The sequence below is a fragment of the Snodgrassella sp. B3088 genome (genome assembly GCF_026535815.1).
Taxonomy (GTDB): domain Bacteria; phylum Pseudomonadota; class Gammaproteobacteria; order Burkholderiales; family Neisseriaceae; genus Snodgrassella; species Snodgrassella alvi_E.
This window is the reverse complement of sequence record NZ_JAFNPG010000002.1, coordinates 57,672-173,014: the sequence shown is the minus strand read 5'-3', so window position 1 is coordinate 173,014 and position 115,343 is coordinate 57,672. Positions and strand designations below refer to the sequence as shown.

Sequence of the window (115,343 nt, the reverse complement as noted above, 5' to 3'; positions counted from 1 at the left end):
TATCACGGTCGTACATCCGCCATGCCTCCAGCCCCTCACGCTGCGCCCACTTACGCAAATGTTTAATATTCTTACCAAGACGGTTAGCAAAAGCACCTATATCATTACTCATAAATAAAACTTTACATATCTGCCACAAACAACCTAATACCCACATTGTAACGGAAAAAACCACCATCTCCCCAGCGCGTTTGAAATAACCATCCAGTCATCAGGTTGCTAAAAAAACCGAAATAACTTATAATTTAACGAATAATTTGAAACCATCGTTTACAACCTGAGTTAATTCCGGCGTATCCAGAATCTCTTTTATGATGTAACGCCATCTACCATTAGCCGCAGTACTGCTTTCGCTACTTGGTTGTCGTCGATGTATAAAATACCCACACACAAGCTAACGACAACCAATTGCTATCTTTATATTACTTTCCTCCTTGGCTTAAGCTAGCAACAGTTTCCAGTAATCTATTTTCAACAAAATAAACTAGATTATCACGTTTGGTTGGTCGTTTAACCAAAGGAAAACCATGACATTGTCTTTTTCAGATTTACATTTAGACAAACAAATTACCAGCGCGCTCATTGCTGCCGGATATGAAACCCCAACTCCCGTACAACTGGAATCTATTCCCGCTGTTTTAAATAATCAGGATGTAATGGTTTCTGCACAGACAGGTTCAGGCAAAACAGCCGCTTTTCTTTTGCCAACGCTACAAAAATTGCTTAAACGCAGCGAAAAATCCGGCAAAGGCCCGCGTGCACTGGTATTAACGCCCACACGTGAACTTGCCCAGCAAGTCGAGAAAAATGCTCAGATATACGGCAAAAATATGCCTTGGCTGCGCACAGTTACCCTAGTGGGCGGCACCGCCTTCGGACAACAAATCCGAGCCTTAGCGCGCCCCATCGACCTGATCGTAGCTACTCCAGGACGATTAATGGATCACATGCGTCAGGGACGCATCGATTTTGGGCGTTTGGAAGTCCTCATTCTGGACGAAGCAGACCGCATGCTAGACATGGGCTTCATTGATGACATCGAAACCATCGTCGCAGCCACTCCTGCCGAACGTCAAACCCTATTATTCTCAGCCACATGGGATGGCATGGTTGGCAAACTGGCGCAGAAACTAACCAACCAGCCTCAGAAAATTGATATTGCCCGTGAAGAAAAACAAGGCAAAATCGATGAACAATTGCTATATTGTGACGATATTCGTCATAAAAATCGCCTGCTAGATCATTTGTTACGTGATGCCAGTATTGATCAAGCAGTAATCTTTACCGCCACCAAAGCTATGTCCGAACAACTGGCTGACGAACTATACGAAAAAGGTTTTTCTGCTAACTGTCTGCATGGAGACATGCCCCAGGGCTGGCGAAACCGCACCTTGATGGATTTACGCAAAGGCCGAATTAAAATTCTGGTCGCTACAGACGTAGCTGCACGAGGTATTGACGTACCTACTATTACGCATGTAATCAATTACGACCTACCCAAACAGGCAGAAGATTATGTACACCGCATAGGACGTACCGGCCGTGCAGGTCGCACCGGTTTGGCCATTACTTTTGCTGAAGTGAACGAGTACATCAAAGTTCACAAAATAGAACGCTACCTCAATCGGAAACTGCCTGAACATACCATCAGCGGTATGGAACCCACTCGCAAGCGTTCGAGTAAATTTGCTAATAAAGGTCGTCGTTCATTTGGCAACCAAGGCAAAAGCGGCAACTGGAATGCCGACCGTCGCCATAATAATGAGCAGCAGCCCAACCGTTCGCGCCAAGGCAACCAAGCAGGACGTCAGCGCAGCAATCCGCAAAATAGACATAGCAGCAACAGCCAACCAAAACATTAATTCTTAATTACCTACACATTTATCAGGCAGCTTTTGCTGCCTGATATCTTCAAAATCATTAAGTTCAGACCATATCTGTTTTTATCATCATCAAACAGAACATCTTTACTGTCTTGCAAATTTTTGTTATATCTAATATATTTTATAGTAAAACAAAAATTATCTAAAAAAACAATAATAATATTCATGCAGGCATAAGCATTGTCACCTTATAGTAGTACCTGTAAAACAAGTATTAATGACAACAGTTGGTGCACAACACCGACAAGCGAGAAAGGATTTAACTATGCAACATCGTCGAAGATTACAAATTTTTCAGGCCGCCAAACGAGCTGCATTTTACCAGCACACTCAGCCGGTTAATACAAAAGAGCAGATTCCAGAAGAAAACGAAAAAAATATTCTTCTATTGGAAACTGTGCACCAGTAATAGTACTTAGGTAATACATAACAAGCCATATTGATCAGATATGGCTTGATTCATAATTATCCGGATAATCAATATATCCAATACTGACTCAATTGCAATATACAATCAACATAACATATTACCTACTCTACTCTTGTTTGATAAATCCTTTAATATATAAAACCAACAAAAATACCAATAGCATTTAATTAAGCAAATAGCCTTGTCTCATCATCAAACAATCCTAACTGGTTTCCTATCTCGATTTGTGCGAAAATTCAGTTTATTTACTGGGCGAACTACCATGTTAGACAGAGAAGGTTATCGCCCCAATGTCGGGATAATCATCACCAACGACCGTAATGAGGTTTTCTGGGGCAAACGGGTACACGAACATTCTTGGCAGTTTCCACAGGGTGGCATCAAACCGGGAGAAAGTCCCGAAGCTGCCATGTATCGAGAATTGATGGAAGAAGTAGGCCTGTTGCCACATCATGTCAAAATCATTGGGCGCACTCGTGACTGGTTACGTTATGACGTTCCCACACATTGGATTAAACGCGAATGGCGAGGCTCCTATAAAGGACAAAAACAGATATGGTATCTGCTGCGTCTGACTGGACGTGAAAGTGATATCCACCTGCGTGCCACCCACCATCCCGAATTTGATGCATGGCGCTGGCACCAGTACTGGGCACCAGTGGATGAAGTGATAGAATTCAAACGCAATGTCTATCTTAATGCACTGCACGAATTGTCGCGTTTTCTGCATCAACTACCGGAGTGGACTGAATTCGTACAAAACCGTCAGAATCACGATGATAAATATTCACTGGCTGAATAAAAGCCGGTCATTCAGCCGGCATTCACCTGCCTGATCCCAGCACAAAACAAAAACAAATTACCGAAAAATTAAATTTTTTACGGTAATTTGTTCTATATTGGCAATACTACCAGTCTGAAATAAATTATGAGCAAATCCATAACTTACGATGAATCTAGCGTAACCGTACTCAAAGGTCTGGCACCAGTTAAAGAACGGCCAGGCATGTACACCAGAACCGACAGCCCTACCCACATCATTCAGGAAGTCATTGATAATGCTGCCGATGAAGCACTTGGCGGTTATGCACAAAACATCGACGTCATCCTAAATCAGGATGGTTCAGTAACCGTAAAGGATGATGGACGAGGCATACCAACTGGATTACATCCAACTGAGCAGGTTCCTGTAGTCGAACTGGTTTTTACCCAGCTTCATGCGGGTGGTAAATTTAACAAAAAAAGTGGTGATGGTGCTTACGCATTCTCTGGCGGGCTACATGGTGTCGGCGTTTCCGTTACCAACGCCCTCTCCACCAGATTGGAAGTCACCGTTAAAAGAAACAGCAAAATTTATCAAATTGTCTTTGCCGCTGGAGAAGTAATTCAGCCCCTGACTGAAATTGGCAAATGCACCTCCAAAGATAGTGGAACAGAAGTTCGCATCTGGCCTGACGGTCATTACTTCGACAACCCACAATACAACATAGCTGAACTTGAACGCACATTGCGTGCCAAAGCAGTATTACTGCCAGGCATCAGTGTCACCCTTACTCGGTATATCAATAGTACAGATGAAGCACAGACACAAAACTGGCAATATCCGAATGGCCTAAAAAGTTATTTACTGAATCTCCTCTCAGATAGCCAAACCGCTACACCTATCTTTGCTAGTGAAAACTATCTAGGCGCCAACCATGACACAGATTTCAATCAAGGCGAAGGTGCAGCTTATGCATTAAGCTGGGTGGAAGAAGGAAATGCACCCAGTGAAAGCTATGTAAACCTCATACCTACAGCCCTTGGCGGCACACATGAGGCAGGTCTCAAACAAGCCGTCTTTCACGCCGTCAATAATTTCATTAACCACCACAACCTGCTGCCACGCGGTGTAAAACTTCAATCAGATGATGTATTTTCCCGCGTCGCTTTTGTATTATCCGCCCGTCTGCTGGATCCACAATTTCAGGGACAAACCAAAGACAAACTCACCAGCCGTGATGCACTCAAACTGGTGGCAGCTATGTGCAGCGATCCGCTTGAGCTCTGGCTGAACCAAAATATCGACACTGGAAAAAAAATAGCCGAACTGGCCATTCGTCAGGCGCAGGCGCGCATGCGCTCAACCAAAAAAATAGAAAAGAAAAAAGGATCCGGAGTAGCCGTCTTGCCAGGTAAACTCACAGACTGTGAAAGTGAAGATATACGTGAAAATGAACTTTTTCTGGTCGAAGGAGATTCTGCCGGCGGTTCTGCCAAACTGGCTAGAGATAAAAATACCCAAGCCATCCTGCCCTTACGCGGCAAAGTATTAAACAGCTTCGAAATTCATCGCGATCAGTTATTTGGCAATGCAGAAATTCACGATATTTCTGTAGCCATTGGCGTAGACCCGCACGGAAAAAATGATAATCCAGATTTATCCGGCCTTCGCTACGGCAAAATCGCCATATTATCCGATGCCGACGTAGACGGTGCTCACATTCAAGTACTACTACTTACCCTCTTTTATACCCACTTTCCCCGTCTGATTGATGCAGGACACATCTACGTAGCCCAGCCGCCTCTATTCAGAGTGGATGTCAACGCACAGGGTAAAAATAAACCAGCGCGTAAACTTTATGCACAGGATCAGGCAGAACTAGATACCATTCTGGATCGACTGCAAAGCGAAAAGGTTAAAGAAAGTGCCTACAGTATCAGTCGATTTAAAGGTCTGGGAGAAATGAATCCAGATCAGCTTAAAGACACCACCATGAACCCCGATACCCGCTGCCTTTTACAAGTACAGATAAGAGAAGAAGACAGCAACGAAACCCGCAACATCTTTGTTAAACTAATGGGCAAAGGAGAAGCATCATCCAGACGCATATGGATGGAAGCAGAAGGAGACAAAGTAGAAACCGATATATAATGAACCATATAACCAATATCGGCTTGACCTAAATACATAAGACTCTGTATCAAAGCATATCCGTAAGCAATGAAGTTTTATATAAATGTAACTACAGGTTTTTAACAAATAACAACCTGTAGTTACATTTATATGGTTAAATACGTATCAATGCTTTTTTATTTATAAGAATTCAGCTAATAGTCAAATAATATATCACCATTACCGCTAAATAATATAATTAGCTTGTTCAACAATGCTCAACTTACATCACGAATAAAAAACTTGAAACAAATTCTGTATAGCAAGAACCTTCATGCAATACAGACTAAATCTACCCAAAACTTTAGAATTAAAATCGGTACAAAATCCAGCAAAATTAAAATATCTCACAGCATAACCAAATCAAAAGTCACAACCTATATAAAGACATACCCTCATCAGAAGGTAAAAGCAAACTTTAAACACCAAGTCATTAAAATAAATGAACATAAATTTTATTTAATATTAATTTAATTAAAATATGGCCAACAAAGTCGTATATTATTTGCTAATTAGATATGTAAATTTATATTTATACATAGTAGTCACACAACTTAAAATTGAACTTTAAGTCAAACGGATATTGATTTAAATCAAATAAATGTTCTTTAAGCAATCCAGCATTCTGTCCATATTTAGAATAATGTTATAATAAAGAATAGTTTCAGAAGACCAATAAAATAGACTGATCAAAAACTACAGAATATTACTTTCAATACAACGTCAAATCAGAAAAAAAATGCATCGAAAATAAAAATAAGAATTATCTATAAAGATAATTGATAAAATTTAATAACATTTTTTTGCAAAAAAATTCACCCATCTTTATAATTAACACGGTTACAGTCAATTTTAGAGGAATTTTCATGAAATATGATTTCATCGAAGGCGTATTAAAAACACTAAACAGTACACCTGACATTACATCTTCTGCTGTTATTTCTACTGACGGTCTGCCAATCGCCTCAGCACTGCAAAGTGGCATGGATGAAGACCGAATCGGCGCCATGGCTGCGGCATTACTTTCATTGGGTAACCGCTCTGCTAAAGAAGTATTAAAAGGTTCTTTGGATAATACTATTATTCATACAGATAAAGGCTATATGCTGCTGTTTCAGGCATCTGAAGCCATCTTGTTAACCATCACTACAACACATGAAGCAAAATTAGGTTTAATTTTGTTTGAAGCTAAACGTGCATTGAAAGAACTAGCTGATCATTTTGGTTAATATTCAGTTTGCTTAACCTGAAATGTGCCATGCCTAATTAAAGCCATACATGCAAAATAAATGATATATCCAAAACGGTTTTTGTAATCAGCACAACACTGAAAATTTGGTTTAATCTTTCAGTATTGTTCAATTCCGGTTTCATAAACAGGATTGATCGCTGTCAGGCAAATTCATATAAGCAAAAACCGGTTTTACTGTATGACAGAAAGTTTAATATCTTTAAGCATCCTTTAGATTAAAGCATAGCATATAAACATCGGGCGAAGATTACTCTGTCCCCGAAAAGCATATTCAGAAGTTTTCAGCAGCAATTGACGTATAACATCAAAACAGACAGAGCTGCTACAAAAACATAATAACACTGAAATGCTTACATTAAGCACACTCATTCTTCACCAGATTAAACCAAATTGAAGGACAAATTAACATGGATATGAGTCGTTGGATTCAGCCAAAACCTCAGAGCGAATCTACAGAGTATAAAATCAAACATTATCAGCAAGAAGGGGAATCCACAATATATGTTACCAATCAGGAATTTCCCTATCCTGATGGCGCACTGATTGTATCCCGTACTGATCTTGACGGTATCATTACACATGCCAATGATGTATTTGTTGATATCAGTGGTTGGACCCGTGATGAAATTATTGGCGCGCCGCACTGCCTATTACGTCATCCAGATATGCCAAAAGCACCCTTTGCCGACATGTGGGCTACCTTGCAAAGAAAAGAACGCTGGTATGGCTATGTCAAAAACCTGCGCAAAGACGGTGGTCATTACTGGGTATATGCAACTGTTATTCCCAACCTGCGTCAGGGCAAAGTTATCGGCTATAGCTCAATCCGCCGCAAACCGAGCCGCGAAAAAGTAAATGAAATGAGCGCGAAGTATGCAGAAATGCTGAAATCTGAACAGGAAGGAAAATAATATGCTAAGTTTAATGGTTGTACCTGATTATTTGCCTGACCAATTCAGTACCTGGTATCTGCTCAATAACTACCTTCAAAAGAAAAGCGATCAAAATATATCACTGATCATGCCTCCTTCGTTTGATGAAGTCACAGCTCATCAGGAAAAAGAAAAAGTATCTATGCTTTTTGTTAACCCTTTTGCTGCTGGTACTTATGTACGTGAACAAGGTTATTTACCGCTCGTTAGACCTAAAAATAAATCAGACGAAATTGTCATCGTTGCAGCCGCTGATTCAGACATCAATGCAATTGAAGATCTGAAAGGAACTGTAGAATTAGCACTTTCAAATAATGAAGATGCTAATTTCATTGGGTTACGCCTACTAGAACCTGCCAATCTGAGTGATGATGAACTAGTTATCAAACGCAAAGATAATTTCCTGATGGTTGCCTCAGGTGTAATTCGGCATCATGCAAAAGTAGGAATTATCCAATCTGATGTATATGATAGCTTCAACTCAGTCACCAAAGATCAGCTGAAAGTATTATTGAAGAGCCGTATTAACGAAGTTTCACACGTTATGCTGTATCATCCTGATGCAGTTTCCAACGCTGAACTTCTGAAAGATGTGCTATGTAAAATGGCCGATGACGCCGATGGCGCCAATATTGTAAAAGCATTAAACTTCCCTGAAGGCTTTACTGCATTATCAGAAGAAGAAATGGAATTCATGATCGACGTTGTAGACACCATGCGCAAGTAATCAAGCTTGGATTAAACCGTATAGGATACCACCTATACGGTTTAATTTTTGGCTGCCGAATTTCTCTAATCAGAAAAGATAAGAATAAAGTTATTGACTTCTTTATCTTTCAAATATACTGAATAGAAATATATTTTTTCACCAACTTATCAAGTGTAATAATTCCCTTACCTTATAATTTCATAAATATTGTTAGGTAAAATTTAAAATTAACACTTTCACCTTTTTCTAATAATACAATCAACACATATATTTTTTGAAAACAAATCTGAAATAAATAAAATTATTTTCTATTAATAATTTGAACATTTAAATATAGATATAAAACCATCAATTGAGAGTAATCAACATCAATATCTGAGCTCATCAATATTAGACAGCAGTAAAGCTTTTACCAGCCATAATTCATAGCAACATACTGGCATACCCAACTGATAATGTATCAATGCTGCCTAATGGAACACAACATGATTCTGTTATAATGGATTAAATCATAATCGTTATCAACAGCTTCAATGGCTACCATTAGCACAACAAAACCTTCACGCTGTTTGCCTATATTACTAGCAATAGCAATTTTCATGCAGCAGCTGGATGCCACCATCCTGAATACTGCTCTGCCTTCTATGGCTGCAGATTTAGGCCAATCGCCTTTGAATATGCAATCGGCAATTATTGCCTATGCACTGACGCTGGCCATCATGATGCCGTTGTCAGGTTTTTTATCGGACAAATTAGGTACCCGCAAGCTCTTCATGGGATCAATGGTCATATTTATTATCGGTTCAGTTCTCTGTGCAGCCAGCAACAATTTACCCCTGCTGGTATTAGCTAGGATTATTCAGGGATTGGGTGGTGCCATGCTTACTCCTGTAGCACGATTAACCATGATGCAAGCCTATGACCGCTCTAAACTGATTACCGTTATGAATTATGCCATTATGCCAGCACTTATCGGCCCAGTATTAGGACCGATTATTGGTGGTTATCTGGTCGTCTATATGAGCTGGCACTGGATTTTTTTATTAAACGTACCAATTGGTCTGCTGGGATTGCTGGTCACATGGTACATCATGCCCGATTTCAACCGGCCGGCTAATTATTTTGACGGATTAGGTTTCTTTTTATTTTCTGCGTCCGCATTTTGCATGACTCTGACCTTTGAAACCATGTCTCACGCAAATAACATTCTTTTCGGCTGTATGATGGCAGCTGCCGGAATTGGTGCATTATTTGCCTATTTAGCACATGCACGCCAGAACAACCGCGCTTTGTATCCACCTCATCTGATTCTGGTACGCACGTTTCGTCTCGGATTGGCCGGTAACCTTGTCAGCCGTTTGGGTATGAGTGCTTTACCTTTATTATTACCCTTACTGTTTCAGGTTGCATTCAGCTACGATGCAGTCAATTCAGGTTGGCTACTGATGCCGTTGGCACTGGCTGCAATATTTGCCAAACCTTTCCTGAAACCATTAATGAACCATTTCGGCTACCGCAACACATTAGCATGGAACACACGTATCATCGGCTTACTTATAATGTCTCTGGCATTTATCAGTGCTGCTACCCCACAATGGCTTATTTTGCTTCATCTGTGCGTACTCGGTGCTTGTAATTCATTACAGTTTACCGGTATGAATACCATTACACTGGCTGATTTGCGGCCTAATCAAGTAAGCAGTGGTACTAGCCTAATGGCAGTTAATCAGCAGCTTGCCTTAAGTTTTGGTATCGCGATCGGTGCCTTGCTTTTACAAAACCTTAGCCGAGCCAGCTTTATTCATCAAAATATCACTAGTGCCTTTCGCGTCACATTCATTATTTTGGGCGTCTTTACCCTGCTTTCCAGCTGGATATTCGCTCGTCTGCATCCTACCGATGGTGATAATCTACTTACCAGAGAAAAATAAATTACTAATAACGTTTTATTTTTTACATAATAAAAAGACTGCCTTAAAAAGGCAGTCTTCCATTCAGCATAAATAAACTAATGAGGAATATCATCACTCAAATACACTGCTGGTTCACTTTTATCATGGGGCAGTAATATATTCAGTATGATAGCCACAATACCCCCCATACAAATCGGGTTTTGAAACAGAATAGGCAACTGAGCAAATACTTCCGGCTCAAAAGCTACGCCCAACCCCAATCCTAAAGAAGTAGCACAGATAACTGCTTCCCGGCGGCGAATACCAGCTGTGATAATAATACGTATACCTGCTGTAACAATCAGACCAAACATAACCACCATTGCGCCACCAAGAACCGGGCTCGGAATAGTGGTAAAAATTGCGCCAACCCAAGGGAATAAGCCCAATATCACCAAAATCACTGCAATGTATTTGCCTACATGGCGAGATGCAACACCGGTCATCTGAATCACACCATTATTCTGAGCAAATGTAGTTAACGGTAATGAACCAAGTGCAGTAGCAATTACAGAAACCAAGCCATCGGCCATGACGCCACCGCGCAAGCGGCTAGTATAGGCTGCTCCGTCCACCGGCTGATTGGATATCATTGCAGTAGCAGTTAAATCACCAACAGCTTCAAATACACTCAGAAGATAAATGGTTCCTGCTACCATAAAGGCATGCCAGTCAAAAGCAAAACCGTATTTGAATGGAATTGGAATGGTAATCAGCGGCAGATCATGTAGATTGGAAAAATCAACAATACCCATAAAAATGGCGATTACATAACCAGAAATCAAACCTACCGCAATACCTGCCATACGCCACCATGCATTGCGAAAGCAGTTAAATAACAGTACGGTAAACAGAACAAAAGTAGAAAGAGCAAGATTGGGCCATGAACCGAATGTATGATTAGCTTTAGCGGTGAGCCCCCCGCCGAAATCAGTAATACCGACATGAATCAAGCTTAAGCCTATCATCAATACCACTACTCCACTTACCGTAGGAGTGATAATTTTTTTCAGAAACGGCAATAGCCATGATGCTCCGACTACTAAAAAGGCGCCCACAAAAGAGACGCCCAATAAAGTAGAAATCATGGCTTGTTCATTCATCCCGTTTTCCTTCATGCCCAATCCTAGCGCAATCATCACAGTAACAAATGAAAAATTAACCGATTGAATCGATAATAACCCAGAACCGATCACCCCGAAACGGTGCACTTGAATATACGTACCGACACCTGATGCAACCATAGACATCGATACCAAATAGGCAGTCATGTCTGCCGGCAGTTTCAGTGCGCCGCCCACCACTAAAGCCGGAGCCACCATGGGTACGAATAGAGCGAGTAAATGGGTTAATGCACTCAGCAAACCATTAAAAACAGGAGGTTTATCCTCCAGACCATAGACCAGATCAGAGCGTTCTTCTTGTTTAAAAACAGAGGGATTATCGGCCATGTCAACCTTTCTTATTTGCTTTATACTTGCAAAAAACGAATATAAAGCCCCGTATTTTAAGCTAAGCTGATACATTTAATCTACATCAGACAATTGAGTAATAAAATCTTTAACTCAAGCAAACCTCTTTTATCAAAACACATTATGAACGGCCTATTTTCCATCAAGGGATAAAATACGCTACAATCATCACATTTTTAGCTCTCCTGTAAAGGGTAGAATTATGTTGACAGGCAGCCTGGTTGCCATCGTAACGCCTATGCATGCAGATGGTAGTATTGATTACGACCAATACAAACAGCTTATTGACTGGCATATCGAATCCGGTACCGACGCTATTGTCGCTGTAGGAACCACAGGTGAATCAGCAACCCTTAGTGTTGATGAACACCTAAACGTAATTAAAACTGCTGTAGAACACGTAGCCGGACGCATTAAAGTGATTGCCGGTACAGGTGCAAATAATACGCACGAAGCCATTTATCTTGCTCGAGAAGCACAGCAAGCTGGTGCGGATATGACACTGTCAGTAGTGCCTTACTACAACAAACCCAATCAGGAAGGCATATACCGCCATTTCAAGACCATAGCTGAAGCTACTTCTATTCCGATGATTTTGTACAATGTGCCTGGACGCACTGTTGCCGATATGCAACCGGATACTGCTTTGCGGCTAGCTCAGATAGAAAATATTGTCGGAATCAAAGAAGCCACTGGCAACATCGGCCGAGCTTGTTATCTGTTTAAACATGTTCCCGAAAACTTTGCAGTTTACTCTGGCGATGATCCTACCGCGATGGCATTCCTACTATGCGGTGGCCATGGTGTTATCAGTGTGACAGCCAATGTAGCTCCGAAAATGTTTGCCGACATGTGTCATGCTGCACTACGCGGTGATATAGCCGGTGCGCGAAGCCTGAATGATAAATTACAGCGTTTGCATGGCGACCTTTTCTGCGAACCCAGTCCGGCACCTACTAAATGGGCACTGTCCCAAATAGGTAAAATCAATCCGGTATGCCGCCTGCCCATTACGGAGCTGACTGAAGCAGGACAGACCATAGTAACAGCTGCCATGCGCGAAGCCGGCTTAATCTGAACATAAGCCTACCCTATCAGAAAAATACACACAGAAAGTGGCCGATATGAATATAAGTAAAACCGTTGTCCTGACCATGCTGGCAGCCAGTCTTGCCGCCTGTGCCAGCAAAAAAGAAAACCTACCTAAACTTGATTATCAGTCAGACAATAAAAAAATTGTTCAGCTGGATGTGCCGCCAGATTTGACTGATCCCAATCAAGGTAATCGTTTCAGTGCTCCTGGCAGCTCGCTGATTAATGGTGCCGTCCGTGCCAGTGATCTGAACAAACGCAATAACAAAAACCAGCCCGCAGCCAATACGCAGGTATTGACACAAGTACCGGATATTCATTTTCAACGTGATGGCAGCATCCGCTGGTTAACGGTAGACAATAAACAAGCTGCTGAGTTATGGCCTCTATTAAAAGCTTTTTGGCAGGAACAGGGCTTTACTATAGAGCGTGAAGAACCATCTATCGGCCTAATGCAGACCAACTGGGCTGAAAATCGGGCCAAACTGCCTTCGGATGCCATTCGCGGTATATTTGAAAAAGTTGGCTTGGGTGGCGTTTACTCCAGTGGTGAACGTGATATGTTTACCATCCGGCTGGAAAGAAACAATAAGGGTGGTACTGATGTATTCTTCAGCCAGAAAGGCATGAAAGAAGTCTATACCAGCAAAGATGGTGACAGTACCGCATGGCAGCCTCGCCCTAATGAACCTGAACTAGAAGCAGCATTTCTGGCACGCTTCATGCAGTATCTAGGTGCAGATGCCAAACAGGTACAGCAACAGGTAGCCGCTCAACAGCAAAATCCGAATGAGAACGCTTTGGCCAGAACCGATGGCAGTAGTGTTTATCTGCTTGGCCCACAGGAACGCAACTGGCGCCGCGTTGCTCTGGCACTGGATCGCGTAGGTCTAAATGTTATTGGCGAAAATCAGAGCCAGTATGCCTATCTTGTGGAAGTGGCCGCTGCCGAAGCCTCATCTGTAACCAACAAAAAACCGGGGCTGTTTAGCCGCATGTTTGGTCGCAGCAAAAAAATCGAACGCCAGCAACAGCCTAAAGAGCAGCCGCGTTTGATGGTACTGGCTCAACCATTGAAAGATGGAGGAACACGCGTCAGTCTAGCCAATGTTGACGGTACACCTTATACCGGTATAGATGGTAAAAAATGGATTCAGCAACTTGATCAGCAGTTGCGATAAAAACCAAAAGCCTGCTACAGCAGGCTTTTTTATCAGCAACCTTTTAACATTTTGCCCACAATTTTTTTTTATTTACTTTTCAAGAAGCTAAACTCTAAATATACAAACCTAATATAAAATCAAGATCGTTAATTACATTATTGGCTTGGTATAGCTCATCTTTCTTTAGAAACTTCAAATATGAGTTAAACACTACCGTGAAACAATACTGTAAGATACTTTTGACAACTCTTTTATAATCAAATCGTGACTACAAATTATTTTGATAAATAAAACAGTATCAACACAATAATCTTAAGTTTTTAAGAACCATTACCTAGGAAAATGCTTCATCAGATACAATAGCTGGCAATTAAGCTACACTTGCTTTCATCTTATAAAATTCTTGAATCGACTGATATGAAAAAAATGATAATCAGTTATAGTTTTCTATCTTTACTGATAATTGCTGCATTTATTATGGGTACCATCTTTTTTGCAGACATCCGTTACCCCTTATGGTACAGCTTGTGTTGTTTTGCAGTTGGTATTACAGGATTGGTTATTATTGCACCCTTTACAATTAAACTGATTAAAGTTAGCCAGAAACCCCTTCTTACATCACAAAAAAATGACTAGAATTCAATCTTTAGAAAAAAATAAAATACAAAATGATTTTTAAGATCACATGGGGCAAGATACACTTAAATAACAATTTTTAAAATTTTTTATACTTATTTTAAATACAATGATTAAAATAATTATTCCCCTGAGCATTAACTTTATTCTGTTTATGGTGTCCTTTTACGTTGGCTTTTCTCTTTTTCAAAAAGAGCAACAGCTAACAACATATAGTACTGTATGCTTTTTCATCAGTAGTATTAAATGGCATGACATTTGTCAGAATTGCTTACAGTTAACGCTTTAACATCTTTCAGCATTAAAACGTGAAACTGATTTAACGCAAAATCACCTAATGCTTAAGTAATAAAAAATTTGTTGCTATACAGTTGTTTTTAAACCTGAGTAAATGACAAAATTTAAATTTTATTAATTATTCTATCGTCATGCATGTTCATGTTTATTGAAGCTTTTATATTGGGTACTATCCTTTTTGCAGATATCTGTTATCCCTTATGGTATAGCCTGTGCTGCTTTGCAATAGTTATTACAGGATTGATTATTATTGCACCCTTTACAATTAAACTGATTAATATTAGCCAGAAATCTCTTCTTAACACCACAAAAAACTGACTAGAATTCGATCTTTAGAAAAAATAAAATACATATGGAATTTTAAGATTAAATAAGGTAAACTTCAATGAAATAACATTTTTTTATTCTTTTATACATTTTATTTAAAAACCATGTTCAGAATAATAATTCTCCTTAGCATTAGCTTTATTGTATTTATAGTGTCGTTTTTCACTGGCTATTTTCTTTTTCAAAAAGAGCAACAGTTTACAACATACAGCACTGTATGCTTTATCATCAGTATATTTTGTTTAATTATAGATATTCCATTAAGCTTGAAATTATCCAAACTAGGACAAAAACAAAAACCTTAATACCTAAAGTATTAAATGGCATCACATTTATTAGATTTGTATTTAGTTAACGATTTAACATTTTTTTGAATCAAAACGTGAAACTGATTCAACGTAAAATCATTAAATTTTAAGTAATAAAACATATTTGTCGCTATACTGTTGTTTTTGAGCCTGCGTAAATGACAAAATTCAAACTTTTATTACTTATTCTAGCATCATGTACATTCATGTTTATTGGCTGGATAATATTGGGCTGCTATTATTGGGTACAAAATCAGCGCAATATTGCGCTGATTTGCTGTTTACTCGCATTTGTTAGCGCATTAGGTCAGTTTGCAGCGTTGGCATTCACATTACGTGAACGTGCTGCCCAGCAAATATATCGGGCTTTATCTTCTAAAGATGTTAAACATGAATAAAATTGTTCTTGCCAGTAATAATCAGGGTAAATTAACTGAGTTCAAGCGTCTGCTACAATCATTAAATATTGAAATAGTGCCACAAGCTGAATTCAATATTCCAGAATGTCCAGAACCTTATATTACTTTTGTTGAAAATGCTTTAGCAAAAGCCCGCCATGCCAGCCGCTATAGCGGCTTACCGGCATTGGCAGATGATTCAGGTATCTGTGCCAATGCACTAAAAGGCGCACCTGGAGTTTATTCCGCCCGCTATGCCGGTACAGAACCCAAATCAGATTCAGCCAACAATGCCAAACTGGATGCCGACTTACAACCATTCAGCGATAAAACTGTATTTTACGTCTGTGTATTGGTGCTTGTACGCCATCCAGATGATCCACAGCCAGTGATTGCTGATGCCATCTGGAGGGGATTATGGCAATCCACGGCCACTGGAAACAATGGTTTTGGCTATGACCCGCATTTTTATCTACCCGAACAGCACCTCACAGCAGCACAAATGAGTCAAGACGAAAAAAATCGTGTCAGCCATCGTGCGCAGGCGCTAAATATTTTACTCACTAAATTAAAGCAACAATCCGGTTTAAATCTGCATGTCTGAGTTTTCTCTACCATTGCACAATAACCAGACAGCCACGCCCAATTTGACAGAATTACCTCCTTTATCCCTGTATATCCATGTACCTTGGTGTGTGCGTAAGTGTCCGTACTGTGATTTCAATTCGCATCAGTTGAAACAAGAGCTTGATGAACGGGCTTATATTTCAGCTTTACTTACCGATATTGAGGCCGAGCTTCCCTATTTCTGGGGTAGGACGGTACATACTGTCTTTATCGGTGGCGGCACGCCCAGTCTTCTATCTGCTGTGTCATTGGAACAATTGTTGAGTGGTATACGTGCCCGCATTAATCTGCAGCCCGCTGCTGAAATAACACTGGAAGCTAATCCAGGTACCTTTGAACGCCAACGCTTTGCCGGGTATGCTGCAGCCGGTATTAACCGTCTATCAATTGGTGTACAAAGTTTTGCTGACGATAAGCTAGCCACATTGGGACGTATTCATAGTCGTGATGATGCATTAAGAGCTATTGAAGTCGGATTATCCCTGTTTCCCAAAGTAAATGTAGATCTGATGTATGCATTACCCGGACAAACTCTTATGCAGGCACAGGAAGATATTCAAGCAGCTCTTGCCACTGGTGTACAGCATATCAGTGCCTATCAGTTAACTCTTGAGCCTAACACTTCTTTTGCCCATACCCCGCCGCCACAATTACCAGACGAAGACCACCTCGCCGATATAGAAGAAGTCGTGCATTCAGCTTTAAAGCAAGCCGGATTTATTCATTATGAGACTTCGGCTTTTGCCCGTTCGCATCAGCAATGTCAGCATAATCTGAACTACTGGCAGTTTGGTGACTATATCGGCATCGGAGCCGGAGCACATGGTAAAATATCCAGCGCTCAGTCAATTGTGCGCACCACCCGCAGCCGCCATCCCAAAGACTATATACAAAGCATGCAGCGGCAACCACAACGCGCCATTAGCCGCCAGTCTGTTGCTGCCGTGGATTTGCCATTTGAATTCATGCTTAATGTTTTACGTTTAACAGATGGTGTACCTACTGCATGGTTCAATGAGCGTACCGGACTTCCGCTGTCGGTAATCCAGCAAGCTATCAGTGAAGCTGTTAAACGCGGCTTACTAGATGCCAACCCATTCTTTCTGCGCCCTACAACACTCGGACGCAGTTTTCTCAATGACTTGTTGGCTTTATTTCTGAAAGCCTGATTTTTTTGATAACCCTTTTAATACGAAGGAGTAGCATTGTGAGCAAAACCATTATTCATACTGATAAGGCACCCGCTGCTATCGGCGCATATTCGCAGGCTGTCCGTGCAGGGGATACAGTATATCTGTCTGGACAGATTCCCTTGGTAGCAGAGACCATGCAAGTTGTTGCAGGCGGCTTTGCTGAGCAGGCTCATCAAGTATTCAAAAACCTACAGGCTGTAGCACAGGCAGCCGGTGGTAATCTGAATGACCTAGTGAAAGTAAACGCCTATCTCACTGATTTAAGCAATTTTGCCACCTTCAACGAAATTATGGCGCAATACTTTACTGCACCCTATCCAGCTCGTGCCGCGGTAGAAGTATCTGCGTTACCTAAAGGCGTACTGGTAGAAGCTGAAGCTGTACTAGTATTAGAAAAATAACAGTCAGACTCGTTCAGCACAAGCAAGTATTGAGACTGCCTGTAGCTGAACGAACTGGAGAGTAAATATGGCGCAATATGTGATTGGCGATATACAAGGCTGTCTGACTGAATTTCAACAGCTTCTAAATAAACTAAATTTTAATCCCGGTACCGACACTATCTGGCTCACTGGTGACTTAGTCAATCGCGGCCCCCAGTCTCTGGCCACATTGCGTCTGGTCAAACAGCATGATGGCTGTATGCAGACTATTCTCGGCAATCATGATTTGCATTTACTCGCATTGCATTACGGTCATGGGAAACTCAAGCGTGGCGACACCATCAGTGACATTCTCAATGCCCCAGACAGAACAAATTTAATTGACTGGCTACGCCAGCAACCTCTTTACCGTGAGGAAGAAGATTATGTGCTGGTGCATGCTGGTATTTGGCCGGAATGGAACTGCAAACATGCACAACGGCTAGCGGTAGAAGTGGAAACCGTATTACAAAACAATCCGCAAGAGTTTTTTGCCCGTATGTATGGCAATAAACCTGTACGCTGGAACAACAACCTCAATGGCGATGAACGGCTGCGTTTTATTACCAACAGCTTCACACGTATGCGTGCACTTACCGTTGATGGCGCCATGGATTTTGATTACAAAGGTATGCTTGGTGATATGCCATCTCAGTTAATGCCATGGTTCAAAGCACCTGCGAGACAAAACACAGACAGAACTATTTTATTTGGCCATTGGTCAGCATTAGGACTGTACCATCAAGACAATGTTGTTTGTGTCGATACCGGAGCACTATGGGGCGGAAGTCTCACAGCTTACAACCTTAAAAACGGAAGCGTGGTACAGACACCAAGTCAAACAAAGTTAAATTTTGAAAATTAAATGCCGGTAAAATAATAATTAAAATATTACCTTTATCAAAGTGATAAATAGTTTATGTTCTTAAAACATTGAGTTGTGCAGAGTTTTTTAATCATGTACTATTAACTCAGTAACGATAACGTTTATTTGGTCATTTTTAATACTAACCTACATTAGCTAAAAAAGACTAAGATACATCTATTGCTTCTTTACCTAAGCCAAGTATCATGGCTTATGTTATCTAATAATTTATTCATAAATACTTGAAGGAGTTGTCATGAAAAAAGTTCTAGTTCCTGCTGTGTTGTTAATGATTGCACTGACTGGTTGTGCTTCCAAATCTCATCACAAAGCCCCCGCTGCACAATCAACTGCAACTGCCGCTGCTACTACTGCCAATGTACAGATTGACGGACGTAAAGAAGTTTCTTACCTATGCGGTACTGGCAACGCTAAAAACAACTTACGTGTAATGTATGGTTTACAAGGCCAAAACGTTGTGGCTGCACAGGTAAACTATCAGGGTAAACTTTCTCCAGTGATGATGCGTGATGCGCGTGACGTAAATTACAATACATTCGTTTCTCCTGAAGGTATCACTTGGAAAACAGCAATTGCTACTAGCGATACTGTAGATAAAGTAGGCGCTTTAGGCTTATTACAGCCTAGCAAACAGGTTGTTAATGGTCAGGAAAGAATTGTTCCGCAAATCGTTACTCAAAACTGTGTAGTTGATAATGGTACCGCTGCTGTTGCTGCAGCTCCTGCAAAAACAAAAACTGTTAGAACTACTAAAACTGTAACTACCAAAAAAGTATACAAACACAAAAAATAAGTAGCCATGTTTAAAAAACGGCAGCCACAGAGGTTGCCGTTTTTTTACTGATGCAATTCAGGCTTAAACTTATGGCTGTATCCGGCAACTCATACTTAAGACATATTCATTAGGCCTATTTACTCTCATCCTGATGTCTTGAAAGCCTGCATCAGCGCCCTTATTTAAAGGCAGTTATTTTTCCCAACAGTTATGGCGACTGTTGATCAGCAAAGGATCATAAGACATGCAACAATTTGACGGCACCACCATTATTTCCGTTCGGCGCGGCGAAAACGTCGCCATCGGTGGCGATGGTCAAGTGACATTGGGGAACACTATTATTAAGGGTACTGCACGTAAAGTACGGAAACTTTATAACAATCAAGTGCTGGCAGGATTTGCCGGCGGTACTGCCGATGCCTTCACACTTATAGAACTGTTTGAAAGCAAATTACAGAAACATCAGGGCAAGCTGATGCTGGCTGCCATTGAGCTGGCCAAAGAATGGCGTACCGACCGCGCTTTACGCCGACTGGAAGCCATGCTGATTGTAGCCGACAAAAAAAATACCTTAGTGATTACTGGTAATGGTGACGTACTTGAACCAGAACAAAGCATTGCTGCGATTGGTTCCGGTGGTGCATTCGCGCAGTCTGCTGCGCGGGCACTGATGGAAAATACGGAACTTGAACCTGAAGTGGTGGTTAAAAAATCACTGGAAATTGCCGGTGATATCTGCATCTACACCAACCAGAGCCATACAATCGAAACCTTATAATTGTCTTGACCGATAGTTTAAATCATTAGCATCGGTTCAGCCCTATGATAGGAACAAGATGAGTACAGTAGTAATGACACCAAACGAAATCGTTCATGAACTGGATAAACACATTATCGGCCAGAATCAGGCCAAGCGCGCAGTAGCGGTTGCACTGAGAAACCGCTACCGCCGCAGCAAAGTTGCCGAACCATTACAAAGTGAAATTGTCCCGAAAAATATTCTCATGATCGGCCCTACCGGCGTAGGTAAAACCGAAATTGCACGCCGTCTTGCCCGTCTGGCCAATGCACCCTTTATCAAGGTAGAAGCTACCAAATTTACTGAAGTTGGCTATGTCGGCCGCGACGTAGACAGCATCATTCGCGATTTGATTGAAATAGCCTTAAAAAACATCCGCAGCCAGACCATTGCAAAAAACCGCGACCGAGCTCAGGATGCCGCAGAAAACCGCGTTTTAGATGCGCTACTACCTCCTCCACGCACAGTTGGCTTTGCAGGAGAACCACAGGAGGTTCAACCGGAAAATCATACACGGCAAAAATTCCGGCAGATGTTACGTAAAGGAGAATTGGATGATAAAGAAATTGAAATTGAAATTGCCGCCACTCCTTCACCAGCCATGTCGGTAATGGGTCCTCCAGGAATGGAAGATTTTACCAACCAGCTGCAAGACATGTTTAGCAACATGGGTCAGGGTAAAACCAAAGCGCAGAAAATGAAAGTCAGCGCAGCGATGAAGATATTGCTAGATGAAGAAGCTGCCAAACTCATCAGCGAGGATGAATTACGTGAACAAGCCATCAAAGCAGTAGAGCAGAACGGTATTGTCTTTCTGGATGAAATTGACAAAATTGCCACAGACAGCAACCGCCATGGTGGCGACGTATCACGTCAGGGCGTTCAGCGCGACTTACTCCCACTTGTGGAAGGTACAACCGTTCAAACCAAATATGGCATGATTAAAACCGATCATGTGCTGTTTATTGCTTCTGGTGCATTTCATCTCAGTCGTCCCAGCGACCTGATACCAGAATTACAAGGCCGCTTTCCCATTCGCGTGGAACTGAAAAATTTAAGTGTGGACGACTTTAAAGCCATCCTGACCAGCACAAATGCTAATCTGACTGAACAATATACAGCCTTACTGGCAACAGACGATGTGAAATTACAATTTACCGAAGATGGTATTGCTCGGATTGCAGAAATTGCTTTTCAAGTGAATGAAAAAACTGAAAATATTGGCGCACGCCGCTTGCACACGGTTATGGAAAAGCTACTCGAAGAAGTATCCTTTGAAGCGCCTGCAGGAGACATCGCCATTGATGCAGCTTATGTTAATGCGCGTTTGCAGGATATAGTTGAAGACGAAGATCTGGCTCGATACGTACTATAAACCATCAATAAAGCGGCTGCGGCCGCTTTTTTTATCTGGCTGATTATTTCTTCACCGTATTTCAATTATATCGACGGCGTTTCATGATTACTACACTGACTCAATCCCATCAACCTTATCTTCAGCAACGTTATTTAATAACAGGATGGCAGTCCCAGCTACTGGCCACCACCATCGCCGCATTAATGATGGCTTTATCCGCCAATATTAGTATCCCATTGCAGCCAGTACCATTATCCTTGCAATCACTAGCAGTATTACTGACCGGTGCCGGCCTCGGGCGCAAGCTTGGTGTTTTGGCTATACTCGAGTATCTACTACTTGGTGCATGCGGATTGCCATTTTTTGCTGGCGGCCATGGCGGCATTAACGTACTGGTATCGGCTTCTGCAGGTTACCTATACGGATTTGTTGTCAGTGCCTATCTGGCTGGACTGGCTGCTGAGCGAGGCTATGATCGGCATTTTCTCAGCGGCTTATGTGCATTTGCTCTGGCACATCAAATTATTTTTGTGTTTGGAGTTGTTTATCTGGCACTGTATCTGCATATCGGCATTTATCATGCAGTAGAACTTGGCTATCTACCCTTTGCCGGTTTTGATTTACTTAAATTTTTTATAGCCAGTTTAATCATGTTTGCACTGTGGCGGCATTCTGGGTCACTGAATCATTAAGTTTCAAACAAAAATAAACCGTCTAAATGCACAGATACTATTAATAGTCTGCGCTTTCAGACGGGTTGTAGTTCAAGACTGCGATTAAATAGCTGATTCGTTCTGCTCACCGGTACGTATACGTACCGCTTCTTCTACTGGCAACACAAAAATTTTACCATCACCAATTTTGCCCGAATGTGCGGCAGCTACAATAGTTTCAATAGCCTGCTCTACCAGATCATCTGGCAATACCAGCTCAATTTTTACCTTGGGTAAAAAATCCACTGCATACTCCGCACCACGATATATTTCTGTGTGCCCCTTCTGGCGCCCAAATCCTTTCACCTCAGATACAGTCATGCCACTAAAACCAACGTCAGACAAGGCTTCCCGAACATCGTCCAGTTTAAACGGCTTTACAATTGCTTCAATCTTTTTCATACGTGCACTTCCCTATAACTGTATCCACACAAGTAAAAACTACCATAACCGTATCTGAAACTCAAACCAGCACTGCCTTACAACATAAAATTAAGCAAAACTCTTGTTTTTCGCGTAAAATTGCGCCTCAGCCAAAACCCACTATCAAAGTGAGCTTACCTCATCATGTCAGTTGTACTGTCACTGTGCGGCGAGGCCGCACTTTCACCATTCCGTATCGAAAAACTGTTACAGCAGGCAGCAAAACTGCAACTGAACTGCGAGATTCAGATAAACAGCGAATACCGCTATTTCGTGGCTTCATCCGCCGAAATCACATCCGACAATCAACAGAAATTATTACAACTGTTGCGTGCCAGACCACAGAGCAGCCACAAACTGTCTGGAACTCAGCTACTTATTATTCCTCGATTGGACACCATTTCTCCCTGGTCCTCCAAAGCCACCGATATTGCCCGCAATTGTGGGCTGAGCATGATTGAACGCATCGAGCGTGGTATTCTGTATTCTTTTTCACGCCAGCTCAGCCAGCAGGAACAGGATAAATGGCAAACAATATTGCATGACCGCATGACTGAAAGTGTGCTTACGTCAGAGAAAGAAGCAATAAAACTTTTTCATACCTCATCAGCACAGAGCTTCAATTATATAGACGTACTAGCTGATGGCAAAAGCGCACTGGAAACAGCCAACCGGCAAATGGGCTTGGCTTTGTCCGCAGATGAAATTGATTATTTGGCAGAAAATTATCAGCAGCTACAACGCAATCCCAGCGACGTTGAGCTGATGATGTTTGCACAAGCAAACTCAGAACATTGTCGCCACAAAATTTTTAATGCAGAATTTATTATTGATGGCAAAACCCAGCCGCAATCCTTGTTTGGCCTAATCCGCGCTACTCATCAGGCACACCCCCAAGGTACACTGGTAGCATATAAAGACAATTCATCCATTATTACTGGTGCGAATATTGAACGCTTCTATCCGCAGCCTAATCAACAACAGCAATATCAATATAATGCGGAAGAAACCCACATTTTGATGAAAGTGGAAACCCACAATCATCCGACTGCCATTGCTCCCTTCGCAGGTGCAGCCACTGGTTCGGGCGGAGAAATCCGCGATGAGGGCGCAACCGGAAAGGGAGCTCGTCCTAAAGCGGGGTTAAGCGGTTTCAGCGTATCCAACCTTTCCATCCCCGAATTTACCCAGCCTTGGGAACAATACACAGCCAGCCGTAATCAGTACGGTAAGCCGACACACATCAGCAGTGCCCTCGATATCATGCTTGATGGCCCGATAGGCAGTGCAGCATTTAACAACGAATTTGGTCGCCCCAATTTGCTGGGTTATTTCCGCACCTTTGAAGAATTATTCAGCGGCACTATGCGTGGTTTTCACAAACCAATCATGATTGCCGGCGGTCTTGGAAATATTCAGGCACAACAGGTTTTCAAAGATACCATTCCAGCCGGAGCATTACTTATTCAGCTTGGCGGTCCGGGATTACTAATCGGACTGGGCGGTGGCGCAGCTTCTAGCATGAGCACTGGCGCTAATCACGCCGACCTGGATTTTGATTCCGTACAGCGCGGCAATCCAGAAATGGAACGGCGGGCACAAGAAGTTATTGACCGCTGCTGGCAGATGGGCACCGATAATCCGGTTATATCCATTCACGATGTCGGTGCAGGCGGTCTATCCAATGCCTTTCCCGAATTGGTAAACGATGCCGGTCGCGGTGCCACATTTGAGTTACGCCGCATTCCCTTGGAAGAACATGGCCTGAACCCACTGCAAATCTGGTGTAATGAAGCACAGGAACGCTATGTGCTGGCTATATTGCCTCAAAATTTGGCTACCTTTCAAAACATTTGCCAGCGTGAACGATGTCCGTTCGCTATAGTAGGCACTGCCACTGATGATGGGCAATTAAAGTTACGCGATGATTTATTTGACAATCTGCCGGTAGATATTTCGCTGGATGTATTATTGGGCAAACCACCCCGAATTACCCGTACTGATTGTACCGTTACCGAATTTATCCCAGCTTTTGACGGCAGCAGGCTAGACATACGCGAAAGCCTGTACCGTGTATTACGCCTGCCAACCGTAGCCAGTAAACAATTTTTAATTACCATTGGTGACCGCAGTGTCGGTGGACTGACCCATCGTGACCAGATGGTCGGACGATTCCAGACTCCTGTTGCAGACGTAGCCGTAACAAAAATGGGCTTTAACACGCTGCTGGGCGAGGCCATGAGCATGGGTGAAAAATCACCTCTGGCTTTATTTTCCGGCGCTGCTTCAGGACGCATGGCCATCGGCGAAGCAGTAACCAACATTGCTGCTGCAGACATTGGCACGCTAGATAAAATCAAACTCTCTGCCAACTGGATGGCAGCCTGTGGTTTTGCTGGTGAAGATGCCCGTCTGTATGAAACAGTGGCAGCAGTATCAACACTGTGCCAACAACTAGAGCTGAGTATACCAGTTGGTAAAGATTCTCTCTCTATGCAAACCATCTGGCATGATACCGGTGAGGAAAAAAGAGTGGTGTCACCACTCACAGCAGTGATTACCGCCTTTGCACCAGTAAACAACGTCTGCCACACCGTCACACCGGAGCTACAAAATATACCCGATACTACACTGCTAGCAATTGATTTGGGACAGGGTCACAGCCGTATGGGTGGTAGTGCCTTACAACAAGTATGGAAAAATCTTACTGGTCAGGCTCCCGATGTCAATTCCGCCTCTCTACTGGCTGATTTTTTCCGCATCATTCAGTCATTAATTCAGGAACAGAAAATTCTGGCCTATCATGACCGCAGCGATGGCGGGTTAGTGGTCACACTGGCTGAAATGATGTTTGCAGCGCACATCGGCGTCACCATCGACATTGCCTCGTTAATCCGGCAAATCAACGATCAGAGTCACAACCAGAAACTTCAGGATGCAGCAGTACGCTGCCTGTTCAATGAAGAACTGGGAGCAGTGATTCAAATACACAATACCGATTTAGCCAGTATTCAAGAGACTTTTGCCAAGGCCGGTATGGCTGATGCCCTGCACATACTGGGTCACATCAATACGACTGACCGTTTGATGGTACATCACGGAAATACAGTTCTGCTAAATGAAAACCGTGTAGATTTACAAAAAAGCTGGAGCGAAACCAGCTATCACATGCAGCGCTTACGCGACAATCCGCACTGTGCAGACAGTGAGTTTGCCTTACTCGAACAAGAGCATTTACCCAGATTATTTGCTGAATTGAGCTTTGATCCGGCCGAAGATATTGCTTTGCCATTTATTCAGCGCGGCAAACAGCCCAAAGCAGCCATACTTCGTGAACAAGGCGTCAACGGGCAGTTAGAAATGGCTGCTGCTTTCAGCCGTGCTGGCTTTGAAGCTTATGATGTACATATGAGTGATTTGCTTACTGGACGGGTGAGTCTCGCTGATTTTCAGCTACTGGCTGCCTGCGGTGGTTTCAGCTATGGCGATGTGCTCGGCGCCGGTGAAGGATGGGCAAAAAGTATTCTTTTTAATCAGCAACTGCGGCATGAGTTTGCCGAATTTTTTGCCCGTCAGGACACGCTGACACTGGGTGTATGCAATGGCTGCCAAATGCTGAGCAATTTAGCTGAAATAATCCCAGGTGCACAATTGTGGCCACGTTTTCGCCGCAACATTTCCGAACAGTTTGAAGCTCGCCTGAGTATGGTGACCGTGCCAAAATCAACATCATTGATTTTGGCCGATATGGCCGGCAGCAGCTTACCGGTAGTGGTGAGTCACGGAGAAGGACGAGCAGATTTCAGCCATCTGCCACAGTCTGATTTGCCGTCGGAGCTAGACATTGCTCTGCAATACGTAGACGGTCACAATCAGGTCACAAATACTTATCCGCTGAACCCTAACGGTTCTCCGGCTGGTATTGCCGGTGTGTGTAGTCAGGATGGGCGAGTAACCATCATGATGCCGCATCCGGAACGGGTCTTCCAGACCGCACAAATGAGCTGGGCACCGCGTAACTGGCCAGAAATGTCTGGCTGGTACCGCCTATTTGCCAGTGCCCGAAAAGTTTTAGGCTAAAACATTGACAAAGGAAACATCATGCCATTACTGGATAGTTTTACAGTAGACCATACCCGTATGCATGCCCCAGCAGTACGCATAGCCAAAACCATGTCTACTCCTAAAGGGGACGAAATTACCGTATTTGATTTACGCTTCTGTCACCCCAATCAGGACATCCTGCCGGAAAAAGGCATGCACACACTCGAACATCTGTTTGCTGGTTTTATGCGCAATCATCTTAACAGCAAAAATGTGGAAATTATCGATATTTCTCCCATGGGCTGCCGTACCGGCTTTTACATGAGTCTGATTGGCTCACCAGATGAAGCCACAGTAGCCAGAGCATGGGCTGCTGCGATGCAGGATGTGCTATCTGTAGCCAACCAAAACCAGATACCTGAACTGAACCGTTATCAGTGTGGCAGCTATACTATGCACTCATTGGAAGAAGCCAAGGCCATCGCCCAAAAAGTACTCGACAGTCAAATAAGCATTAATTATAACAATGACTTGAAATTAGATGAGTCACTATTGCAACACTAAAAGCGAAATACGATTACGACTGTCTAAAAATAAGTGAAGTGGTACACAGCTTATATTTTAGACAGTTTTCATTTTTATTAGTAAAACTAGCCAGATACAGCATAGATTTAAAAGCTGATAAAAAAAAACTAATACAAATTAAAAATAGATAGCAATTTTTACACTTTAATTCAAAAGACGCCAAACTTAGCCAAACCATTTGTCTATCAACAAAATCATTACATCACTTAACCCATTCGTTATGAAGAAGCGGATATAGTCGGTTTTGACAAGTCTTTTTTTTAAAGCAAAAAACCAGTATATTGTGTTCAGAATAACAGTTGACCACTACATTTTGTGTTGTCACTGTTTTTTTCTGCTTTACTTGTGCTAGAAAGAATAACTCATGAATGCGGTAGCCAATATAAAAGTAACCAAACGAAACGGCCGTTTGGAAGACATCAATCTGGATAAAATTCATCAAGTTGTTACTTGGGCGGCTGAAGGACTGGATAACGTATCCGTATCTCAGGTAGAAATGCGCTCACACATTCAGTTTTACAACGGCATCCGCACAGACGACATTCACGAAACCATCATTAAGGCTGCGGCTGACCTGATTTCTACCGAAACGCCGGATTATCAGTATCTGGCTGCACGGCTGGCAATATTCCACCTGCGGAAAATCGCTTTTGGCCAGTTTGAACCGCCCCATTTATATGATCATGTCACCAGCCTGACTCAGTCAGGCAAATACGATGAACATATCCTAACTGACTACTCCCGTGCTGAATTCGATGAGCTCAACGATTGTATAGACCATAACCGGGATTTATCTTTTTCCTATGCTGCTGTCAAACAGCTGGAAGGTAAATATCTGGTACAAAATCGCGTCACCAGACAAATTTTTGAAAGCCCGCAGTTTTTATATATGTTGGTGGCTATGTGTCTGTTTGCACGCTACCCGCAGGTCACCAGGCTGGAATATGTTAAAAAATTCTATCACGCTATCAGCACGTTCAAAATTTCCCTACCCACGCCGATTATGTCCGGCGTGCGCACTCCAACCCGCCAATTTTCTTCTTGTGTCCTGATAGAATGTGATGACAGTCTAGACAGCATCAACGCTACCACCAGCGCCATCGTGAAATATGTATCGCAGCGTGCCGGCATCGGCATTAACGCTGGACGCATCCGTGCACTGGGCAGCGAAATTCGGGGCGGCGAAGCTCAACACACTGGCTGTATCCCATTTTACAAAATGTTTCAGGCAGCAGTTAAATCCTGCTCACAAGGAGGCGTACGTGGCGGTGCGGCCACACTATTCTATCCCCTGTGGCATCTAGAAGTAGAAAACCTACTTGTACTTAAAAACAACCGTGGCGTAGAAGAAAACCGCGTTCGCCATCTTGATTATGGCGTGCAGATTAATCGACTGCTGTATTCTCGGTTGATTAAAGGTGAAAACATTACCTTATTCTCTCCCTCAGAAGTACCTGGGCTATACGATGCTTTTTTTGCCGATCAGGATGAGTTTGAACGCCTGTATGCCTTATACGAAAAAGACGATAGCATTCATAGCCGCAGTATTCCGGCTATAGACTTATTCTCATTATTAATGCAGGAGCGCGCTGGAACCGGCCGCATTTATATCCAGAACGTTGACCATTGCAACACCCACAGTCCATTTGACCCTAAGCTAGCACCGGTACGTCAGTCTAATCTATGTCTGGAAATCGCCCTGCCGACCCGTCCGTTGAACGACATAAATGATCCAGACGGAGAAATTGCGCTTTGTACCTTATCCGCTTTTAATTTGGGTGCACTAAAGAATCTCGAAGAGCTGGAAGAGCTGGCCGAATTAGCTACCCGTGCGTTAGATGCTCTGCTGGATTACCAAAACTATCCAATCAAAGCGGCCGAACTGGCTACGATGAACCGGCGTACACTTGGCATCGGGGTTATTAACTTTGCCTACTATCTGGCCAAAAACGGCGTAAAATACAGTGATGGTTCTGCCATCAGTCTTACCCACCGCACCTTTGAAGCCATTCAGTACTATCTACTCAAAGCTTCAGTCAAACTGGCCAAAGAGCTGGGTGCATGTCCTAAATTCAGCGATACAACATACGCTCAAGGCTTACTGCCGATTGATACTTACAAAAAAGATCTGGATAAAATCTGTCAGGAACCACTTCATCTAGACTGGGAAACACTGCGTGCTGATATTGTCAAACACGGATTGCGCAATTCAACACTCACTGCACTGATGCCATCAGAAACATCCAGTCAAATTGCCAATGCCACCAACGGCATCGAACCTCCGCGCGGACTAGTATCCGTAAAAGCCTCCAAAGACGGCATTCTCAAACAAGTTGTGCCAGAGTTCGAACGTCTGCACGACGAATATGAGCTATTATGGGATATGCCAAATAATGAAGGCTACCTGCATTTAGTAGGTATTATGCAAAAATTCATCGATCAATCTATTTCAGCCAATACCAATTACGACCCGCAGCGGTTTGAAGGGCAGAAAGTACCGATGAAACAATTAATTAAAGATTTACTTACCGCCTATAAATTTGGCCTGAAAACCCTCTATTACCAGAATACCCGCGATGGAGCCGACGACATGCAAACCAGCATTCAAGATGACGGCTGCGCCAGCGGTGCATGTAAAATATGATTCCTGGGTGCTCATGCACCCTTTTATTTCCCATTCCATTCATTAAACTAAATAAAGAGTAACATCATGGCCTGTGAACATCTGTCAATGAACTACAGCACATTCTGTCAGAAACCAAATAACGCCCTGACAGAACCGATGTTCTTCGGTCAACCAGTAAATGTCGCCCGCTATGATCAGCAAAAATTTGATATTTTTGAAAAACTGATTGAAAAGCAATTATCATTCTTTTGGCGTCCGGAAGAAGTAGACGTATCGCGTGATCGTATCGACTACGCCAACCTACCCGAGCATGAAAAGCACATTTTTATCAGCAATCTGAAATACCAAACATTACTTGATTCCATTCAGGGCCGCAGCCCCAATGTGGCTCTGCTGCCCTTGGTATCCATACCCGAGCTGGAAACATGGATTGAAACTTGGTCATTTTCTGAAACCATTCACTCCCGCAGTTATACACACATCATCCGCAATATCGTCAACGATCCATCCATCGTATTTGATGACATTGTACAAAACAAACACATTATTGCCCGTGCAGAAGAAATTGCCTGCTACTACGATGATTTAATCGAATATACCCAATACTACAATCTGCTGGGTATCGGCGAACACCAGATTAACGGCAAAACTGTAGTCATCGACCTGCACGAACTGAAGAAAAAACTCTATTTGTGTCTGATGTGCGTAAACGTACTCGAAGCCATTCGTTTTTATGTATCTTTTGCCTGTTCCTTCGCCTTTGCCGAACGCGAACTGATGGAAGGCAATGCCAAAATTATCAAACTGATTGCCCGTGACGAAGCATTGCATCTTACTGGTACGCAGCAGATGCTTAATCTAATGCGTACTGGTGCCGACGACCCTGAAATGGCACAGATTGCTGCCGAAACCGAAGAGGAATGCTTTCAGCTTTTCCGTCGTGCTGCTATGCAGGAAAAAGACTGGGCGGAATATTTGTTTAAAGACGGTTCTATGATTGGCCTGAATAAAGACATTCTTGGTCAGTATGTCGAATACATTACCAACCTGCGCATGCAGGCTGTTGGCTTGCCACCAGCCTTTGAGCATGCCAAGCAAAATCCGATACCTTGGATAAATGCCTGGCTTTCTTCCGACAACGTTCAGGTGGCACCACAGGAGGTAGAAGTTAGTTCTTATCTTGTCGGCCAGATTGACGCAGAACTCAGTGAAGACGATTTAAGCGATTTCGAGCTATAAATCCAGACTTTCCAAAATAAACCAAGCGGACAGAACTGACCGGAATACGATAATACCAAACATGGCTTTAATCACCACTAGCGACAAAACCTTCACTCTGCAACAGGACGAAACCCTGCTGGAAGGTCTGGAACGTACCGGGCACGAAGTGGAATATCAGTGTCGCAGTGGTTATTGTGGTTCGTGCCGCCTCAGACTGCTTTCCGGACAAGTAAGCTATCCAGAGCAGCCCTTGGCATTTATTGCACCAGAAGAAATTCTGCCTTGCTGCTGTAAAGCAGAAACCGATTTACATGTAGTCTGCCATCTGCGTAGCGATACACCTGAACACAATCCTGATCTCTTTGAAGATGATTTATTTCCCGCTGGACAAAATTAAAACGTTTTTCTTTACAGCCCTACAAGGCTAAAGTATCGTACCCTATCCATAATCAATTCTAGGTAAAAGCACATGCTACTTGGCGTCAATATCGATCACGTTGCCACCGTGCGCAATGCCCGCGGCAGTATTTACCCGAGTCCGCTAGAAGCAGCACTATTGGCTGAAACGCATGGTGCAGACCTCATTACCATGCACTTACGCGAAGACCGGCGCCATATTCATGATGCCGATGTATTTGCTGTCAGAAATGCCATCAGCACACGTTTAAATTTGGAAATGGCACTCACGCCGGAGATGCTGGACAACGCACTGGCTGTTCAACCTGCTGATGTGTGCATCGTGCCGGAAAAAAGGCAGGAAATTACTACCGAAGGCGGGCTAGATGTATTATCGCAACAGGATAAAGTAGCAGAATATATTCAAAAGCTCACAGCGGCCGGTATTCGTGTTTCCTTATTTGTTGATGCCGACAGCAATCAGATACAGGCCTGCCGCGAAGTAGCTGCACCCGTTATCGAACTGCATACTGGTGCCTATGCTGATGCCGCCCCACAGCAGAGAAGGCAGCAGCTTGCTCGTATTGAAGAAGCAGCCCATCAGGCCAGCGAAATGGGTATCATCGTCAACGCTGGACATGGTCTGAACATTCATAACGTCGCCCCCATAGCGAAAATTCTGGCTATTCAGGAACTGAATATCGGCCACGCATTGATTGCACAGGCCATTTTTATCGGTCTCCCCCAAGCCATCGAACAAATGAAGACCGCCATCTTCCGTGCGCGCAGTATTCCTTATTAATCTTTCAGCAGTAAAAGGGACAAAATGATTTACGGCATAGGTACAGACTTAGTCAAAATCGATCGCATCGCCAAAATGTGCAAAACCTACGGAGCCAATGCCGTGGCTGAAAAAATGCTATCTCGGATAGAAGCTCTGGAATGGCCCTCAGCTAATCAGCCGGTTCAATTTCTCGCAAAGCGCTTTGCCGCTAAAGAAGCATTTGCCAAAGCCGTACATACCGGTTTGCGTAGCCCGGTCACGCTTCGAAACATTGGCATCGGTCACAATGAGCTGGGCCGTCCGGAATTTATAGTAGAAAAACCCTTAGCACAATGGCTCAGCCAAAAAAACATCGGCCGTATCCATCTCAGCCTCACCGATGAAGAAAATTATATTGTGGCATTTGTCGTAGCTGAGTATCTTAAATGAATACCGACAAACTGGTAGAAGTTGTAGCCGGCGTACTATACAACCCACAAGGAGAATTTTTGCTTAGCTCCCGTCCAGCAGGTAAAGCTTATGCCGGCTACTGGGAATTTGCCGGTGGAAAAGTAGAAACAGGTGAAACCTATCTAACCGCCCTACAGCGCGAATTCAAAGAAGAGCTAGGCATTGACGTCATCCAAGCCACCCCATGGCTCACCAAAATTCACAAATATGAACACGCCCATGTTCACCTGCATTTCTATCGTATTGGTGCCAGACAATGGCTGGGACAACTTTGCGCTCGGGAGCAACAAAGCTGGTGCTGGCAGCAACCGGGTAAGCTTACAGTAACACCCATGTTACCGGCTAATGCGCCTATTTTGGCGGCTCTGTCCATTCCTACGAAGATGAGTGGGCAGCTTAATACCGGTTTTCACTCTGTCTCTGCCCAAGAGCCGCAGCTCAAAATACTGCCTTATCACTCTGGTATTGCCGCAGCAACCAGCATATATGCACCTGCCAATCAATTACAGTATTTGGCACAACAACACCCTATAGACCATATCTGGGCAATCTGCTCTAGCCTTGAACAGTGGCAGCAGGCACAATCAGCTGCTGCCATTATCTGGCCAATATCCAGTATCGATGATATGAAATTACTGCTTACCCTGTTACAACAAGAGCCCTCAAGTGTGCCTGTCATGGTTTTTCAAAAGAAAACTGGTTTAACAACACCGCAACCCGATTGGATGAATCTAGGTGCACATGGCATCATCCACGAGCAGGAATAAGTAATTAAATACCATTTAAAAATCCGCTACCTATTTATTCTCATTTACCAATTCTAAACTGAAACTTTTCGCCAACATCATGTCCCAGCCTGCTAAAAATTCAACAGCCGTTATCATCGGCTTACTGATATTCATTGTGGCCGTACCGTTCATTATTGGCATAATATTCTGGCAAAACAGCCGTATAGATGCACAAAGCACACTTAGTAACTGCAACATACGCAACGGCTGCATACTGCCTGGTGGTGCCATTATCCAGTTCACCCCGCCGGCAGACGTTACCAAACCCTTCAATATCACTATGCGTCAGGTACCTGCATCAGTTAAACGCATTAGCATCCATTTCACTATGCGCAACATGGATTTGGGTTTCAATCGTACAGACTTTAAGCCACAGGGAAATGGCTTCTGGACGGCTCATCACGCTGTGCTCCCTGTATGTGTGGATGAACGCAACGATTTTCTCGGCGACCTAACACTGGATGGACAACATTACAATATTGTATTTTCCGCCCCCTGAATACTATATAAGCATTGCATCGCCGGCGCATTCACCCGTACAATCACACACATTGATTACCTTGCCATCAAAAGGATTCACGCCATGCTCAGCAAAAAATTTTTTGACGATATCAGCGAAAAACTCGGTGATACCATCAGTAATAGCCCCATTAAAGACATGGAAAAAAATGTTAAATCCATGCTAGGCAGTGCTTTTAATCGCATGGATCTGATTACCCGTGAAGAATTTGATATCCAGCAGCAGGTCCTTCTTAAAACCAGAGAAAAACTGGCTGAACTGGAAAGCCGCGTGATAGCACTGGAAGCTTTGCTGGCACAAAACAGCAACGCCGACAGCGCACAACCAATATCCTCCGCAGAAAATAATAACACTTTACCTGCCTAAGGAACTAAGCCATGTCATGGGCAGTTGTATATAGTCGTGCACTGGCTGGCATGGCAGCACCATTAGTAGAAGTAGAAGCACATCTGGCCAATGGTCTACCAGCATTTAGTATAGTAGGATTACCGGATACAGAAGTTAAAGAAAGCCGCGACCGCGTCAGAGCAGCTATTATTCAGTCTGGGTTTGATTTTCCAGCAAAAAAAATTACCGTTAATTTAGCTCCCGCAGATTTACCCAAAGAATCTGGTCGTTTTGATCTACCCATCGCCATTGGCATATTGGCCGCTTCCGGCCAGATTGATCCAAGCGCACTACAGGCTTATGAACTGGCCGGGGAACTTGGCTTATCCGGCCAAATAAGGCCTATTCGCGGAGCCATCGCTATGGCGGAAGCAGCACGACAAGCACAGCGTGCCTTTATCCTGCCTCAAGACAATGCTTTTCAAACAGCTCTTCTACCAGAAGCACAAGTCTTTGGAGCCGAAACACTTGCAGCTGTAGTTGCTCATCTCAATTATGAACAGCCGCTTAAAGCCATAAATACCGAACATCTGCATCAGTATCCTACTGAAATCAGCTATCCAGATATGGCCGATGTACGCGGACAACAAACTGCACGGCTGGCACTGGAAATCGCAGCCGCTGGTGGCCATAGTCTGCTCATGTCTGGGCCGCCCGGTACCGGTAAATCCATGCTTGCACAACGTCTTCCGGGTATTCTTCCGCCACTGACCGCCACTGAATTGGTCAGCGTTTGGTCTTTACAGTCACTGTTGCCACACGGACAACAACAATACCAGCAAAATCGTCCATTTCGCTCTCCGCATCATAGCACCTCTGCTGTTGCATTGGTCGGCGGTGGTTCTGATCCGCGTCCAGGTGAAATATCTTTAGCCCACCATGGCATTCTGTTTCTGGATGAACTGCCAGAATTTGACCGCAAAGTACTTGAAGTGCTGCGAGAACCTTTAGAAAGTGGCGAAATACACATTTCCCGTGCAGCTCGGCAGGCAACTTATCCGGCCAAATTCCAGCTGATAGCAGCCATGAACCCTTGTCCATGCGGTTATCTAGGTCACTCAGTACGAACATGCCGTTGTACACCTGAGGCCATAGTGCGCTACCGCAACAAAATTTCCGGCCCCCTCCTCGATCGCATAGATCTCATTATTGAAGTACTCAGCTTGCCAGCTAGTGACTTGATTCAGCAGGCAGACGGTGAAAGCAGCTGTAGTATCCGCGAACGAGTCAGCACCGCCCGTGCACGCCAGTATCAGCGTCAGGGTAAAATTAATGCTCAGCTAAGCAACCGCGAGCTGGACAACATCGCTCGCATTAGCCGCGAAGCCAAACAGACTTTAGCCGGTGCCATCGAAAAACTATCTCTTTCAGCCCGCAGTTTTCACCGAATATTACGTATTGCCCGAACTCTGGCCGATATGGATGATAACCATGACGTTGGAAACGGGCACATTTTGCGCGCCATAAGTTTTCGCCGTGCTTTATAATATGAAATAGGGCAAAATAACAGATGCCACCTCCCCTAAACAAGCATCCGGCCCTGATTAAAATTTGCCGTATAAAATGCCAACATAAAGGCTTTCAACATGCATATGTACACACCGATTCGTCAGGCAGGTAAAGGATTAATCAGCTTTATCGTCGGCTTATTGATAGCAACTGCCATCATTGCCGGTATCCTGTTTTACCTGAATAAAAGCAAGTCTGATTTCAAAACCCCAGCCATCCCTGAGGCATCTGCGCCACAAAAGCCGGAAATACTGACTCCAGATAACAGCGCATCTGCAACCCAGCCATTCATTCCCGATGGTGCAGCATCAGCATCTTCAAACAGCCCGTCGCAGACTGTGCCCCCTGCCTCAGAACCGCTAAACATCGGGGGCATTGAAAATCAGGTTACAGGCGTGCATACACCGGCAACCAGACCAAATGAAGAGCATAAAGAGCCGGCTAAAACACCCAAAAAAGTACCCTCAGGTGGTAGCAAGACTCATGTCACCCCCGAACAGATACTCAGCAACGGCAGTCTGGAAAAAGCTCAGCAGGCAGCAGAAAAACAACATACTGGCAATAAAGTCTATCTGCAGATCGGTTCCTACAGCAATCGTACCGATGCCGATGCCCAACGCGCTAAACTGGTGATGCTCGGTATCAATAGCACAGTACAGACAGCTAAAGTGAACGGCACAACCAAATACCGTGTACAGACAGACAATCTGAACCAGAATCAAGCTGGCCAGATTAAAAAGATACTGCAACAACATAATATCGATAGCCTGACCAAAGCAGCATCCTGAGTTACTCAGCTTTCATAAAAAAACAGGAAATCAACATGCTAAAAAAAATTATTACCATCATGGCCACTTCATTGGTATTCGCCAGTGGCCTAGTACATGCTTCACTCGTTAACGTAGATTACGTTGTGCTGGACAAACCTATACCGCAGCTACATAAAGACAAAGTAGAAGTACTGGAATTTTTCTCCTACAGCTGTATCCATTGCTCCCACCTTGAACCCTATATGCTCAAGGAAATGAAATCTTTCGCCCCCGATACCTACCTGCGTCCAGTACATGTAGTCTGGGATGATGACGTATACTACAATCTTGCCCGTGTCGCCGCCGCAGTTAACAGCACCAATATGAAATTACAGGCAGACCCGCTGATTTTCGACGCCATTTTCAACAAGCACATTGAATTATGGCGACCGGAAGTATTCAATAAATGGGCGGTACAGCAAACCGCCTTTGACGGACAAAAATTGGTTAAATCTTACAACAGTCTGGAAAATGCCGCCGCAGCTACCAGCATGCGTAAAATGGGTGAAAAATACAATATCCTATCCACACCAACTGTAATTGTAGGCGGTAAATACGAACTTAAATTTCCGCAAGGATTTGCAGCAGGAATGAAAACCCTGAATGAATTAATTGAAAAAGTACGCAATGAGAATAGCGCACGTGCTGCAAGCGCACGTAAACTACCAAAAAGCATAGGCGCATCACTAGCTGCTTCTGCAAATCGGTAGATTTCAGCCTGTGATTTAAAACAATAGTGTGTTTCCCTCAAACACACTATTGTTTTGCATAGAATTTGTGGCTTCAATTTATAAAGAACAGTAAATAAAATGGATATTGTCCTGTTTCTCAAAGCTCTAATACTTGGCATCGTAGAAGGCTTAACCGAATTTTTACCGGTTTCCAGTACCGGCCATCTAATTGTTGTTGGCAACCTGCTTAAATTTCAGACCACTGGCGAAGTATTTGATATCACTATTCAGCTAGGTGCCATCCTCGCTATTATTTTCGAATACAAACACCGCTTTGCCCACATCATCACGCATATCGGCAAAGAACCAGCCACTAACCGTTTTGTTCTCAATCTTGCCATTGCCTTTATTCCTGCCGCCATCATGGGTTTACTCTTTAGCGAACAAATCAAACATTACCTTTTTAACCCCATTACCGTTGCTACAGCACTGGTTATCGGCGGCTTATTAATTTTATGGATTGAAAAACGTCAAACCCGTTGTCAGCCCAAAGTACGCAGCGTAGAGGAAATGCGTCCGCGTGATGCCCTTGTCGTAGGACTAGCACAAATTCTGGCACTAATTCCGGGTACCTCCCGTTCCGGCAGTACCATCATGGGTGGCATGATGTGGGGTATTGAACGCAAAGCCGCTACCGAATTTTCTTTTTTTCTGGCCGTACCGGTGATGATTGCCGCCACTGGCTACGACATGCTCAAACATTTGAATGAATTTACTCGCGATGATTTGCTGCTGATTGCCATTGGCTTTATTGCCGCTTTTCTTTCTGCTCTGGTGGCAGTCAAAGCATTACTGCGCTTCGTTGCCCACAAAAACTATATTCCCTTTGCCTGGTACCGAATCATATTTGGCGGCATCATCCTGCTAACTTGGGTAACAGGCTGGGTAAAATGGTAAGCCAGCCAGTATTGCCTCTGGTATAAAAACGTTAAATTGTGATAAAGTGATGTTTTAACAGACCACAGGCACAGCATTTTCCTGCCTTTCCATGTCCATGTCACACTGTTGCTTCCGCTGCAGTGTGGCTTGTATTTTGTAAGGAATATCAATGCAGTCTTGGCAATTGCCCGAATACATTGCCGACATCCTTCCTTCTGCGGCGCGCCAGCTGGAAAGCGCCAAAGAACAGCTGTTAGCACTTTATCGCGTTCATGGCTACGAACTCGTCTGCCCTCCTCTGCTTGAGTATAGCCAATCTTTACTTACCCGTATTGATGAAGGTTTGTCTCTTAAAACCATCCGAGTTGTCGACCAGCTTAGCGGCCGGCAACTGGGTCTGCGTGCAGATATCACCCCGCAGGTAGCCCGTATTGACGCACATTTACTTTCTGCCAACAGCGGCCTAAACCGTCTGTGCTATGCCGGTCCAGTATTACATGCAAGACCTGACGGCTTTCTAAGCACTCGCGAACCTTTACAGATTGGTGCCGAACTATATGGCCACGCAGGTATCGATGCAGATATTGAGCTGATTGATTTAATGCTAAAAAGTTTAGCTATCGTTAATGTTTCTGCACCCACCTTATCGCTGGGGCACATCGGTATTTTTTATGCTTTAGCTGAAGCTGCCGGACTGGATGATCAGCAAGCTGCTTCACTATTACAGCTAATGCAGGCAAAAGACGCCTCAGCCGTCGAAAAATGTGTCCTGCAATGGCAGATTTCGCAACAGTGGATTGATGCCTTTATCACCTTACCCACCCTATATGGAACGCAAGAAGTATTACAGACCGCCCGCACCATATTGCCTGACTTACCCGAAATCAGCATAGCACTACAACAGCTTCAGCAAATATGTGCGGCTTTTGCTAGCAACAGCATCTTTATCGATCTGAGCGAACTGCGAGTAGACAATTACCATACCGGATTACTGTTTGCCGCCTACAGTGAAGACTGGCCAGATGCGTTGGCACGAGGCGGCCGCTATGATGGATTGGGCAAATATTTTGGCCGTAGCCGCCCAGCCTCAGGATTCAGTTTTGACTTACGAGATTTAATTGGGCATCTGCCACCAGTAGAAAAACTACGCGGCATAAAAGTCAGCGTGCACGATGCCCCCGCTGCAAAAAACGAAATAGAGCAACTGCGTTCAGCCGGTGAATGTGTCATCATTGATTACACTCCTGAATGCAACGAAGTTAAAGGATGCGACCGCCAACTTGTCTGGCAAAACCAGCAATGGCAACTGATTCCTTTGTAGCAATAACCAACCTTTAGTATGAGCAGGTAAATCTATATGGCAAAAAACGTCGTCGTTGTCGGTACCCAATGGGGTGATGAAGGCAAAGGTAAAATTGTAGACTGGCTGACCGAACGTGCCTCCGGCGTGGTACGTTATCAGGGCGGACATAATGCGGGTCATACTCTCGTAGTCAACGGTAAAAAAACCGTATTGCGACTAATTCCAAGCGGTATTTTACATACAGGAAAACGCTGTTTTATCGGCTCTGGCGTAGTGGTATCACCAGAGGCCTTACTGAGTGAAATGTCTGAATTACAGCAAGCCGGTATTGATGTTACCAAACAGCTGACAATTGCCCCAACTTGCCCCTTAATATTACCTTATCATATTGCATTGGATCATGCCCGTGAAGCAGCCAAAGGCGATAAAAAAATCGGTACCACCGGCCGTGGTATTGGTCCGGCCTATGAAGATAAAATTGCTCGGCGTGCAGTACGGATAATGGATTTGTTTCAGCCAGATGTCTTAGAGCAAAAAATTAAAGATGCTGTTGCTATCTATAACTGCCAGCTTAATGGCCTGTACGGACAAGAAGCTCTGGATGCAGATAAAATCTATCAGCAAACTTTAGAACTGGCCGACCAGATACGGCCGATGGTCGGGGACGTTTCACGCGAGCTGAACGATATGAACGCAAGCGGCGAATCATTACTGTTTGAAGGAGCACAAGGCACGTTCCTCGATATCGATTATGGCACTTATCCTTTTGTTACCTCTTCCAACTGTATTGCCGGTGCTGCAACAGTCGGTTCTGGTGTCGGACCAACTAAAATCGATTATGTTCTGGGTATCGTCAAAGCCTATACTACCCGCGTTGGCTCAGGTCCGTTCCCGACAGAACTCTTTGACAGCGTGGGCGAAGGTCTGGCCCAACGCGGTAATGAATTCGGTGCTGTTACCGGACGTCCGCGCCGCTGCGGCTGGTTCGATGCTGCACTGATGAAACGTTCCATTCAGGTAAATGGTATCTCTGGTTTATGTGTTACTAAGCTGGATGTAATGGATGGTATGGACAGCATCAACATCTGCGTTGGTTACGATTATAATGGTGAAAAAATAGATATTCTGCCTTGCGGTTCAGATGCTGTCTCCGCTTGCACACCTATTTATGAAACCATGCCTGGATGGAAAGAAAGTACCTTCGGCCTGAAAACCTACGATGCATTACCGGCTAATGCTAAAGCTTATCTGAAACGCATTGAAGAAATCTGTGGTGCACCAATTGCCATGATTTCTACCGGCCCAGATCGCGAAGAAACTATTTTGCTGCAACACCCCTATGAATAAATAAGTAAAAAGCAAAAACCCATCAATATGATGGGTTTTTTATTATTGTTAGGTTCCTGAACAGTTTTACCTATTTTATGCTATCAAAAGCCACTTGCTTCTTTCTCATAACCGGCGCAGCTATTTTGCTTTGTGAAAAAGATTGTGCCACCACAAAGCAACACTATCCAGCCAGCGACTGAACCAACCCGCCTCATCCACATTATGCAGTGCTACCACCTGCTGTTCAGCAATTGTCTGGTTTCCAGCCAGAAGCTTTAACGTCCCCATATTCTGACCTTTATACACAGGTGCCACTACAGGCTGTACAGCATCTAGTTCAATTAAAAGCTCTTTAGCTCCATTAGCAGGCACAGTAACATAGGTATCACGCAAAAATCCGACTGGCACCTTTCGATGTGCACCCTTGTAAACAGTGATATCTGCAAGTTTATGTCCCGCCGGATATAAGCGCACCGTATTGAAAGAAGTCAGAGCCCAGCTTAATAGCTTACTGCCTTCAGCAGCTCTGGCCTCACTACTGTCTGCACCTACGAGTACTGCAATATTACTGCGGTCATTGCGCTTGCTGCTTACAGCCAGATTATATCCGCCATTAATACTATACCCTACAGCCAGACCATCCACCTGATTATCGCGAAATAACAGCAGATTTTGGTTTAACTGCGTTACTCCGTTATAACTAAATGATTTCTTAGCAAACCATTTTTGATACTGTGGAAAATCACTAACCAGTCTCTGTGCTAATATCAGCAAATCTCCCACACTACTGTATTGTCCTTGTGCCGGCAAACCGGTGCAATTCATAAAATGGGTGTGATGCAGCCCCATTTTCTGCGCTTGTGTATTCATACGTTGTACAAAGGCTTTTTCACTGCCGCCCACTGCTTCAGCCAGCGTTATTGCCGCATCATTGGCAGAAATCACCAGCATACCCTGCACCACTGTTTCAGCAGGTACCGGCACACCCTGCTGTAAAAACATTCTGCTGCCGTCTGTCTGCCAACCAGTCGAAGAAACCTGCAATTGCTGGCGAGCTTTCAGTTTGCCACTTTGCAAAGCATCAAAAACTAAGTAAGCTGTCATCAGCTTAGTCAAGGCTGCTGGTTCAATCTGAGCATCCTTATCACGGCTTGCCAGAATCATCCCGCTTTGCTCATCCGCCACCGCATACGCTGCAGCATTAATCACAGGCAATTCCACTGCCTGCGTCATTGGCAGAACTGCCAGCAATATCGTTGCCCATAGTCCACAAATTAAATTTCTCATAATTTTTTTAGCACATTCAAAATCGGCTTTGCCTGCATTCACCCAATCTTTAACCGGATATTATAAACATTTGACCGCACTAGATAAGCGATATTGGCAAATTTACTTGCATAAAAAAAACAGCCGCGTTATCGTTAATTTTTGATTAATTCCGTTAAGCAGACAATCTGCATAATAAAATCAGACTCTTCTTTATAAGCAATCATGAACAAACACGCAAACTACCTTACCCGCATACTCACCGCCGCTGTTTACGACGTGGCCATTGAAACGCCTTTGGATTATGCCACCAACCTATCCGACAGACTCAATAACCACATCTGGCTAAAACGTGAAGATTTACAGCCGGTATTTTCCTTTAAAATCCGTGGCGCCTACAACAAAATGGCCAAGCTGGACAAAACTACTCTAAAAAAAGGGGTTATTACTGCTTCAGCTGGCAACCATGCACAGGGTGTAGCTTTGTCTGCGCAAAAACTAGGATGTGAAGCAACAATTGTCATGCCTCAAACCACACCACAAATCAAAATTGATGCCGTCAGAAAACGGGGAGGAAAAGTTGTATTGGCCGGTGAGTCATACAACGATGCTTATAACCACGCCATGCAACTGGTTGCCGAAAGCGGCTTAACTTACATTCCGCCGTTTGATGATCCTGATGTGATTGCCGGACAAGGCACCATTGGCATGGAAATTCTGCGTCAGCATGCCAAACCAATAGATGCAGTTTTTGTAGCCATCGGTGGTGGTGGCCTCGCTGCTGGCGTTGCCGCCTATATCAAAAACGTACGTCCGGAAATCAAAGTAATCGGCGTTGAAACCGAAGATGCTTGTGCCATGAAACAATCCATTGCAGCAGGTAAACGCATCGAATTATCTGAAGTTGGCCTATTTGCCGACGGCACCGCCGTCAAACTGGTGGGCGAAGAAACATTTGCTTTGTGCCGCGACCTTTTAGACGACATCATCATTGTCGATTCCGACAGCATTTGTGCGGCGATTAAAGATATCTTCGATGATACTCGCAGCATTACCGAAACCTCAGGTGCACTTGCCCTAGCCGGCCTAAAAGCATATATCGCAAAGAATCAGTGCCAGCATCAAAATTTGATAGCCGTCACAAGTGGTGCCAACATGAACTTTCATCAGCTTCGTTATGTATCCGAACGTTGTGAGCTAACCGAAGGCCATGAAGGTATTTTTGCTGTTACCATACCGGAAAAACCGGGCAGCTTCCGCCACTTTATTGAACTGATAGGCAACCGCAGTATTACAGAATTCAATTATCGCTACGGGGATAACCAGAAAGCGCATATTTTTGTCGGGATCCAGAGTAACGACATCGCCGATTTACAGCAGATTGCACAGGAACTGAACAGCAACGGCCTACCTACCATTGACTTAACTCATAACGAAATGGCCAAACTGCATATCCGCTATATGGTGGGCGGTCGCACTGGAAAAGTAGCCAATGAGCGCCTGATAAGCTTTGAGTTCCCAGAGCGGCCAGGCGCATTAAAACGCTTTCTGTTACACATGCAGTCTGACTGGAATATTTCCCTGTTTCATTACCGCAACCATGGTGCAGATTTCGGCCGCGTATTAGTGGGTCTGGATATTCCTCCTTCTGATACAGAAAAATTCCATACATTTCTGGAACACCTTGGTTATCTATATCAGGAACAGACGCACAATGCTGCTTATCAGCTGTTTCTGAGTGAAACCCCAGACAAAAAATAAATCCAGTATAGACTGTAGTAATGGCTTGAATTAACTCAGTCTTAAGTGTTTAAAAATTAGAAAAATAACTGATAACATCAAAAGACATTATCGGCAGGCTGCAACAATCAAATTTTTTTAAGCGGAATAAATTGCTCAGCCTGCCATAATTTTTAACAAGATAACAATTCCTGCTTATCTCATCATGCCAAAATTATCAGCTCTATTTTCAGAAAACCTCTTTCAAAGCGATATTTTCCCCAACAAAAGTCCAATCAAAATACAAAAAAGCTAAAGATTAAACCAATCTTCAGCTATAACAAATAATAAGAAAAATACGAATCAAAAATTAATACTGCCAAAATTTATTTTATATTCCGTCGTTCATAGACAGACTGCGCCAAGGTACCGGCATCGACATACTCCAGCTCTCCACCCAGAGGCATACCGCGAGCCAGCCGCGTAATTTTAGCTGGAAAATCCGTAAGCAACTGCGACAGGACATAAGCCGTAGCATCACCTTCAGCTGTAAAATTCGTAGCAATAATAATCTCTTCTACTTCATATTCCTGTAACCTTGTAACCAGCTTATCCAGCGCTATAGCCTGTAAATCTGCGCCCTGTGTCGGGTTTACCTGTCCCATCAGCACAAAATACAGCCCATCATGACAATTCGCTGATTCCATACTGGCTACATCCACTGGCATCTGCACAATCATCAGCCGCTTCGCGTCACGAGTTTTATCCGCACAGATGGCACACAATTCACCCTCGCAAAAAGTATTGCATAACCGACAATGATGCACCTGTAACAAAGCAGCCTGAATAGCGGCGACTAATTCCTCCGCACCAGCACGCTTATGCTGTAGCAATTCGTAAGCCATACGCTGTGCCGTTTTAGGTCCCACATTCGGCAAGACTTTTAATGCATTGGTTAAACGGCTCAAAGCATCATTGTTTTTTGTGCTCATTCTGTTACTCATTAACACGCAGCTGAAGATTTAATTTATCAGCCAATATACAATTAGCATTAACAGCCATTTAATTGATTTTATTTCAGATTTAAATCAATTACGGCATGGCAAAAGCTAAAAGGAAAAAGCCGCTGCAAACGCATGTTCAGCCAATTTATGCTATTTTTTAAGATAAAAGGAAGAGCAACTCATCCAAATCACCCTCCCTGTGTAATAAATTATTTAAAGAAATCACCCATACCAGCAGGCAGATTCATACCTTGCGTAAACTGCCCCATCCGTTCAGAAGAAGTGGCCTCAGCCTTACGCACTGCATCATTTACCGCAGCCGCAATCAAATCTTCTAGCATTTCTTTATCTTCAGCTGCATCGGCAAGCAGAGTGTCATCAATATGAATACGCTTAACCCCGTAATGACAATTCATGGTTACCTTAACCATTCCGGCTCCAGATTCACCTTCCACTTCCACATTAGCCAGTTCTGCCTGCGCTTTTTTCATGCGTTCCTGCATCTGCTGCGCCTGCTTCATCAAACCACCTAAACCTGCTTTTCCAAACATAGCAACTTCCTTTTACTTCAAATTTAAACGGAAAAAATTAAACCAAATATTGTAATTAATCTTCAGCCAGACGCAAGCTTTCAGGAATCCAACTTGCGTTAAAGGTATCCATTAGCATTTTTACCGCTGGCTGCGCTTCCAGAATCGATTGTGCCTGCTGCTGAGCTTCAGCATGCAGACGCTGTTGACGCATCTGCGGTGTTTCCAGCGTACTTTGTTCTTGCCAGCTGCAAGTCTGCAGCCGAATCGGCCGCTTATAAACTTCCGAAAGAGTTTCAGCTAACCGCGTTAATAATTCACGGTTAGCTGTTGGTTCTCCCTGCTCTGCAAGCGCAATCGTCAATTCACCAGTATGTTCTTCATAGGCAGCAACGGCAGAATGTTGGCTGAACAACTGTACAGCTCCAAGCCGGTGTGCCAGCAAAGTTAATATTTCTGGCCAGTTCTCAGCACTTAGAGGCGGAAAACTATTCTGAAGTATTTCCGGTTGTGTTTTATCAGCTTGATCAGCAGCTAAGCTGCCTGAGTCAACCTCCAACTGTGGAGTAGAAAACTGCTCAGACACATCAGGCTCATCAGAGGTTAACAAAGGGGGTGATATAGAATTGTCATCAACTGCATCTGACAAATCTGAAGGAACATCTTCCCACGGAGGTGGTAACCCCTCATCAGCCATTGCTGATCTATGAGCATTCACATCAGGTGGAACTGCCTGATAATCAATACCACTAGATGTTGCTGCTGGGGTGGTTTCCACGTGTGTAGCGGGCTCTGCCTGTACATTTTGTTCAGCTTCTGTGCTTACCCCTTCGTTACCCGATATATCCGCAGATACTGGTGTCTCCACAGATTTAAAATATTGTCCTTCAGCAACCAGAAGATTACTATCCGGCGGATTTTGCAGTTGAGTGCCGCTAAGCTGACCATGCAGACGTTGAGTATTTACTGCAGCAAGTGGTGTAAAAGCCAACATGCGCAGCAAAGTCATTACGAACCCAGCCTTCTCATCCGGTGCCAGAGGTAAATCCGCTTTACCTCGTAAAGCGCATTGATAGTAGAGTTGTATTTGCTCACCAGAAAACTGGCCGGCAAAGCGGGTTAAAGCCGCATATTCAGGTTCATCCGATGCAATGGCAGAAGGCACTGTTTGCAAAATAGTTAAACGTTGTAACAATAAAGCCAGCTCTGTCAGCGCACTGTCAAAACCCACTGCACAGCTAGCCATTTCTTCAGCCTTGGATAACAAAGCTTTTCCATCACCTGTAGCCAGCGCTTCCAGTAAAGCATACAAATAGCTTTTATCCACCGCGCCAATCATATTGCGCACATTTGCTTCGGTCACCTTGCCAGAACCAATTGCAATTGCCTGATCAAGCAAACTAAGCGCATCGCGCATGGAACCGGCAGCCGCTCTACCCAACAGCAGCAATGCCGCATCTTCATAATCAATCTGTTCCTGCTGTAATACATAAACCAGATGATCGTGCACCTGCGTGCTGTTCAAATTACGCAACACAAATTGGAGGCAGCGGCTCAATACTGTAATCGGTACTTTTTGTGGGTCGGTTGTAGCCAGAATAAACTTCACATGTTCGGGTGGTTCTTCCAGCGTTTTAAGCATGGCATTGAATGCACTTTTGGACAGCATATGCACTTCGTCAATAATATATACCTTATAGCGTCCCATCGTAGGTGCATACTGCGCGTTTTCCAGCACCTCACGGATATTATCAATCCCTGTATTAGAGGCCGCATCAATTTCCAGTACATCAACGAAGCGTCCAGCATCAATCTGACGGCATGAATCGCACTGATTACAAGGTTCGCCATGTTCAACATGCAAACAATTGAGACTTTTAGCCAGAATACGGGCAATGGTAGTTTTACCTACACCTCGTGTTCCAGTCAGCATATACGCATGGTGCAAACGGCCTTTATCAAGCGCATTCACCAATGCCTTAACCACATGCTCCTGCCCCACTAAATCGGCAAACCTTTTCGGCCGCCATTTACGCGCCAATACTTGATAAGTCATAACCGTCCACAACCGCCAGCCACAGCAGAATCTAAACTCAAAAAAAGAAATTTTGTCTGTCAGAAATACACAGACAGGCACCACATTGTAACCAAAAACACCTAAAAGTGGTTAGGATAAAAGACAGCAAAAAATCGTAGGTAACAATAAGAAATTGTTTAGAAGAAATGATATTAATAAGGGCTGTCAGTAAGAATTCAATCATTTACAGCAAACGGCTTTTTTACATTCTGTAATTCATTGCCTCTAGCAGATTAATTCTAATGTAAAACATAATTTACTGCACCCATACCAGCTTTACATCAAACAACTCAGACCAATTTATACAATTGGAATAATGAGTTCAACACATTTCTTCGTAGCTCTATGTTTTCGGTACAAAATTCAGAAGATAGCTTAGCTTACTCGCCAAGCTACCTAGCTCAGCAGGTAGCTTGGACAAAGTGACAAATTAAACATTATAAATTTGCATTAGCATCAGCCAGATTATTGGCAATCTGCCGCACCGCAGCCACATAATGCCGGCTGTGATTATATTGCCAGACAGTATAGAAATTATTTAGTCCAAACCAGTAATCATACACACCGGGTGAAATTTCTAGCCGGTACAAAATACCCTTTTCCTGATTAGCAATCTGCGCCGGAATCACCACACCCAGTTGACGCAATTGTCCAGCAGTATATTTTAGGGAAGTTGGCTCATCAATAATCTGTTGTAATTGTGGCGTTGGCTGCATACTCACCTGTACCGCAATCGGTGCACCAGACTTCCAGCCATGTTGCTTCATATAATTAGCCACTGAAGCCAGCGTATCACCGGCATTGCGCCAGATATCCCTATGCCCGTCACCATCCCAATCTACAGCATATTGATGAAAACTGGATGGCATAAACTGCGGCATACCCATTGCTCCGGCAAAACTACCTTTGAAACTAAATGGATCCTGCTTTTCCTCATAAGCCAGCTGCAAAAATTCTGCCAGCTCGCGCTGAAAATAAGCTGCACGGCGCGGGTAGTGATACCCAAGGGTAGTCAGCGCATCTGCCACACGATACGATCCCATGCTCGCGCCATAATTGGTTTCAATACCCACTATTGCAACCAGTAATTGTGGCGTTACACCATAGCGTTTGGAAACCTCCTGAATCACAGCAGCATTATTCTGCCAAAAAGCGTTACCTGTACTGATACGCACATTATTTGCATTATTCTGAACAAAGGTATACCACGGCAGAGAGGTGCCCGGCTTATCCATGCCACGGATAATACTCGGGCGATAGCGTACTTGCCGAAAAAAATTCTCCAGTTGCTCGCGGCTGTAGTGACCACGTTTTATCTCATTATCAATAAAGCGGTTCACATCATTACGGCCTAGCAAATCCATACCGCTATCGGTTAATGCAAACACTTTTTCATCAGTCTGTGCGGTTACAGTGGCCGTTACAACAGGTTTGATTGGTTTATTCTGCATAGATTGTGTGCTTTGGCAGGCCGTCAGCAATAAAGCTGCACCTGTAATCAGTAGGTATTTCATTATTATGGTTCCTAATATATGCTTTATGCACAGTCTAAACTATTTTTACCATCTATAACAAAAAAGCTGTCTGGAATAATCCAGACAGCTTACGCTTTCCTGATGTGTGGTCAGTTATACTTATTCAGCAGCAGCCACAACAGTTACCGTAATAGCAGCCACAGCATCACTGTGTAGCGCCACTTCGATTTCATATTCGCCAATAGCTTTTAACGGACCGTTAGGCAGACGTACATTAGCTTTCACTACTTCCACACCGACTGCTGCTTTAATGGCTTCTGCAATATCATGAGTAGTAACTGAACCGAACAAACGGCCGTCCACACCAGCTTTCTGAGCAACGCTGATTGTCTGACCATCCAGTTTCAGCTTGCGTGCTTCGGCATCGGCCAATACTGCTGCTTGATGAGCTTCATACTCAGCGCGTTTTTCTTCAAATGCAGCCAGATTAGCAGCATTGGCACGCTGTGCTTTGCCCTGAGGAATCAGAAAATTACGAGCATAGCCGTTTTTTACATTAACTAGATCACCCAGATTACCCAGGCCACCGACTTTTTCTAACAAAATAATCTGCATAATAACTCTTCCTTATTATTTATGTTGATCGGTGTAAGGCAGTAAAGCCAGAAAACGGGCACGTTTTACCGCTGTAGATAGCTGACGCTGATAATGTGCTTTGGTTCCAGTAATACGAGCCGGAATGATTTTACCGTTTTCGGTAATAAAATCTTTTAACAAGTCAACTGCTTTATAATCAACCTGTTTGATACCTTCCGCAGTGAAGCGGCAAAATTTTCTACGTTTGAATGATTGACGAGCCATGTCGTTTAACCTTTATATTCGCGAATTTGTTGGATATGCAGTACCGGCCGGGAATGATAAATACCTTTTTGGCTCAGAAATCCATTGATTTCCACCATACTACCCGGCTGATACGGCCAGTGTGCAGCCAAATCACCTAATGCTTTTGCCTGAATTTCCATTTTCGCCAGAAACCGCTGTTGTAGCTCCATCTGCCACGATTCATGGGTAAGCCACATAGTCAATACCGGCAAACCAGCGGGGGTATAACGTAATTCATCCAGACTTTTAATCTGCGCACAAAGGCATAATTGATTCAGCAAACCAGCCTCAATAAATTAATCAGGCTTCAGCTTGCTCTGAAGTAGCTTCAGTGCTGTTACCTGCTAACAGATTCTTGGACTTCTCGTCTTTCATCATCGGAGAAGCTTCAGTTACTGCTGCGTCCATTTTCACAGTCAGATGACGCAGTACCGCATCATTAAAGCGGAACGCAGTCTCAATTTCGTCAATCACTTCTGGTGTAGTTTCAACGTTCATCAGCACATAGTGTGCTTTGTGAATTTTGTTGATCGGGTAAGCCAGCTGACGGCGACCCCAATCTTCCAAACGGTGAATTTTACCGTTGGCATCAGTAATCATGGTTTTGTAACGCTCAACCATGGCACCGACCTGTTCGCTTTGATCCGGATGGACAATGAACACGATTTCATAATGACGCATGAATACTCCTTGTGGCTAATCAATCCCTTTACCATGCGAAGTGTAAAGGGCAAGGTTGGAAAACCAGTAATTATAAATATTTTTGCATACAGAATCAAATAATAGTCTGCCATTTCCACCCAAATATTGTGAATAACTGTTTTATATACAGACATACTATGAGATCTCTTTGTATCACTGTAGCCCAAAATGTCACTTTACTGTTCTTAAGTCACATCATTAACCCAAAAACATTTCAGTAGACATACTAAATTTTAATAACGACGGTTTACAGAACTCCACTAAAACGCCTACCATTAAGGTTATATTCAAATATTGTTTCTTTGCCCCACCATGAATAACTATTTCGACTCCATGTTTGCCCGCAAAGAATTTCTGGCACGCCTGATGGTACACAGCTTAAAAACCAGCAGTGGCTGGCTCGAACTGGCCTTTGCAGTGATAATTATGTTTGGTACGTACTGGCTAAGCTTGAAAATACTGGCCGTCATCAACCGACATACTCAGCAAAGAGAAATCAAATTTCCGGTTCTGTTTCACTTTATTACACGCTTATTATGGCCGGTATTACTGTTACTGTGTACCATCATTGCCATGGTTATCTGGCGCGTCAGTACCGGTGAATCTGTTCTGTGGCTACAGCTTACGGCCTTTACCGCACGCTGGCTGCTGATGATTCGTATTATCATGGCCGTATTGCACAACGCCATACCCAATAACCGCTTCAACGAACGCTATGAGCGGTCTCTTTCTACCTTTTTATGGGTATGCTTTCTGCTCTGGCTCACCAGTCTGGATACCTTTATTATTCGATTACTCAAATCACTGGCCTTGCCAATAGGTTCAACCAGTCTGAGTCTGTACACCGTCATTACCGGCAGCATTATTGTTGGCATCGCTATCATTATCGCAATGTGGCTATCGCGCATCACCGAACAGCATATACTTAAAGCAGAAAAACTTGATGTAAATCTGCGCTATGTGCTGGTGAAAATTGTTAAAACTCTGCTTGTGGTTGTGGCTGTACTGATTGCGCTTCCAATGGTAGGTATCAATCTCACTATTCTGTCTGTATTCGGTGGTGCATTGGGTGTTGGACTTGGTTTGGGTTTGCAAAAAATTGCCAGTAACTATGTATCTGGTTTTATCATTTTGGCAGACCATTCCGTGAGACCAGGCGACCGGCTGAATATCAATAATTTTACCGGTTATGTGACCAAAATAACCGCTCGTTTTGTGGTCTTGCGCAGCAGTGATGGTTCTGAAGCATTGATTCCTAACGATACCTTTGTTTCCAATACTGTAATCAATGATTCCTATTCCAGCAAAATCATGTCTAACAATCTTACCTTACAGGTTGCTTACAATACCGACCTGCCACAGGCACTTGAAATATTAAAAGAAGCAGCAGCCAAACAGGCAAGAGTGTGCGACGACCCAAAACCAAACAGTTATGTCACTGAGTTTGCCGATTCGGGTATCAATCTGTACGTTAATTACTGGATTCGCGATCCCGAAAATGGATTTATGAGCATTAACTCAGCCATTTTGCTGGAGATATGGAACCGCTTTAAAGAAGTAGGTATAGAATTTCCATTTCCGCAGCAGGAAATCCGCATACTTAACGATGCAAGCGATCCCATTGCCTGTGACAACATAACGCACCAAATTACCTCTGAAGAAGAACCATCCTTTTCTGAACCACTGCCAACTGCACTCAGTGTTTCTTCTTTTCACGCAGGCCAGCATAAGCCTCATGAGTAGCCTTAACACCTATAAAATGCCGGTGTCTGTACTGGTGGTGGTTTATAACAATCACCACCAGATACTGCTACTTGAGCGCGCAGATAAGCCCGGCTACTGGCAATCGGTCACCGGCAGTCAAGAAGCCGGAGAAACTTTAGAACAAACAGCCAGACGTGAACTGGCTGAAGAAACTGGTATTATTTCTACCGATATTGTCAACTGGCAGTTTTCAAGCGTGTTTGAAATTTATCCACATTGGCGGCATCGTTATGCACCGGGCGTAACACATAACACTGAACATGTTTTTTCTGTATGTATAGACGCTTCTATTCCTATTAAACTATCACCACGCGAGCATCTGCGTTACCAATGGTGCCCTCTGGGGCAGGCTGCTGAGCAGGTTTTCTCACCTTCCAACCGTGCAGCACTTATCCAGTTGCCCCAACGCTGGTGATTCTATTTTTCCAACACCTTTCATGAACGCCATCACTATTGCCACTTACAACATTCATAAAGGCATGTCTGCACTAAATCAGAAAGTACAGCTGTTGCAAATGACTACAGCTTTACAGCAGCTTGCTCCAGATATCCTGTTTTTACAGGAGGTACAGGGATACAACAGCAAACGAGCAGACAATATTCCGGATTTTCCTCGCCAACCACATTACCAGATTCTCAGTGAACAACTGGACTATCACGTGAGCTACGGCCGCAATGCACGCTACAAATACCGCGATCATGGCAATGCTATTCTTAGCCGCCACCCCATGATCACCTGCCATAACCTGGATATTAGTGTCAATAAAATGGAACAGCGCGGACTGTTACACTGCGAAGTTCAGCTTCCACAGTGGCAGATGCCATTAGTGTGTTTGTGTGCTCATCTCAATCTGCGCGAACCAGATCGTATTAAACAGTATCAAACTATATACGATTACATTCAAAGTGAAATAGATCCAGCAAAACCTTTGATTCTGGCTGGAGATTTCAACGACTGGCGACAGCGGTCTTATAATACTCTTGACCCAAAACTGAATCTGCAAGATGCATTTTGTAATTACCACAACGCACCAAAAACTTTTCCTGCACGCTTACCCCTTTTAAGCCTCGATAGAATTTTTATCCGCCATTTAAAAGTACTGGCAGCAAAACCATTAACTGGTCAACCCTGGCAGAAACTATCTGACCACCTGCCCTTGTTTGCCATCATTTCTCCAGAAAACGAAAAAAATTCATCAGCACACTAATCGTACTGCTACAATTAATCAGAAACCATATAGAATAGCAAAAATAAACAAAGGGATAGATAATTAGTTAGTAACTATTTTGTTAACCTTAATACCTTAAATATCAGATTGAATTATGCTCGATTTCTTTACAAGACAAATACTGAGCCTATTTTCATAATAGCTTTCAAGGGTTTCAGCAGCAAAAATGCTTTTTTATACAAAATTTGAAACAATAATATGTTTTCTCATTATGTCTAATTAGCGAATTGCCAGATGCCAAACTGGTATGTGCAGACATCACAAAATATACTGAAGTTTTGCATCAACTCTTTGCTATTTTATTTTTTATTTCTTCTAGTAGTTTGTTTCTATTTATATAAGATTCCAGAAAATTTTCAATTGCAAAAACTCATAAAACCGTATTTAAAATAAACCTGTTAGTAAAAGATTTATCTTTCCAATTGTTTGGTTTTGTCTCGCACTCACTTAATTAAACAAGCATATTCATCCGAATATAATTTTCTCAGTCAGTCCCATCGCTATTTCATTTACCGGCAACCTTTAATTATTTGCACTTAGTGTAATACTGGCTATGTGGCTATTTTAATCTAGACAATACGCCAGATTTCTTTCACCATTATTAATAAAATTATTTTATATTAAAATTTAAATTTAACCATTTAAATTATGATGTTGATATAGGCTTAGGTTTGCCATCCATAAAAATACAATCGGTAAATTTGCTGTCTTCAAATCATTAGAATTCATTGATAAATTTCACTCGGCATACATTGAGCCCATAACCTCATGCCAAACAATAAGATACATGTTAGCTGAATACATTTTAAACACAGTATCTAAGCAATCTATTGATAAATCAAAATTATAATTATTCAGCTAATAACAATGTGCATTTACTCGTTTAATTATCAAACAAACTTCCATGCAACCTCAAAAATCAGAACCTCTTTAGAACAATCTGGAGTCGAAAAGACGATTAGAAGTACCATGTAAAAAGGATTAAAATACCACAATCAATTTCACCAAACCTCACTGGCGGTGATATCAAACTCATTAATACTATTAACAGTATGCTGAGTAATAAAATAATAGGATAGCAATTATGAATTTCCCTCCCCGTATCATGCCAAATACCCGAATGCGAAGAATGCGGCATGATGATTTTTCACGCCGCATGATGCGTGAAACCATCCTAACAGCAAATGATTTTATTTTGCCGGTTTTCGTGCACGAAAAAAGCGGTCGCACTCCGGTCGACTGTATGCCCGGTGTTGAACGGTTATCCATTGATGAATTGTTAAAAGTTGCCGAACAAGCACTTGAACTTGGTGTACCAGTACTGGATTTGTTTGGCGTACCCAATCCAGAATGTAAAACAGCTGACGGACGTGCAGCATGGGATGAAAATGGTATTATCCAGCGGGCTATTCGCGCTTTAAAATCACGCTTTCCTGAATTGGGAGTGATGGCTGATCAGGCTCTTGATCCCTATACCACTCACGGGCAGGATGGATTACCAGATGCAAATGGCTATATTCAAAATGACGAAACAATAGAAGCTATTATAAAACAATCATTATCTCACGCCGACGCAGGTGCAGATATTCTTTCACCAAGTGATATGATGGATGGACGGATTGGTGCCGTACGTGAAGCTCTGGAAGAAAATGGTTTCATCCATACCCGCATTATGTCCTATGCTGCCAAATATGCCTCTGCTTTTTATGGTCCGTTTCGTAGTGCTGTAGGTAGTGCAGGAAATTTGGGTAAAGGGAATAAATATACTTACCAGATGGATCCCGCAAATAGCAATGAAGCACTTCATGAAGTCGCACTGGATATTGCTGAAGGTGCTGACATGGTAATGATTAAACCAGGTATGCCCTATCTGGACATCATACGAAGAGTTAAAGATGAATTTGCTGTACCTACTTATGCATATCAGGTTTCAGGCGAATACGCTATGCTTCAGGCTGCGATACAAAATGGCTGGCTAGATGCGGACAAGGTGATAATAGAAAGCTTACTGGCGTTTAAACGAGCTGGTGCTGATGGCATCCTGACCTATTTCGCACTAGATGCTGCTCAACGGCTCAAACAACAATCCAACGTTTAATTTTTCATTCATCATCAATCCTATAACGATTGCATAGAGCTGTCGTAACCGATCTTCCTCTATAGCTAAGGCCGGCAGCATCCATGCAATCCCAGAACAATCTAAACTCTACTTTTTTCCTCATATTCTGGCTGATCCAAACTACCCTAACACTTAAAAATTTTGATTAAAATTACATCATCATTTACATACTTATTTAATAACTTTGAAACACTCGAATTTACTTTGCGCTATTACAATTTAATTTAAATAATTCTTGGCTCAGCTATAAAATGGCATGTTAATTGCTTTAATGAAAAATGAAATAAGTTAATCTCTATCTAACATTGATACATTAAAAAATTAAATAAAATAGACATCTACATCGATTAAAAACTTTATTTGCTTCGTATTTTAATTAATCTTATCAACCACGTTCATCCTTAGCGATAAAATTACAACACAGCTAATTTTTTTATTACGAAACTATATTTATATAAATTTCCTTAAAATATAATTTGTTACCTTTATTTATAGATTATTTTCTATTTTGAAATACAATCAGCATATTCGATATGCGCAATTAAAATTATAAGAGAACTTATTTTGATATAGATTAATTATTTCTAAGAAAACCAAATTGTAATTCATGTAAATATCATCTTCTTAGATAGCAGCAGGAAGAAAACCAATTTATAATTTTTAGTTATATATCAATTATTTATTCATATACCTAGTAAAGATATTTTCAATTCAGAAATGTAATCCAGTAGCAATAATTGTGTGTTAATAATTGTATTAATATATTAATGTAATTTTTAAGCTTTACACATTTCTTCCCATGTCTATAAAAAAAATAATAATAAATGTATGATTTTTATATAAAATAAAAACAGAAATAAAAACAAGAATAATACTTATTTAACATTCCTTAAATAACATATAGCCACAGGCAATATACAGTTTGCCAACATTGTCTTAAAATAGTAACTCCCGTTTTTTACAAACGTTAATCGTGTTTCCCGTAATGTTGAGGTCGTTACATGAAATTAAGTAAGCTCTCAGGGATAGTATTGACGATGCTGATCGGTTCGCTGTTGTTAAGCGGCTGTGATGCAGCTCTGCTAAACCCTAAAGGCCATATAGGTCAGGAAGAACGCACGCTGATACTGACAGCAATCTGCTTGATGTTGATAGTCGTAATTCCGGTGATTATTATGGCAATTCTCTTCTCTCTGAAATACAGAGAGGGAAGCAATGCCAAATATTCGCCGAAATGGGCGCATTCCAATAAACTCGAGGCCGTAGTTTGGGGCATTCCTATCCTGATTATTCTCATTCTGGGAACAATCACTTGGAAAACCACTCATTCTCTGGACCCGTATCGTCCGCTGGAAAGTGATAAAAAACCAGTAGTAATTGAAGTTATTTCATTAGACTGGAAATGGCTGTTTATTTATCCAGAACAGGGTATTGCTACAGTTAATGAAATCGCTTTTCCGAAAGACACACCGGTGGAATTCAGAATCACTTCCAATACAGTGATGAATTCATTCTTCATCCCCCAGCTGGGTAGTCAGATTTACGCTATGGCCGGTATGCAGACCAAGCTACATCTGGTAGCTGATACTGCCGGTGAATACAAAGGTATTTCATCCAGCTACAGCGGTGCCGGTTTCTCTGGCATGAAATTCACTGCCATTGCTACACCGGATGAAGCCAGCTTCAATCAATGGGTGGAAAAGGTGAAACAGTCGCCAAATACACTTAATGACATGGCTTCATTCAACAAACTGGCTGCGCCTAGCCAATTCCACAAAGTGGAATACTTCTCCAGCGCAAATCCGAGTTTGTACGGCAACGTGATTGCTAAATTTGCCAATCACAATATGCCGGCTACTCTACAGGCCAGTGCCGCCAGCAGTGCTGAGTAAGCTTGCGAGGAAATAAACAATGTTCGGAAAATTATCTTTAGATGCGATACCGTTCCATGAACCAATTGTCATGGTAACGATTACAGCCATCATCGTCATAGGTTTGGCGTTGGTGGGTGCAATTACGTATTTTCATAAATGGACTTATCTGTGGAAAGAATGGTTTACCACAGTTGACCACAAACGTATCGGTATCATGTACATCATTGTCGCAGTCGTGATGTTGGTACGTGGTTTCGCCGATGCTGTGATGATGCGTAGCCAGCAGGTACTTGCTTCCTCTGGTACCAGTGATGGCTTTCTGCCGCCACATCACTATGATCAGATTTTCACCGCCCACGGTGTAATCATGATTTTCTTTGTAGCGATGCCATTTGTTATTGGTTTGATGAACTTCGTCATTCCGTTGCAGCTAGGCGCGCGCGATGTGGCTTATCCATTCCTAAATAATCTGGGTTTCTGGTTTACCGCTGTCAGTGTGGTGCTGGTTAACCTGTCACTGGGTCTGGGCGAATTTGCCCAAACTGGCTGGCTGGCTTATCCACCGCTGTCTGGATTGGAATTCAGCCCTGGAGTTGGTGTAGATTACTGGATATGGAGTCTGCAGATATCGGGTATAGGTACTACGGTAAGTGCGGTTAACTTTATCGCTACCATACTGAAAATGCGTGCCCCTGGCATGACTATGATGAAAATGCCTATCTTTTGCTGGGCTTCTTTCTGTAGCAATATTCTGATTCTGACTTCTTTCCCGATTTTGACTGCATCTGTAGCGATGCTGACATTAGACCGTTACCTTGGCACCCACTTCTTTACCAATGAACTGGGCGGTAACATGATGATGTATATCAACCTGATTTGGGCATGGGGTCATCCAGAAGTTTATATTCTGATTCTGCCAATTTTCGGTGTGTATTCAGAAGTAACTGCTACATTCTCACGTAAAACCATGTTCGGCTATACCTCAATGGTATGGGCCACCGTGTGTATCACCATCTTGTCTTTCATCGTATGGTTGCACCACTTCTTTACCATGGGTTCTGGTGCCAACGTTAATGCGTTCTTTGGTATCGCCACTATGATTATTTCCATTCCGACTGGGGTGAAAATATTCAACTGGTTGTTTACTATGTATGAAGGCCGTATTTCTTTCCATGTCCCAATGCTGTGGACGGTAGGCTTTATTATTACTTTCTCCGTAGGTGGTATGACCGGCGTACTGTTAGCTGTACCAGGTGCCGACTTTGTACTGCATGGCAGTCTGTTTTTGGTAGCCCACTTCCATAACACTATTATCGGTGGTGTGGTATTCGGTCTGTTTGCAGCGCTCAACTACTGGTTCCCGAAAGCATTTGGCTTCAAGCTGAATGAAACATGGGGTAAACGCGCCTTCTGGTGTTGGTTTATCGGCTTCTTTGTTGCGTTTATGCCGTTATATGCACTGGGCTTTATGGGCATGACCCGTCGTTTGAGCCAGCACATTGACCCAGCTTTCCACACGTTGCTGTGCGTAGCTGCTGCTGGTGCTGCCATCATTGCTCTTGGTGTGGTATGCATGGTGATTCAGGTAGTGGTTTCCTGCATACATCGTAAAGAAAATCTAGATGTGACCGGCGATCCATGGGATGGCCGCACACTAGAATGGTCTACTTCTTCTCCAGTACCTTTCTACAATTTCGCTATTCAGCCTCAAGTTGAATCCCGTGATGCATTCTGGGACGAAAAGGAAAAAGGTATTGCGTATAAGAAACCAGCTAAATATGAAGAAATTCATATGCCGAAAAATACAGCTGCCGGTCTGGTTATCGGTGTATTCTCCCTGATTTTCGGTTTTGCCATGATTTGGCATATCTGGTGGATGGCCATCATTGGCTTCGCTGGCATGATTATTAGTCTCATTGCCAAGAGCTTCGACACCGACGTGGATTACTACGTACCGGTTGCTGAAATTGAAGCCATTGAAAGCAAACGTTTTAATGAATTAACTAAAGCAGGACTGAAATAATGTCAACTGAAACCTTGATTCACGGTAAGGCGCCTGAACACGCTCACCACGACAACGGTTCACTGAAGGTATTCGGGTTCTGGATTTACCTGATGAGTGACTTGATTTTGTTCTCTTGTCTGTTTGCCACCTATATCGTGCTCCTGCCGGGCACGGCTGGTGGCCCAAGCGGCAAAGACATTTTCGAGCTCCCTTTTGTGCTGGTAGAAACTTTTGCTCTGTTACTGAGTTCCATTACATACGGCTTTGCTGTACTGGCAATGAATCGCAATAATCAGAGTCAGGTTTTGTTGTGGCTGGTTATAACCTTTGTATTCGGTGCCTGCTTCATCGGGATGGAGCTGTATGAATTCCATCACCTGATTACACATGGTATGGGACCGGATCGCAGTGGATATCTGTCTGGCTTTTTTGCTCTGGTAGGTACCCATGGTCTGCACGTTACCGCCGGTCTGATCTGGATGGCAGTTCTGATGATTCAGGTTGCTTCGCGTGGTCTGACTAGTGTTAACCGTACGCGTATTAACTGCCTGAGCCTGTTCTGGCACTTTCTGGACATCGTGTGGATTTGCGTGTTCTCAATTGTATATCTGATGGGGGTAGCGTTATGAGTCAGTCAAACCATCAAGACCATATTCCACAACATGGCAGTGCTAAAAACTACGTCATTGGTTTTATCCTGTCGGTGGTATTAACTCTGATTCCGTTTCTGATGGTCATGAATCATGCAGCAGACAAGAAAACTTTGTTTGCGGTGATTGTGATTACAGCTGTATTACAGCTTATTGTTCAGTTGGTATGTTTCCTCCATTTGGGCAGTAATCCAGAAGAACGCTGGAATCTAATTTCATTTATTTTCACCGCAATTGTGATTGTATTGCTGGTAGGCCTTTCCATTTGGATTATGTGGAGCCTGAATGCAAACATGGTGTTAGGTTAAAGGCAGTTCATGATTAAGCCATACCTGCAAGTAACTAAACCAGGTATTATCGTCGGCAACCTGATTTCGGTTGTCGGCGGGTTTTTGCTGGCTTCCAAAGGCAGCATTAACGGTTTCCTGCTAATTCTTACTCTGCTGGGCGTGTCTCTGGTAGTAGCTTCTGGCTGTGCGTTCAATAACCTGATTGACCGTGATATCGATCCGAAGATGGAACGTACCAAGAATCGTGTTCTAGTACGAGGGCTTGCCTCTGCACGGGTGACCTTTGCATTAGCCACGATACTGGGTATTGCTGGGTTTATTGTGCTCTATTTTGGTGCTAACCCGTTGGCCATGTGGTTATCTGTAATGGGCTTTGTGGTTTATGTAGGGATTTATAGTCTCTATATGAAACGGCATTCTGTTTACGGTACCCTTATTGGCAGTCTGTCAGGTGCCGCACCTCCAGTGATTGGTTATTGTGCAGTAAGCAATAATTTTGATGCTGGTGCACTTATTCTGCTAGCGATTTTCAGTCTCTGGCAAATGCCACATTCCTACGCTATTGCGATTTATCGCTTTAAGGATTATCAGGCAGCCAATATTCCGGTTTTGCCAGTGGTAAAAGGTATTGCGGTAGCCAAACACCATATCACGTTTTATATCATTGCTTTTATGTTTGCGACACTGATGCTGTCTATAGGTGGTTATGCCGGATACAAATATCTGGTGGTGGCTGCTGCGGTCAGTGTATGGTGGCTGTGTATGGCACTATCTGGTTATAAAGCGCAGAATAATGACCGTATATGGGCACGTAAACTGTTTGTATTTTCGATTATAGCTATCACTACCTTAAGCATTATGATGTCGGTAGATTTCATGACACCGGCCTCTCCTACTGTATTAAGCTTGGCTGGTTGATACCGTAAACATGAATACATAATAATACGCAAACCACCCCAACCTGCCTTTGTTTCTTTTACAATAGGCAGGTTTTTCTTTTAAGCTGTAATCAATATGAATTCCAACAATAATGATACACACATGAACTTTGCCGAAAGGCGAGCAACATGGGGATTAGGAGCGGTTTTTTCATTGCGCATGCTGGGCATGTTTATGGTTTTGCCGGTACTGACCACTTATGGAATGACATTACAAGGAGCCAATGAAAGCCTGATCGGGCTGGCTATTGGTATTTATGGCCTGATGCAGGCGTTACTACAGATTCCTTTTGGCTTATGGTCAGACCGTTTTGGACGCAAGCCACTGATTGTGGGCGGTTTGATAATCTTCACTCTGGGCAGCATCATTGCCGCTGTAACCACCTCAATCTGGGGCGTGATTTTGGGACGAGCTTTACAGGGTAGCGGCGCAATTGCCGCAGCCGTAATGGCTTTACTTTCAGATTTAACTCGTGAACAGAATCGCACTAAAGCGATGGCTTTTATCGGCATCAGCTTTGGCATAACATTTGCATTGGCCATGGTATGTGGCCCAATTATCACACATGCATTTGGTTTACACGGTCTATTTTGGGTCATTGCCTCACTGGCAGTAATCGCTATTGCACTGACTTTATTTTTTGTACCTGTGAGCGATGTTCATGTGCTCAATCGTGAATCTGGTATCGTGAAGGGTAGCTTTGGCACTCTACTGCATAATGCACCCTTACTCAAGCTAAACATAGGTATTTTTTGTCTGCATTTTCTACTGATGTCTACCTTTGTTGCTCTGCCTTTGCAACTTGAACAAGCAGGATTTCCAGCATCCAAACACTGGCAAATTTATTTATACACAATGCTGATTGCATTTATTACGGTATTGCCACCGATCATTTATGCAGAAAGTAAGCGCCGGATGAGACGAGTTTTTATCATATGCGTTGCCGGTCTGATGCTTGCAGAAACAGTTTTATGGCTGGCCAATGTTTCCTTTTGGTCCCTAATTTTAGGTGTATTGTTGTTTTTTATTGCGTTTAATTTGATGGAAGCCTTGCTGCCATCTTGGGTAAGCAAAGAAGCGCCTGCCGGTTTTAAAGGCACAGCAATGGGCATTTACGCTACGGGACAGTTTCTCGGAGTAGCCTGCGGTGGCACCATCGGAGGCTGGCTGGCTGCACATTGTGGTGCTCATTCAGTTTTTTTGTTTGGTACAGGATTAGCTGTGGTGTGGTTGCTGCTAAGTTTTACTATGCAGGAACCACCCTATCTGGCTAGTCTGCGCTTGACGCTGGGCAGCAATCAGATTTTGCCCGAAAATGCACGCCAACAATTATTGCAGCAGAATGGTATTAGCCAAGTTTTGATTGTGCCTGAAGAACACAGTATCTACATTAAAATTGACAGTAAAATTACCAGCCGCCAACAGTTGGAAGTTTTTATCAACTCCATCTGCAGATAGGTATCTATTAACAAGACGGTTTTTCCGTATCCGGCTCATAGTTTAAATTAAAATAGCTGCCAGAATAAAACTTACGCTAATTATTTATTTCTAAACAGTTTTATTTTTAGACTTGGCCGGATTTTATGGCGTTCAATATTGATAATTTCTTTCTACCATTTCTCACAGGAATGAAGAATTTATGCCTGCTCAAAGGCCTGCATAATTTCCTGTGCTAGCACAATCTGGCTATCAACTACTTTTGTAGCACCAGCTTGGATAAATAATTGCTTATCCTGTTCATATCGGCTAAACGTCACGATTTGCAATTGAGGATTGAGTGCCAGTGCAGCTTTGATAATTGAAACAATCTCTGTTTTATTTTGGATGGTAATAATCAAATTTCTGGCTTCGGACACAAATACTGCATCAAGCATACCATCAGATAAAGCGTGTCCGTAAGCCACTGGTATCTGACGTGCTCGTAGTTCTGTTACCACGTCAAGCCGGTTTTCCTGAACATATACCGTTTCATTCTGAGTATGCAAATGCCTGATAATTTCCTGCCCTACCGGACCAGCACCAACAAGGACGGTATGATTGCTTACAGCTGGCGCAACAGCCATGTCTTCATCAACAAAATAAATCGATACCGGTTTAATGGGAGCAGCCACTTTTGCATGAGGCTTATCAGACATCATTCCGCTGTCAATCACGCCTGGTGCTGCTGAGGTAGCCTGTTGATTCTGTTTTTCTAGATACCGGTTAAGCCAGACAAACAGAAAAGGATTACAAATAATGGAAATCAGGGCACTCCCTAATATCAAATCGCTGGCCAAGGGAGGCAATATTTTGTATACCGACCCTAAGCTGGCTATCATAAAAGAAAACTCCCCAATCTGCGCCAATGCTACGGCAATGGTTAATGCTGTTTGTGGCGGATAACCAAATACACGCACAATCAGAAATGCGCCTGCACTTTTGCCGATTACCACAACCAGCAGGGTTGCTATGAGCAATAAGGGTTCACGAATAATAATACTGGGGTCAAACAGCATCCCTACTGAAACAAAGAACAAAACTGTAAAAAATTCTCTCAATCCGCTCGAAGCATCTTCAGCTGTGTGATTCATACTGGTTTCACTGATGATGGCTCCAGCAAAAAACGCACCCAGTGCAAATGAGACACCGAAAAGATAATTGGCTAATATGGCGCAACCCAGTGCTACGGCTATAACCGCCAACCGGAATAGCTCTGGACTACCGGTGCCTACTACACGCTGTAAGGACCAGGGTATGAGACGGCGCCCCAGAAACAGCATCACTACCACAAACGCAATAATCTGAACACTGGTTTTGCCTAGTAAATAAAATAAATCAGCACCCGAAACACTTCCTTGTCCTGATAATACCGGCGCAAGCGCCGGAATCATGACCAGCACAAACACCATGGCTATATCTTCCACAATGAGCCAGCCAGTGGCAATGCGTCCTTGCGTAGAATCCCCCAGATGCCAGCGCTGCAAAGCAGCTATTAAAACTACCGTAGAAGCACAAGATAAAGCCAGCCCAAACACAATTCCGGCACCAGAGCTCCAGCCGGCCAGCCATGCCAATAGCCAGCCTAACAGGGTAGCCAGTGCAATCTGTATCAGTGCTCCAGGAATGGCAACACGTTTGACTGCAAGCAAATCGCGGATAGAAAAATGTAAACCCACTCCAAACATGAGCAAAATTACGCCCAACTCTGCCAGCTGCTGAGATAAATGCATATCAGCAGTAAAACCTTTGGTGTACGGTCCGACAATAATCCCTGCAAAAAGGTAGCCAACCAAAGGTGGCATACGTAATTTGTGGGCTATATAACCGAGTATAAAAGCAAAAAATAATCCGCCTACAATGGTTTCTACCAGTGGAAATGAGTGGTGCATTGATTTCTCAGGGTAATAATCAGTAATAGTAAGTAATCTATATTAACGGATAATTTTTGATAAATAAAAGCTTTTCTCAGCTTTTCATATATAATTAGCGTTTTTTATCTAATCTTTGCATATATTATAGTTAAGTATCCCCATTTATTAATTGCATTAATGAAGGGGACATCAAATTGTACTTATTTCGAAGCCATATTCCGTATTCTTAGTTGAATATGGAAATATTATTTTTCTGCGCGAAATAGTTAAAATTTTTTAAATTTGTGTCTGCCTTGTACTTAATAAGGTTAGTTAAATTTACTATAATATTGGTTTAGGAAAGTTTTATTAATGACTATAAACAGGATACCGCCGGTAGTTGCCTATCCGGGTAAAAGCGCTTTGTTTATTACGCTTGGCATTAAGGACAATGAAACAGCAGTTGCTGAAGTTCTTGATTTTATCACCGGTTTTTCAGCTTTAATACGCAGTCTACATGGCCGTTTTCATGATGAACATTTCAATGCGTTAATGGGGATTGGTTCGGATGCGTGGGACAGATTGCGTCCAGCGAAACCCAAACCGAAAGAGCTAGTGCCTTTTACTGAAATCAAAGGTGCTAAGCATACTGCTGTGGCCACACCAGGCGATTTATTTTTCCATATTCGTGCAGACCGTCAGGATATTTGCTATGAAATGGCCGCAATGATCCATGAAATTCTGGGAGAGGCCACTTATCCGATAGATGAGGTCAGCGGATTCCGTTATCTGGATGGGCGTGCCATTATTGGTTTTGTCGATGGTACTGAAAATCCTGACGACGAACGCAAAATGGATTATGCCGTGGTTGGTGATGAAGATCCGCTGTTTCGTAACGGTAGCTATGCTTTCACTCAGAAATACCTGCACAATATGCAGGCATGGCGACAATTATCAGTTGAGGAACAAGAAAAAACTATCGGTCGGCGCCGATTCAATGATATTGAACTTTCCGATGAGGAAAAACCGCAGACAGCTCATAACAATGTCAGCAAAGTTTATGATGCTGAGGGTAATGAACTAAAAATAGTTCGCGCAAATGTTGCTTTTGCCCATCCATCGAAAAATGAATATGGTACATTCTTTATTGGCTATGCCCGTTCATTTGCTGTTACCCGTCAGATGGTTAAACAAATGTTCACCGGTAATGCAGAAGGACATGTCGATCGTCTGCTGGATTTCAGTACCCCAGTGAGCGGCAGTCTATACTTCATACCTTCTCCTGATTTAATGGATGAATTTGATTCGTAAGTTACTTTTGCATGTTTTATTCAAGGGGAACCTGCTCGAAACTGCGACAGATTCGGTTTAACTCTAATTTATAACATCATCTCAATAAAGGAAAACTGTTTGCATGGGTAGTGTACTTTTTTTACAGGCCATCACCGTTATTTTTTCGTTGTCCATAGTCACAACGCTATTAAATAAACGGTTGTTTGATATGCCACAGGCCATCGGTGTGCCGATTGTTTCCGCAATTCTTGTATTCGCTCTGCAATGGGGTATGAATTTGTTCGGACGCAATCATTTTATTCATGTGGATATCCAGGCGTTGAAAGCTGCGGTTGGCCATATTAATTTTTATGATTTTCTGGTTAACGGTGTAATCTGTTTTATCCTGACTTCTTCTGCCCTCAAATTCAAGATTTCCGATTTAAAACGCTACTGGCGTCAGATATTAATTTTAGCCACTCTGGGTTTGCTGTTGTGTTCCGTACTGTTTGGCGGGCTGCTTTATGCTTTCCAGTTTCTGGTAGGAGATTATGTCCCGCTGCTCGTGCTGCTACTACTTGGTTCTGCCCTCGGTGCCACTGACCCTATCGGTATCAAGGGCGTACTGAGCTCAGTCCGCACACCTCGGCATCTGATGGTTAAGCTGGAAGGTGAATCTTTATTCAACGATGCAATGTGTATCGTGGTGTTTATGACCATTTTAACGCTGATTAACGGCCAGCATGTATCACCCATAGGTGTGATTGAGAATTTCTTCTATGAAATTATTGTAGCCGTGATTATCGGTTTTATCTTTGGTATCGGCGCATTACGCCTGCTACACGGTAAACATGAAAATGAATCACTGATTTTAGCCACTGCCCTGCTCGCTTCTGGTTCATATCTGGTAGCCTATTTTGCCCATGCTTCCGGCCCAATTGCCTGCGTGGTTGGTGGTCTGATTGTCGGTAATAAATGGCAGGAAGTATTGCAGAAAAAAGAAATAGATGATGTTAATAATTTCTGGCATGCGGTAGAAGGGATCATCAATTCTTTCCTATTTACCCTGATTGGTCTGGAACTTTTTATTGTAGACATGAGCAAAACGCTGGTTATCGGCGGTATTGTTGCATTCGTGTTACTACATCTGAGCCGCTTTATCGGCAATATTCTGGCCTTTATGCTGTTTCCTAAAGTGCATAAGAAAAGCTACCACGGCAGCCTGACCATTCTGTCATGGGGTGGTGTGCGCGGCGGTATTTCTCTGGCTTTGATTCTAGCCGTAGCCAATATGCCGGCATTGGCGAAATACAGTGATATTCTTGTTGGTTATACTTTTATCTGTGTATTGCTATCAGGTGTAGTATGTGGTCTGGGGTTACCGGAAGTATTGAATGCGTTTTATTACAATCCAGACGAGCCGAAAACCGGTTTTCGCGGCTGGTATCAGCGTCAGTGTCATCGTTTTAACCGCAGTGGTGTGATGTATACTATTGAAGATCGGTCTGATGGTTCAGAATATATTTCTGTTTATAATCCGATTGCTGTAGCTACCGCTGCTGCTGACCCGAGTGAAGAGATTGCTCTGACACCAGAAGAATTAAAACAGAAAGTAGACAAATTGGAAAATCCGGATAATTTTTAATCCGAATCTAAAAATGCCGGCTTGATTAAGCCGGCATTTTTATTAAGTGTTTATTAAGCTATATAAGCCAAACTTTATTTATTTCAATTGTGCCTCTATAAATTCTCGTACTGCTGCGGCATCGTTATCCATGATGGTAACACGCTGTGGTAAATCTTCCAGCCCAGCCAAATTATCTGGCCGCGGGATTTTGACATTATCACCTACGGCTTCATGGATGGTCTGGGCAAACTTAGCTGGCTGTGCTGTTTCTAGACAAACAATAATTTCACCAGCTTCGCGCAATTGCCGTGCAACTTTTACACCATCAGCAGTATGCGGATCTATTAGCTCGCCGTCTTCTGCATAAACTTGTGCAATAGTATGCAGACGGTCAGTATGTGTGCTTTTACCAGCAGCAAAGCCATACTGTTTGTGGATTTTGTCGAGCAATGGGCTTAGGTCAAACCCGCTGCCAGTGGCTACCTGTTGCCAGAGCTGCTGCACTTTAGTGCCATCGTGGTCCAGCAAGTCATATATAAAGCGTTCGAAATTTGAAGCTTTGGAAATATCCATCGAAGGGCTGGAGGTAACAAAAGTATGTGCTGCATCCCGCGGACGATAATGACCAGTATTAAAAAATTCGTTCAATACATCATTTTCATTGGTGGCAACTATCAGACGGTGAATGGGCAGACCCATACTTCGCGCAATATGTCCGGCCAGTACATTACCGAAATTACCGCTTGGTACGCAAAATGATACTTTCTGCTCGTTACTGTTGGTGGCAGCAAAATAGCCTTTAAAATAATACACCACTTGCGCCACTATCCTGCCCCAGTTAATCGAATTAACCGTACTCAGATGGTAATCTGCCTTGAAAGCATGATCATTCTGTAAAGCTTTCACAATGTCCTGACAATCGTCGAACATACCTTTGATAGCGATATTGAATATATTGTCATCCTGCAAGCTGTACATTTGTGCACGCTGAAAATCGCTCATTTTGCCAAAGGGCGATAACATGAACACATTTACTCTGTCTTTACTCCTCAAGGCATATTCAGCTGCAGAACCAGTATCACCGCTGGTGGCACCGATAATATTGAGATAACGGTTTTCACGTCCAAGCACATATTCAAAGAGATTGCCCAATAACTGCATGGCCATATCTTTAAAAGCTAGTGTAGGGCCGTTTGATAGCGCTTGAATATTGACACCGTCATGCAACGTTCTCAGAGGCGTAATTTCATCGTTACCAAATACATCTGCAGTATAGGTTTTGCTAATGATTGTCTGTAAATCCGCTTTAGGTATGTCAGTAGCAAATAAGCTGATGATTTGCAGAGCCAGCTCAGCATAGCTCAATGAGCGCCAGTCATGCAGAGTAAATGCATCGATATGTGGATAGCTTTGTGGCAGTAACAATCCACCATCATCAGCCAGCCCCGCCATTAATGCCTGACTAAAGCTTTTTGGTGCTGTCTGCCCTCTGGTACTAATGTATTTCATTGTTTCTCCTGTATGATTCTGAAATCATATCTGAACCATAGTTAATAACGCTGCATTCCGTAGCTGCATTTTTCAGCCTCTGATGCAATTAATACACTTACATTCTGCTGGCGATTTTGTGGATTGACCATTTTGATTACTTCTTCGATGCTGAACTTACGTTTGTTTTGCTCAGCAATACAACTACAATACTGTTTACTCACTCCAGAAAGGTCAATTGTACCGAGTCCACGGATAAGCAGTGGCTTACTCAGCTGAAGCTGACACTCATTATTAATCATGTAACCAGCTATGCCGGAGATCAGTCCGTATTCTGCTTTTTTATCATATTGAATACCGACCCCTATCACTACCACTACAAAAACCAGCAGAAACAATATTTTATTCATGAATTTTTGTCAGTTGCATTATAATCAAACCCGAATACAACCACCCTTTTTTAAGATATGTAATCACACGATTATACACGCAATGTAAAATCTGAATAGCGGGCAAACTTCTTTCAATCAGGTACAATATCTTACACGAATTGCCGTGTACAGAATGACACGATATGGATTTATTTAATCAAAAACCTTTAGCCCCACTGGCAGAACAGTTACGTCCGCAGAATCTGGATGAAGTGATCGGCCAGCAACATCTGATTGGTGAGGGTAAACCATTACGGGTCGCAGTTGAAACTGGACATCTACACTCTATGCTGTTGTGGGGTCCTCCTGGCGTAGGTAAAACCACACTGGCACGCATTCTGGCACAGAGTTTCAATGCTCAGTTTATTCCATTGTCAGCGGTTTTTTCCGGTGTCAAGGAAATTCGTGCGGCGGTCGAAAAGGCGCAGCTGGCATTACAACATGGTCAGCGCACTATATTGTTTGTAGATGAAGTACATCGCTTTAATAAATCTCAGCAGGATGCATTTTTACCCTATGTAGAAAACGGTCTTTTCACATTTATTGGCGCCACCACTGAAAACCCCTCTTTCGAAGTGAATCCAGCTCTTTTAAGCCGCTCACAGGTTTATACGCTGCATTCGCTCAGCATTGAAGAATTAAAACAGCTTCAGCAGAAAGTATTCAGTCTGCAGGCTTTCAAAACATTCAGTATTGATGAGGATGCTCAGACACTCATTCTCAACAGTGCCGACGGTGATGGTCGGCGTTTTCTAAATCTTCTGGAACAATTAATTCACACTGCACAGGCTCAGCAGCAAAGTGTTATCAGTGCAGCATTAACGGCCAGTAGTCTTGGCACACAGCTGCGTCGCTTCGATAAAGGTGGTGACAGCTTCTACGAACAGATTTCTGCTTTACATAAGTCTGTACGTGGTTCCCATCCTAATGCCGCTATTTACTGGTTTTCACGCATGCTCGATGGTGGCGCAGACCCGCGCTATCTGGCAAGGCGCATTATCCGTATGGCGTGGGAGGATATCGGGTTGGCAGATCCTCGGGCAATGCAAATAGCGAATGATGCTGCCCTCACTTATGAGCGTCTGGGCAGCCCCGAAGGCGAACTAGCTCTAGGGCAGGCTGTATTGTATCTAGCCTGTGCTGCCAAAAGTAATGCAGGATATATGGCTTATAATGAGGCACGTGCATTTGTTAAACAGCATCCCTCCAGTGAAGTGCCTGTACATTTGCGCAATGCATCTACTAAGCTGATGAAAGAGCTGGGTTATGGCAGAGAATACCGTTATGCACACGATGAACCCAATGCTTATGCAGCTGGTGAAACTTATATGCCAGACGGTATGGAAGAACCGTCTTTTTATCAGCCAGTAGCACGCGGGCTGGAAATTAAAATCGCGGACAAGCTGGCATTTTTACATAATCTGGACGAAGAGGCCGGTCAGAATGCAAACAAATAAGCAATCACTTTGTACACTTGAAACCCAGCCATTTGGCTTGATAGATGGAGACAGCGCCACACTATGGACATTGTCCAATAGCAACGGCATGAAGGTATCGATAATGGATTTTGGTGCCATTATTACTTCAATTGTAATACCAGACCGAGACGGCAATTCAGTGGAATGTGTACTGGGCTTTGATAATGCTGAAGACTATGCCAGCAATAGCTATCGAGCCAACAATCCGCATCTGGGAGCAGTAATCGGGCGACATGCTGGCCGTATCAGCCATGCGAAAGCAAAGCTAAATCAGGAATGGATTCAGTTGTCACCCAATCAGGGCGAGCATCACATGCATGGCGGATTTTGCGGCTTCGACCAGAAATGGTGGACAGTGCATACCACGCACACAGATGACGAATGTGCTTCCATCACGTTGCAATTATTCAGCGCCGATGGAGAAGAAGGCTATCCCGGCAATCTGAACGTTCAAGTTTGTTATACTCTGACAGCTAATAATGAGTTAAATGTTGATTTCAGCGCTGAAACAGACCGAGATACGTTGATTAATCTTACTCAACACAGTTATTTTAATCTGGCTTTGCGAGAAAATACTGTCAGCGAGCATCAGTTATGGTTGTTACCTATGGAAGTAATTGATACAGATGCAGATATGATGCCTACTGGTGAGGTTTCTAAGGCACCAGCAGCTCTGGATTTCCATTCTGCCCGCCCTATTGGCAATAGTGTAATTGATACTGCCTATATCTTACCTCCTCATTCCAATCAAAGCATTGTAGCGAGTATTAGCGCGCCAGATACGGGACTTTCAATGGCGGTTAAAACTGATGCACCGGTAATGGTGGTTTATAACGCCCAGCATCTAACAAAACAACCGATACCGCAACGTAAAGCACTGCAACCATTTGCTGCCATCTGTTTTGAACCGCAGGGTTATACCGATGCAGCAAACCAGCCAGCTTTTCCCAATAATATTCTCCGGGCCGGGACTACATATAAACAGCATATCAGCTATATATTTAGCCGCAATCCTATCCAACCCATATGTAGTTAACCCTACTTAGACCTACACCTGCTGGATGAAGGCAAATTAAGGTGTAAAATCTTTGATTGCTAAACAGAGTAAATCCAGTTCGACTAAGGACCATATCGGTACATTGCTCGTGATAAAATGAATACGTCTTTTACCAACCCATATTGCTTAGCATGAAATGGAATGATATTCAGGCCATAGCATTCGATCTTGATGGTACGCTGGTCGATTCAATTGCCGATTTGTGTGCAGCGGCCAATCATATGCGTGCCGAAATGAATCTGGCACCCTTACCCGCAGAAGAACTCACCAGCTACGTAGGCGATGGTTTGTCTAGTCTGGTGCATCGGGCGCTCAGTGGAAGTAAAGACGGACAGGCTGATGAAGCTAGCTGGGCACAAGGTTTTACTGCATTTATTGCTTATTACCGTACTCATCTAAGTGTTCATACCCGTCCCTATCCTGAGGTTGAAACCGCACTAGCTCTATTTCGTAACAGGGGATTACCCTTAGCGGTAATTACTAATAAAAATGAAATTCTTGCAGTGGAATTATTGTGCGAACTGGGACTGGCCGATTCTTTTAGTTTAGTGGTAGGTGGTGACACACTGAGTGAAAAGAAACCCTCCCCTATGCCCTTATTGCACACAGCCGAAGTATTAGGTGTTGCTATTCAGAATTTATTAATGGTGGGTGATTCAGCAAATGACATTCTTGCAGCCAAAGCTGCCGGTGCCTTAAGCTGTGGCGTAACTTGGGGCTATGCCGATATGGGACTACTGGCACAAAACCCCGATACCAAACCAGATATCATTATTGACCATCTGCCTCAGATTGATGATGGCATGCGGCATCATGGCGATAGTGAAATCCGCGCATGAAACCAAAAATCAGCTTACGCGGCCGTGCCATTGCTATATTGGCACGGCAAGAAATCAGCCGTGCTGAGCTGACACGTAAATTACGCCCGCATGTAGAAGAAAACGATGATATTGAATCTTTGCTAGATGAACTAGCCGAGCGGCACTGGCAATCTGATGCTCGCTATGCGGAAACCTACATCAACAGTAAAAGCCGTATACACGGCAATCTGCGATTACAGCAAAGCCTTAAACAAAAAGGAGTTAAAGCGGAGCTGATTGCCGATTATCTGCCAAACAAAGCGGAACAAATCAGTAATGCAGTCGCTGTTTTACAAAAAAAATATCGCCGGCCTCCATCTGATTTAAAAGAAAAGCACAAATATATGCATTTTCTAGCCTATCGTGGATTTAGCATGGATATTATCAATACAGCTATGCATCGTGCTTGGGAAGAGAGTATTCTTCCAGAGGAAGAGTTTTGGGAATAGCGTATAAAAGGCAATAAAAAAATTGATGGGTTTGATGAAAAAAGCTGAATTAGTTACGCGCTCAGTTTTTGGCAAATCGCGATAATTAAAAAGTCCGGTAATTGGCCGGACTTTTTAATTATTGACAGACTATATCAATGCAGACTGACATCTTCACGTTTCACTTTGTCATTACTGGTGCCGGTAGGTTTGGTTGACCAGTAACCTGCAAGAAACGAACCGGAAATATTATGCCACAGTGAGAATATTGCTCCGGGAATTGCAGCCATTGGCCCAAAGAAATTCGTGCCTAATACTGCAGCCAGACCTGAGTTCTGCATACCTACTTCCAGTGCAAGGGTACGACAAATGGATTTATCAAAACCAAACAGCCGTCCACCCCAATATCCACCAATCAGCCCCAAACCATTGTGCAGAATTACGCCAAATACAACAATAGCTGTTTCAATCCCTATTTTATCACTGCTCAGCGAAACTACCGTTGCCAATACAAGGATAATTACGCACATGGTAATCAATGGCAATGAGGGTACAATTTTTTTTACTTGCTGCGGGATAAAATAATTTATCCCCACTCCGATAGCAATCGGTAATGCCACAATAAGCAGAATTTCCTTGAGCATATTCACTACCGGTACAGCAATAGAAGCTGCAATGTACAATTTAGCCAGTAATGGCGTAGCAAAAATACCCACTACAGTAGACAGCGCACTGATAGTTACCGAGAGTGCAACGTCCCCTTTAGACAGAAATACCATAACGTTGGAGGCAGTACCACTGGCTACGCATCCTACCAGCACCATGCCTGCTTGCAATTCCGGCGACATGTTAAGCAATCTGGCTATCAGCCAAGCAGCCAACGGCATAATCAGATAATGCAGGCCAATACCGGCCACGATTGGTGCCGGCCGTTTTAATACACGGGTAAAATCGGCTATTTTCAGCGTCATGCCCATGGAAAGCATTACCAGCATCAGCATTTCTGAAATATAAGGTTTCAGGGGTGCGAAAACAGCAGGATTCAGATAGGCGAAGATAGAACATAAGGCTGCCCACAGTGGGAACAGCCTTGTAATGATAGCAATCACGAGAATTTTCTCATGTAATAACAGTAATCAGCTTAGGCAGCCATTGCTTTGATTTTGGCAGCCAGACGGCTTTTATGACGTGCAGCTTTGTTTTTATGGAAAACACCTTTATCAGCAATGCGATCAATCACTTTAACGCTTTCGCTGTAAGTAACCTGAGCAGCGGCTTTATCACCAGCTTCAACAGCTTTCAATACTTTTTTAACCGCAGTGCGAAAAGCGGTACGCAAGCTTGCGTTGTGAGCACGTTGTTTTAGTGCCTGACGAGCGCGCTTACGAGATTGTGCACTATTGGCCATCAATATCTCCTAACATACATATACAAATCATGAAACGCCGAATTTTAATGACTTCGCAGCATAAATGCAAGTGCCCTTGTTGTTTTTTAGCTGGCTTCGGCTGGTGGCAAGTAATTAAGATTACTTAGCTTACTCGTGTTTTTCGTCCTTGATGATGGCATTTTCCGGCAGCTGGCGGAAGTAATCACTATGCCAGTATGCTTGTGTACCTTCACGTATCAGTACCAAGCATACGGCAGCCAGAGGTAGCGCCAGCAGCATGCCTACAAAGCCCAGCAACTGTCCAAAAGCCATTAAGGAAAAAATTACCCAAAAAGGTGACAGACCAATGCGGTCACCGACAATTTTCGGCGTAACGAAAAAACTTTCCAGAAACTGGCCAATTGCAAACACGCCCCATACCATCAGTAGTCCTGTCCAGCCATTAAACTGCAATAAAGCTGCCAGCGTAGCCAGCAACAATCCGGTAAATGCACCCAGATATGGTACAAATACCAGCAAGCCAGCCACCATGCCAATCGCAAATCCTGATTCTAGTCCTACCAGAGCGAGTCCCAAACCATATACCAGTCCCATAATGACCATCACTAATAATTCACCGCGCAGAAATTCACCCAGCACAGTATCCATATTAGTGGAAATGCGATTGTAAACCGGAAGGGCTCGGCGAGGAATCAGGTGGCGGATACCGGCTGTCCAGCGGTTCCAGTCGAGTAGAAAGTAGTACAACAGGAATGGCAATAACAACAGATTGGTTATCCATTCCACCATGCCGCTGCCATGCTGCCATACTACTGGTAACACTTTCGAAGCAGCATCCTTAATGCTGGCATTGTGGGTTTGAATCCATTGACCAACATAGCGGGACATATAATCAGCATCCCAGCGCAGGCGAATATGAAAAGTCTGATTCAGCCACGGAACCAGTTTATGATGAACCCAATTGAGAAAATCTGGAAGCTTTTCATAAATGCTGTCGAGCAGGTTAATCAGCATTGGTACGACAATCAGTAGCAATACCACGATTACACTCAGCCCTAGCAGCATCACGAGCATGGCTGCAATAGAGCGTGGGATCTTCAAACGGCGCAATTTTTCTACCAGCGGATTAAGAATATAGGCCAGAACCCCTGCTGCTACAAAAGGCATTAATATCGGTTTTAGTCCGATAAACAAACTGATGGTGGCCAGTAGTACTAGCGCGCCAATAATCCATGGAGTAACAGGAGAATGTTTTTTGCTGTTGATATTCATTAAATATACTCTTGCTGATTAAAAAATAAGCTTGCAGCAATAATCAGGCAGTAACCTGCCTTTTATTATTCTAATAATAACTGAATAAATAACGTTCTGAAATAATTTATCTGCAGAGGTGATTATATCTGTAAATATTACGTAATGATAATTGAATAAGCTATCTCATCGATTTCTATCCTCACTGCCCAATAAAAAAGCCAGCTGTTCGAACCAATTCGAACAGCTGGCTATAACAAGCCCTCAACAGCTTATTTTTTACGCTGTGGCGGTAAATCAGTACAGGTTCCCATGGCTACTTCAGCAGCCATGCCAATAGATTCACCAAGTGTTGGATGCGGATGAATGGTACGGCCGATATCGTCTGCATCACAACCCATTTCAATGGCCAGACAGATTTCTCCAATCATGTCGCCTGCACTGGGGCCGACAATGGCACCACCAATAATCAATCCACTATCGGCATCGAAAATTAGTTTCGTCGCGCCCTCACTGCAACCATTGGCTACAGCTCTGCCAGAGGCTGCCCATGGAAACACTGCTTTAGTGATTTTGACACCATCTTTTTTAGCCTGATCTTCGGTTATACCAGCCCAGGCCACTTCTGGATTAGTATAGGCCACACCAGGAATTACCCTTGCGTCAAAATAAGCTTGATGACCGGCGCAGTTTTCGGCAGCAACGTGACCTTCATGTACAGCTTTGTGCGCTAGCATTGGTTGGCCGACAATATCTCCAATTGCATAAATATGCGGCACATTAGTACGCATCTGTTTGTCTACATTGATAAAGCCACGGTCGGTGACCGCTACACCGGCATTTTCAGCACCAATCAGCTTACCATTCGGGGCACGGCCGGCAGCCACCAGTACTAGATCATAGCGTTGTGGTTCAGCTGGTGCTTTATCACCTTCAAAGGTAACATAAATACCGTCTTCTCTGGCTTCCACTGCTGTAGTTTTGGTGTTCAGCATAATATTATCGAAACGATGTTCGTTTTTCTTTTGCCAGATTCTTACCATATCACGGTCAGCGCCGAGCATCAGGCCACCCATCATTTCCACTACATCTAGGCGTGCACCGAGCGTACTGTAAACCGTGCCCATTTCTAGGCCAATGATACCACCACCGATTATCAACATTTTTTCGGGCACAGATTTCAATGCCAGTGCACCGGTAGAATCGACAATGCGTGGATCCTCTGGAATAAACGGCAGATTCACCACACGACTGCCGGCTGCAATAATGGTGTTTTTGAAAGCCAGAGTAACTGTTTCGCCGGTTTCTGTTTTACCTTCGCCGGAAGTCAGTTTGACCTCAATGTGATGTGGATCGATATACCGGCCATTACCGCGGATAATATCGACTTTACGTGTTTTAGCCATACCGGCAAGACCACCTGTCATTCTGGCAACTACTTTTTCTTTGTAGCTGCGTAGCTGGTCTATATCGATTTTTGGAGCCGGATACTCAATACCATTGGCTTTAAGCTCTTTTACTTCATCAATCACTGCAGCGTTGTGCAACAATGCTTTGGAAGGGATACAACCCACGTTCAAACACACACCGCCTAGCGTGGCATAACGCTCTACAACTGCTACTTTGAGGCCTTCGTCGGCCGCAGCAAAAGCTGCAGAATAGCCACCAGGACCACCGCCTAACACGACTACATCATATTCAGCATCACTGCTGCCGTTGTAAGTGGCCGCTTGCGAAGCTGCAACTGGAGCCGTTTCACTGGCCGGTGCCGCTGCTTTGGCTGTTGCAGCTGCAGCTTCTATTACAGCAATCACCCCACCCTCAGAAATTTTATCGCCTACTTTAACTTTAACTTCCTTTACCACGCCGGCTATTTCAGCCGGTACATCCATCGTGGCTTTGTCAGTTTCCAGTGTAATGAGGGTATCGTCTACCGCAATGGTATCGCCCGTTTTGATTTCTACCGCTATGATATCAACATTCTGATAATTGCCAATATCCGGTACTTTCAGTTCAATTAAGCTCATGATCTAACCTTTTCCAGACTGCTGTATGTTAAACAACAGTATGTGCCTGTATTTCATGTATTCAGGCTGCCGAAAACGTTTCGGTTTTCAGGCAGCCTCCGGAATTGAAGTTTTACAGAGTAACGCGGCGGAAATCAGCCAGCAGCTGGCTGATAAATACCAGAAAACGCATGCCGGCTGCGCCGTCAATCACACGATGGTCAAAAGATAGTGACAGCGGACACTGTAAGCGCGGTTCGAACTCCTTACCATTCCAGCTTGGTTTAATCTGCGATTTGCAAACGCCAAGAATCGCCACTTCAGGTGCATTGATAATTGGCGTAAAGCCGGTGCCACCGATGCCACCTAGAGAAGAAATGGTGAAGCAGGCACCTTGCATTTCCTGTGGTTTGAGCTTGCCTTCACGTGCACGCTTACTCATGTCGGCAAGTTCCTGCGTGATTTCTTTGAGGCCTTTTTTATCAGCATTTTTGATAACTGGTACGACCAGACCATTCGGCGTATCAGCAGCAAAACCGATATTGATGTATTTTTTCAGTATCAGGTTATTGCCATCCAAAGATGAGTTGAATTCCGGAAATTCTTGCAAGGCTTTCACACAGGCCAGAATGATAAAAGCAAGCGGAGATACTTTCAGTCCTGCGCGCTCCCATTCTTTATTCAGTTGCTTGCGGAATGTTTCCAGTTCGGTCATGTCTGCATCTTCTTGCAGGGTGACATGCGGAATCATTACCCAATTGCGCGCCAGATTCTGACCAGATATTTTCTTGATACGGGACAGCTCTTTGACTTCGATTTCACCAAATTGACTGAAATCTACTTTCGGCCATGGCAATAAATCCAAACCACCACCCAGAGCAGTGCCAGCACCACCATGCTCGACTTTCTGCATGACTTCTTTGACAAAATTGCGCAAATCAAGCGGAGTGATGCGTCCTTTGCGACCGCTGCCATTTACTCGACCTAAATCTACGCCCAGCTCACGCGCCAGTTTGCGCACAGAGGGGCTTGCATGGGCTTTTTCAAACCCTTTTTCGTCGATATCAGAGCTGCCAAATGCTTGAGAAACATGGCTCTTTATTTCGGCGCGCAATTCATTGTTTTCTGCTGACGGCGTAGCTGCAACCTGTTTTTTGATTTCCGCAGCTTGTTTCTGATCCTGCGTAGCCGATTCAGCAGCAGGAGCAGAAACGGCGGCTACTTCAATGAGTGCACTGCCTTCTGATACTTTGTCACCCACCTTTACATGTACAGCGGTTACTTTTCCGGCCACTGTGGATGGGACATCCATGGTGGCCTTGTCGGTTTCGAGTGTAACCAGTGTCTGGTCTACTGCGACTTCATCACCTACTTTGATGTCTACTTCTATAACATCTACATTAGAAAAGTTACCGATATCAGGTACATTTACGGCTACCGGCTTGGCTGCGGTAGCTGCCGGTACTGTAGCTGCAGCTTTGGCCGGAGCTTCGGCCGTTTGCGTTGTAGCGGCTGCATCAGCAGCTTCTACTTTGACAATCACACTGCCTTCTGAAACTTTATCCCCCACTTTGACCAATACTTCTTTTACCACTCCTGCGTGGTCAGCCGGTACGTCCATGGTGGCTTTATCGGTTTCAAGTGTAATCAAAGTATCGTCTACGGCAATTTTATCGCCCACTTTTACAGCCACGTCAATGACATCGACACCGGTATAATTACCGATATCCGGTACTTTTATTTCTACAATCTGACTCATCATTATGTCCTTTGGTGACAGCAGGCTGTTGCCTGCGTCCGACAATCGTTAGCTTATACAGCCAACAAAACCTGCCTGAAACCCAAGAGGATTCAGGCAGTCGGTTCATTAGCGTGTCCAGCTCGGTTCTACATCAGCCTTGATACCATATTTGTTGATGGCATCCTGAACAACCTGTTTGCTGATTTTACCTTCATCAGCTAAGCCATTCAGAGCAGCCACCGCTACGTGGTAACGGTTGATTTCAAAGAACTCACGCAAATTGTCACGAGAATCACTGCGGCCGAAGCCATCTGTACCCAACACAGTAAATACATCTTGTGGGACGTAAGCGCGGATACGGTCGGCAAAGTGACGTACATAATCAGTAGAGGCCACCACCGGTCCTTCATGGCCAGACAGCAGTTGAGTAACGTAAGGTACTTTCTGTGTATCTGTTGGATGCAGACGGTTGTAACGTTCGATATTGATACCATCACGGTACAGTTCATTAAACGAAGTCACGCTCCAAACATTGGCTTCTACGTCAAAGTCCTGTTTCAGTAATTCTGCTGCAGCTATCACCTCTTGCAAAATTACGCCGGAACCCATCAGCTGCACTTTTAGTTTGTCGCCTTTAGCTTCCTGCAGCAAATACATACCGTTCAGAATCTGCTGTTCTATACCTTCACGCTGTGGCATGGCCGGATGTTTGTAGTTCTGGTTCATCAGAGTGATGTAATAGAAAACATCTTCACGGTCTACATACATGCGCTGCATACCATGCTGAATAATTACAGCTACTTCATAAGAGAATGAAGGATCATATGAGATGCAGTTTGGTATCAGTTCTGCTTGAATATGACTGTGGCCATCCTGATGCTGCAAACCTTCACCATTTAGAGTAGTACGGCCGGCAGTACCACCCAGCATAAAGCCACGGGCTCGTTGATCCCCAGCAGCCCAAGCCAGATCACCAATACGCTGGAAACCAAACATTGAGTAATAGATATAGAATGGAATCAGTGGATAATCGTTGTTTGAATAGCTAGTAGCAGCTGCTATCCATGAACTCATGGCGCCTGGTTCGTTAATACCTTCTTGAAAAATCTGACCATTTTTAGATTCTTTATAGAACATGAGCTGGTCATGATCCTGCGGTGTATAAATCTGTCCTTTCGGATTCCAGATAGCATACTGACGGAACAAACCTTCCATACCAAAAGTACGGCTTTCATCCGGTACAATCGGCACTACGCGCTTACCAATGTTTTTGTCTTTCAACAATGTGCTCAAGATACGCACAAACGCCATAGTCGTAGAAAATTCTCGGTCGCCACTATCTTGTAGTTGTGCGGCAAATTCGCTCAATGGCGGAATTGGCAGCTTTTCAGAATCGGGGTGACGATATGGTAGGAAGCCACCGAGCTGAGCACGACGCTCCTTCATATATTGCATTTCTTCGCTGTCTTCCGGTAAGCGGAAGAATGGCAGAGTGTGTTCCATCTCTTCATCGGTAACCGGAATTTCGAATCGGTCACGGAACTGTTTCAGCGATTTCATGTCCATTTTCTTAGCCTGATGGGCTGTATTTTGCGCTTCACCAGAAGCACCCATGCCATAGCCTTTAATGGTTTTAGCCAGAATCACGGTCGGACGTCCATCTGGATTGTTCACGGCTTCGTAGTAAGCTGCATAAACTTTATGCGGGTCATGGCCGCCACGATTCAGAGACCAAATTTCATCGTCTGACATGTTGGCCACCATGGCTTTCAGCTCAGGCGTATTGAAAAAATGCTCCCTTACATAGGCACCATTCTGAGATTTATACATCTGATAATCGCCGTCTACACATTCTTCCATGCGTTGTTTCAGCAGATTGTCTTTGTCCTGAGCCAGCAGTGCATCCCAGCGGCTGCCCCAGATTACTTTCAATACGTTCCAGCCAGCACCGCGGAAGTTGCCTTCCAATTCCTGAATAATTTTACCGTTACCACGTACCGGACCATCCAGACGCTGTAAATTACAATTCACTACGAAAATCAAATTATCCAGACCATCACGGGCTGCCAGTGCAATCGCACCCTGACTTTCTGGCTCATCCATTTCGCCGTCGCCACAGAATACCCACACTTTACGACCCTGTGTTTTGGCCAGACCACGGGATTCGAGATATTTCAGTAAGCGAGCTTGATAGATACCCTGTATTGGACCAAGCCCCATAGATACGGTTGGAAACTGCCAGAAATCAGGCATCAGCCAAGGATGTGGGTAAGAAGATAGGCCGTGGCCATGAACTTCCTGCCGGAAATTTTGCATCTGCTCTTCAGTTAATCGACCTTCTACAAAAGCTCTGGCGTAGAAACCGGGAGCACTGTGTCCCTGGAAAAATACAAGGTCGCCTTCCTGATTTTCTGTTTTACCATGCCAAAAATGATTAAAACCGACATCATACAAAGTAGCACAGGATTGGAAGCTAGCTATGTGGCCGCCCAATTCGAGATTTTTTTTGCTAGCGTTCAATACCAGTGCCGCTGCATTCCAGCGTACCAATGATCGAATACGATGTTCTAATTCATGATTACCCGGTGATTTTTTTTCTTTACCAACAGGAATAGTGTTGAGATAGGCGGTGGTGGCTGAAAATGGCATGTAGATGCCACGGCGGCGTATATAGCGCACTAAGCTTTCCATTAAATAATGTGCGCGCTCAGGCCCCTCTTCTTTTAATACTGAACTGAGCGAATCCAACCATTCCTGGGTTTCAATCGGATCGATATCTTGATCATGGAAGTCAGCAGACATAGCAATATCCTCTTTCATATGGGATTGAGTCATGAACAAAACACTTTATGTTGTTGCTATTTCATCTATTTATTTTCTTTTTATCATCAATTACTTTAATTGCTTTACCAAATTGATAAGAAAAAATACATATAAATTCAAACAACTTACAATAATTCAGCATAATCCAAACTGGATAAAAGCATACATTATTGTGATGCAACATACTGTATTTTCGCTTAAATCGTACCAGTGTAACAGGCAATCGGCAATGTCTTTTTACACCAATTTTCTGATTTAAAACAACCAAACATATGTTCACAAATTAGTATATATCAGCCTTTTAGTCTGTAGATTAAAGGACAAAAAAGGGTAATTCATTGGCGCATAAAGTAAATGAAAGAGGGATATAACCTTTAAAATGTTATGAGCATTAACATAAATCATTTACATTTGAATGATTTTAAAAACACAACGCTAAACAAAAAAAAATTATTCTATTAAGCTTAATTTTACACAGACCATTATGAATACAAATATTTTATATTCATTAATAACATATACATAATAAAACGTTTTTTAGATTACAGAATAAATCCTTCAGATCCACTGAAAAAATTTTCTGTATCTTTGTTTTTCTTATTTCTATTTAAATTTATTTTTATGTCGGCGCCTTATTCACATCGAGTTGTTAATTTGAAGATACGGGGCTGATTTTAGTCAGCATCGGTAAGTCCAATACTACATAGAGAAACTATAAAATACGGATTACATAAATCTGTAAGAAGGTATGCAGGTTTGATTCTGTTATCTGAAATTTCCTAAACCATGTTTATTCAGCTACTGCGAAAACCATGATAGTTAGGTACTTTAAACTTTAACCGTTTGTCCCCAAGTTTGGATACAATGCTAATTTGAAAATCTAAAAAAATCTGCACAAAGGACGGAACATGGCAGACCGCAATTATTATGAAATTCTGGGTGTAGACCGCAAAGCCAGCGACGATGATATTAAGAAAGCCTATCGTAAGCTGGTACGAAAATATCATCCGGATGTCAGTAAAGATCCAGATGCTGTAGCCAAAACCAGTGAAATTAATATTGCCTACGAAACTTTGCATGATAAGGAAAAACGAGCCGAATACGACGCTATGCTGGACAATCCGTTTGGCCATGGCGCCCAGCAACAGGCCGGTGGTCGTAGCGGATTTAATTATCAGCAATACGATTTTGACCCCAGCCATTTTGGTCAGAACGGTGCTTTCGGTAATGGTGATTTTCATTTCGACGATTTATTTTCAGCATTTGGCAGCCGTGGGGGACATGGTTTTCAGCAAAACCGTACTGGTCCGATCAAAGGAGAAGATCAGCATGCTGAGTTGGTAATTGACATCGATGCAGCCTACCACGGTGCTCAGCGCAACATGTCACTGGAAATGCCTACGCTCAATGCTCAGGGTCAGATGAGCTACGAGCGTAAAACCCTGAATGTTAAAATTCCGGCTGGTATAACAGAAGGACAACAAATTCGTCTTAGCGGACAAGGCTTGCCGGGTTTTAATGGTGGAGCAGCTGGAGATTTATACTTAAAAATCAGTTTCCGCAATCAGGACAACCTGTATGTACAGAATCGAAAGGATGTATACCAGCGCATCAGTGTGGCACCATGGACAGCAGCATTGGGCGGTAAAATTGACGTCAGCACACCTGCCGGCAAGTTAAGTATGAATCTTCCGGCCAACAGTCACAATGGTCAGAAAATGCGCTTGAAAGGCAAAGGCATACCAGCCAAAGAGGCAGGCGATTTGTATCTGCTGATTAATATCGTTCTACCCAAGAGCGACACCGAAGCTGACCGCGCCGCGTGGCAGGCATTGGCTCAGCACTATGCAGGTTTTCAGCCTGAGAACCACGTTTGATAGCAGGAGCGTAACATGAATAATATTCAACAAGATATAGAGTTAAGCTTTGACGATCTGGTTCGCGCCTGCGACAATCAAAGCAGTTGGGTACTGAGTCTGATTGCTGAAAGTGTCATTCCTGCAACTCAGAAACCAGAACTAGCACGCTACACTGGCTATCACATGGCAATTGCACGGCGTGCATGGCGCATTCACCGTGATTTCGATGCCAGTGCCAGTGCCACCGCCCTGATCTTGCAATTATTAGATGAAGTGGAAGATTTGCGCCGTCGCGGTTAGTACGGTATGGTTTTGATTCAGTGAAAGCAAGCTTACTGGTCGTTGTCTGGTAATTGTGCTGACCCCATCCGCCGTAAAATTACATTGGCTTTGCGGCGGATTTCCTTATCGTGCGGGTGGTCAGCGTAGTATAAAGGTCGAGGAACTCGAGCGGCCAACTTGGCTGCCTGTTGTGCCGATAATTGCATAGCTGTACGTCCGTAAATCGTCTCACTTGCCGCTTCTGCACCATATACGCCATAGCCCCATTCAATAACATTCAAGTACAAAGCGAAAATCCTGTCTTTATTCGTTGTGGCTTCCAGTAAGGAAGTGATTACTGCCTCTTCTGCCTTGCGCCAGTAATGGCGGCTTTCAGATAAAAACAGATTTTTGGCCAATTGTTGGCTGATGGTAGAACCGCCTGCCCGAATCTTGCCCTGATGTTCATTTTTTTTAATTGCCGTACGAATGCCGTTCCAGTCGAAACCATCATGTTCGGCAAAGCGTGCATCCTCAGATGCAATTAGCGCTTTTTTCAGATTTGGCGAAATGCGGTTATATGCTACCCATTGGTAATTTAGTTCCGTATCAGGACGGGAAGCAGCCAGTTCATGCATACGCAGCAACATAAATACCGTACGGTGAGGTGCTACAGCACGGTAAGTTAAAAGGCTGCCATAAACGTATGCATTAAACAGCAAAAACAACGTCACCAGCATAATCAATAAACTGCGCACAATTTTCATCTTTTTTCCATTTCCGTGCGCATCTGCTCTGTTACCGGCCGGATATCCGGTCTAAATCCATGCCATAATTCGTAAGAAGCAGCTGCCTGTGCAACCAGCATTCCAAGACCATCTGCCAGCAGCGGACATCCTGCAGTCTTTGCCTGTAGTAGATACGGCGTTAGTTCCGCCGCATACATCATATCGTAGGCTAGTTTGGCCTTTGCCAGCACAGCAGATGGTATGGGCAAGGTCTGCCCGTATAAACTCCCAGAAGTGGCATTGATGATAACATCATATTGAGGTTGAATCTGATGATATTCACACCAACTTACTTCATGTTCCTGTGCCAACGACTGTACTTTGTGCACTGTACGGTTGGCAATGGTTAATGAAGCCGGATGTTGCTGCAAAAGTGGTTGAATCACTCCACGTGCCGCACCACCGGCACCCAATAGCAATATGTGCTGATTAAAGAGTGAAAACGACAACAACTCTTCAATCGCTCGCACTAGTCCAATACCATCTGTGTTGTCGCCAAGCAAACAATTATCATGCCAAAACAGTGTATTGACTGCTTTTGCTGCCTCCGCTCTGGAAGTTAGCTTATCGGCAAGCGTAAAAGCTTCATGCTTGAACGGCACCGTAACATTGGCACCAATGCCGCCTGCTGCAAAAAAAGCCTTTGCAGTAGCCGCAAATTCATTCATGGGTATCAAACGACGTTCATAGATCAATTCCCGCCCTTCCTGTGCAGCAAAAGCCTGATGAATCTGTGGCGAGCGACTATGCGCAATCGGATTTCCAAACACAGCAAACATAGTGTTCCGTTCCCCTCTGCAAAAAAAATTAGCTGTTGCTATTATCCAGCCTCTACCACTCTATGGCAAAAATGCATGAAAAAACGTGTGAGCACAATAAAAAATTAAATAATTAATGACGGTATAACTCTGATCCAGCCTCATTCGATTTAAAGCTGCCAACTTTTGCTTTTGGGCAAATAAGCTGATTTCCAACATACAATCAGACCTGTATTTAAGCAACATACGTAAAAATTTATTTTTAATTAACCTAAACTTACTATATTATCTACTTAAGACTTAATCGTTTTATATTCGTTTTATCTAACTATACTAAATATAGCCTGATTACATCCAGGTAAACACATAACTACTTATCAATGTTCTGAACCAGCATTCAGTTTGTCTAAAACTGATGAAACAGCCGGCATTCAGATTCCTTTTATATCTGCACCTAAACGTACAAAGCCATTGATACAGTAATTATCCGGGATGACTCATGCATAAACATCACACTTTCACACCCCACCTAACAAACAAACTGCCCCTTCACGTTAAGCTAGGCTATGCTATCGGACAAATGGCCGATTCAGTTGCCTACAATTTTTTTTATGTTTTTTATCTGTTTTTCCTTACCAACGTGGCTAACATCCCACCTGCGCAGGCCGGAACCATCGTACTGATAGCTGTTGTATGGGATGCGGTGGCAGATCCACTGGTCGGGCAATTTTCCGACAATATCAGCCTGCACTGGGGTAGAAGGCGGCCGCTAATGCTGGCGGCCATTCTTCCCTACAGCCTGCTACTGTTGCTGCTCTATACCGATATTCCAGCTCTTAGCATCAATCAGAAAACGATATATTTCACAATCATTGCCATTCTGTTCTGGTCTACCTACAAAATTTATGTAATTCCCTTTTATACACTTGGTGCAGAAATGACAAACGATTTTGATGAACGTACGTCGGTACGTGTCTGGGCAGGATATGCTCTGAATATAGCGGTGTTGATTTCTTCTTCAGCACCGCCCTTAATCGTTAAATGGATTGTTGATGCTGGCTACAGCGTAAGCAGTGGCTGGCATGGCGTCAGCTTGATATTTGCTGTTGTTACACTAGGAAGTGGCCTTACGTGCTGGTATCTTACCCGCGGTTACGAATTACCAGCCCAGAAAAAAACATCTTCAGCACTCAATCCAATTCATTTACTGGCTTTTTTCAAAGCAGTTATTTGCAACATGAAAGAAATAGGACGGCTGTCATCAAGTAAATTTCTTGGTGCTTCGGTGTTTTTCTGGTCGGCAGCCTATGCCCTCAGTACCGGCGCACTTTATTATCTGTTCCTAAATAATCTGGCGTACAGTGAAAAGGAAGCCGCCATTGCTTTCCTAATATTCAGCCTACTCGCTCTGGCGTGGCTGCCGGTGGTGAATTACACCGCACAGAAATTTGACAAAAAAAATGTCTATTATCTATCCATGCTGATCAGTTCTATCGGTACTGGAATTTTTTTCTTTAGTGGTTTTCCCAACCCTAGCATGCTACTGCTATATTTAATTCTGCTTCAGCTTGGAAACAGTTATTTTTGGACTATTTACTATGCCATGATGTACGACATCTGTGAGCTGGATGATTTTATCAACAGCAAACGACGGGAAGGCGCAATTACTTCCCTGATGTCATTTTTACAAAAATTTGGTAGTGCACTAGCCATCTGGTTTATCGGATTGTATCTTGCTCAGCACGGCTACATTTCGTCCAGCGGGCAACAACAAATTATTCAACCACCTCAAGCACAGTACGCAATTCTAGAACTAAACACATGGATTCATGCACTCGCCGGTATAGTGGCTGCGTTTTTCGCCATAGGCTATCCTCTCACCCGCAGCCGCTATCAGGCATTACTCAGTGCACTAAATGCAAAAAAAGCGTGCAAGCCCCATAATTCCAGCGATTTCAAACAATTACTTTAAATTTTTTTTAAAAAAGTGTATCCTTTTCTCTCCTATAACAAAAAATGAAACTACAAGGAGATGAAATATGTCTAAAAAACGAGCCCGAGAATTAGGTATTCCATTAACAGGTATCACTGGTAAATACAATGCTATTACCGATGTTACAGGTGTAGAAGTCGGCTACAGTACCGTCGTATACGGTACACCAGATGATTACACCGGACCCGGTTCACCTTTTGCCCGGACCGGTGTTACCGCCATTTTGCCCAGAGGTCGGCAGCGAAGTGCCGTTTTTGCTGGTCGGCATGATTTAAATGGTAACGGAGAACTAACCGGTACACACTGGGTGGACGATTCCGGCCTGCTACACGGTCCGGTACTGATCACCAATACTAACAGCGTGGGTATTGTGCGCGACACCACCAGCAAATGGATGATTGACAACCATTTTTACTATCCCTATGTTAACAATGGACAGCCGGTAGACGGAGTTGGTTATTTTTATCCGGTAGTGGGAGAAACTTGGGATGGATTGCTCAACGATATCAACGGATTTCATATCAAACCGAAACACGCTTTAGAAGCCTTGCATAATGCCCATCCAGGGGCGATTGCCGAAGGTAATGTTGGCGGCGGAACTGGTATGATTTGTCATGATTTCAAAGGTGGCACCGGTACTGCATCACGACTGGTCAGCACTGAAGCAGGGAATTTCACGCTGGGGGTACTGGTACAGGCCAACCATGGCATGCGAGACACTTTTCAAATATGCGGAATTCCTCTCAAAGATGAATTCGGTCCAGAGACGATGCCGATTATCAATACCTTTGCCCCCAAACCGGGTACAGGTTCAATTATTGTTATTATCGCCACCGATGCACCCTTACTACCGTGGCAGTTAAGTAAACTGGCTAAGCGTGTACCGATTGGTATTGGCTTACTTGGCGCCTATGGCGATAATGGTTCTGGTGACATTTTTCTGGCGTTTTCTACAGCCAATGAAGATGCATATGGAATTGGGATTAGCAAAATTGATTTCCTTAGTGATGAAATCATCGATCCGTTGTATGTCGCTACCGTAGAAGCTGTACAAGAAGCGGTGCTGAATGCCTTGTGTGCAGCAGAAACTATGGAAGGGCGCGACCATAATCTGGTACAGGCTCTTCCGCAAAACCAACTTGTAGCCATATTAAAAAAATACGGTAAAATTAAATAATTACCTGCTAGTATTACACTACAGCCCGCTAGTAAAGTTAGCGGGCTATTTTGATTTAGCATTTTTTTCTCATCTATCTAAACTAGACTCTCAGAATTGGGTTTTGCCAACCATCTTCAAACACAAAGTTGTTCTACTTAAGCAAGATTAGATAGTAAATAAAGCAAAGCAATTTGCGCCAATCACCCTACTTTCTCGACCACCTTAAACTAATAGTTCAGTATTTCAGATATAAAGAAGAATAAATATTTATAACAACATGTTTTTAAATAAATTAATTTAACAACCACAGTAAAGTCTTCTTTTTTTACATCAGTGCATTTTTTTTACAAAACAATTGTGGCAGAATCAAGATAACTTACAAGAGAGTGCACCACTCTCCATACCTTAATGGGAGTCCTAAAATGTCAATAAAAGAAGTAGTCAGCCTGATAGAAGCAAACGATGCTAAATTTATCGATTTGCGCTTTACCGATACCAAAGGCAAACAACAGCATGTATCTGTCCCTGCCCGAATTGTGCTGGAAGATCCAGAAGAATGGTTTGAAAACGGGCAGGCCTTTGATGGTTCATCCATCGCCGGTTGGAAAGGTATTCAAGCTTCTGACATGACCCTGAAACCGGATGCCTCCACTGCATTCATCGACCCTTTTTATGATGATACAACCGTAGTTTTAACCTGTGACGTTATCGACCCAGCAAATGGTCAGGGCTACGATCGCGACCCGCGTTCCATTGCCAAACGTGCCGAAGCTTATCTGAAATCAACAGGCATTGGTGATACCGCTTTCTTCGGACCAGAACCTGAATTTTTTGTATTTGACGGCGTAGAATGGCAAACTGACATGAGCGGCACCCGTTACAAAATTCATTCTGAAGAAGCTGCATGGTCCAGTGGCGAATCTTACGACGGCCAAAATACCGGCCACCGTCCGGGTGTAAAAGGCGGCTATTTTCCAGTTGCACCTGTAGATTCAGGGCAGGATCTGCGTTCAGCCTGCACCCAGACATTAGAAGCCATCGGTATTCCGGTTGAAGTTCATCATCACGAAGTGGCTACTGCTGGCCAGATGGAAATCGGTACTCGTTTTAACACACTGGTTCGTCGCGCAGACTGGACTCAGGACATGAAATACGTGATTCAGAACGTAGCTCATAATTTTGGTAAAACTGCCACCTTTATGCCAAAACCAATTCTGGGTGATAATGGTTCAGGTATGCACGTACATCAGTCCATTTGGAAAGACGGCCAGAATCTGTTCTCCGGAGACGGCTATGCCGGTCTGTCTGATCTGGCTCTGTATTACATCGGCGGCATCATCAAACATGCCAAAGCACTGAACGCACTTACCAATCCGTCCACCAACTCTTACAAACGGTTGGTTCCGCATTTCGAAGCACCTACCAAACTGGCTTACTCTGCCAAAAACCGCTCAGCTTCTATCCGCATCCCTTATGTAGCCAGTGCCAAAGCGCGCCGTATCGAAGCACGCTTTCCAGACCCTACCGCCAATCCGTATTTAGCGTTTACCGCCTTGCTGATGGCAGGTCTGGACGGTATTCAAAACAAAATTCATCCGGGCGATCCGTCTGATAAAAATCTGTACGACCTGCCGCCAGAAGAAGATGCTTTGGTTCCAACCGTCTGCGCCTCTCTGGAGGAAGCATTGGAAGCATTAAAAGCAGACCACGAATTCCTCACTCGTGGTGGTGTATTCAGTCAGGACTGGATTGACAGCTACATCGATTTCAAGAGCGAAGATGTCAAACGCATTCGTATGGCTCCTCACCCACTTGAATTCGAACTGTATTACAGCCTATAAGAGCCCAGCTTTAAACTAATCACTCAGACCGTTCACACTCAGGATCATATTGCTCTCGGCACATTTATCCTGAATGTGTAGCGGTCTTATTTTCAATATAGCTGCATCTAGTATAAACAAAAGCAGCTTAAAGCCAGCCAACATATTCAGCTTAGAACCAAGCAAATTTTCTGCAGCCAATTTCGCAGCACTGGACTTTTTTCAAATATTCTCATTCATCACACATCTTCATAACAAAAAATCAGAAGTGTATCTTTTTTTGCGATAAGCATATCACCACACAGCCATTCATAGCAGTTATCACAACGATAAGGTAACATTACGTCTGTCTAAAGTTAAAACATCTTCATTATGACCGCGCAAGATATGCTCGCCACCGTAGACCTTGGTTCAAACAGCTTTCGTCTGCAAATTTGTCATAACCAGAATGGCCATTTACAGGTAGTCGATTCCATCAAGGAAATGGTGCGTCTAGCTGCAGGTCTTGATGAACAGAAAAATCTTGATCAGTCTTCGCAACAACGCGCCCTCGACTGTCTGGCCAGATTCGGTGAACGGCTGCGGGGTTTTAGTCCCGATCAGGTACGTGCTGTCGCTACCAATACTTTCCGAGTAGCCAAAAACATCAGCCAGTTTATGCCTCTTGCCGAAGCCAAACTGGGTTTTCCCATCGACATCATTGCCGGACGCGAGGAAGCACGCCTGATTTACACTGGTGTGGTTCACACCCTGCCACCTAAAGGCGAAAACATGCTGGTTATCGATATTGGTGGCGGTTCAACTGAATTTGTCATCGGGCATGAATTACAGCCTGCCATCACCGAAAGCCTTAGCCTCGGCTGTGTTTCCTACAGTATGCGCTTTTTTCCACGTGGCAAAATAAATAACAAAAATTTTCAGGCCGCCGTCAATAGCGCACGTGCCGAAATACAGCGCATCTCTGTAGCACTCAAAAATATTGGCTGGGGCTATGCTATTGGAACATCGGGTTCAGCCCGCTCCATTCGCGATGTTATCGCCGCTGGAGATGAATCTATTGATGCCATTACTGCAGCGCAGATGCAGAAAATTGCCAGCCGTATCATCGCAGCCGGCAGTACCAAAAAAGCCAGACTAGAAGGATTAAAACCTGATCGCCTAGAAGTTTTTGCCGGCGGGTTGGCCGTAATGACAGCAGCTTTTGCCGAGCTCAACATCCGCGAAATGACCATTACTGATGCAGCTCTACGCGATGGCGTATTTTACGACATGATTGGTCGCCAGCTGGGCGATGATATGCGCAACCAAACCATTGCTGACTTCCAGAAACGTTACCATGTAGATACTGTTCAGGCACAGAGAGTTGCCACTTTGGCGCAAATGATATTTAGCCACCTCACCGCCTCCATCAGCTCAGATCATCCTGAGCAATGGCAGCAGTACGTACGCTGGGCAGCATTACTTCATGAAATCGGACTGGATATTTCACACACAGGCTTTCATAAGCACGCTGCCTACATACTGGATCAGGCAGATATGCCCGGCTTTTCGCGCAAAGAACAACATATATTGGCCACGCTCGTATTAGGACAACGTGGCGATTTGCGTAAAATAGCCGAGTTTAGCCAGCAGGAAATGCTGTGGCTTGGTATCTTGTCACTGAGGTTAGCGGTACTATTTTGCCGTGCAAGACAGGATATACAGATACCTGTAAATCACTGTGACATCCACTATCACAAAAACAGCCATCAGCTACTCATCAGTCTTGACAAAGAATGGTTGCAACATAATCCGCTGACCGCCAGTGCCTTATTGCAGGAATCTGCTCTATGGCAGAAAATAGGCCTGCAGCTTGAAATCAAGGCTATCTGAAACCTGTTCAGTGAGTTTGTCCCATGAGTACACCGCAACATGTTTCCAGTAATAAACTGGTTCAGACCCACAACCTACCCAGTCTGGTTCACCGTAGCAACGTGAGCAACATGCCGGCACAATCCATGACCATCATTCAGATTAATGCCAGCCAGTTTCTCAACCACACCTACACCGAAGCTGATATCCGCACAGAAAACATACCGACTCTCAGCAAAGACAGCCTGACCTGGATTCATCTTGTCGGTATAACAGATAACGACCAATTACATCAGTTGTTACAGCCTTTCAACATCCACGAACTCGCGATGGAAGATATACTCAGCCGTAAACAACGCCCAAAAATTGAAGACTACGGTCACTATCTATTCGTTGCTGCACGTATTTTTGTCTATAAAAAGCAGAAACTTCAGTACAACCAAATTTATCTCATCATTGGCCAAAACTACATCATCACCTTTCAGTTCGAACCATTAGGGTTACTACACATCATTCGCAAGTACATCCAGCATAATTACAGTAGCATTTACAGCAAAGGCATTGATTTTTTGGCTTATTCATTACTGGACCGTATAGTAGACGATTATTTTGTAACTGTAGATGAATTTGATAACCGCGTAGAAGGACTAGACAAACGCCTATTTAGCAACAGCAACAAAAACCTATTAATGTCCATCCATCAGCTCAAACGCGATGCCATCAGCCTACGCCGTACCCTTTCACCCATACGCGATATCATCGGCCGCATTGTACATAATGAATTTTCTTTATTCAGCCAAGATATACACGTCTATTTACTTGACGTCTACGACCATACGCAGCAACTGATGGAAACACTCGACAGCGCACGCGACACTGTAACAGGCATGATGGATGTACACCTATCCTATCAGTCCAACCACCTCAACGAACAAATGCGCATGCTCACTGTAATTACCATCATTGTCATGCCTCTGAATGTCCTCACCGGCATATATGGGATGAATTTTGATAACATCCCCGAGCTGCACTGGCACTATGGGTACTATATCGTCCTTGGCCTGATGGCAACCATCATCGTTAGCCTGTTAATTTATTTTTACCGGCGCCACTGGTTATAACCTTTACCAGCTTTTATAATTACACACAGTCTTCAAAGAAAGACAATTATTCACATATAAACACACATATCAAAGGTAAAACCATGGTTCCTACACCCTTACCACCGCAAGGTGCACAGCATCAGCTATCCATGTCTGTACTTATGACACCGGCATTGTCAAATTTTCACGGTAACGTTCATGGCGGCGATTTACTCAAATTGCTAGATCAGGTAGCCTATGCCTGTGCCAGCCGCTATTCTGGCGAATACGTCGTGACCCTGTCCGTGGATCAGGTAATTTTTAAAGAGCCCATCCATGTAGGTGAGTTGGTGACCTTTTATGCTTCCGTCAATCATGTAGGCCGTACTTCGATGGAAGTAGGCATACGGGTAGAAGCACAAGATATCCAACACCGTAGTGCCCGCCATACTAATAGCTGTTATTTCAGCATGGTTGCCGTCGATAAAAACGGTAAACCTACTAAAGTACCACCATTATGTATCGGCACTGAAGAACAGGCGCGCCGTTTTCAGGAAGGTGCCATCCGTAAGGAAGCACGCTTGAAAGCAGCTAAAGCCAAACACAAACCAACCGTTTAAATATCTTAGAAAGTTAGCATCAATGTTTACAGGCATCGTACAAGGATTAGGTATCGTCACCGCCATCAGCGAAAAGCAGCAATTGCGCACTATACAAGTACGCCTGCCTCAAGGCGACAGCGATAATCTCTCCATCGGTGCCTCCGTAGCCAACAATGGCTGCTGCCTCACCATCACGGCTATTAAAGGTGATGAAGTCTCTTTCGATATAATGGCAGAAAGCTTGGCCAGAACCAATCTCGGCCAACTAAATATCGGTGATGCCGTAAACATTGAACGCGCCGCCCGTTATGGTGATGAAATTGGTGGCCATATCATGAGCGGACATATTTTTACTACTACAAGCATAACCCGCATTGACGATACCCCGCCAAATCGGACTGTCTGGTTCAAACTACCAGCTAAGGCCGCTCCCTATATTCTCACCAAAGGCTTTATTGGTTTAAATGGATGCAGCCTCACAATCGGTGAGGTAACCACAGAAGAATTCAATGTCCACCTGATACCTGAAACCATGAACAGGACACTTTTTGGAAGATGTCAGGTAAACGATTGCATCAATCTAGAGATAGATGCTCAGACACAGGCAATTGTAGATACGGTGCAAAAATATATGCAATTGCATGCATAAACAAAAAATTCATTGCTACACCAAATTTTTAAACCCTGTTTTAAAGCATTCTTATCAGCCATTACTATTTAATAAAAAAGGCAGACGGAAAACCTGAACATTAGAAAAGAACAACAATCCAAACCATTAAATGATAATATATGTAAATAATTACTATATATTATTAAGTATATTTAAAATAATAAAGCTATTGCAATTTTTAATTATTTTACACTAGGATACTTATTGTTATGGAATGGTTTATCAGCTGTATGACCACAAATTATTTTAATTTCCAAGGTCGAGCCCGTCGTAAAGAATACTGGTTTTTTACCTTAATAATATTCTTGATTGGCGTTTTAATAGGCATAATCGCATCTGTTCTCGGATTAGAAGAATCAACCATTAAAATGATTCAATTAATTTGGGGTTTAGTATTATTTATGCCAGCCTTAGGGGTACAAGTGCGTCGATTACACGATATCAGTCGTTCTGGCTGGTGGATTTTATTAAACTTAATTCCTATAATCGGCCCACTAGTAATATTTATCTTCAACCTATTGGACTCCACACCGGGTGATAATGAATACGGTCCAAATCCTAAATATTAATACACTCAACCACCTCAGCAATAATGTTCATGAGGTGGTTAAAAATACTTTATAAGAATTTTATTAATATCCAAGCTAATATATTTTATAACTATTCTAGTGAATTAAAATAAAGATAATCTTAACTTAGTTTTCAGTTTAATCGCTTTATCAGATATAGTTTTATGAGAGCGTAAGCATTCAGTGAAAAAAATATGCGCGAAGAATAGTTATAAATTTATGATGATTTATCATATCTTTCCTATTTGATACAGTGTATATATTAATGTTTTAAACAAATCAATGTTAGTTACACCAATGCATGATTAAAAACTTAATACAAGAAATTTCTAAAATCAAAATTTATTCTTAGTCAAAATATAATATCAATCAAATTTCAAATATATTTAATTTTTCTTTTTAAAAATTAAGCATTAGAGAAATAGATGAATTGTCTAACCAATCAAACCAAATTTAAGCTTGAATAACAAATCATATAAATTAATTTAAATTATATTGGTATAATATTATTTAAATATAAAAAAACAGTACAAGATACACTACAAGATACACTGCTTGCGAGAAAAAATCATTCAACATAATGCTTTATAGGAATTAAATTAAATACTAAAAAGCGAGACAAATATAACAATAGAATATAATAAAAAGGTTTTCTTATCTTATTTAGCAGGTTTTTTTATGATAGTTTATCAGCGCTTGGCCTATTGATTTAAGTTTGTTTGAGTTGAACAATTGCATGATAATTGCAAAATTGATGATGGAAATACTTACCATCCCCAAACCAAATTACATGAATAATATATTAGCATTATCAATTTTTGTGCCGTATCAATACTAATACACATAATAACCGTCTGGATTTTTGAAATAAAATCCAATAATCTCTATAAAGTAATAATTGTAATCGGTTGTATTTGCGGTATACCCAACATTCTATTATCTTTGAATATTATTTTATTGGTAGTGGTTTTCAAATTTTGCCCGCAGCTTGTTTGGCGGTCTATCTAACCTGATAGTATTTCAAAGGGGATACATATTATCCAATAGACCAAACATCCCAAACATTCCTGAATAAAAACCTGAAGAACGACCTAACAATAAAATATCGTAAACCAAAGAAGAAACAAAATTTTGTATTTTTTGTATTAACTGATATTTCAATAGTCTGCATATTCCAACAAACAACAAAGCGGCAAGAGCTTATTGCAGCCTATCTACACAAGTCATCGCGAGTAGTGCAGATTAAAGCATCCGGTATCACCTAATCAGGAGTAAAATACACATTATTTTGCCAAGGGAGCGTTGAAAACATCATGAGCATTGCCACCATTCCAGAAATTATTGCCGACATTAAAGCAGGCAAAATGGTTATTCTTACTGATGCAGAAGACCGTGAAAACGAAGGCGATTTAATTATGGCGGCACAATTTGTTACGCCGGAAGCCATCAATTTTATGATTAAGTACGCCCGCGGACTCGTATGCCTACCTTTAGAAGAAGAAATTGTAGACCGTCTACGCCTGCCCCTGATGACCCAGAATAATGGTGCCCAGTATGGCACCAATTTCACCGTTTCCATTGAAGCAGCTCATGGTATTACTACCGGTATTTCTGCCGCAGACAGGGCTCATACCGTACAGGCAGCTGTTTCACCAGCTGCAAAGGCAGAAGATATTGTGCAACCAGGCCATATTTTCCCACTGCGTGCACAAAAAGGTGGGGTGTTGGTGCGTACCGGACATACTGAAGCCAGCGTTGATCTAGCCAAACTGGCTGGTTTGATTCCGGCAGCTGTCATCTGTGAAATCATCAATGATGACGGTACCATGGCAAGGATGCCGGAACTAAAGATTTTTGCTGAAAAACACAACATTAAAATCGGGACGATCGCTGATCTGATAGAGTACCGCAGCCGCCATGAAAGTTTGATAGAAGAATTGGGTGTCAACACCATTCATACCACATGGGGTGATTTCACTCAGCATGTGTATGTAGATCAGCTATCAGGAGAAACTCATCTAGCATTGGTAAAAGGCAATCCAGAAACAGCAGATGAAGTATTGGTTCGGGTACACGAACCATTCAGCGCCATGGATTTTTTACAACCAAATCAGCTACACACATGGCCACTACCGGAAGCCATGGCTCGCATTCAGCAAGCAGATGCCGGCGTAATTATTCTTATGCATCGAACCGAAACCGGTGCTACCCTGCTCGACCGTACTTTACCAAAAGGCACTCATCAGGCCAGACAATGGGACAGCAAAACCTATGGCATAGGCGCACAAATACTGGCCGGACTTAAAGTAAAACGTATGCGAGTAATGGGTAAGCCATCAGCCTTTACCGGTTTGAATGGTTTTGGTCTTGAAGTATCCGGATTTGAAGAACCAGCTAAATAATATTTCTTTACGAAACAAGTATATATTTTAGTAGCCTATTTGAAATACAATACGCACCCTCAGGCTGTCCGAATTATCTGATGTCATCATCTGCTGCCATCAGATAATTCGGACAGCCTATTGTAATGTGGCTTTCAAGGATAGAATTTCATGCAACTCACCCCACAAAAATGGGCTGCTTCCGGTTTAACTGTTGGCTGCGTGGTTTTCGGGCTCGGCAGTCTGATTGTCAAATTTGTTTCAATTGGTTCCTATGCCGTAGCCCTGTGGCGCGTATTCATAGGTGGTATCGTTTTTTTGCTGCTCAGCCGACATTTTGGACAAAAATTACCAACTAGCGGTACGGCTAAACGGTTTTGTATTCTGTCCGGCGTATTTTTAGGTTTCGATCTGGCTTTCTGGCATGAAAGTATTCACGCTGTTGGGCCTGGGATTTCTACTTTACTCAACAGCATGCAGATTTTTTTTCTAGCTACCATCGCATGGTTTTTCTTCGGTGAGCGACAGAGTAAACTACAATTATTCAGCATGCTGTTGTCTGTAATCGGCATTATACTCATTGCCCATCCTGAGCTGCATCACAACAGCCATGGCGGATACGGCATATTTATCGGCCTGATTTCAGGCGCTGCCATGGCTGCCTCTATGGCCTGTATCCGGCAGGCACATCAGGCAGAACCAGTTTCATTATTTCCACTCATGCTGCTGGTAAGCGTAGGGGCAGTAGCTGCATTAATTGTACCCAGCATTCTGATAGACACTCATCGTTTTTGGCCATCAAACATGAAAGATGTGCTGCTGATAATGATTTACGGCGTAGTCATGCAATGTTTTGCATGGGGATTGATTGCCTATGCCGTACCCCTCCTATCATTAACCTTAACCGGACTGTTATTACTGAGCGAACCAGTGGCTGCCATATTAATAGACTTTTTTATCCTCAATAAACCCATTAACGCAGTCCAATGGACAGGAACAGCTTTAACTCTTCTAGCCATCTATCTGGGTTCACTCAAACCCAGACACAATCCGAAAAAAACCGCATAGGCATTCCACCCCATCATCAAATTCGGTAAAATCAGTCCGATAAATACCAGCATTAGCGTTGTAAGAGCGTGAACATATTTGTCTGTTCTTACACTTTACGCTTCTGGCTAAACTGACAAAAGGAAATCAAATGAATATCATTACCCCAGAACATAATGGTACCGGTCTGCATATCGGCATTGTACAGGCACGTTTTACCAACCCGATTGGCGTAGAACTGGTTAAAGCCTGCACCGATCGTCTGGTTAAACTAGGGGTAAACGATAACGATATCACACTGGCCACAGTTCCCGGTGCATTGGAAGTACCTCTGGTATTACAAAGCATGGCTCGCAGCGGAAAATTTGACGCTTTAGTGGCTATTGGCGTAGTGATTCGTGGTGAAACCTACCATTTCGAACTGGTATCCAATGAAGCTGCCGCAGGCGTATCCCGAATTAGTCTAGAACACCAAATTCCGATTGCCAATGCCATTCTTACCACCGAAAATGATGCACAGGCACTGGCACGCATGTATAACAAGGGCAGCGAAGCTGCGGTGGTGGCCATTGAAATGGCCAATTTGCTTAAAACCAAATATTAATTATTTTCCGAACAAGGACACCTTATACATGTCAATAATCACTCCACGCCGGCGTGCCCGTCAGTTTGCAGTACAGGCTCTGTATCAAGCTCAGCTAAACAAAGAAGAATCTGCCGCCATTATTGCCCAGAATATTCGTGACAATGAGTATTTTGCCAAAGCCGACGGCGAATTATTTACACAGATTTTTTTCGGTGCCTATAACAATCAGCGCGATTATATGAAACGAATCCGTCCGCTACTGGACCGACATGAAGACGAGCTGAGTCCAGTGGAGCGTGCTGTATTGTTAATGGCTTGTCATGAACTTTCCGCTATGCCAGAAACACCCCATCCCGTCATTATTAATGAAGCTATAGAAATTACCAAAACCTTTGGCGGAACTGATGGCTACAAATTCATCAATGGGATTCTGGATAAACTTTCTGCCGAACTGAGAACTACATCTTAAAACAAGTTTTATTTTTGCAGAATGACAAGCAGACTGACAAACAGTCTGCTTTTTTACAAAATAAGTACTGATCATAATTCATAATATTTAACATATATTGCGTAAAATTCATCATATATTTACAATAGTGTATATAATTTCCTTGAGCATTTTATGCAAAATAAATCTAATATAAAAATTTCAGTTTCAAATCTAGGCATAGACCAGCAATCCTGTCCTGCTCTGCCAAAAGATGGACTGGAGCTGGCATCCCCCGCTCTCCGTATGAGCGCCGTAATGATCAATCAGGCAATAACCTCTTTGATTTTTATACCTTTATATATTCTAATGTGTTTATCGATCCCAGATAATGCCGATTACGATACAGATAATGCAACAGATATTCATGAGTATCAAAGTCTAGATTTTGTGAGCTGGATAAGCCAGCCTGCCACAAAAATTATTATTGGTTTAACCTTCATTGCGCTGATTGTTTATACTTTATGGCAGGTTTACTGGATGAGCAAATACGGACAATCTATAGGTAAACGCATTCTTAAAATCTGGGTCATCCGAACAAATGGAGAAAATCCTGGCTTTGCCCGTAATGTAATTTTACGTGAATTAATTTATCAAATTCTAGTAATTGTTTTGAGTTTAATCACATTTGGTATCGGATATTTTGTATTTATGTTAGTTCCTGCTATGGTATTTATTAAAAAGTGGAACCGACGTACATTTCAGGATTTTATGGCTGGTACCATTGTTGTTTCTACTAAAAATACCGTTAAAGATGAAAGAATCAGAATTACACTCCCTAAATGAGCAGCTGTATTTGTGATTGTATAATTAATGTCGATTAAGTAAAAATTACGCCACACCTATTTCTTATGTTGACATACCACTTACATCTAAAAACTTAAGAACAAATACATAGAAATTCAGCAACTATTTTGAATATTAATTATCAAAACGCTGAAAAACAAATAACAATCTTTAGAATATTTGATTTTAAATGCTTAAATAATAGCATTGAGTTATAAACTTAACCCATCCTTTACAATAACCGATAGACAATTATTATGCCTAATAACATCGAAAATTTTTCTTCTAATCTCGTGGATGCTCAGTCTGAAAAAGAAACAGAAGTTGAGCTGGCTAGTCCATGGAACAGAATTGCCGCCTACATCATCAATACTCTGTTGACATCGATAGTTGTAACGCCAGGAATAATCATCCTTATCATAGAAATGATTCGATCAAAATCTATAGGTTATAATCTGATAGGTTCTGTATTATGCATAATGATACCGCTAACCATTTATGGAATCTGGCAAATTATATTAATGAGTAAAACAGGCCAATCGTTAGGCAAGCGGTTGATGAATATCAAAGTTATTGGCATGGATGGACGAAATCCTGGATTTATCGGTACAGTTTTACTCCGTGAAATGGTTTTTAATATGATTGTCACTATTGTTTCGTTAATATTAACGTTTATTTTTGTGGGTCTCTTGAATTTTCCTAAGACTTTAACCAGTAATTTTTTTGAATATCTGACACCATTTATTCTGCTAGTGATGCTGTTTAGAAAAAAAACCCTCCATCGTACACTTCAGGATTATTTAGCCCGCACTATAGTAATCAAAGTTAATAACTAAACATAGTATTGTATTAATTAACTAAATATTTTTATATATAAATTTATTTTTTAAAACAACATAGACTGTTTTAAACTATGATGACAAGCATTAGTGAGTCAGTTAACCAAATCAGATAGAGCAGTGATATAAGCTGCTCTATCAACTCACAGATAATCAATATAGAAAACAACTTTATTCATATCATGCTTTGCTTTCACTCACCTTATTATATAAATTTAAATAATTAATCAAATTATGTTTTTATTACAATAATTACCAAATACATTTATGCAAATCAAGAAAATTAGTTAAAAACAATTTTTTCATAATTATTTTGCCATGTCAGAGCAGAGAATATGTCATATTTTCATAATAATCGTTTGCTTCCACAAGATATATATTGCTAAATAAAATTTTGTAGCTAGATATATATTTTCATAATATGCGCACATTAATATTAGTAAATAACAACTCACTACGAAATAATAAGATACTAAGCTCAGCACCATTTGGAACTATTTCTAAAATAATTGTTTATACTAGGTTTTAAAATATATCGAGTCAGCTAACCGTTTTATTATCTGTTGATCCTTATAAGTATTATCATATTACACATTGTCAGCTGTTATTGGTTCTGAATCTTATCGATATATATAACTAATAATTTCCAATTTTTAATCACAAAATATTTATATGAGCCGTTTTCATTCGATGAGTCTGAAATTAAAGTTGAGCTAGCTTCACCTTAGAAACGTACCATAACGGTTATCGTTAACTGGACTTATTTCATATCTGTGATTAATGCTAGGAACGATTTTATTTCCCTTTTTGGTGTAATATTCCACAGCAAATGGCTCAAAAATTCGATATCGTATTAGGTGTTTTTTTACCTTTATAATCTTTTTCGTTGGCCAGAGTATATTGATGAGTACCAAAAGGCAAAAATTTGGCAAAAACTAATAGGCATAAAAGTGATCGTGATTAACAGAAACAATCCCGGGTTTATAGTTACAGTTTTAATGCGTTGTGTATTGCCTTTTTTGGGCTAATAGTCATTAATCTAACAATAAATTTGATTATCTATCCAAATATCATTCCTACATTGAATTAACCCAATCTGATTGCACTATTTTTATGTCATTTGTATGATGATGCTGTTTCGTACTGAGAATTTCCATCGTACGCTTGAAGACTATCTAGCCAAAACAATTGTAATCAGAGCATGCTTTGAGTTTACAAACATCAACTGCCTGCGTACCATAGCTGACAGTTGTTTTACATTTACACATAAAAAACAATACAAGGGAATGCATCATGCCACAATACCGTTCGCAGACATCCACACACGGGCGAAATATGGCCGGTGCGCGTGCACTATGGCGCGCCACCGGTGTCGCCGATCAAGATTTTGGCAAACCAATTATCGCTATTGCCAACTCTTTTACTCAATTTGTACCAGGCCACGTACATCTACACAATATCGGTCAATTGGTTGCACGTGAAATTGAGCGTTCCGGCGGGATCGCTAAAGAATTTAATACTATTGCCGTAGATGATGGCATCGCCATGGGGCATGAAGGTATGCTTTACAGTCTACCCTCACGCGATTTGATTGCAGATAGCGTTGAATATATGGTTAATGCGCATTGCGCTGATGCCTTGGTGTGCATATCCAATTGTGACAAAATCACCCCGGGCATGCTGATGGCATCAATGCGTCTTAATATTCCGACTATATTTGTTTCCGGTGGTCCTATGGAAGCCGGTAAAATCATCGCCACTACAGACGGCCAGCAGCACACACGCAAACTGGATCTGATTGATGCCATGATTGAGGCCGGTAACGATAAAATCAGCGATGAAACCGTTGCCAAAGTGGAACGCAGTGCCTGTCCAACCTGTGGTTCATGTTCGGGCATGTTTACCGCTAATTCTATGAATTGCCTGACAGAGGCACTGGGCTTATCTTTACCCGGTAATGGCTCACTATTGGCCACTCATAGTCTACGCCAAGAGTTGTTCCTTGAGGCCGGCCGACGAATTGTTGAGCTTGCCAAACGCTATTATGAACAGGATGATAGCAGTGTGCTGCCACGAAGTATTGCAACAAAGGCTGCGTTCAATAATGCCATGAGTCTGGATATTGCCATGGGAGGTTCTACCAATACGGTATTACACCTACTTGCTGCTGCGACTGAAGCTGGTGTGAATTTTAAAATGGCAGATATTGATCAGTTGAGCCGGCATGTACCCTGTCTGTGCAAGGTGGCACCGGCTACACAAAAATATCATATGGAAGATGTTCATCGCGCCGGAGGTGTAATGGCCATTCTGTCCCAGCTAAATCGTGCCGGCTTGCTGGATACCAGTGTACACACTGTCCATATGCCTACATTGGCCGAAGCAATCGCCCATTGGGACATCGGCAATCCAGCCAATACTGATGCCCGTCACCGTTATCAGGCAGCTCCGGGCGGTGTACGCTCTACTAAGGCTTTTTCACAAAGCTGCATCTGGCCTGAGCTTGATTTAGATCGCGAAAACGGTTGTATTCGTGATAAAGAGCATGCCTACTCACAGGATGGCGGTTTGGCAGTGTTGTTTGGTAATCTGGCTGAACGTGGCTGTGTGGTGAAAACCGCCGGTGTCGACGATAGTATTCTGAAATTCACTGGCCGTGCCCGTGTATTTGAAAGTCAGGATGAGGCTGTTGAAGCGATACTGGGTAATCAGATTGTGGCTGGCGATGTTGTTGTTATTCGTTATGAAGGTCCCAAAGGGGGGCCCGGTATGCAGGAAATGCTCTACCCGACCAGTTACCTGAAATCCAAAGGTCTGGGCAAAGCCTGTGCTCTACTCACCGACGGCCGTTTTTCCGGTGGTACATCCGGTTTGTCTATCGGACATGCTTCTCCTGAAGCAGCCGAAGGTGGCAATATTGGGCTTGTGCATGAGGGCGACATCATTGAAATTGACATTCCGCAGCGACACATACATTTGGCAGTCACCGATGCAGAATTAGCGCAGCGTCGGGCAGAAATGGAAAGCCGTGGTGCTCGTGCATGGAAACCGGTAAACCGTCAACGCCATGTTTCCGTTGCATTGCGCGCTTATGCCGCCATGACTACAAGTGCCGATACTGGTGCAGTTCGTGATGTATCTCAGGTAGAGAGACAGGATTAATTAATCTAAACATTACCCGTTTTGCAGCGAAATTAAAACTCGATCTGTAAAACGGGTATTTTTTATACTTAATATAACTCTATTTCTGGTTTTGCTCATAAAAAACTATTTGGCAGCCAAAGTTTCTTAATTATTACATCTACATGGTATCAGCAGGAATAGCATGATGCGTGTAATCGTGTTATGTTAACTAGGATATTTCCTGTTTCTTAACTGTCTGACCATGTCTACAGCAGATTTTCCTTTCCCTGTCAGTACCGCCACGCAGGCTAAACTGGCCAAGCTCAATATCAATAATATCTGGGATCTGGCTCTGCATCTGCCTTTACGCTATGAGGATGAAACTCATATTACCCCGATTGCCGATGCTCGTGCCGGTATTCCCGTACAGATTGAAGCCACGGTCATTCATCAGCAAATCCAGTTTCGTCCCCGTAAGCAGTTAATCGTACAAGTACAAGATTTATCCGGACATGTTCTGTATCTGCGATATATTCACTTTTACCCCAGTCAGCAAAAGCAACTAGCAGAAGGGAAAGTGATTCGGGCGTTGGGAGAAATCAGACACGGTTTTTTTGGTGATGAAATGGTGCATCCAAAAATCCGCACTGATATTGAGCAAGGACTATCAGAAAGTCTAACTCCTGTTTATCCCACGGTTAATGGCCTGAATCAACCTGCATTGCGACGGCTGATTCAGGCCGCACTGAAACATCTGCCTGACGACGATACATTACCTGATGAACTATTGCAGCAATTGCACTTACCACCATTATTACAAAGTCTGAAATTTCTGCATTCTCCTCCACCAGAATACTCAGTACAGGATTTACATCAAGGCACCTTACCTGCCTGGCAACGATTGAAATTTGATGAATTACTGGCACAGCAACTATCGATGCGGCTGGCACGCCAGCAGCGATTAAAAGGACATGCTGCAGCTTTAACTGGTGATGGACACATCAGCAAGCTTCTACAGACAAATTTAGGTTTTGCTTTAACCAGTGCCCAACAACGTGCTATTAATGAAATCAAAACCGATCTGGCACAAACACATCCAATGCATCGTCTATTACAGGGAGATGTAGGCAGTGGTAAAACCATTGTATGTGCACTGGCCGCCGCTATTGCGGTGGAAGCGGGTTTTCAGGTTGCAATAATGGCACCCACAGAAATTCTGGCAGAACAACATTATCTGAAATTTCAACAATGGTTTGCCTCTCAAGGGATAACAGTGGGCTGGCTCTCGGGCAGTGTGCGCAAAAAAGCTAGAGAAAACACCAAAACAGAGCTGGCGAATGGAACATTGCAACTCGCTGTGGGTACACATGCCCTGTTTCAGGAAGATGTTTCGTTTCATAATTTGGGTTTAGTCATTGTTGATGAACAGCACCGCTTTGGCGTAGCTCAACGTTTAGCACTGAAAAATAAGGGCAGTGATGTACATCAGTTAATGATGTCTGCTACACCGATACCACGCACATTAGCCATGAGCTTCTTTGCTGATCTGGACGTCTCAGTTATTGATGAATTACCACCGGGACGCACCCCTATAGTGACCCGACTGGTCAACAGTACGCGTCGGCAGGAAGTTGAAAAACTGGTACAACATACCTGCATTCAGGGTCGGCAAGTGTACTGGGTGTGCCCTTTAATTGAAGAGTCGGAAACATTACAGTTACAGACGGCAGTTGATACCGTTGCCCAGTTACAAGCGGCACTACCCCAGCTAAACATTGGCCTGATACATGGGCGCATGAAATCGACGGAAAAAGCAGAAGTGATGGCCGCATTTGCGGCTGGCACGATACAGGTGCTGGTAGCCACAACGGTCATTGAAGTGGGTGTAGATGTCCCAAATGCCAGCTTGATGGTCATTGAACATGCAGAACGGATGGGGCTAGCGCAGCTGCATCAGCTACGTGGTCGCGTGGGTCGTGGTTCTGCGGCCAGTCGCTGTGTTTTATTGTTTAGTGAACCGTTGAGCGATTTGGCAAAAGCCCGTTTGAAAGTGATTTATGAAAATACCGATGGATTTGAGATTGCTCGGCAGGATTTGAATATCCGTGGACCGGGAGAGTTTCTTGGCGCGCGTCAAAGCGGTGTACCAATGCTGCGTTTTGCAAATTTGGAAGAGGACTTGCCCATACTGGAAAAAGCCCGCAATCTGGCACCACTGCTGATTAATCAGCAACCACAAGTGGTCAGAAAGCATTTACAGCGCTGGCTGGCACAACGAGCTGCTTATCTAGGTGTATAAAGGATGATGGTTACCGGATTTAAAATTTTACTAACATTTTGCTTGCACACAATTTTTAGAAAAATCGATCCCTTTTTAAGTTTTTCATCATTTATAAGTTCAGAATTCCGCTCAAGATTAATCTGTGCATTCTTTAGCTCGTTTTATCTATCAATGTCTGAATGAATTGTTTAGGATTATTGAATATAATTATAATGATTTCATTATTTATCAATATATTAATACCATTTGTATTTATATTTTTTAAAATTATTTCTTTTTTTATGCCATCTTATACTTGAATGATATTTGGGAAAGCAAACCAGCAACTATCATCGGTTAAGACAAAATCCGAAATTAGTTTCAAGTGGCCGTTATTCAAAAGTAATTGCTTCACAAGCATAACTGATAAACATATATGCTACGTTAGCAGATATATATCTCATTTATAAAATGCAATTATGATTTCAGCCTGACTCTATGACAATCATAAATTATTTAATATTTCAAATATTTATCCCAAATGCGTCATTGTATCTGTATTTTATTACCTACGAATAGTCAGATTATTCTTTTTTCTAGATAAGAAAATAAAAAAAACCTGTTTGAACAATCAAACAGGTTTTTAGAATCTGGCACGCCCACGGGGAATCGAACCCCGGTTACCGCCGTGAAAGGGCGATGTCCTAACCGCTAGACGATGGGCGCGTTAGCTTGATGGTGCACCCGGAGCGATTCGAACGCCCGACCCTCTGGTTCGTAGCCAGATACTCTATCCAACTGAGCTACGGGTGCACTGCTTTCGAACTCGTTTAAGAGTCACCGAAAATCAAGAAGCGCGATAATACGCAATAATTTGCTTCTTGGCAAGAAAAAAAACCCACAAAATTAAAAATAATATTTATACACATGATTTAAATAATTATTTATCCATTTAATCAGTGCTAATAATTACAACATGCCAATACCCGACACTTCGCGTGCCAGCTTCGCTGCTGTGTTATCCGTCATCCCGCCAACAAAATCCAGCACTTTCATATAAGCCTGATACAAATTATCGTCACGAGTTAGTTTCTGCTCTTTCAATAATGACAAAGCCAGCTCCTGCCGCTTGCTCATTTTGTCGGTTTTAATAAAGTCATTTACTGCTGGTACCAGCAGACCCAATATCGAACCAAGACAGGGAAAAGTAGCGATTTCGGTAATTAATTTGCTCTGATGACGAAATATGCGTTTACATGCCAAATCCTTAGCAGCATTAAGCGCATCACTAACATCAGGACTTGCCAGCTCAATAAGATCTTTACCGCGAAATTCGCCGTTTAATAAATCTCCATGATACTTGATAAAGGTATGCGCGATATCATCTACAGCACGGCCAATGGCGATACCGCGCAATCGTGCACAGTGTGCCTGACTAGTGTCTGAATGCAAGTTATATTCCTGATTGATCAGTCTAGATAAAATTTGCTCAACTTCTTTTACCTGCAATAGTTCCAGTTCGACTGCATCTTCTAAATCGAGTAATGCATAGCAAATATCATCAGCCGCTTCCATCAGATAGGATAAAGGATGCCGTACCCATTGATTCTCACCCGCAGTAAGCAAGCCTAGCTGTTTTGCTACGCAGCGAATAAAAGGCAGTTCAGTCTGATAAATATTGAATTTACTTCGCCCTTTTTGTGCTGAACTTGTCCATGGATATTTCATTAAAGCGCCGATAACCGCCGCTGTGAGCCTCATTCCGCCATCATTCTGATACATTTCCAGACTAGCTACCAGACGCAGGCTATGTGCATTACCTTCGTAAGTTTCAATATCATTGCGTTCAACGGCACTGAGTTTATGTAAATAATGTGCATGTTGCGGATCACGGAACCATTCACGCAAAGCCTCTTCACCAGTATGGCCAAATGGCGGATTGCCAAAATCATGTGCTAAACAAGCCACCTGTACAATGGCTCCGATATCAGCTGGGTGACTGTCTGGTGGTAAAAAATCACCATTTGCAAGCATTACGCCAACTCGATTCCCCAGACTACGTCCCACACTAGCCACTTCTACACTGTGAGTCAGGCGATTGTGTGTGTGGTCATGTAAAGCAAATGGATGCACCTGTGTTTTACGTGCTAGCCGGCGAAAACCACTGGAAAACACCACACGGTCATAGTCTATATGAAAATCTGTACGTAGAGCTTCTGTACCTTCTTCACTGGACGCGGTTACGGTAGGGACGATACTGCCATTGTTCGGTTTAAAACGCTGGGTACTTAACAGTTGTTTCCAGTTCATCCTGTATCGAGATGTTGTATTCATATTTTGGCAGTTGATAAGCTGAATGCACCCTGATTTTTTCAGTCTAATATCATCTTTCTCAGGCATTCAACCTTGTTTCAACTCATTTATTCCTTCGTTATTATGCAGCCTCAATGATAACATGCTGCAATCGGCATCGGGATCAGAATTGATTTTTCCATTCGCGTAAGCAGGTAAAAACAGCCAGCGGCTGATTAGCATTTTGTCGCGGCAAACCATGTTGTATTGCAGCGGCGATTACCTGTGGCTGGCTGATACGTAAAAAAGGATTGATAGCGCGTTCATGAGCTAATGTAACCGGCAGAGTTGGCAGCGTTTCAGCTTGTCTTGAGGCTTTCTGGATTGCCTCATTATCCGGCTCAACTGCATGCGCAAATCTTAGATTGGCCGCAGTATATTCATGTGCAGGATATAACAATGTATCAGGTGAAAGACTGTTTAGACGTTGCAAACTGGCAAACATTTTGGCCATGGCTCCGGGAAGCACCCGCCCGCAACCTGCACTGAAAAGTGTATCACCACAAAACACATGTTGCCGGCTCTCGTCATCGGTGAGTATATAAGCCAGATGATCTTCTGTGTGCCCAGGTATGTGCCATACGGATACCTGTTGTCCGAAAGCTGCAAACCGACTCCCTTCTGTAACCGGCCAGTTTACCAGCCTCCATCTATCCGACCCAGTAATCACACACCGTGGAAACTGCTGTAACAAAGCAGAAACCCCGTCGATATGGTCATAATGTGTATGAGTCAGCCAGATGGCACTTAGAGTTATCTCATGCGCAATCAGATAATCAATGACACCTTGCGCTTCTCCGGGATCTACTACAACAGCCTGCTTTTCCTGATGTAACAGCCAGATATAATTATCAGTTAAGGCGGGTATCGGAAGAATCTGCATCACAGCCAACTCCAACTTTAGCAATACAATAACCAATATTGCAATGCAATCAACGTCTTACCATCATGAATCTGATTACTGGCCAACGCTTTACGCACCTCTTCCCTACTGAGCAAAACAGGCTCGATTATCTCATCTTCGTCTGCGCTCAGCTTACTATCAGCTTGCACATTTTCAGCAAGATAAAGATACATTTTTTCATCACCAAAGCCTGGAACGGTGTAAAAAGTGTGAATGAGTTTAACTTCTGTGGCTGTATAAGGGGTTTCTTCAGCCAATTCACGCACAGCAGCGTGAGCCGGATCTTCATTTTTTCCATCCAGCTTACCAGCGGGAATCTCAAGTAAGGCTTCCCCTACCGGATAACGCCATTGACGCACCAATACTACTTTTTGTTCTGATGTTACCGCCAACACTGCAGCTGCACCTGGATGCTGCACCACTATCCGTTGCGCCTGATTACCATTGGGCAGACAAACTGTATCTTCAAATACATTGATAAAGGCACCATGATAAACTTCTTCACTGCTGATTTTAGTTTCGGTTAGATTCATAAGAATAAATTTTTTAGTGTAGTTGAGAACCTTAGCGTAGCCATTTCAACTGTAGTTGACAATATTAGTGACGCTGCTTTAGCGTAAAATAAATGAATCTGTATCCTGTTTCGGTAGTTTGTTTATGTATCGGTCTATATTTGCGATTGCTGGTGGTGCGGCACTGGGTGCTGTTGTACGTTGGCTATTAAGTATCAGTCTAAACACCATTCATTCCACTCTACCCTATGGCACCTTAGCTGCAAACTGGATTGGCGCTTATTTGATCGGGTTGTCAAGTGGTCTGTTTCTACATTTCGTAAATATAGCCCCTGAATGGCGCTTGTTCGTTATTACAGGGTTTCTGGGCGGATTAACCACGTTTTCAACCTTTTCCATGGAATCAGTACAATTACTTCAGTCCCACCGCTATGTTCTTGCACTCACCCATATGCTTTTACATACAGGTGGTTCTCTGCTGCTCACCATATTCGGCTTGTTTTGCATACAGTGGTGGCTAAAATTCGTCTGAAAAATACTATAAATAAGTCATATCAAAGTACTGCCAATAAAAAAACAGCATAGATATGCTGTTGATTCTCTTCTTGCTTCTTCTCAATCGCCTGTCGGTCTGAGGGGGGTATCCAAAATCAGCTGATACAAAGCCGCATCCAGCCAGTGGCCAAATTTAAATCCTATCTGTGGTAGCGTGCCTACATGAGTGAAACCCAGCTGTTCATGCAGGGCGATGCTGCCACTATTAGCCGCATCAATCACCCCCATAAGAACATGCATATCAGCCTTGCGTGCACGTTCAATCAGTTCCTGCATCAGCATGCGCGCCAGACCCTGTCGACGGCAGTCATCACGCACATAAACACTGTGCTCTACAGTATATTTATTTGCTGGATAATCTCTGAATGCACCCCATGAGGCAAAAGCCAGCAGATCACCTTGCTCGTTCACTGCACCGATTACAGGACAGTTACGCGCACGTTTGGCGGCAAACCAGCCATGCATAAATGCCAGTGTACGCGGTTCATAATCATATAGAGCCGTAGAAGAAGCAATCGTATGATTAAAAAGTGCCAAAATGGCTTCTGCGTGCGCCTGCTCATTACAATCTACTAGTTTTACCGCAGAATTTTTGCTTGTACTCATCATTATCTCCCATATAAAAAAACTGCCTGTGTAAACAGGCAGTCAATATAAATCAAACCAGACCTTTCTTGGCCAGATAACCTTCATAATCACCCAGATAATATTCAAAGCCACCTTCACCATCTAGCTCAATAATCTGCGTTGCAAGACTGGAAACAAACTGACGATCATGGGATACAAACACCAATGTACCTGGAAATTTTTCCAGTGCCATATTTAGCGCTTCGATGCTTTCCATATCCATATGGTTGGTCGGTTCATCCATAACCAGCACATTTGGTTCTTGTAAAATCAGCTTACCATACAGCATGCGGCCTTTTTCACCACCAGACAGCACCTGTACCTGTTTACCGACTTCATTGCTGCCAAACAACAGCCTCCCGAGAGTGCCACGGATAACCTGTTCATCATCACCTTCTTTACCCCATTGGCGCATCCACTCTGTTAACGTCATCGGTACGTCAAAATCATTTTCATGATCCTGTGGGTAATAGCCAACCTGAGCTTTTTCCGCCCATTTCACACTACCACTATCCGCTTTAATACCTTCGTTATAAGCTTCATCATAAGCTCCTGCCAAGAGTTTCAGCAAAGTGGATTTACCGGCACCATTTGGGCCGATAATTGCCAGCCGTTCCCCCGCATCCAGCATAAGACTCAGCTTTTTGAACAATTGGCGGTCAAATCGTTTAGATAAATCCTGCACTTCCAATGCCTGCCGGTGCAATTTTTTCTTATCATCAAAATTAAAACGAATAAACGGGCTTTGACGGCTGGATGGCTTGACTTCCACCATATCGGCCTTGATTTTATCTGCCAGCTTGGCGCGGCTGGTAGCCTGCCGTGCTTTAGATTTATTAGCCGAAAAGCGAGCTACAAACTCCTGCAGCTCCTGCAATTTTTCCTTGGCTTTGGCATTGTCTTTCAGTGTACGTTCGCGTGCCTGCGTAGAAGCCAGCATATAATCATCATAATTACCTGGATACAGCGTAATGCCACCATAATCCACATCAGCCATGTACGTACACACTTCATTTAAAAAGTGGCGGTCGTGCGAAATGATAATCATGGTAGATTCATAACTATTCAATACACCTTCCAACCAGCGGATGGTATTGATATCCAGATTATTGGTGGGCTCATCCAGCAGCAGCACATCCGGTTTGGAAAACAATGCCTGCGCTAACAACACGCGCAGCTTAAACCCCGGCGCCACTTCACTCATGCTAGCATTATGCAAATGCTCATCTATACCCACACCGGCAAGCAATTCAGCAGCTCGGGCTTCCGCCGTATAACCGTCGTATTCTGCAAATTTGGCTTCCAAATCTGCCGCGCGCATATAATCATCTTCAGTTGCATCCGGATTGGCATAGATAGCATCACGCTCTGTCATCGCGGCCCACATTTCAGTGTGCCCCATTAAGACCACATCAAGCACACGCATATCTTCATAAGCAAACTGATCCTGCCGCAGTTTACCCAGACGGAGCCCCTGATCTATGGCTACTTCACCACTTGTAGGCTCCAGATCGCCACCCAGAATTTTCATAAAAGTTGATTTACCTGAGCCGTTGGCACCAATCAAACCATAGCGATGGCCGCCACCGAACTTCACCGATACATTCTCAAACAATGGCTTAGCGCCAAACTGCATCGTAATATTATTGGTACTAATCACAGGAATGCTTCCTTTAAAATCCTGACAAAATAGGCTGATTTTAGCACAGGCTTAGGCCGAAATTCCGCAAACCGTATTCCGACATTTACAATAAAGGCATTAAAGTGTAAAAACCACTTTTATTTACCACTGATGCATACTGTCATGACCCGATTAAGCCCCAGAATGATTGCTTTATTATTGCTCTGCGGAGCCATTGCTGGTGTGGCAGGTATGTCCTTAATCGGACTGCTGCATATGATTCAGCAGCTTGTCTATGGCATCAGGCGTATTGACGGCATCACTTTTCGAGACATGGTAGAACAAACCAGTGCTATGCATCGTCTGCTGGCTGTGTCTGGCTGCGGCATAATTGGTGGCATTGGCTGGTTTCTGCTGCACCGTTTTGGTGCCAAACTGGTAGATATCAAACAGGCCATCAGTACCAGCACCACCCCCATACCGCTAGGTACGACTGTGATTCATGCGTTGCTGCAGATTTTAACAGTGGGTATGGGCTCACCCCTCGGGCGGGAAACCGCTCCACGTGAAATTAGTTCTGCTCTGGCGGATTGCATCAGCCGTCTATTACAATTCAGCGCCGAGGAACGGAAAATTCTCTTAGCCTGTAGTGCGGCAGCAGGTCTGGCAGCGGTGTTTGATGTGCCACTAGCCGGTGCCCTGTTTGCTCTAGAAACGCTACTTTTCAGCTTTCAACGCCAATGCGTGATTGCTGCCTTAATTTGCTGCACAACTGCGGCATGGATAGCACGGTTGGGTTTGGG

101 protein-coding genes and 2 tRNA genes (2 of these 103 cut by a window edge) are annotated in these 115,343 nt (G+C 43.2%); 72 read left to right on the top strand and 31 right to left on the bottom strand.

Annotated elements, in window-relative coordinates:
• Window positions 1–112, bottom strand: the beginning of a protein-coding gene (locus tag J3U75_RS01220) for a class I SAM-dependent methyltransferase (RefSeq protein ID WP_267390135.1). 836 nt of this gene lie to the left of the window's left edge; only the first 112 of its 948 coding nucleotides appear in the window; its start codon is at window positions 110–112; its stop codon lies off the left edge, out of view.
• Between the two features lie 415 nt (window positions 113–527).
• Between J3U75_RS01220 and J3U75_RS01215 the strand changes: the two genes are divergently transcribed.
• The 7 genes from J3U75_RS01215 (at window position 528) to J3U75_RS01185 (ending at window position 8,159) form a co-directional block, all read left to right on the top strand.
• Window positions 528–1,862 (top strand): DEAD/DEAH box helicase, encoded by a 1,335-nt coding sequence (locus tag J3U75_RS01215; RefSeq protein WP_267390134.1) that lies wholly within the window; start codon window positions 528–530, stop codon window positions 1,860–1,862.
• 286 nt (window positions 1,863–2,148) lie between these two features.
• On the top strand, window positions 2,149–2,292 hold the full coding sequence (locus J3U75_RS01210; protein ID WP_267390133.1) for a hypothetical protein: 144 nt from the start codon (window positions 2,149–2,151) through the stop codon (window positions 2,290–2,292).
• 283 nt (window positions 2,293–2,575) lie between these two features.
• Window positions 2,576–3,115, top strand: a complete 540-nt coding sequence (locus J3U75_RS01205) for an RNA pyrophosphohydrolase (RefSeq protein WP_267390132.1) — start codon at window positions 2,576–2,578, stop codon at window positions 3,113–3,115.
• 126 nt (window positions 3,116–3,241) lie between these two features.
• Entirely contained in the window at window positions 3,242–5,227 is a 1,986-nt protein-coding gene (locus J3U75_RS01200; protein WP_267390131.1) for a DNA topoisomerase IV subunit B, read from the top strand.
• A gap of 887 nt (window positions 5,228–6,114) precedes the next feature.
• Window positions 6,115–6,477 carry a roadblock/LC7 domain-containing protein gene (locus tag J3U75_RS01195; RefSeq protein WP_100139998.1) on the top strand — a complete coding sequence of 121 codons (363 nt, stop codon included), beginning with the start codon at window positions 6,115–6,117 and terminating at the stop codon, window positions 6,475–6,477.
• A gap of 430 nt (window positions 6,478–6,907) precedes the next feature.
• Entirely contained in the window at window positions 6,908–7,411 is a 504-nt protein-coding gene (locus tag J3U75_RS01190) for a PAS domain-containing protein (protein ID WP_267390129.1), read from the top strand.
• A gap of 1 nt (window position 7,412) precedes the next feature.
• Entirely contained in the window at window positions 7,413–8,159 is a 747-nt protein-coding gene (locus tag J3U75_RS01185) for a phosphate/phosphite/phosphonate ABC transporter substrate-binding protein (protein WP_267390128.1), read from the top strand.
• Between the two features lie 442 nt (window positions 8,160–8,601).
• On the opposite strand, the gene J3U75_RS01180 is transcribed toward J3U75_RS01185, so the two are convergent.
• Window positions 8,602–8,742: a hypothetical protein gene (locus tag J3U75_RS01180; protein ID WP_267390127.1), complete on the bottom strand. Its 141-nt coding sequence runs from the start codon at window positions 8,740–8,742 to the stop codon at window positions 8,602–8,604.
• On the opposite strand from J3U75_RS01180, the gene J3U75_RS01175 reads away from it, so the two are divergent.
• Window positions 8,741–10,072, top strand: a complete 1,332-nt coding sequence (locus tag J3U75_RS01175) for a DHA2 family efflux MFS transporter permease subunit (protein ID WP_267390126.1) — start codon at window positions 8,741–8,743, stop codon at window positions 10,070–10,072. The genes J3U75_RS01180 and J3U75_RS01175 overlap by 2 nt on opposite strands.
• Before the next feature lie 77 nt (window positions 10,073–10,149).
• On the opposite strand, the gene J3U75_RS01170 is transcribed toward J3U75_RS01175, so the two are convergent.
• Window positions 10,150–11,544 (bottom strand): nucleobase:cation symporter-2 family protein, encoded by a 1,395-nt coding sequence (locus J3U75_RS01170; RefSeq protein ID WP_267390125.1) that lies wholly within the window; start codon window positions 11,542–11,544, stop codon window positions 10,150–10,152.
• 223 nt (window positions 11,545–11,767) lie between these two features.
• Between J3U75_RS01170 and dapA the strand changes: the two genes are divergently transcribed.
• From dapA to J3U75_RS01115, 11 genes are all read left to right on the top strand, one after another.
• Complete coding sequence (gene dapA / locus J3U75_RS01165) at window positions 11,768–12,643, top strand: 4-hydroxy-tetrahydrodipicolinate synthase (RefSeq protein ID WP_267390124.1); 876 nt, start codon at window positions 11,768–11,770, stop codon at window positions 12,641–12,643.
• A 46-nt stretch (window positions 12,644–12,689) separates the two neighbouring features.
• Window positions 12,690–13,838 carry an outer membrane protein assembly factor BamC gene (gene bamC, locus J3U75_RS01160; protein ID WP_267390123.1) on the top strand — a complete coding sequence of 383 codons (1,149 nt, stop codon included), beginning with the start codon at window positions 12,690–12,692 and terminating at the stop codon, window positions 13,836–13,838.
• A gap of 1,708 nt (window positions 13,839–15,546) precedes the next feature.
• The gene (locus J3U75_RS01155; RefSeq protein WP_100152414.1) at window positions 15,547–15,786 is read left to right on the top strand and encodes an NGO_0222 family membrane protein; all 240 of its coding nucleotides are present in this window, start codon (window positions 15,547–15,549) and stop codon (window positions 15,784–15,786) included.
• Entirely contained in the window at window positions 15,779–16,390 is a 612-nt protein-coding gene (gene rdgB, locus J3U75_RS01150; protein ID WP_267390122.1) for an RdgB/HAM1 family non-canonical purine NTP pyrophosphatase, read from the top strand. The genes J3U75_RS01155 and rdgB overlap by 8 nt, the downstream gene beginning before the upstream one ends.
• A complete protein-coding gene (gene hemW / locus J3U75_RS01145) occupies window positions 16,383–17,582 on the top strand; it encodes a radical SAM family heme chaperone HemW (RefSeq protein WP_267390121.1) in 1,200 nt (399 codons plus the stop codon). The genes rdgB and hemW overlap by 8 nt, the downstream gene beginning before the upstream one ends.
• Window positions 17,583–17,620: 38 nt before the next feature.
• On the top strand, window positions 17,621–18,007 hold the full coding sequence (locus J3U75_RS01140) for a RidA family protein (RefSeq protein ID WP_267390120.1): 387 nt from the start codon (window positions 17,621–17,623) through the stop codon (window positions 18,005–18,007).
• 67 nt (window positions 18,008–18,074) lie between these two features.
• The gene (locus J3U75_RS01135; protein ID WP_267390119.1) at window positions 18,075–18,893 is read left to right on the top strand and encodes a symmetrical bis(5'-nucleosyl)-tetraphosphatase; all 819 of its coding nucleotides are present in this window, start codon (window positions 18,075–18,077) and stop codon (window positions 18,891–18,893) included.
• A gap of 256 nt (window positions 18,894–19,149) precedes the next feature.
• Window positions 19,150–19,707, top strand: coding sequence for a hypothetical protein (locus J3U75_RS01130; RefSeq protein ID WP_267390117.1), 558 nt, complete (start codon window positions 19,150–19,152; stop codon window positions 19,705–19,707).
• Window positions 19,708–19,933: 226 nt separating this feature from the next.
• Window positions 19,934–20,467, top strand: coding sequence for an ATP-dependent protease subunit HslV (hslV, locus tag J3U75_RS01125; RefSeq protein WP_100139982.1), 534 nt, complete (start codon window positions 19,934–19,936; stop codon window positions 20,465–20,467).
• Between the two features lie 58 nt (window positions 20,468–20,525).
• A complete protein-coding gene (gene hslU / locus J3U75_RS01120) occupies window positions 20,526–21,863 on the top strand; it encodes an ATP-dependent protease ATPase subunit HslU (protein WP_267390116.1) in 1,338 nt (445 codons plus the stop codon).
• A gap of 83 nt (window positions 21,864–21,946) precedes the next feature.
• Window positions 21,947–22,537: a biotin transporter BioY gene (locus J3U75_RS01115; RefSeq protein WP_267390115.1), complete on the top strand. Its 591-nt coding sequence runs from the start codon at window positions 21,947–21,949 to the stop codon at window positions 22,535–22,537.
• Window positions 22,538–22,621: 84 nt separating this feature from the next.
• Here J3U75_RS01115 and J3U75_RS01110 read toward each other — a convergent pair whose 3' ends face one another.
• Entirely contained in the window at window positions 22,622–22,960 is a 339-nt protein-coding gene (locus J3U75_RS01110) for a P-II family nitrogen regulator (RefSeq protein ID WP_267390114.1), read from the bottom strand.
• Window positions 22,961–23,125: 165 nt separating this feature from the next.
• Between J3U75_RS01110 and purL the strand changes: the two genes are divergently transcribed.
• From purL to J3U75_RS01030, 16 genes are all read left to right on the top strand, one after another.
• Window positions 23,126–27,061, top strand: coding sequence for a phosphoribosylformylglycinamidine synthase (purL, locus tag J3U75_RS01105; protein ID WP_267390113.1), 3,936 nt, complete (start codon window positions 23,126–23,128; stop codon window positions 27,059–27,061).
• A gap of 21 nt (window positions 27,062–27,082) precedes the next feature.
• On the top strand, window positions 27,083–27,589 hold the full coding sequence (luxS, locus tag J3U75_RS01100; protein ID WP_267390112.1) for an S-ribosylhomocysteine lyase: 507 nt from the start codon (window positions 27,083–27,085) through the stop codon (window positions 27,587–27,589).
• A gap of 385 nt (window positions 27,590–27,974) precedes the next feature.
• A complete protein-coding gene (gene nrdA, locus J3U75_RS01095) occupies window positions 27,975–30,254 on the top strand; it encodes a class 1a ribonucleoside-diphosphate reductase subunit alpha (RefSeq protein ID WP_267390111.1) in 2,280 nt (759 codons plus the stop codon).
• A gap of 87 nt (window positions 30,255–30,341) precedes the next feature.
• A complete protein-coding gene (nrdB, locus tag J3U75_RS01090; RefSeq protein WP_100152721.1) occupies window positions 30,342–31,475 on the top strand; it encodes a class Ia ribonucleoside-diphosphate reductase subunit beta in 1,134 nt (377 codons plus the stop codon).
• A 61-nt stretch (window positions 31,476–31,536) separates the two neighbouring features.
• Window positions 31,537–31,854, top strand: a complete 318-nt coding sequence (gene yfaE / locus J3U75_RS01085; RefSeq protein ID WP_267390109.1) for a class I ribonucleotide reductase maintenance protein YfaE — start codon at window positions 31,537–31,539, stop codon at window positions 31,852–31,854.
• 72 nt (window positions 31,855–31,926) lie between these two features.
• Window positions 31,927–32,655 (top strand): pyridoxine 5'-phosphate synthase, encoded by a 729-nt coding sequence (locus J3U75_RS01080; protein ID WP_100139975.1) that lies wholly within the window; start codon window positions 31,927–31,929, stop codon window positions 32,653–32,655.
• 24 nt (window positions 32,656–32,679) lie between these two features.
• Entirely contained in the window at window positions 32,680–33,066 is a 387-nt protein-coding gene (gene acpS / locus J3U75_RS01075) for a holo-ACP synthase (protein ID WP_100156850.1), read from the top strand.
• Window positions 33,063–33,854, top strand: a complete 792-nt coding sequence (locus tag J3U75_RS01070; RefSeq protein ID WP_267390103.1) for an NUDIX domain-containing protein — start codon at window positions 33,063–33,065, stop codon at window positions 33,852–33,854. Before acpS ends, J3U75_RS01070 begins: the two co-directional genes overlap by 4 nt.
• 79 nt (window positions 33,855–33,933) lie before the next feature.
• On the top strand, window positions 33,934–34,374 hold the full coding sequence (locus tag J3U75_RS01065) for a hypothetical protein (RefSeq protein WP_267390102.1): 441 nt from the start codon (window positions 33,934–33,936) through the stop codon (window positions 34,372–34,374).
• 84 nt (window positions 34,375–34,458) lie between these two features.
• The gene (locus J3U75_RS01060) at window positions 34,459–34,761 is read left to right on the top strand and encodes an accessory factor UbiK family protein (protein WP_267390101.1); all 303 of its coding nucleotides are present in this window, start codon (window positions 34,459–34,461) and stop codon (window positions 34,759–34,761) included.
• 11 nt (window positions 34,762–34,772) lie between these two features.
• Window positions 34,773–36,269, top strand: coding sequence for a YifB family Mg chelatase-like AAA ATPase (locus J3U75_RS01055; protein WP_267390100.1), 1,497 nt, complete (start codon window positions 34,773–34,775; stop codon window positions 36,267–36,269).
• Between the two features lie 99 nt (window positions 36,270–36,368).
• Window positions 36,369–37,079: an SPOR domain-containing protein gene (locus J3U75_RS01050; protein ID WP_267390099.1), complete on the top strand. Its 711-nt coding sequence runs from the start codon at window positions 36,369–36,371 to the stop codon at window positions 37,077–37,079.
• 35 nt (window positions 37,080–37,114) lie between these two features.
• Window positions 37,115–37,810: a thiol:disulfide interchange protein DsbA/DsbL gene (locus J3U75_RS01045; RefSeq protein WP_100139968.1), complete on the top strand. Its 696-nt coding sequence runs from the start codon at window positions 37,115–37,117 to the stop codon at window positions 37,808–37,810.
• A gap of 99 nt (window positions 37,811–37,909) precedes the next feature.
• Window positions 37,910–38,728, top strand: coding sequence for an undecaprenyl-diphosphate phosphatase (locus J3U75_RS01040; protein ID WP_100139967.1), 819 nt, complete (start codon window positions 37,910–37,912; stop codon window positions 38,726–38,728).
• A gap of 151 nt (window positions 38,729–38,879) precedes the next feature.
• On the top strand, window positions 38,880–40,031 hold the full coding sequence (locus J3U75_RS01035) for an ATP phosphoribosyltransferase regulatory subunit (protein ID WP_267390097.1): 1,152 nt from the start codon (window positions 38,880–38,882) through the stop codon (window positions 40,029–40,031).
• A gap of 36 nt (window positions 40,032–40,067) precedes the next feature.
• On the top strand, window positions 40,068–41,360 hold the full coding sequence (locus tag J3U75_RS01030; RefSeq protein WP_267390096.1) for an adenylosuccinate synthase: 1,293 nt from the start codon (window positions 40,068–40,070) through the stop codon (window positions 41,358–41,360).
• Between the two features lie 120 nt (window positions 41,361–41,480).
• Here the strand turns inward: J3U75_RS01030 and J3U75_RS01025 are convergent, their stop codons facing one another.
• Window positions 41,481–42,629 (bottom strand): D-alanyl-D-alanine carboxypeptidase family protein, encoded by a 1,149-nt coding sequence (locus J3U75_RS01025; protein WP_267390095.1) that lies wholly within the window; start codon window positions 42,627–42,629, stop codon window positions 41,481–41,483.
• 204 nt (window positions 42,630–42,833) lie between these two features.
• Between J3U75_RS01025 and ilvA the strand changes: the two genes are divergently transcribed.
• Complete coding sequence (gene ilvA, locus J3U75_RS01020) at window positions 42,834–44,369, top strand: threonine ammonia-lyase, biosynthetic (protein WP_267390094.1); 1,536 nt, start codon at window positions 42,834–42,836, stop codon at window positions 44,367–44,369.
• Between the two features lie 344 nt (window positions 44,370–44,713).
• Here ilvA and recR read toward each other — a convergent pair whose 3' ends face one another.
• From recR to rpsF, 8 genes are all read right to left on the bottom strand, one after another.
• On the bottom strand, window positions 44,714–45,319 hold the full coding sequence (gene recR, locus J3U75_RS01015; protein WP_267390093.1) for a recombination mediator RecR: 606 nt from the start codon (window positions 45,317–45,319) through the stop codon (window positions 44,714–44,716).
• Window positions 45,320–45,540: 221 nt separating this feature from the next.
• The gene (locus tag J3U75_RS01010; protein WP_100139961.1) at window positions 45,541–45,882 is read right to left on the bottom strand and encodes a YbaB/EbfC family nucleoid-associated protein; all 342 of its coding nucleotides are present in this window, start codon (window positions 45,880–45,882) and stop codon (window positions 45,541–45,543) included.
• A 55-nt stretch (window positions 45,883–45,937) separates the two neighbouring features.
• Window positions 45,938–47,917 carry a DNA polymerase III subunit gamma/tau gene (gene dnaX, locus J3U75_RS01005; protein WP_267390092.1) on the bottom strand — a complete coding sequence of 660 codons (1,980 nt, stop codon included), beginning with the start codon at window positions 47,915–47,917 and terminating at the stop codon, window positions 45,938–45,940.
• A 458-nt stretch (window positions 47,918–48,375) separates the two neighbouring features.
• Window positions 48,376–49,452: a lytic murein transglycosylase B gene (mltB, locus tag J3U75_RS01000; RefSeq protein ID WP_267390091.1), complete on the bottom strand. Its 1,077-nt coding sequence runs from the start codon at window positions 49,450–49,452 to the stop codon at window positions 48,376–48,378.
• A gap of 120 nt (window positions 49,453–49,572) precedes the next feature.
• Window positions 49,573–50,028: a 50S ribosomal protein L9 gene (rplI, locus tag J3U75_RS00995; protein WP_100139958.1), complete on the bottom strand. Its 456-nt coding sequence runs from the start codon at window positions 50,026–50,028 to the stop codon at window positions 49,573–49,575.
• Window positions 50,029–50,043: 15 nt separating this feature from the next.
• Complete coding sequence (gene rpsR, locus J3U75_RS00990; protein WP_025330416.1) at window positions 50,044–50,274, bottom strand: 30S ribosomal protein S18; 231 nt, start codon at window positions 50,272–50,274, stop codon at window positions 50,044–50,046.
• A 5-nt stretch (window positions 50,275–50,279) separates the two neighbouring features.
• Window positions 50,280–50,576: a primosomal replication protein N gene (priB, locus tag J3U75_RS00985; RefSeq protein ID WP_267390090.1), complete on the bottom strand. Its 297-nt coding sequence runs from the start codon at window positions 50,574–50,576 to the stop codon at window positions 50,280–50,282.
• A gap of 19 nt (window positions 50,577–50,595) precedes the next feature.
• Window positions 50,596–50,976 carry a 30S ribosomal protein S6 gene (gene rpsF, locus J3U75_RS00980; RefSeq protein ID WP_100139956.1) on the bottom strand — a complete coding sequence of 127 codons (381 nt, stop codon included), beginning with the start codon at window positions 50,974–50,976 and terminating at the stop codon, window positions 50,596–50,598.
• 333 nt (window positions 50,977–51,309) lie between these two features.
• On the opposite strand from rpsF, the gene J3U75_RS00975 reads away from it, so the two are divergent.
• The 10 genes from J3U75_RS00975 to J3U75_RS00930 all read left to right on the top strand — a co-directional run bounded on the left by J3U75_RS00975 (window position 51,310) and on the right by J3U75_RS00930 (window position 63,325).
• Window positions 51,310–52,740, top strand: coding sequence for a mechanosensitive ion channel family protein (locus tag J3U75_RS00975; protein WP_267390089.1), 1,431 nt, complete (start codon window positions 51,310–51,312; stop codon window positions 52,738–52,740).
• On the top strand, window positions 52,733–53,176 hold the full coding sequence (nudB, locus tag J3U75_RS00970; protein WP_267390088.1) for a dihydroneopterin triphosphate diphosphatase: 444 nt from the start codon (window positions 52,733–52,735) through the stop codon (window positions 53,174–53,176). The genes J3U75_RS00975 and nudB overlap by 8 nt, the downstream gene beginning before the upstream one ends.
• 22 nt (window positions 53,177–53,198) lie before the next feature.
• A complete protein-coding gene (locus tag J3U75_RS00965) occupies window positions 53,199–53,969 on the top strand; it encodes an endonuclease/exonuclease/phosphatase family protein (RefSeq protein WP_267390087.1) in 771 nt (256 codons plus the stop codon).
• A gap of 1,105 nt (window positions 53,970–55,074) precedes the next feature.
• On the top strand, window positions 55,075–56,088 hold the full coding sequence (hemB, locus tag J3U75_RS00960; RefSeq protein ID WP_267390085.1) for a porphobilinogen synthase: 1,014 nt from the start codon (window positions 55,075–55,077) through the stop codon (window positions 56,086–56,088).
• Window positions 56,089–57,110: 1,022 nt separating this feature from the next.
• Entirely contained in the window at window positions 57,111–58,001 is an 891-nt protein-coding gene (gene cyoA / locus J3U75_RS00955; protein WP_100139952.1) for a ubiquinol oxidase subunit II, read from the top strand.
• Window positions 58,002–58,020: 19 nt separating this feature from the next.
• Window positions 58,021–60,006, top strand: a complete 1,986-nt coding sequence (gene cyoB, locus J3U75_RS00950; RefSeq protein WP_100139951.1) for a cytochrome o ubiquinol oxidase subunit I — start codon at window positions 58,021–58,023, stop codon at window positions 60,004–60,006.
• The gene (locus J3U75_RS00945; RefSeq protein ID WP_100139950.1) at window positions 60,006–60,617 is read left to right on the top strand and encodes a cytochrome o ubiquinol oxidase subunit III; all 612 of its coding nucleotides are present in this window, start codon (window positions 60,006–60,008) and stop codon (window positions 60,615–60,617) included. The genes cyoB and J3U75_RS00945 overlap by 1 nt, the downstream gene beginning before the upstream one ends.
• Window positions 60,614–60,946 carry a cytochrome o ubiquinol oxidase subunit IV gene (gene cyoD, locus J3U75_RS00940; protein WP_100139949.1) on the top strand — a complete coding sequence of 111 codons (333 nt, stop codon included), beginning with the start codon at window positions 60,614–60,616 and terminating at the stop codon, window positions 60,944–60,946. Before J3U75_RS00945 ends, cyoD begins: the two co-directional genes overlap by 4 nt.
• 9 nt (window positions 60,947–60,955) lie before the next feature.
• Complete coding sequence (gene cyoE, locus J3U75_RS00935; protein ID WP_100139948.1) at window positions 60,956–61,846, top strand: heme o synthase; 891 nt, start codon at window positions 60,956–60,958, stop codon at window positions 61,844–61,846.
• A 96-nt stretch (window positions 61,847–61,942) separates the two neighbouring features.
• Window positions 61,943–63,325: an MFS transporter gene (locus J3U75_RS00930; RefSeq protein ID WP_267390083.1), complete on the top strand. Its 1,383-nt coding sequence runs from the start codon at window positions 61,943–61,945 to the stop codon at window positions 63,323–63,325.
• Between the two features lie 179 nt (window positions 63,326–63,504).
• Here J3U75_RS00930 and J3U75_RS00925 read toward each other — a convergent pair whose 3' ends face one another.
• Window positions 63,505–65,235, bottom strand: a complete 1,731-nt coding sequence (locus tag J3U75_RS00925) for a cation:proton antiporter (protein ID WP_267390082.1) — start codon at window positions 65,233–65,235, stop codon at window positions 63,505–63,507.
• Window positions 65,236–65,568: 333 nt separating this feature from the next.
• Here J3U75_RS00925 and J3U75_RS00920 point away from each other — a divergent pair, with 333 nt between their 5' ends.
• Complete coding sequence (locus J3U75_RS00920) at window positions 65,569–66,507, top strand: Dyp-type peroxidase (RefSeq protein ID WP_267390081.1); 939 nt, start codon at window positions 65,569–65,571, stop codon at window positions 66,505–66,507.
• A 103-nt stretch (window positions 66,508–66,610) separates the two neighbouring features.
• The gene (locus J3U75_RS00915) at window positions 66,611–68,113 is read left to right on the top strand and encodes a cation:proton antiporter (protein ID WP_267390080.1); all 1,503 of its coding nucleotides are present in this window, start codon (window positions 66,611–66,613) and stop codon (window positions 68,111–68,113) included.
• Window positions 68,114–68,191: 78 nt separating this feature from the next.
• Here the strand turns inward: J3U75_RS00915 and thrC are convergent, their stop codons facing one another.
• Both thrC and J3U75_RS00905 read right to left on the bottom strand, forming a co-directional pair.
• The gene (thrC, locus tag J3U75_RS00910) at window positions 68,192–69,604 is read right to left on the bottom strand and encodes a threonine synthase (RefSeq protein WP_267390079.1); all 1,413 of its coding nucleotides are present in this window, start codon (window positions 69,602–69,604) and stop codon (window positions 68,192–68,194) included.
• Window positions 69,605–69,645: 41 nt separating this feature from the next.
• Window positions 69,646–69,993: a hypothetical protein gene (locus tag J3U75_RS00905; protein WP_267390078.1), complete on the bottom strand. Its 348-nt coding sequence runs from the start codon at window positions 69,991–69,993 to the stop codon at window positions 69,646–69,648.
• 164 nt (window positions 69,994–70,157) lie between these two features.
• Here J3U75_RS00905 and J3U75_RS00900 point away from each other — a divergent pair, with 164 nt between their 5' ends.
• The 4 genes from J3U75_RS00900 (at window position 70,158) to recX (ending at window position 73,858) form a co-directional block, all read left to right on the top strand.
• Window positions 70,158–71,471 carry a replication-associated recombination protein A gene (locus tag J3U75_RS00900; protein WP_267390077.1) on the top strand — a complete coding sequence of 438 codons (1,314 nt, stop codon included), beginning with the start codon at window positions 70,158–70,160 and terminating at the stop codon, window positions 71,469–71,471.
• A complete protein-coding gene (locus J3U75_RS00895; RefSeq protein WP_267390076.1) occupies window positions 71,458–72,528 on the top strand; it encodes an aldose epimerase family protein in 1,071 nt (356 codons plus the stop codon). Before J3U75_RS00900 ends, J3U75_RS00895 begins: the two co-directional genes overlap by 14 nt.
• 152 nt (window positions 72,529–72,680) lie before the next feature.
• Window positions 72,681–73,388, top strand: a complete 708-nt coding sequence (locus tag J3U75_RS00890; RefSeq protein WP_100139940.1) for a phosphoglycolate phosphatase — start codon at window positions 72,681–72,683, stop codon at window positions 73,386–73,388.
• The gene (gene recX / locus J3U75_RS00885; RefSeq protein ID WP_100139939.1) at window positions 73,385–73,858 is read left to right on the top strand and encodes a recombination regulator RecX; all 474 of its coding nucleotides are present in this window, start codon (window positions 73,385–73,387) and stop codon (window positions 73,856–73,858) included. The genes J3U75_RS00890 and recX overlap by 4 nt, the downstream gene beginning before the upstream one ends.
• Before the next feature lie 134 nt (window positions 73,859–73,992).
• On the opposite strand, the gene panS is transcribed toward recX, so the two are convergent.
• The 6 genes from panS to aceE all read right to left on the bottom strand — a co-directional run bounded on the left by panS (window position 73,993) and on the right by aceE (window position 83,060).
• Complete coding sequence (panS, locus tag J3U75_RS00880) at window positions 73,993–74,946, bottom strand: ketopantoate/pantoate/pantothenate transporter PanS (protein WP_267390074.1); 954 nt, start codon at window positions 74,944–74,946, stop codon at window positions 73,993–73,995.
• Between the two features lie 32 nt (window positions 74,947–74,978).
• Window positions 74,979–75,245 (bottom strand): 30S ribosomal protein S20, encoded by a 267-nt coding sequence (gene rpsT / locus J3U75_RS00875; protein WP_025330392.1) that lies wholly within the window; start codon window positions 75,243–75,245, stop codon window positions 74,979–74,981.
• A 129-nt stretch (window positions 75,246–75,374) separates the two neighbouring features.
• Window positions 75,375–76,493 carry an AI-2E family transporter gene (locus J3U75_RS00870; RefSeq protein ID WP_370387135.1) on the bottom strand — a complete coding sequence of 373 codons (1,119 nt, stop codon included), beginning with the start codon at window positions 76,491–76,493 and terminating at the stop codon, window positions 75,375–75,377.
• A gap of 257 nt (window positions 76,494–76,750) precedes the next feature.
• Window positions 76,751–78,505, bottom strand: a complete 1,755-nt coding sequence (lpdA, locus tag J3U75_RS00865) for a dihydrolipoyl dehydrogenase (protein WP_267390072.1) — start codon at window positions 78,503–78,505, stop codon at window positions 76,751–76,753.
• A gap of 112 nt (window positions 78,506–78,617) precedes the next feature.
• Window positions 78,618–80,243 (bottom strand): dihydrolipoyllysine-residue acetyltransferase, encoded by a 1,626-nt coding sequence (gene aceF / locus J3U75_RS00860; RefSeq protein WP_267390071.1) that lies wholly within the window; start codon window positions 80,241–80,243, stop codon window positions 78,618–78,620.
• 108 nt (window positions 80,244–80,351) lie between these two features.
• The gene (gene aceE / locus J3U75_RS00855; protein ID WP_370386417.1) at window positions 80,352–83,060 is read right to left on the bottom strand and encodes a pyruvate dehydrogenase (acetyl-transferring), homodimeric type; all 2,709 of its coding nucleotides are present in this window, start codon (window positions 83,058–83,060) and stop codon (window positions 80,352–80,354) included.
• An 896-nt stretch (window positions 83,061–83,956) separates the two neighbouring features.
• On the opposite strand from aceE, the gene J3U75_RS00850 reads away from it, so the two are divergent.
• Both J3U75_RS00850 and J3U75_RS00845 read left to right on the top strand, forming a co-directional pair.
• Window positions 83,957–84,925, top strand: a complete 969-nt coding sequence (locus J3U75_RS00850) for a DnaJ C-terminal domain-containing protein (RefSeq protein WP_267390070.1) — start codon at window positions 83,957–83,959, stop codon at window positions 84,923–84,925.
• A gap of 15 nt (window positions 84,926–84,940) precedes the next feature.
• Complete coding sequence (locus J3U75_RS00845) at window positions 84,941–85,207, top strand: chaperone modulator CbpM (protein ID WP_100139932.1); 267 nt, start codon at window positions 84,941–84,943, stop codon at window positions 85,205–85,207.
• 32 nt (window positions 85,208–85,239) lie between these two features.
• Here J3U75_RS00845 and mtgA read toward each other — a convergent pair whose 3' ends face one another.
• Together mtgA and aroE are read right to left on the bottom strand one after the other, a co-directional pair.
• Complete coding sequence (gene mtgA, locus J3U75_RS00840; protein WP_100156830.1) at window positions 85,240–85,935, bottom strand: monofunctional biosynthetic peptidoglycan transglycosylase; 696 nt, start codon at window positions 85,933–85,935, stop codon at window positions 85,240–85,242.
• On the bottom strand, window positions 85,932–86,735 hold the full coding sequence (gene aroE / locus J3U75_RS00835; protein WP_267390069.1) for a shikimate dehydrogenase: 804 nt from the start codon (window positions 86,733–86,735) through the stop codon (window positions 85,932–85,934). The genes mtgA and aroE overlap by 4 nt, the downstream gene beginning before the upstream one ends.
• 478 nt (window positions 86,736–87,213) lie before the next feature.
• Here aroE and J3U75_RS00830 point away from each other — a divergent pair, with 478 nt between their 5' ends.
• The 16 genes from J3U75_RS00830 (at window position 87,214) to recG (ending at window position 108,008) form a co-directional block, all read left to right on the top strand.
• Window positions 87,214–88,686 (top strand): MFS transporter, encoded by a 1,473-nt coding sequence (locus J3U75_RS00830; protein WP_267390068.1) that lies wholly within the window; start codon window positions 87,214–87,216, stop codon window positions 88,684–88,686.
• A 67-nt stretch (window positions 88,687–88,753) separates the two neighbouring features.
• Window positions 88,754–89,884, top strand: a complete 1,131-nt coding sequence (locus J3U75_RS00825) for a P1 family peptidase (RefSeq protein WP_100139928.1) — start codon at window positions 88,754–88,756, stop codon at window positions 89,882–89,884.
• A gap of 404 nt (window positions 89,885–90,288) precedes the next feature.
• Window positions 90,289–91,707 carry a type I glutamate--ammonia ligase gene (gene glnA / locus J3U75_RS00820; RefSeq protein WP_100139927.1) on the top strand — a complete coding sequence of 473 codons (1,419 nt, stop codon included), beginning with the start codon at window positions 90,289–90,291 and terminating at the stop codon, window positions 91,705–91,707.
• 351 nt (window positions 91,708–92,058) lie between these two features.
• Window positions 92,059–93,558, top strand: coding sequence for an exopolyphosphatase (ppx, locus tag J3U75_RS00815; RefSeq protein ID WP_267390066.1), 1,500 nt, complete (start codon window positions 92,059–92,061; stop codon window positions 93,556–93,558).
• Window positions 93,559–93,581: 23 nt separating this feature from the next.
• Window positions 93,582–94,658, top strand: a complete 1,077-nt coding sequence (corA, locus tag J3U75_RS00810) for a magnesium/cobalt transporter CorA (protein ID WP_267390065.1) — start codon at window positions 93,582–93,584, stop codon at window positions 94,656–94,658.
• Between the two features lie 83 nt (window positions 94,659–94,741).
• Entirely contained in the window at window positions 94,742–95,239 is a 498-nt protein-coding gene (locus tag J3U75_RS00805; protein WP_267390064.1) for an acyl-CoA thioesterase, read from the top strand.
• A gap of 22 nt (window positions 95,240–95,261) precedes the next feature.
• The gene (locus tag J3U75_RS00800) at window positions 95,262–95,870 is read left to right on the top strand and encodes a riboflavin synthase subunit alpha (protein ID WP_267390062.1); all 609 of its coding nucleotides are present in this window, start codon (window positions 95,262–95,264) and stop codon (window positions 95,868–95,870) included.
• Between the two features lie 230 nt (window positions 95,871–96,100).
• Window positions 96,101–96,460: a DUF805 domain-containing protein gene (locus J3U75_RS00795; RefSeq protein ID WP_100156824.1), complete on the top strand. Its 360-nt coding sequence runs from the start codon at window positions 96,101–96,103 to the stop codon at window positions 96,458–96,460.
• A gap of 1,313 nt (window positions 96,461–97,773) precedes the next feature.
• Window positions 97,774–98,862, top strand: coding sequence for a bifunctional 3,4-dihydroxy-2-butanone-4-phosphate synthase/GTP cyclohydrolase II (ribBA, locus tag J3U75_RS00790; protein ID WP_370386422.1), 1,089 nt, complete (start codon window positions 97,774–97,776; stop codon window positions 98,860–98,862).
• A gap of 150 nt (window positions 98,863–99,012) precedes the next feature.
• On the top strand, window positions 99,013–99,909 hold the full coding sequence (locus J3U75_RS00785; RefSeq protein WP_267390061.1) for a DMT family transporter: 897 nt from the start codon (window positions 99,013–99,015) through the stop codon (window positions 99,907–99,909).
• A gap of 130 nt (window positions 99,910–100,039) precedes the next feature.
• A complete protein-coding gene (gene ribH / locus J3U75_RS00780) occupies window positions 100,040–100,492 on the top strand; it encodes a 6,7-dimethyl-8-ribityllumazine synthase (RefSeq protein WP_100139918.1) in 453 nt (150 codons plus the stop codon).
• Window positions 100,493–100,526: 34 nt separating this feature from the next.
• Entirely contained in the window at window positions 100,527–100,943 is a 417-nt protein-coding gene (gene nusB, locus J3U75_RS00775; protein ID WP_100152718.1) for a transcription antitermination factor NusB, read from the top strand.
• Between the two features lie 153 nt (window positions 100,944–101,096).
• Complete coding sequence (locus tag J3U75_RS00770) at window positions 101,097–101,747, top strand: RDD family protein (RefSeq protein WP_267390060.1); 651 nt, start codon at window positions 101,097–101,099, stop codon at window positions 101,745–101,747.
• A 257-nt stretch (window positions 101,748–102,004) separates the two neighbouring features.
• Window positions 102,005–102,583: an RDD family protein gene (locus J3U75_RS00765; RefSeq protein ID WP_267390059.1), complete on the top strand. Its 579-nt coding sequence runs from the start codon at window positions 102,005–102,007 to the stop codon at window positions 102,581–102,583.
• 1,296 nt (window positions 102,584–103,879) lie between these two features.
• Window positions 103,880–105,748 carry a dihydroxy-acid dehydratase gene (ilvD, locus tag J3U75_RS00760; protein ID WP_267390058.1) on the top strand — a complete coding sequence of 623 codons (1,869 nt, stop codon included), beginning with the start codon at window positions 103,880–103,882 and terminating at the stop codon, window positions 105,746–105,748.
• Between the two features lie 223 nt (window positions 105,749–105,971).
• Entirely contained in the window at window positions 105,972–108,008 is a 2,037-nt protein-coding gene (gene recG, locus J3U75_RS00755; protein WP_267390057.1) for an ATP-dependent DNA helicase RecG, read from the top strand.
• Window positions 108,009–108,620: 612 nt separating this feature from the next.
• Here the strand turns inward: recG and J3U75_RS00750 are convergent.
• From J3U75_RS00750 to J3U75_RS00730, 5 genes are all read right to left on the bottom strand, one after another.
• Window positions 108,621–108,695, bottom strand: a tRNA-Glu gene (locus J3U75_RS00750).
• A gap of 10 nt (window positions 108,696–108,705) precedes the next feature.
• Window positions 108,706–108,782, bottom strand: a tRNA-Arg gene (locus J3U75_RS00745).
• Between the two features lie 156 nt (window positions 108,783–108,938).
• The gene (locus J3U75_RS00740) at window positions 108,939–110,303 is read right to left on the bottom strand and encodes a deoxyguanosinetriphosphate triphosphohydrolase (protein WP_267390056.1); all 1,365 of its coding nucleotides are present in this window, start codon (window positions 110,301–110,303) and stop codon (window positions 108,939–108,941) included.
• Between the two features lie 142 nt (window positions 110,304–110,445).
• Window positions 110,446–111,204 (bottom strand): hydroxyacylglutathione hydrolase, encoded by a 759-nt coding sequence (gene gloB, locus J3U75_RS00735; protein WP_267390467.1) that lies wholly within the window; start codon window positions 111,202–111,204, stop codon window positions 110,446–110,448.
• Window positions 111,205–111,221: 17 nt separating this feature from the next.
• Window positions 111,222–111,758: an NUDIX hydrolase gene (locus tag J3U75_RS00730; protein ID WP_267390055.1), complete on the bottom strand. Its 537-nt coding sequence runs from the start codon at window positions 111,756–111,758 to the stop codon at window positions 111,222–111,224.
• 124 nt (window positions 111,759–111,882) lie between these two features.
• Between J3U75_RS00730 and crcB the strand changes: the two genes are divergently transcribed.
• The gene (crcB, locus tag J3U75_RS00725; RefSeq protein ID WP_100139909.1) at window positions 111,883–112,269 is read left to right on the top strand and encodes a fluoride efflux transporter CrcB; all 387 of its coding nucleotides are present in this window, start codon (window positions 111,883–111,885) and stop codon (window positions 112,267–112,269) included.
• 83 nt (window positions 112,270–112,352) lie between these two features.
• Here crcB and J3U75_RS00720 read toward each other — a convergent pair whose 3' ends face one another.
• The gene (locus tag J3U75_RS00720) at window positions 112,353–112,898 is read right to left on the bottom strand and encodes a GNAT family N-acetyltransferase (RefSeq protein ID WP_267390054.1); all 546 of its coding nucleotides are present in this window, start codon (window positions 112,896–112,898) and stop codon (window positions 112,353–112,355) included.
• A gap of 52 nt (window positions 112,899–112,950) precedes the next feature.
• A complete protein-coding gene (locus tag J3U75_RS00715; RefSeq protein WP_100152361.1) occupies window positions 112,951–114,579 on the bottom strand; it encodes an ABC-F family ATPase in 1,629 nt (542 codons plus the stop codon).
• 144 nt (window positions 114,580–114,723) lie between these two features.
• Here J3U75_RS00715 and J3U75_RS00710 point away from each other — a divergent pair, with 144 nt between their 5' ends.
• Window positions 114,724–115,343: the 5' portion of a chloride channel protein gene (locus tag J3U75_RS00710; protein WP_267390053.1), read on the top strand. Its footprint extends 604 nt past the window's final position; the window shows 620 of its 1,224 coding nt (coding positions 1–620); it begins with the start codon at window positions 114,724–114,726; its stop codon lies off the right edge, out of view.

Coding starts and splice junctions, on each gene's coding strand:
- J3U75_RS01215 (WP_267390134.1), top strand. CDS start 528: ATGACATTGTCTTTTTCAGATTTACATTTAGACAAACAAATTACCAGC.
- J3U75_RS01210 (WP_267390133.1), top strand. CDS start 2,149: ATGCAACATCGTCGAAGATTACAAATTTTTCAGGCCGCCAAACGAGCT.
- J3U75_RS01205 (WP_267390132.1), top strand. CDS start 2,576: ATGTTAGACAGAGAAGGTTATCGCCCCAATGTCGGGATAATCATCACC.
- J3U75_RS01200 (WP_267390131.1), top strand. CDS start 3,242: ATGAGCAAATCCATAACTTACGATGAATCTAGCGTAACCGTACTCAAA.
- J3U75_RS01195 (WP_100139998.1), top strand. CDS start 6,115: ATGAAATATGATTTCATCGAAGGCGTATTAAAAACACTAAACAGTACA.
- J3U75_RS01190 (WP_267390129.1), top strand. CDS start 6,908: ATGGATATGAGTCGTTGGATTCAGCCAAAACCTCAGAGCGAATCTACA.
- J3U75_RS01185 (WP_267390128.1), top strand. CDS start 7,413: ATGCTAAGTTTAATGGTTGTACCTGATTATTTGCCTGACCAATTCAGT.
- J3U75_RS01175 (WP_267390126.1), top strand. CDS start 8,741: ATGCAGCAGCTGGATGCCACCATCCTGAATACTGCTCTGCCTTCTATG.
- J3U75_RS01180 (WP_267390127.1), bottom strand. CDS start 8,742: ATGAAAATTGCTATTGCTAGTAATATAGGCAAACAGCGTGAAGGTTTT.
- J3U75_RS01170 (WP_267390125.1), bottom strand. CDS start 11,544: ATGGCCGATAATCCCTCTGTTTTTAAACAAGAAGAACGCTCTGATCTG.
- dapA (WP_267390124.1), top strand. CDS start 11,768: ATGTTGACAGGCAGCCTGGTTGCCATCGTAACGCCTATGCATGCAGAT.
- bamC (WP_267390123.1), top strand. CDS start 12,690: ATGAATATAAGTAAAACCGTTGTCCTGACCATGCTGGCAGCCAGTCTT.
- J3U75_RS01155 (WP_100152414.1), top strand. CDS start 15,547: ATGACAAAATTCAAACTTTTATTACTTATTCTAGCATCATGTACATTC.
- rdgB (WP_267390122.1), top strand. CDS start 15,779: ATGAATAAAATTGTTCTTGCCAGTAATAATCAGGGTAAATTAACTGAG.
- hemW (WP_267390121.1), top strand. CDS start 16,383: ATGTCTGAGTTTTCTCTACCATTGCACAATAACCAGACAGCCACGCCC.
- J3U75_RS01135 (WP_267390119.1), top strand. CDS start 18,075: ATGGCGCAATATGTGATTGGCGATATACAAGGCTGTCTGACTGAATTT.
- J3U75_RS01130 (WP_267390117.1), top strand. CDS start 19,150: ATGAAAAAAGTTCTAGTTCCTGCTGTGTTGTTAATGATTGCACTGACT.
- hslV (WP_100139982.1), top strand. CDS start 19,934: ATGCAACAATTTGACGGCACCACCATTATTTCCGTTCGGCGCGGCGAA.
- hslU (WP_267390116.1), top strand. CDS start 20,526: ATGAGTACAGTAGTAATGACACCAAACGAAATCGTTCATGAACTGGAT.
- J3U75_RS01115 (WP_267390115.1), top strand. CDS start 21,947: ATGATTACTACACTGACTCAATCCCATCAACCTTATCTTCAGCAACGT.
- J3U75_RS01110 (WP_267390114.1), bottom strand. CDS start 22,960: ATGAAAAAGATTGAAGCAATTGTAAAGCCGTTTAAACTGGACGATGTT.
- purL (WP_267390113.1), top strand. CDS start 23,126: ATGTCAGTTGTACTGTCACTGTGCGGCGAGGCCGCACTTTCACCATTC.
- luxS (WP_267390112.1), top strand. CDS start 27,083: ATGCCATTACTGGATAGTTTTACAGTAGACCATACCCGTATGCATGCC.
- nrdA (WP_267390111.1), top strand. CDS start 27,975: ATGAATGCGGTAGCCAATATAAAAGTAACCAAACGAAACGGCCGTTTG.
- nrdB (WP_100152721.1), top strand. CDS start 30,342: ATGAACTACAGCACATTCTGTCAGAAACCAAATAACGCCCTGACAGAA.
- yfaE (WP_267390109.1), top strand. CDS start 31,537: ATGGCTTTAATCACCACTAGCGACAAAACCTTCACTCTGCAACAGGAC.
- J3U75_RS01080 (WP_100139975.1), top strand. CDS start 31,927: ATGCTACTTGGCGTCAATATCGATCACGTTGCCACCGTGCGCAATGCC.
- acpS (WP_100156850.1), top strand. CDS start 32,680: ATGATTTACGGCATAGGTACAGACTTAGTCAAAATCGATCGCATCGCC.
- J3U75_RS01070 (WP_267390103.1), top strand. CDS start 33,063: ATGAATACCGACAAACTGGTAGAAGTTGTAGCCGGCGTACTATACAAC.
- J3U75_RS01065 (WP_267390102.1), top strand. CDS start 33,934: ATGTCCCAGCCTGCTAAAAATTCAACAGCCGTTATCATCGGCTTACTG.
- J3U75_RS01060 (WP_267390101.1), top strand. CDS start 34,459: ATGCTCAGCAAAAAATTTTTTGACGATATCAGCGAAAAACTCGGTGAT.
- J3U75_RS01055 (WP_267390100.1), top strand. CDS start 34,773: ATGTCATGGGCAGTTGTATATAGTCGTGCACTGGCTGGCATGGCAGCA.
- J3U75_RS01050 (WP_267390099.1), top strand. CDS start 36,369: ATGCATATGTACACACCGATTCGTCAGGCAGGTAAAGGATTAATCAGC.
- J3U75_RS01045 (WP_100139968.1), top strand. CDS start 37,115: ATGCTAAAAAAAATTATTACCATCATGGCCACTTCATTGGTATTCGCC.
- J3U75_RS01040 (WP_100139967.1), top strand. CDS start 37,910: ATGGATATTGTCCTGTTTCTCAAAGCTCTAATACTTGGCATCGTAGAA.
- J3U75_RS01035 (WP_267390097.1), top strand. CDS start 38,880: ATGCAGTCTTGGCAATTGCCCGAATACATTGCCGACATCCTTCCTTCT.
- J3U75_RS01030 (WP_267390096.1), top strand. CDS start 40,068: ATGGCAAAAAACGTCGTCGTTGTCGGTACCCAATGGGGTGATGAAGGC.
- J3U75_RS01025 (WP_267390095.1), bottom strand. CDS start 42,629: ATGAGAAATTTAATTTGTGGACTATGGGCAACGATATTGCTGGCAGTT.
- ilvA (WP_267390094.1), top strand. CDS start 42,834: ATGAACAAACACGCAAACTACCTTACCCGCATACTCACCGCCGCTGTT.
- recR (WP_267390093.1), bottom strand. CDS start 45,319: ATGAGCACAAAAAACAATGATGCTTTGAGCCGTTTAACCAATGCATTA.
- J3U75_RS01010 (WP_100139961.1), bottom strand. CDS start 45,882: ATGTTTGGAAAAGCAGGTTTAGGTGGTTTGATGAAGCAGGCGCAGCAG.
- dnaX (WP_267390092.1), bottom strand. CDS start 47,917: ATGACTTATCAAGTATTGGCGCGTAAATGGCGGCCGAAAAGGTTTGCC.
- mltB (WP_267390091.1), bottom strand. CDS start 49,452: ATGAAATACCTACTGATTACAGGTGCAGCTTTATTGCTGACGGCCTGC.
- rplI (WP_100139958.1), bottom strand. CDS start 50,028: ATGCAGATTATTTTGTTAGAAAAAGTCGGTGGCCTGGGTAATCTGGGT.
- rpsR (WP_025330416.1), bottom strand. CDS start 50,274: ATGGCTCGTCAATCATTCAAACGTAGAAAATTTTGCCGCTTCACTGCG.
- rpsF (WP_100139956.1), bottom strand. CDS start 50,976: ATGCGTCATTATGAAATCGTGTTCATTGTCCATCCGGATCAAAGCGAA.
- J3U75_RS00975 (WP_267390089.1), top strand. CDS start 51,310: ATGAATAACTATTTCGACTCCATGTTTGCCCGCAAAGAATTTCTGGCA.
- nudB (WP_267390088.1), top strand. CDS start 52,733: ATGAGTAGCCTTAACACCTATAAAATGCCGGTGTCTGTACTGGTGGTG.
- J3U75_RS00965 (WP_267390087.1), top strand. CDS start 53,199: ATGAACGCCATCACTATTGCCACTTACAACATTCATAAAGGCATGTCT.
- hemB (WP_267390085.1), top strand. CDS start 55,075: ATGAATTTCCCTCCCCGTATCATGCCAAATACCCGAATGCGAAGAATG.
- cyoA (WP_100139952.1), top strand. CDS start 57,111: ATGAAATTAAGTAAGCTCTCAGGGATAGTATTGACGATGCTGATCGGT.
- cyoB (WP_100139951.1), top strand. CDS start 58,021: ATGTTCGGAAAATTATCTTTAGATGCGATACCGTTCCATGAACCAATT.
- J3U75_RS00945 (WP_100139950.1), top strand. CDS start 60,006: ATGTCAACTGAAACCTTGATTCACGGTAAGGCGCCTGAACACGCTCAC.
- cyoD (WP_100139949.1), top strand. CDS start 60,614: ATGAGTCAGTCAAACCATCAAGACCATATTCCACAACATGGCAGTGCT.
- cyoE (WP_100139948.1), top strand. CDS start 60,956: ATGATTAAGCCATACCTGCAAGTAACTAAACCAGGTATTATCGTCGGC.
- J3U75_RS00930 (WP_267390083.1), top strand. CDS start 61,943: ATGAATTCCAACAATAATGATACACACATGAACTTTGCCGAAAGGCGA.
- J3U75_RS00925 (WP_267390082.1), bottom strand. CDS start 65,235: ATGCACCACTCATTTCCACTGGTAGAAACCATTGTAGGCGGATTATTT.
- J3U75_RS00920 (WP_267390081.1), top strand. CDS start 65,569: ATGACTATAAACAGGATACCGCCGGTAGTTGCCTATCCGGGTAAAAGC.
- J3U75_RS00915 (WP_267390080.1), top strand. CDS start 66,611: ATGGGTAGTGTACTTTTTTTACAGGCCATCACCGTTATTTTTTCGTTG.
- thrC (WP_267390079.1), bottom strand. CDS start 69,604: ATGAAATACATTAGTACCAGAGGGCAGACAGCACCAAAAAGCTTTAGT.
- J3U75_RS00905 (WP_267390078.1), bottom strand. CDS start 69,993: ATGAATAAAATATTGTTTCTGCTGGTTTTTGTAGTGGTAGTGATAGGG.
- J3U75_RS00900 (WP_267390077.1), top strand. CDS start 70,158: ATGGATTTATTTAATCAAAAACCTTTAGCCCCACTGGCAGAACAGTTA.
- J3U75_RS00895 (WP_267390076.1), top strand. CDS start 71,458: ATGCAAACAAATAAGCAATCACTTTGTACACTTGAAACCCAGCCATTT.
- J3U75_RS00890 (WP_100139940.1), top strand. CDS start 72,681: ATGAAATGGAATGATATTCAGGCCATAGCATTCGATCTTGATGGTACG.
- recX (WP_100139939.1), top strand. CDS start 73,385: ATGAAACCAAAAATCAGCTTACGCGGCCGTGCCATTGCTATATTGGCA.
- rpsT (WP_025330392.1), bottom strand. CDS start 75,245: ATGGCCAATAGTGCACAATCTCGTAAGCGCGCTCGTCAGGCACTAAAA.
- lpdA (WP_267390072.1), bottom strand. CDS start 78,505: ATGAGCTTAATTGAACTGAAAGTACCGGATATTGGCAATTATCAGAAT.
- aceF (WP_267390071.1), bottom strand. CDS start 80,243: ATGAGTCAGATTGTAGAAATAAAAGTACCGGATATCGGTAATTATACC.
- aceE (WP_370386417.1), bottom strand. CDS start 83,060: ATGACTCAATCCCATATGAAAGAGGATATTGCTATGTCTGCTGACTTC.
- J3U75_RS00850 (WP_267390070.1), top strand. CDS start 83,957: ATGGCAGACCGCAATTATTATGAAATTCTGGGTGTAGACCGCAAAGCC.
- J3U75_RS00845 (WP_100139932.1), top strand. CDS start 84,941: ATGAATAATATTCAACAAGATATAGAGTTAAGCTTTGACGATCTGGTT.
- mtgA (WP_100156830.1), bottom strand. CDS start 85,935: ATGAAAATTGTGCGCAGTTTATTGATTATGCTGGTGACGTTGTTTTTG.
- aroE (WP_267390069.1), bottom strand. CDS start 86,735: ATGTTTGCTGTGTTTGGAAATCCGATTGCGCATAGTCGCTCGCCACAG.
- J3U75_RS00830 (WP_267390068.1), top strand. CDS start 87,214: ATGCATAAACATCACACTTTCACACCCCACCTAACAAACAAACTGCCC.
- J3U75_RS00825 (WP_100139928.1), top strand. CDS start 88,754: ATGTCTAAAAAACGAGCCCGAGAATTAGGTATTCCATTAACAGGTATC.
- glnA (WP_100139927.1), top strand. CDS start 90,289: ATGTCAATAAAAGAAGTAGTCAGCCTGATAGAAGCAAACGATGCTAAA.
- ppx (WP_267390066.1), top strand. CDS start 92,059: ATGACCGCGCAAGATATGCTCGCCACCGTAGACCTTGGTTCAAACAGC.
- corA (WP_267390065.1), top strand. CDS start 93,582: ATGAGTACACCGCAACATGTTTCCAGTAATAAACTGGTTCAGACCCAC.
- J3U75_RS00805 (WP_267390064.1), top strand. CDS start 94,742: ATGGTTCCTACACCCTTACCACCGCAAGGTGCACAGCATCAGCTATCC.
- J3U75_RS00800 (WP_267390062.1), top strand. CDS start 95,262: ATGTTTACAGGCATCGTACAAGGATTAGGTATCGTCACCGCCATCAGC.
- J3U75_RS00795 (WP_100156824.1), top strand. CDS start 96,101: ATGGAATGGTTTATCAGCTGTATGACCACAAATTATTTTAATTTCCAA.
- ribBA (WP_370386422.1), top strand. CDS start 97,774: ATGAGCATTGCCACCATTCCAGAAATTATTGCCGACATTAAAGCAGGC.
- J3U75_RS00785 (WP_267390061.1), top strand. CDS start 99,013: ATGCAACTCACCCCACAAAAATGGGCTGCTTCCGGTTTAACTGTTGGC.
- ribH (WP_100139918.1), top strand. CDS start 100,040: ATGAATATCATTACCCCAGAACATAATGGTACCGGTCTGCATATCGGC.
- J3U75_RS00770 (WP_267390060.1), top strand. CDS start 101,097: ATGCAAAATAAATCTAATATAAAAATTTCAGTTTCAAATCTAGGCATA.
- J3U75_RS00765 (WP_267390059.1), top strand. CDS start 102,005: ATGCCTAATAACATCGAAAATTTTTCTTCTAATCTCGTGGATGCTCAG.
- ilvD (WP_267390058.1), top strand. CDS start 103,880: ATGCCACAATACCGTTCGCAGACATCCACACACGGGCGAAATATGGCC.
- recG (WP_267390057.1), top strand. CDS start 105,972: ATGTCTACAGCAGATTTTCCTTTCCCTGTCAGTACCGCCACGCAGGCT.
- J3U75_RS00740 (WP_267390056.1), bottom strand. CDS start 110,303: ATGAATACAACATCTCGATACAGGATGAACTGGAAACAACTGTTAAGT.
- gloB (WP_267390467.1), bottom strand. CDS start 111,204: ATGCAGATTCTTCCGATACCCGCCTTAACTGATAATTATATCTGGCTG.
- J3U75_RS00730 (WP_267390055.1), bottom strand. CDS start 111,758: ATGAATCTAACCGAAACTAAAATCAGCAGTGAAGAAGTTTATCATGGT.
- crcB (WP_100139909.1), top strand. CDS start 111,883: ATGTATCGGTCTATATTTGCGATTGCTGGTGGTGCGGCACTGGGTGCT.
- J3U75_RS00720 (WP_267390054.1), bottom strand. CDS start 112,898: ATGAGTACAAGCAAAAATTCTGCGGTAAAACTAGTAGATTGTAATGAG.